Origin of the sequence: Nocardioides sp. AX2bis, assembly GCF_902506435.1 — a bacterium.
Classification (GTDB): domain Bacteria; phylum Actinomycetota; class Actinomycetes; order Propionibacteriales; family Nocardioidaceae; genus Nocardioides.
The window spans coordinates 1987912-2099344 of the sequence record NZ_LR733215.1; the positions used below are offsets into that span (position 1 = coordinate 1987912).

Sequence of the window (111433 nt, forward strand, 5' to 3'; positions counted from 1 at the left end):
GAACGCGCGAACTCGTCGGGTCTTCCGAGGAAGGCACCCACGGGTGGGCGTTGTGCTTGGATCGGGGGGTCATGAGCTCCCCGTCGCGCCCCACCGGTCAGACCGGCCCTGGAGAGGGCGAGTCGTCCCCGGCCGTACGCCGCGTGCTGGTGGTCGACGACCACGCCGACCAGCGCGAGGTGATGGGCCTGACCCTCGTCCGCGCCGGCTTCGCCGTCGAGACGGCGTCCAGCGGTGAGGAGGCGGTCGAGACGGTCCGTCGCCTGGACCCCGACCTGATCACGCTGGACGTGTCGATGCCCGGGATCGACGGGATCGAGACCTGTCGGCGGATCCGCGACTTCAGCGACGCCTACGTGATCATGGTGACCAGCAGGGACGCCGAGCTGGACCGGCTGCTCGGCCTGGAGGTCGGCGCCGACGACTACCTGGTCAAGCCCTGCTCGCCCCGCGAGCTGGTCGCGCGGGCGGCGGCACTGCTCCGGCGCCCGCGCCAGGGTGTCGCCCGCTCGGTCACCGCGCCCGAGGCGGTCACCCCGCCCGGCACGGACCGCCCGGGTCAGGTCGCTCCGCCCGCGCCGGACGGCCCGGGCCCCGGCGTCCTGGACGCCGGCGGGGGCCTGATGCTGCACCCGGTGCGCCACGTGGCGCTGCTCGACGGGCAGCCGCTCCCGCTGACCCCCTCCGAGGTGGACCTCCTCGTCGCGCTGCTGCAGCCGCCGCTGCGGACCTGGTGGCGCGCCGAGCTGGTGCGCGAGATGTGGCACGGCGACTTCATGGAGTCCGACTTCCTGGTCGACGTCCACGTCGCGTCGCTGCGGCGCAAGCTGAAGCGCGCCGCCCCCGGGCGCGACTGGATCCAGACGGTGGACGGCTCCGGCTACCGGTACGCACCGGGCACCTGAGGTCGGGCGACCCGGTCCGGCGCACCGCGGGCCGAGGGGGCCGGGCAGGACTGGTCGCCGCGGCAAGTTACCGGCGGGTTAGGCTGCCCCGGTGCGGATCGCGATGCTGTCGTACCGCAGCAAGCCCCACTGCGGGGGTCAGGGCGTCTACGTGCGACACCTCAGCCGCGAGCTGGTCCGCCTGGGCCACCAGGTCGAGGTCTTCTCCGGCCAGCCCTACCCCGACCTGGACGAGGGCGTGCTGCTGACCGAGGTGCCCAGCCTCGACCTCTACCGCGAGCCCGACCCGTTCCGGGTGCCGCGCCTGCGCGAGCTGCGCGACCGCGTCGACGTCGAGGAGGTCGCCACCATGCTCACCGGCGGCTTCCCCGAGCCCAAGACCTTCTCGACCCGGGTGGCCCGGATGCTGCGCGAGCGCACCGGTGACTTCGACGTCGCCCACGACAACCAGGTGCTCGGCTACGGCATGCTCGACGTCGAGGCCGACGGGCTGCCGCTGGTCACCACGATCCACCACCCGATCACCCTCGACCGGCAGATCGAGCTGGCGGCGGCGCCCACCCTGCGCCGCCGGCTGTCGCTGCGTCGGTGGTACGGCTTCCTGCGGATGCAGGCCCGCGTCGCGCGGTCCGCGACCACCGTCGTGGTGCCCTCCGGGGCGTCCCGCGACGACGTCGTCGCCGAGTTCGGGGTCGACCCCGACCGGGTCCGGGTGTCCTGGCTGGGGGTGGACGACGCGTTCGTCCCGCCGTCGACGCCGCGGGTGCCCGGCCGGGTGCTGGCGATGGCCAGCGCCGACGCCCCGCTCAAGGGCGTCCCGGTGCTGCTCGAGGCGTTCGCCAAGCTGCGCACCGAGCGCGACGTCGAGCTGGTCCTGGTCACGCGGCCCGGGGGGCGTACCTCCGAGCTCGTCGAGCGGCTCGGCCTGGGCGAGGCCGTCCGGTTCGTGCACGACCTGTCCGAGCCCGACCTGGTCGCCCTGATGGGCTCGGCCGAGGTCGCCTGCGTCCCCTCGCTGCACGAGGGCTTCTCGCTGCCCACGGTCGAGCTGATGGCGTGCGCCACCCCGCTCGTCGTCTCGCGTGCCGGCGCCATCCCCGAGGTGGTCGGCACCGACGGCGAGTGCGCCGACCTCGTGCCGCCCGGCGACGTCGAGGCGCTCCGCGCCGCCCTCGCCGCCCTCCTCGACGACCCGGTCCGCCGCGCGGCGATGGGTCGCGCCGGTCGCCGCCGGGTCGAGGAGCACTTCAGCTGGCGCGCCGCCGCCGTCTCCCTCGCCGACGTGCTCGCCGCGGCCGTGGCCGCGGGGCCGCAGCCCACCGCCGTACGCCGCTCCCTGACCCGCCGCCCCAGGAGGACCCTCCGTGCTCACCGTTGACTTCGACCGCCTCGGGCTGCGCCCGCGCGACCGCGTGCTCGACATGGGGTGCGGCGCCGGCCGGCACGCCTTCGAGATGTACCGCCGCGGGGCCGACGTCGTCGCCTTCGACCAGGACGCCGACGAGCTCGCCGGCGTCGGTGACCTCTTCGCCGCGATGCGCGCCGAGGACGAGGTGCCTGCGGGTGCCGGGGCCGACACCAAGGAGGGCGACGCGCTCGCCCTGCCCTTCGCCGACGGCGAGTTCGACCGCGTGGTCGCCGCCGAGGTGCTCGAGCACGTGCCCGACGACCTCGGCGCGATCGCCGAGCTGGTCCGGGTCCTGCGCCCCGGCGGGACGATGGCGGTCTCCGTGCCGCGCTGGCTGCCCGAGATGGTCTGCTGGAAGCTGTCGAAGGAGTACCACGACAACCCCGGCGGCCACATCCGGATCTACTCCGACGCCGAGCTGGTCGGCAAGCTCGAGAACGCCGGGATGCAGCACGCCGGCACCGGCTACGCCCACGGGCTGCACACGCCCTACTGGTGGCTGAAGTGCGCCGTCGGGGTCCGCCAGGACGACCACCCCGTCCCGGCGACCTACCACAAGCTGCTGGTCTGGGAGATCATGAAGCAGCCGCGCGTGCTGCGCTGGGCCGGCGCGGTGCTCGACCCGCTGATCGGCAAGAGCCTGGTGCTCTACCTCACCAAGCCGGACGCGGCGGATCCGGCGGCCGCGTGACGGCGCGGCACGACCTGCCGTTCGTCGCCGGGGTGCTGGGGCCCGAGGAGGTCGCGGCCACGGCGGCCGCGGTGGCCGCGGTGCAGGAGGCCGACGGCGCCATCCCGTGGAGCGTCGGGGCCCACACCGACACCTGGAACCACGTCGAGTCGGCGATGGGCCTCCTGGTCGGGGGAGAGGTCGCGGCGGCGGAGCGGGCGTACGCCTGGATCCCGACCCAGCAGCGGGCCGACGGCTCCTTCCCCTGGAAGGTGGTCGCCGGTGTCGTCGAGGACGACCGCGGCGAGGCGAACATGGCCGCCTACGTCGCGGTCGGCGTCTGGCACCACTGGCTCGTACGCCGGGACCGCGGTTTCGTCGAGGCGATGTGGCCGGTCGTGCGGGCCGCGCTGGACTGGGTGGTGTCGCGGCAGCTGCCGTTCGGTGGCATCGCCTGGTGCCAGTTCTGGGCCGACGGCGTCCCGGTGACCGGCGAGGACGACGTCACCGACGCCCTGCTCGCCGGCTCCTCCAGCATCTACCAGTCGCTGCGTGCGGGTGTCGCGATCGCCGAGCTGCTGGACGACCCGCAGCCCGAGTGGGAGCTGGCCGGCGGCCGGCTCGGCCACGCCGTGCGCGAGCACCGGGACCTCTTCCTGGACAAGAGCACCTTCTCGATGGACTGGTACTACCCGGTCCTCGGCGGCGCCGTGCGGGGTGCGGCGGCGCGCGCGATGCTCGACGAGCGCTGGGAGGACTTCGTGGTGCCCGGGATGGGCATCCGCTGCGTCGACACCAACCCGTGGGTGACCGGCGCGGAGACCTGCGAGCTGGCGATGGCCCTCGACGCCGAGGGCGACCACGCGCGGGCCCGCGCCCTGCTGGTCGACATGCAGCACCTGCGGCACGGGTCGGGCGGCTACTTCACCGGCTGGGTCTACGGCGACGACGTCTACTGGCCGCGCGAGCTCACCGCCTGGACCGGCGCCGCGGTGATCCTGGCGGTGGACGCGCTGGGGGAGACCTACGGGCACGCGACCCCGGGCTCGGGCATCATGCGCGGCACCTCGCTGGCGCCCGACTTCGCCGAGCTGCTGCTGGAGTGCGGGTGCCACGACGTGCCCGCGGGCCACGACCGCCGGGACCACGGAACGCCCTAGGCTCGGCGGGGTGACCCTGCCCCGGCTCGACGACCAGGAGCAGCGCGTCCTCGGCGCGCTGCTCGAGAAGCAGCGCACCGTCCCGGCGTCCTACCCGCTGTCGGGCCAGGCGCTGCGCAGCGCCTGCAACCAGACCAGCAGCCGGGAGCCGGTCGTCGACTACGACGACGCGACGGTCGAGCAGGTCGCGCGCCGGCTCAAGGACCACGAGCTGGTGCGGATCGTCTGGTCGGAGAAGGGCCGCCGCACGCTGCGCTACCACCAGCGGCTCACCGAGGCGCTGGACCTCGGCGAGGACGAGGCCGCCGTCCTGACGCTGCTGCTGCTCCGCGGTGCGCAGGCGCCCGGGGAGCTGCGGACGCGCTCCGAGCGGCTGCACCCGTTCACCGACCGGCGCGACGTGGAGGAGGTGCTGACCCGGCTGGCCGCGCGGGACGAGCCCCTGGTGCGCGAGCTCGAGCGGCGGGCCGGTCAGCGCGAGCGCCGGTGGGTGCACCTGCTGGGGCCGGTCGACGACGGCGCGGGCGATGCTGCGGGTGCGGGTGCGGGTGCGGTCGCGGAGGCGGCCCTGCCCGAGGGTGGGCCCGAGGCGCGCGACGCGCGGGTGCGGACGTCGTACGACGCGGTGGCCCCCGCGTACGCCGACGCCCTGACCGACGAGCTCGACGTCCTGGTCCTGGAGCGGTGGCTGCTGGACCGGGTCGCCGCGCACGCCGTCGCCGACGGCGGCCCCGTGGTCGAGGTCGGCTGCGGTCCGGGTCACGTGACGGCGTACCTCGCCGCCGCCGGCGCGGAGGCGCACGGCCTGGACCTGTCGCCGGGGATGGTGGAGCAGGCCCGGGCACGGTTCCCGGACGCGGAGTTCGAGGTCGGCGACCTCCGCCGACTTGTCCGGCCCCGCGACCACGACGGCTGGGCGGCGGTGCTGGCGTGGTACTCCCTCATCCACTCGGTGCCCGCCGAGCTGCCTGAGGCGTTCGCCGCGCTGGTCCGTCCGCTGCGGCCCGGCGGCCTGCTCGTCGTGGCGCTGCACGCCGGCTCCGGCCTCGAGCACGCCGGGACGTGGTTCGACGAGGACGTCGACCTCGACTTCGTCCGCCACGACCCCGCCTCGGTGGCGGCGCAGCTCACCGAGGCCGGCCTGGTCGACGTCGAGTGGTACCACCGCGGCCCGGTCACCGCCCACGGCGAGCAGCGCGAGCGGGTCTACCTCCTCGCCCGCCGAGATGACGCTCGCGGACAGCCGAGATGACGCTCGCGGCGCCTCGAGATGACGATTCCGGGCACGTCCGGCGGTCGAGGAGCGAGCGAAGCGAGCGTCACGAGACCGACGGCGTCAGCGGACCGGGTCGCCGGCGTCACCGCGGTCGCGCCGCAGCACCCGGACCGACCCGAGCGCGTCGACCTCGCTGAAGTCGCCGCTGTCCAGCGCCCGGAGGTAGACCTCGTACGGCGGCCGCCCGCCGTCGGCCGGGTCGGGGAACACGTCGTGCACCACGAGCAGCCCACCGGGCTGCAGCCACCGCGCCCACCCGGTGTAGTCGGCGTGCGCGTGCTCGGCGGCGTGACCGCCGTCGACGAAGACCATGGCCAGCGGCGTCGCCCACCAGCGCGACACCGTCGTGCTGCGTCCGACGACGGCGACGACCCGGTCCTCGAGGCCGGCGTCGTGCAGGGTGCGACGGAAGAGCGGGAGCGTGTCCATGAGGCCGGTGCGGGGGTCGACCAGCGAGGTGTCGTGGTGCTCCCAGCCGGCCTGGTTCTCCTCCGACCCGCGGTGGTGGTCGACGGTGAAGACGCAGGCGTCCCCGCCTACCGCGCGGGCGGCCGCACCGAGGTAGATCGCCGACTTGCCGCCGTACGTGCCGATCTCCAGCACCGGGCCGCGCGGCAGGCAGCCCAGCGCGGTGCGGTGCAGCAGCAGGCCCTCGTCCTCGGGCATGAACCCGGTCGCGGCGCGGGCGTGGGCGAGCAGGTCCTCGGGCATGTCCGGCACGCGGGGGAGCCTAGGCGGCGGAGTCGGCTACCTGACGTGCGGGGATGCCGGGCGACGAGGCCTGTTCCGGTTGCTTCTCCACCGGGTGGCGGCCTGGCGGAGCCGAGGCAGTCCTGACGGACCGCCGCCGCGCGCCGTGGGTCAGGGCCTTCGTCGTCCGGCTTCTTCGGCGCGTCGGACCCATCGTGAGCCGGGACCCTCGGTTGCGGCGGCGTCGTCCTGGTTGATCAGTGAGCACCGGGTCAGCGACAGGCAGCCGCAGCCGATGCACTCGTCGAGCGAGGTCTGCAGCCTCTCGAGCGTCCGGATGCGGGCTGCGACGAGCTCGCGCCACGGGGCGGCCACTGCAGCCCAGTCGTCCTGGGTGGGGATGGTGTCAGAGGGAAGCGTGTCGAGCAGCTCCCTGATCTCGCTCAGGGTCAGTCCGACGCGTTGGGCGGCGGTGACGAACGCCAGTCGTCGCAAGACGTGGCGTGGGTAGCGGCGCTGGTTGCCCGTGGTCCGGGTCGACTGGATCAGGCCGCGGTCCTCGTAGAACCGAAGCGTGGCGGTGCTGAGGCCCGCCCGCTCAGCGACCGCACCCACCGTGAGCGCATCGACCGCCACGTCTGCCTGCCCTTCCCCTTGATTTCAAGTGGACTTTAACGTGTCGACTGTGCGGGTGACAGACCCCCACGAGGCCCTCGACGAGTCCTACTCCCGGCTGCACACGACCGGCCCCGAGTTCGACGGGTGGCTCTCGAACCATGGGCCGATGGCAGCAGACGCCCTCATCAGGCTCGGGAGGACCGAGGCGGTCGAGGCATGGGTCGGGCGCTACTCGCGCAGGCTCCACCACGCCCCCGGACCCCGGTGGGCGATCGACGAGTCCGAGTGGCGCGAGGTCCTCGGCGACCCTTCCCGGTTGGGAGACTGGTGTGCCTTCTTCGAGGAACGGCTCACCGAGGAGCCGTGGCGAGACGTCCTGGTCAGGTGGTGGCCCCGATTGATCGACGGGGCCATCGCGTCGGCGACCCACGGCCTGATCCGCACCGGGCATGCGGTGCGCGCCCTGCTGGAGACAACGACACCGGCTCGGACGGTCGAGCTCGCGCACGCCCTCGGCTACTGGGCGGCGCGACACCAACGCCTGCCTGCGCACGGTCGACCAGCAGGCGCACTTCCGCCCGAAGACGCCTTGAGTGAGGTGCCGAGCATCGGAGTCAGCGGCGGGATCCGTACGCGCCTGGGGGACCTCGACCACAGCGCCCAATGGGCTCCCGCGGTTGGTCGACTCCGACCTCTTCCCGGGCCCGAAGCCGTCCCAGCAGCGCTGGATGAGCTCGTCGATGCGGCGGTGGGCCACTACGCGTACTGGGCTCATCGCAACCCCGTGATGCTGGTCCACGCTGCTACCGCGCCACGTGCCGCCGCCCTGGTCCTGCCCGCGTTGCCCACAGACCTCTGGGCGCAGACACACGACGCAGCCTGGGCTGCCTCCGCCTCGATCAGTGCCGCCTACCGCCCCACCGGGGCACGACCCGCGACACCCGGCCGGGGTGGGCGTCTGCTGACCCCGGAACGCGTCACCGACATGGCGGTCGCGACCGACGACGAGCACGCCATCAAGTTCGTCGAGGTGGCCCAGGAGAGCCACCGGCGAGGCAATCCAGCAGCGCTCGCCGCCGGCGCTCAAGCGGCGGCGCTCATCGGCACCGGCAGGTGAGCGATCTACCCATACGCCGGCTGCGGGTCGGTGGGGACAGCCGCCACAGCGTCGAGGCTCGGGTGTCCGACCGGTCCGCGACAGCAGCCGGGGCGCCGCCGACGCCCGCGTAGTGCGGGTCGTCGTCCAACGCGAAGCACCAGGCGCGATCTGCGGGCCAGATGAACGCCGGCGGTGGCGTGTGTCCGACCACCGTGCTCTCCATCCGTGGGGTGTCCCAGTCGTCGATGTCGGCCAGTGCGCCCCGGAACAGGAAGAACAGACGGTTCGGCAGCGCGACCTTCGGTTGTCCGTCCAGCCCGGGTGGGGTGCCCCAGCCGTCCCACATGCAGAAGTAGGCGTCGTCAGGGGTGCGGGTATGGGCGGCCAGCACGGTTACGACGTCGCGGACCACGTCGAGGTCGTCGGGGTCGTCAAGGACATCGAGGTCCACGTCATTCTCCGACTGCCCTGGAGCGGTCGGGTCGGGCAGGAACCGCACCCGTGCGTACGCCGGGAACACCTGGGGACCGAACGTCACCAGGGTTCCCCACGGGGTGCCTCGCTCCCTGAGCCAGGCCGCGGCAGAGCGGTCACGTGAGAACGTCAGGGTCACGACCCACGTTCTAGCACTGCCGACGCCTCCGCGGCGCGGACCTCGCGCTTCGACGGCCTACCAACGGGAGCGCAGCCGGGCGCGACCACGCCACCTCGCGCCCCAGCTGCCCGGTCGCGACGAAAAGCCGGACCTGGTGCGTCCCGGCCAGGACGGTCGCCAGCTCGTCCCGGTCGGCCGGCGCGAACCCCAGGCCCTGCCAGAACGGCCCCGACCGGCGGCTGAAGAGCCAGGCCGTACGCGCGCCGTCCCCGGCCGCGCGGGCCAGCGCGAACCGGGCCAGCTCGCTGCCGAGCCCGGCCGACCGCGCCGCGGGGCTGACGGCGACGCTGCGCAGCAGCGCGTGCCGCCCGTCCTCGCTGACCTCGTAGCCGGTGCTGGCGACGACCCGCTCCTCCGTGTCGCGCCCGACCCACAGCCGGACGGTCGGAGCGTCCAGGCCGCTCAGGGTCAGGTCGACCTCGCCGAGGAACGCGGTGAGATCGGCGACGTCGTCGGGTCCCACCTCACTCAGCCACACCTGTCGATCCTTGCAGCCCACGGGATCCAGGTCTGCCACGCCACAGGACGCCCGGGTCACGCGGAGCGGGAAGGAACGACGTCCGCAACCCTGCGGGCGGCACCGGGCTGACCGGCACGACCGGATCGACGGCCGGACCCGCCGCCGGCTTCGTTCCTTCCGGCTACGTACGCTCCGCACGTGAGCCAGCGCGTCCAGTCCCTCCACGTCGCCAAGGGCCGTCGGCTCCCGATGCGGGAGGTGCCCGAGGTGCACGCCGAGGCCGGCGCCGGCATCGTCGGCGACCGGTACCACGGCAGCCGGCACCGCCACGTGACCGTGCAGAGCGCGGAGGCGCTGGCCGAGGCCGAGGAGCGGTTCGGCGCGCCGGTCCCCGCCGGGCTGACCCGACGCAACGTCACCGTGGACGCCGGGATGATCCCCACCGCGCCCGGCACCCGGCTGCGGGTGGGGGAGTCGCTGCTCGAGGTGGTCCGGGTGGCCGCCCCCTGCAAGCTGCTGGACGACACGATCGGCCGGGGCGCCCAGGAGGCGCTGCGTCGCCGCGGCGGGTCGGTGCTACGGGTCCTCGAGTCCGGCCGGATCGCGGTCGGCGACGAGGTCGAGGTGCTCGAGCCGCCCGTCAGCTCCTGAGCTTCTCGCCGAAGAACCCCAGCACCCGGTCGACCGCCACCTGCTGGCGCTGCGTGGTCACCGTGGAGTGCCCGGCGCCGGGGAGGTCGACCCGCAGGAACGCCTCGCCCAGCTCGCGGTCCAGGGTGTCGAAGCGGGTGCCCGTGGCCGGGTCCTTGGCGAACTGCAGGCCCAGCACGGAGCAGCCGCCGGCAGCCCGTCGCTTGACCGTCGCCAGGTCCTCGGGCGACAGGTTGAGGTCGGCGGCCCGGGCCCTGCCGACCGGGAACGGCGCCGACGGCTGGCACAGCACCGGTGCGGCCACGCTGTCGTCGACCATCATGGCCAGCGCGAAGCCGCCGGTGAAGCACATCCCCAGCGCCCCGACGCCGGGCCCGCCCAGCTCGGCGTGAAGGGTGCGCGCCAGGCTCCGCAGCCACCCCGCGACCGGCGTCGTCTCGCCGGTGGCGAGCTTGGTGAACTCCCGGCTCACGCAGACCTGCCGGAACGCCTGCGCGACGTGGGCCGGGCTCATCCCGCGCCCCGGCGTGCCGAACAGGTGGGGCATCACCACGGTGAACCCCGCGTCGACGACCTCCTGCGCGAAGGTCGCCACCTGCGGCGTGATGCCCGGGATCTCGTGGATCACGACGACACCCGGGCCGCTGCCGCCTCGGTAGGTCGGGTGGGTCGTGCCCTCGTCGTCGGTGTGGTGGCCGAGGGTCCAGCCCTCCAGGGCCGGTGGGGTCGCGGTGCTGGTCATGGGGGTGAGTATGGCGTGGCTAGCCTCGCGAGCGTGGCGAACGACGTACGGGTCCGGCTGGTCTACCCCCACCAGCTCTTCACCGAGCACCTCGACGTCCCGGACGGCACCACGTTCGTCCTGGTCGAGCACGACCTGCTGTTCCGGCAGTACGCCTTCCACAGCCACAAGCTGGTCCTGCACCGCGCCTCGATGACCCGCTTCGCCGACCGGCTGCGCGACGCCGGCCACGCCGTCGAGCTGGTCGGCAGCGACGGGCGTACGACCAGACGCGCCGCCACCGGCCGTGTGCTGGCCGAGCTCGGTGCCACCGAGGTGAGCGCGTACGACGTGGTCGACGACTGGCTCTCCCAGGACGTCGAGGCGACCCTCGACGAGGCCGGGCTGACCCTCGGCGGGGACGCCGACGCGGGCCACACCTGGCTGGACACCCCCAACTTCCTGGCCACCCGTGACGACCTGACGACCTACTTCGGCACGGCCGGCAAGAAGCCGCGGATGCAGCACTTCTACGCCTGGCAGCGCCGCCGCCTCGACGTCCTGGTCGAGTCCGACGAGCCGGTCGGCGGGAAGTGGTCCTTCGACGAGGACAACCGCAAGAAGCTGCCGAAGAACCACCCCGTGCCCGACGTGGCGCTGTTCGGTGGCGAGCGGGACGCCGCCGTCGACGACGCGGTGGCGTGGGTGGCCGAGCACTTCCCCGACGCCCCGGGCGACCCGGCGACGTTCGCCTGGCCGAGCACGCACGACGAGGCCGAGCAGGTGCTCGCGCAGTTCCTCGAGGAGCGGTTCACGCAGTTCGGGCCGTACGAGGACGCCGTCTCGACCGAGCACCCCTTCGTCTTCCACGGCCTGCTCACCCCGGGGCTCAACATCGGGCTGCTGTCACCGGCGCTGGTCCTCGAGCGCGCCCTGGTCGCCGCCGACGAGCACGACGTCGACCTGCCGTCGCTCGAGGGGTTCGTGCGCCAGGTGATCGGGTGGCGCGAGTACATGCGGGCCACGTACGTCCGTCACGGCCGGCAGATGCGCAGCCGCAACCACCTCGGTCACGGCCGTCCGCTGGCCGAGGGGTGGTGGACCGGCCACACCGGGCTCGACCCGGTCGACACCGTGCTGGAGCGGGTGCTCGAGCGCGGGTACGCCCACCACATCGAGCGGCTGATGGTCCTCGGGAACGCGATGTGCCTGCTGCGCACCGACCCTGACGCGGTCTACGAGTGGTTCATGGAGATGTTCGTCGACGCCTACGACTGGGTGATGGTGCCCAACGTCTACGCGATGTCCCAGTTCGCCTCCGGGGAGATGATCACCACCAAGCCGTACGTCTCGGGCAGCAACTACCTCAAGAAGATGACGGACTTCGGGCCGGGGGACTGGCGCGAGGACTGGGACGCGCTGTACTGGTCCTTCGTGCGCGACCACCTCGACGTCTTCACCCGCAACCCGCGCAGCTCGATGATCGCGCGGTCCTACGAGGGCATGGACCCGGCGAAGAAGGCCGCGCACAGCCGCCGGGCCGCCCCCTGGCTGGCGTGACCGGTCGCCGGGTGCCCGGCCGCGCGGGACTACGGTGGGCCCCATGAGCTCAGCCGCCGTCCCGGCGCCGGACCCCGCCGCCGGTGGGCCGCGCCCGTCGTACGAGACCGACCGCGGGCAGCCCTGCCCCGAGCTGTTCGAGGCGTGGCTCGGTGACGCCGGGCTCGACCTGATCTCCGACGACGCCACGGCCGGCCAGCCGGTCGGTCACGTCGAGGGCACGCGCGCGTTCCGCGACGTCCTGGGCCGGTTCGCCTCCGGCGTCACCGTGGTGACCGCGGTCCACGACGGCGTGCCGGTCGGGCTGACCTGCCAGTCGTTCTCCAGCGTCTCGCTCGACCCGCCGCTGGTGCTCTTCGTGCCGTCGCGGACCTCACGTGCCTGGCCGCTGATCCGCGAGACCGGGTCGTTCTGCGTCAACCTGCTCGCCAGCGACCAGGCGTGGGTGTCCAACACGATGGCCAGCAAGGGCGCCGACAAGTTCGCCGAGGTCGAGTGGCGCCCGTCGTCGCGCACCGGGTCCCCGGTGCTCGCCGGCACGCTCGGCCACGTCGACTGCACCATCGAGGCGGTGCACGAGACCGGCGACCACGACGTCGTGATCGGCCGGGTGCTGACCCTGGCCGGCGAGGCGCCGGGCGACCCGCTGGTGTTCTACCGGGGGCGTTACCGCACGACGGGCTGACCGACCGGCTGACCGTCAGTCGCGGGGGCCGCGGCCCGATAGTCCCTGACGAAATCGTCGCTGAACCGGCTGGACCCCGACGATTTCGTCAGGGACTACCTGCCCCGGCGCGAGTCAGTCGCGGGCGGTGAGGATCAGCGGGCCGTCGGCGGTGATCGCGATGGTGTGCTCCATGTGCGCGCCGCGCGAGCCGTCGACCGAGCGGATGGTCCAGCCGTCCGGGTCGAACTCGATCTCGTCGGTGGTGTGCAGGAACCACGGCTCGATCGCCAGGACGAGGCCCTCGCGCAGCTTGAGCCCACGCCCGGCGCGGCCGTCGTTCGGCACGTGCGGCTCGCCGTGCATCGTCTTGCCGACGCCGTGGCCGCCGAACTGGAGGTTGACGCCGAGCCCGGCGGCGCGGGCGACCTCGCCGATGGCGGCCGAGATGTCGCCGAGGCGGTTGCCCGGGACGGCCTGCGCGATGCCGGCGGCCAGCGCCCGGTCGGTGGTCTCGATGAGGTCGAGGTCCTCCTGGCGCGGGGTGCCGACGACCACCGAGAGAGCGGAGTCGGAGACCCAGCCCTGGAGGCTGACCGCGAAGTCGACCGAGAGCAGGTCGCCGTCGGCGAGCGCGTAGTCGTGGGGGAGGCCGTGCAGCACCGCGTCGTTGACCGAGGTGCACAGCACCTTGCCGAAGGGCGAGGCGCCGAAGGAGGGGTGGTAGTCGATGTAGCAGGACTCCGCCCCGGCGTCGCGGATCATCTGGTGGGCCAGGGCGTCCAGCTCGAGGAGGTTGACCCCGACGTCGGCCTTCTCGGCCAGGGCGGTGATCACCGAGGCCACGAACCGCCCGGCGGGTCGCATCTGCTCGATCTGGGTGGGGGTGCGGAGCTCGATCACGCTCCTCAGCCTACGGGGGCCGCGTCTCTGGCAGGGTGGCGGCCATGAAGCTCGGTCTGCAGCTGGGGTACTGGGGCGCGCAGCCGCCCACCGGGGTCGCGGAGCTCGTCGCCGCCGCCGAGGAGTCGGGCTTCGACGCCCTCTTCGCCGCCGAGGCGTGGGGCTCGGACGCCTTCACGCCGCTGGCGTGGTGGGGTCGCGAGACCAGCCGGCTGCGGCTCGGCACCTCGATCGTGCAGATGTCGGGCCGCACGCCGACGTCGATCGCGATGCACGTCCTGACCCTCGACCACCTCAGCGGCGGCCGCGTCGTGCTGGGGCTCGGCGTGAGCGGTCCGCAGGTCGTGGAGGGCTGGTACGGCGCGCCGTTCGCCAAGCCGCTGGCGCGCACCCGCGAGGTCGTCGACATCGTCCGCCAGGTCCTCGCCCGGCAGGGCCCGGTGACCAACGAGGGCCCGCACCACCCGCTGCCGTACGACCGCGACGACGCGACCGGGATGGGCAAGGCGCTCAAGCCGATCGTGCACCCGCTGCGCGCCGACGTGCCGATCTGGTTAGGCGCCGAGGGCCCGAAGAACGTCGCGCAGACCGCCGAGATCGCCGACGGCTGGATCCCGCTCTTCTACACGCCGGGCAGCGCCCACCTCTACCGCGACTGGCTCGACGAGGGCTTCGCCCGTCCTGGCGCCCGCCGCAGCCGCGCCGACTTCGAGATCGCCGCCTCCTGCCACCTGCAGGTCGTCGCCGACGCCGCCGAGAAGGACCGGGTCGTGCAGGCGATGAAGCCGACCGTCGCGCTCTACATGGGCGGGATGGGTGCCAAGGAGCAGAACTTCCACAAGCAGGTCTTCGTGCGGATGGGGCACGAGGCCCTGGCCGACGAGGTCCAGGAGCTGTACCTGGGCGGGAGGAAGGACGAGGCCGCCGCACTCATCCCCGACTCCCTGGTCGACGACCTCCACATCATCGGCGAGCCCGCCGAGGTCCGCGAGAAGGTCGCCGCGTGGGAGGAGACCGGCGTGACCACGCTGCTGCTCAGCCTGCGGAGCGCCGACGAGGTACGCCGGGTGGCCGACGCCGTCCTGTAGGACCCGCCGGTCGAGGAGTGAGCCCCGCCGGTCGAGGAGCGAGCCCCGCCGGTCGAGCAGCGAGCGCAGCCCCGGTGGTCGAGGAGCGCGCGCAGCCCCGGTGGTCGAGGAGCGAGCGCAGCCCCGGTGGTCGAGCAGCGGGCTCAGCCCCGGTGGTCGAGGAGCGAGCGCAGCGAGCGTCACGAGACCAGGCCCGGACGACCTACCGCCCCTCCCACGTCGTCACGCACGCCCGGTTCCCCTGCGCGTCGGCGAGCACCCAGAACGCCGGCGCGGACGAGTCGTCGACCAGCACCCCACCCGCCGCGACCGCGGCGGCGATCCGGCCCTCGACCACCTCGGGCGGCACCCGCAGGTCGAGGTGCCAGCGCTGCCGGGGCGTCTCGTGGGCGTCGGTGGGCTGGAACCAGATCGAGGCCCGGTGCCCGGTGGTGTCGCGGAGCTGGAGCTCGCCCCACGCCTCCACGGTGTCGTACTCCAGCAGCGCCGCCCAGAACGGCCGCACCGCCGTCTCGTCCTCCGTGTCGAGGGCCAGCTCGAGGACGCTGGTGCGCTCCGGGTGCGGTACGGCCCCGGCGGCCCGTGCCAGCTCGCTGACACGCTGCGCCAGGGCGACGTCGCGCGAGGTCACCCCGCCGACGTCGCGGCTGACGAGCCGGACGTCGAGCCGCCCCGCGCCCAGGTCGAGGTCGGGGACGTGGCCCATCTCCTCGGCGACCGTCGCGATGGCGTCGACCAGCCGGACCGCGCCGCCGAAGTCGCCGGTGTCGAAGCTGGCGTGCAGGCGGTCGATCAGCATCCGCCAGTCCGGCAGGTCCACACCCACCAGGTCCTGCTCGGTCAGCAGCCGCGTCGGGTCCACCGGGGGCCTCAGTGCGCCTGTCCCGTCGACGCGGTCGTGCCGCCGTCGACGGGAAGCCACGCACCGGTGACGTACGCCGCGTCGTCGCTGGCCAGCCACAGCACCGCCGGCGCGATGTCCTCCGGCCTGCCCGGGCGCCCCAGCGCGATCCGGTCCTCGGCCTTGGCCAGGGCCTCGGGGTCGTCGGCGACGGCCTGGGTCAGCCCGGTGATCGTCAGCGCGGGGGCGACGGCGTTGAGACGCACCCCGCGGGGGCCGTAGTCGAGGGCGAGGGACTGCACGAAGTTCATGATCGCGGCCTTGGTGGCGTTGTAGACCGCCTGACCCCAGTCCCCGCGCATCCCGGAGACCGACCCGACGACGACCAGGTTGCCGCCGACCTTCTCCAGCTCCGGCAGCGCGTGCCGGGCGACGTGGACGAACCCGTCGATGTTGGCCGCGCGCACGGATCGCCAGGTCCCGAGCTCGATCTCGTCGAACGGCCCGTTGGCGTACGCCGCCGCGTTGTTGACCACGACGTCCAGGCGGCCCCACCGCTCCAGCACGGCCTGCACCATGGCCGCGGCCTGCTCGTCCTCGGCCACGTCGGCGGTGACCACCAGCCCGCGGTCGGCGTCGTACGGCGCCAGCGTCTCCCCGAGCGGCGCCCGCCGGCGGCCGGCGACCGCCACCCGGGCACCGTTGGCCAGGAAGGCCTGCGCGACGGCGCGTCCGATGCCGCTGCCCCCGCCGGTGACCAGGACGACCCGGTCGTCGAGGGCGTAACGGTTGCTGGTGGTCCCGGGGGTGCTCATGGCGTGACCCTAGGTCGGTCCCGAGGGGTGATCAGCCGACCGCGTCGACGTCGGGTTGCGTCGCGCGTAGTGATCGGCCCCGTCGAAGGCTCCGCAGTCACGTCTCCCCAGGTCGCCCGTGGCCCGCCGGGCGATCACTACGCACGACGCCCGTGCGCACCCCCGGTGCCGAGCCCGCGCACCTGTGCGGGTGACGCAGGATGGAGCCATGGACTACACCCGACTCGGACGCACCGGCCTCGAAGTCCCCCGCCTCACGGTGGGCTGCATGAGCTGGGGGGACCCCGCCCGCGGCGGGCACCCGTGGGTGCTCGACGAGGCCGCCGCCCGCGAGATCGTCGTGGCGGCGCTCGAGGCCGGCCTGACGTTCTTCGACACCGCCAACGTCTACTCCGGAGGCAGCAGCGAGGAGTTCACCGGCCGGATCCTGCGCGACGTCGCCGACCGCGACGACTACCTGCTGGCCACCAAGGTGCACGGCCGGATGCGGCCGGGGCCGAACGGTGCCGGGCTCTCGCGCAAGGCGATCATGGCCGAGATCGACCACTCCCTGACCCGGCTGGGCGTCGACCACGTCGACCTGTACCAGATCCACCGGTGGGACCCGGAGACGCCGATCGAGGAGACGATGGAGGCGCTGCACGACGTGGTGAAGGCCGGCAAGGCCCGCTACCTCGGTGCCTCGTCGATGTGGGCGTGGCAGATGGCCAAGGCCCAGCACGTCGCGGTCGTCCACGGCTGGACGCCGTTCGTGTCCATGCAGGACCACTACAACCTGCTCTACCGCGAGGAGGAGCGGGAGATGCTGCCGCTCTGCGCCGACCAGGGCCTCGGCGTGCTGCCGTGGAGCCCGCTGGCGCGGGGGAGGCTGGCGCGTCCGTGGGACAGCACGACCGCGCGTACCGAGACCGACGAGTTCGGCGGCACCCTCTACCGCGACGGGGACGCCGCGGTGGTGGAGCGGGTCGGCGTGGTAGCCGAGCGGCGGGGCGTGTCGATGGCGCAGGTGGCGATGGCGTGGCTGCTGGCCCAGCCCGTCGTGACCTCGCCGATCATCGGCGTCACGAAGATGCACCACCTGACCGACGCGCTGGCCGCGGTCGACCTCCGGCTGAGCGACGAGGAGGTCGCCGAGCTCTCCGACGGGTACGTGCCGCACGCGGTGGTGGGGCACCGCTGAGCAGGGCCGGCGGCCCTGCTCAGTGCCTCACGGCCGACGGACGACGTACGAGGAGGTCCAGATCGGGTCGACCTTGACCGGGGTGCCGGAGCGGCTGGCGTGCACGATCCGGTTCTTCCCCAGGAAGATGCCGGCGTGGTAGGCGTCGCCGTTCGAGACGAACACGATGATGTCGCCCCTCTTCTTGTCCGACTTCGCGATCGCCCGGAGGCCGGCCTTCTGCTGGTCGGTGGTCCTCGGGATGGTGCGACCGGTCCGGCCGTAGGAGAACTTGGTCAGGCCGGAGCAGTCGAAGGCGTCCGGTCCGCTGGCGCCGTACCGGTAGGGGTCGCCGCGCTGGGCGAGCGCGACCTTGGTGGCGCGCAGCCGCTGCTTCTCGGTGGTCTTGACGGTGGCCGCCTCGGCGGACTGCCCACCGTGGTCGGCGGGCAGGGCGCCCAGCAGGCCGGTGAACAGCAGGGTGCCGAGGAGGACGGCGAGCGCGCGCGTGATGACGGACATGGGTGACCCTTCGCCCACGCCTGCGGAATGTGACCTGTCGGGTTCGGGCTGACGGTGCCCGCTCAGCGTGCTGAGCTCACCCCAAGGCCCCGCAGCGGACTGCGGCGGCCGGACTTCTCGGGTATCCCATCTCCACCCAGGGACGTGGCGGCACGGAGCGGGTGGAGCTCGGCGCTCTCCGGCCGGCGCGCCCGGTGGCGCGCGCGGAGCAATGTACGCGCTCCCGGCCCGGGCGGACCAGGGGCCGTTGGGCCTGGGACCGGCGCGTTCCGGGCACGGCGGACCGTGGGGCTGTAGTCCGGCTGCTCAGCCCCCGGCGGACGGCAGCCAGTCCCGCCGCAGCAGGCCGAACACCCACGAGTCCGAGACGACCCCCTCGACGACGCAGTCCTCGCGCTGCGTGCCCTCGTGCACGAAACCGAGCTTCTCCAGCACGCGGGCGGAGGCGACGTTGCGGGTGTCGGTCTCGGCCTGGACGCGGTTCAGGTCCAGGGTGTCGAAGGCCCACCGGAGCACGGCCCCGGCCGCCTCCGTCGCGTAGCCGTGGCCCCACGCGGCCTCGCTGAAGCAGTAGCCGAGCGCGGCGCTGCGGTAGTCGGCGTTCCACCGGGTGAGGCCGCACCAGCCGAGGAAGACCCCGTCGTCCGCGCGGTCGACGGCCACTCGCGCACCGGTGCCGTCCTCCGCGACCTGCCGGCAGCGTGCGAGGAACTGGTCGGCGCGCGCTCGCTCCTCCCACGGCGGTGCGTCCCAGTAGCGCTGCACCGTCCGGCTGCTGTGCAACGCGAAGAGGTCGTCGGCGTCGTCGGCGACGAGCGGGCGCAGGCGCAGCCGTCCGGTGTGCAGGGTGGGGGTCGGCAGGGTCATGGGCGCCATGGTGCCGCGTGTGACGATCTGGCGGTGGGTGCCGAGGACGTGACGACCGAGCGGCTGTGCCTGACCCGGCCGGTGGCGGCCGATGCGGCCGGGGTGTTCGCCGTCCTCGGAGACCTGCGCACCACCGGGTACAACCCGTCCGACGCACTCAGGGACCTCGTCGGGGCCGCGGCGCTCGTCGCCACGTGGGACCGCCACTGGGAGGAGCACGGGTTCGGCTACCGGTGCGTACGGGAGCCTGGTCTCGACCGCGTCATCGGGTACGCCGGCGTCAAGCGGGCGTCCATGGGCGGCCGGCCGGTGCTCAACCTGGTCTACCGCTTCGTGCCGGAGGTGTGGGGACGGGGACTGGCCACCGAGGCAGCCTCGGCCGTGGTCTCGACGGCTCGCGACGACATGCCGACGGAGACGATCGTGGCGCGCGTACGGCCCGGGAACCGCGCCAGCCAGGGCGTGGCGCTGAAAGCCGGGCTGCGACGCGACGCGTCGATGGACTGCCAGGGCGAGGACGGCCTCGACTGGGTCTTCGCCAGTCGACCCGTCCCGTGAGGGCGGTGGTGTGCGCCGGCAGCGATGCCCGTCGCCGATGTCGCATACTCCGCCCATGACGCCTCCTCGTGTCCTCTCGTGCGTGGCGCGGGCCGCGGTGCTGCTGAGCGGGTGCGGCGGTGCACCGTCCAGTGACGAGGACACGCCGAGGAAGGGCGGAGCCCGGGCGCAGGGCGGCTACCTCGAGGTGAGGGAGCCCGCGGCGACGCGGTGCGTGGGCGAGCTCGGCGCGGTGGAGGTGGAGGGCGACCTGCTGGTCCCGAGGGACCGCACCTGTGAGCTGGAGGGGACGGCGATCGGTGGCCGGACGATCGTCTCGTCCGGCGCGTCCCTCTACGCGCGGGACTCCGAGTTCGGTGAAGGGATCAGCGCTCACTGGTTCCGCCGGGTCGAGCTGCTCGGTGGCCGCGCGGAGGGGCGACCCCGCGCCTGGAGCCTCGCGCAGACTCCGCCGGAGTACAGCAAGGTCACCGACTTCGACTTCGTCGGCGGGGGTCGCGTCTCGGTCCAGGACGGCCCCGGCAACGGCTCCTACCACTTCCTGAACAACTCCGGACGCGTCGAGGTCACCGGCCTGGGCCTGGACCTCGGCCACGTGTACTGCTTCGGGAACACGCGTCGGCCCGTCGTCAGCGGCATCTCCGGGGAGTCGCCCGCGGTGGTGCAGGGTCAGTGCGCCGGGCTGCGGAGCCTCACCCCCGACTCGGACTTCTGAGATCCACCCGTACGCCTGACGCACGCGGCGTCGGCCGACCGGACGGCGTCATTCCCCGACCCGCCCGTCGATCCCCTCCCGCACCAGGTCCGCGTGACCGCAGTGCCGGGCGTACTCGGTGATGATCCGCAGCACCAGCCACCGCAGGTCGATCTCCTCGTGCCAGTCGAGGGGCCGCGCGGTGTCGTCGAGGTCGTGGGCCGCGACGATCTCCCGGGAGACGGCGCAGTCGGCGCGCCAGGCCTCCAGGTCGGCCGCGAAGTCGGCGTCTGCCGGCGGGTCGAAGTCGAGGTCCGGGTGGTCGTCGCTGAAGAACAGGGACGGGACGTCGCGGCGCTCGAAGTTCTGCTGGAACCACCACCGCTCGACGTCGGCGAGGTGGCGGACGAGGCCGTGCAGCGACAGCGTGGACGGTGGCACGGGCCTGCTCCGGGCCTGCTCCGCGGTCACGCCGCGGCACTTCATCTCGACCGTCGCGCGGAAGTGCTCCAGGTACGCCGCGAGCGCCTCGCGCTCCCCGGCGACGCGGGGGATGCGCGGGCGGTCGTCGTCGGCCCACACGGGGGCGAAGGCATCCGCGCTCAGGCCGGACTCCGGCGCGCGGTCGGCAGCACGGTCGCTCATGGCGACACTCTGGTGACCCGGAGCCCCACCGTCCAGAGCCTCAGTCCTCGCCCCGCAGCGAGAACGACCGCAGCCGGTCGCCGGCCAGCCACACGCCGCCGACGGTGACGACCACGCTCGCCAGCACCGCCCAGACCAGGTTCGTCGGGTCGGGCAGCGCCGCCGACACCTCGTACCCGATCCGGAGGCCCCACTGCGCGACGCTCAGCCACGCGACGCCGCTGAGCAGGTTGCCCAGCAGCCCCTCCCAGATCAGCACGAACAGCAGCGACACGATCACCGCGTGCCGGGTGAGGGCGGAGACGGCGAGGAAGAGCGCGGAGTACGTCGTCCCGGCGACCGCCGCGGCCAGGCCGATCGCGGGCGCACGGTCGCCGCCACCGGCGATCAGTGCCGACACGAACAGCGGCAGCGCCCCGGCCACCAGCGTCGCGGCCCAGGCGACCACCCACTTGCTGAGGGCGACACCGTGCCGGCTGATCGGCTTCGAGAGCAGGTAGACGATCGACCCGTCGTCGACCTCCGGTCCCAGGACCGACGACGCGGCCAGGACGGCGACCAGCGGCAGCACGATCGGGTACCCGAGGCCGGGCAGCAGCGGCCAGGCCGCCTCGCGGTCGGTCAGGACCGCGATCAGCACGGTCAGCGCGACCAGCAGCACCGGCAGGGCGAGCAGCAGCCAGAACCGGCGGCGGCCGAGCAGCGCCTGCGCGGCGAGCCGGACGATGGTGGCGTTCACGCGTCACTCCTCATCGGGTCGCCCGTCGTCAGGCCGGTCATCGGTTCACCAGGTAGGCGAAGACGCTCTCCAGCGACTCGTCGCTGGGGGAGAGGTCGAGCAGGGTCAGGCCGTGCGCCCGCGCCCACTGCGGCAGCCCGACGGCGAAGCTGCCGAGGTCGTCGACCTCGACGTCGAGGCCGCTGTCGGGTCGCAGGCGTACGGCCCGCACCGACGGCTGCGCGATCAGGACCGTGGCGAGGGCGCGGTCGTCGCTGGACGTGACGGCGTACTGCACCGGGCGGTCGGTCATCAGTCGCCGGATCGCGCCGAAGTCGCCGGACGCGGCGTGCCGACCGGAGACCACGACCTCGATGTGGCGGGCCAGGCGCTCGACCTCCTCGAGGATGTGGGAGCTGAACAGCACCGTGCGGCCCTCGTCGCCGAGCCGGCGCAGCAGGTCCATCAGGTGCATCCGCTGCCGCGGGTCGACGCCGTTGAACGGCTCGTCGAGCAGCAGGAGGGCCGGGGCGTGCACCAGGGCAGCCGCGATCTTGACCCGCTGGCGCATGCCCTTGGAGTAGGTGTCGAGGTTCCGGCCCGCGGGCTCGACCATGTCGACCACCCCGAGGATCCGCTCGGTCGCGGCGCCCGGGTCGGTGAGCCCGTGCAGGTCGGCGTTGGCGCGCACGAACTGACGGCCGGTGAGGTAGCCGAAGCTCAGCTCCCGCTCCGGGACCAGGCCGATCTGCCGGTACGCCTCGGTGTGCCGCCACACCGGCTTGCCGTCGAGCAGGACGGTGCCGGCCGACGGGGCCAGGAAGCCGGTCATCAGCGCCATCAGGGTCGTCTTGCCGGCGCCGTTCGGGCCGAGCAGCCCGGTGACGCCGGGGCTGATCGTCAGCGACACGTCGTTGACGGCGACGACGTTGCCGAACCAGCGGGACACCGAGTCCAGGACCAGCGTGCTCATCGCGAGGCCACCTTCATCAGGCGCCGGACCAGGGCGGCGGTGGTGACGGCCGCGACCAGCACGGCGACGGCGAGGTACGCCACGACCCATCCGCCGCTCGGCGGGGTGAAGACCGTGACGCCGGCGTCCCACGCGTCGGCGAGGCCGCTGTGCAGCGACCAGGGGGACGCCAGGCCGGCCGCGACCCCGACGTCGTCGGCGCCCTCGGCCTGGGCGATCGCCTGGACGGCGGTGACCACGCCCGGCACGACCACCAGGGCGACGATCGAGCCGACGATGGCGAAGCCGCGACGCAGCGACACCGAGGAGATCAGGCCGGTGATGCCGGCCACGACGGTGGTGGTGAGCAGCAGGAGCGCGACCGCCTTGAGCAGCGCGGTGGTCTGGTCGGAGACGTCGAGGCCGGCCAGCAGTGCCCCGACGTAGAGCACGAGCTGGGGGAGCAGCGTGAAGACCAGCAGGGCGCTGGTCAGCGACAGCCACCGGGTCAGCGCGAACACCGGCGCCGGCAGCGGGCGGGCGAGGTAGAGCACGATCGAGCGGTGGCGCAGGTCGCGGGAGAACAGCACCGGCGCCTGGGCGGCCGCGAAGAGGCTCACCAGCAGCTGCGTCTGGGTCGTGTACGAGGCGTACCCGATCGGCAGCTCGTCGAGGCTGATCAGCGTGACCACGCCGACGACGATCGCGGCCGGCAGGGTGCAGAGCCCGAGCAGCAGGAACGGCAGGATCTTGGACTTCCCCGACCGGCCGAGCCCGAAGGCGTGGCGGAGGCCGGTGACGTAGAGGGTCCGCGCGATGGTCGCGGTGCCGTCGCGGGGGCCGTCGTAGCGGCGGTAGCCCAGGTCGTGGATGACGCCGGTGCGCTCAGCCACGGGCCACCTCCTGCTGTGCGGATGCCGGGCCCTGGAGGAACACGTCCTCGAGGTGGTGCCGGTCCGGCTGCAGGCGCATGAGTCCGAGCCCCAGGTCGGCGGCGGTGTCGCGGACGAGGTCGTGGACGGGCAGCTGCGGCGCCGGGTCGATCACGACGGCGGTGCCGCGCGGCCGGCACGGCAGCCCGGCCGCGGCCAGCGCCTCGCCGAACCGGTCGCGCTCCGTCGTCCCGCCGACCACCTCGACCAGCAGGCTGCCCGTCTGCTCCAGGAAGTCGCCGGTCGCGCTCGAGCGGAGCAGGTGGCCCGCGTCGAGCACGACGACGTGGTCGCTGACCTGCTCCAGCTCGCCGAGCAGGTGGGAGGTGACGAGCACGGCGATGCCGAAGTCGGCGCCGATGCGGCGCACCAGGCGCAGCATGTCCGTACGCGCCGCCGGGTCCAGGCCGTTGGTGGGCTCGTCGAGGAAGACCAGACGCGGGTCGTGGACCAGGGCCTGGGCGAGCTTCGCGCGCTGCTTCATGCCGGTGGAGAAGCCGCCCATCGGGCGGTAGCGCTCCTCGTCGAGGCCGACGTGGCGCAGCACGTCGGCCGACCGCTCGCGGGCTGCCGAGGCGCCGAGTCCCGACATCCGGGCCATGTGCACCACGAAGTCGCTGGCGCTGACGTCGGGCGGCAGGCAGTCGTGCTCGGGCATGTAGCCGACCACGCGGCGGATCTCCTCGCCGGCGGTCGCGATGTCGTGTCCCAGCACGCTCGCCCGGCCGGAGGTCGGCTCGAGCAGGCCGAGCAGGATCTTGATCAGCGTCGACTTGCCGGCGCCGTTCGCGCCGACCAGGCCGGTCACCCCGGGACCCACCTCGATGTCGAGGTCGGTCAGCGCGTGCACCTGGCCGTAGTGCTTGGTCAGCCCCGTGGTCGCGATGACCTGCTCGCCGTCCTCCGTCACGAGGCCGACCCTAGCGAGGGTGGAGGCCGCCGGGACGGACGCGGGACGGGGCGGTGCGACCCGACCGGATCCGACCGCGATCATCGGGTCGGCGCCCACCCGGGCCGCGCAGGATGGACGTCGGAAGGAGGACCCCGTGATCGCTGCACTGAACCAGGCCGTCGACGCCGTCGAGACACAGCTGGCGGACGACCCGTCCGTCGCCTTCGACGCGGCCGACGTCGCCGCGGCGCTCGGCACCACCGAGCACCACCTGCGACGGATGTTCTCGTCGCTGGCGGGGATGCCGCTGTCGGACTACGTGCGCCGACGCCGGATGGCGCTGGCCGCGGCGGACCTGGTGAGGACGCGCACCGACCTGCTCACGCTCGCGGTGCGCTACGGCTACGGCTCCACCGAGGCGTTCGGGCGCGCGTTCCGCGCCGTCCACGCCGTCGGTCCCCGCGACGTACGACGCGACGGGGGTCCACTACGTACACAACCGCGGATCAGGTTCCACCTGACCGTCGAAGGGAGCGTCCCGATGGACACCCGCACCACCGACCTGCCCGACCTCCGCCTGGTCGGCCACGCCGCGCGCGTACCGCTGGTGCACGCGGGCGTGAACCCGCACATCGCCGAGCACGTCGCCGGCATCCCGCCCGAGGAGACCGCGCGTCTGAAGGAGCTCAACGACACCGAGCCGACGGGGGTGCTCGCGGTCAGCCACGACCTCGACCCGGACCGTGCCGAGGGCACCGAGCTCACCTACCTGCACGGCGTCGCCACGACCCGTGTCCCACCCGCGGGGCTCGACGTGCTGGAGGTGCCGGCGGGGACCTGGGCGGTGTTCCGGACCGAGGGGCCGCACCCCGAGGCTCTCCAGGAGGCCTGGGCCGCGACGGCCACCACGTGGTTCCCCTCGCAGCCGTGGCGCCTGCGGCCGGGTCCCGAGATCGTGGCGATGCTGGCCTATGACGCGGCGGCCGGCAGGGCCACCTGCGAGCTGTGGCTGCCGGTGGAGCCGGGATGAGTCCTAGCGGACCGGGCCCTGCCCGCGCCGGGCCTTGACCTTCTCCACGGCCTCCTTGATCCGGCGCTGGTTCTCCGGCTTCTGGGCCTCGGTGTAGAGCTTCCGGGCCACGCCGATCGCGGCGGCACTGCGCATGATCCTCATGCCCTAGGTCTACCGGCACGGGCCAAGGTGGCCTCACCCGGGCGTTCCGCTGACAGGGCGCCGGCGGGGTGTGAGCATCGCGCCGTGAAGCGCACCGGTACGACCCACGCCACCGTCGTGGCCTACCTCGCCCTCGTCGTCGCCCTGTCCGGCACGGCGGTCGCCGCCACCGGCGGCACCCTCCGCCTCGGCGGGACCAACAAGGCCGACGCGACGACCACGCTCCGCAGCACGACCGGCGCGGCACTGGCGCTGCGGACCGAGCCGGGCGTACCGCCCCTGCGGGTCAGCGACCCGGCGAGGGTCGAGCGGCTGAACGCGGACCGGCTGGACTCGCTGGACTCGACCGACCTGCAGCGACGCGTCACGGGGGAGTGCGAGGAGGGCGCCCACGTCCGGTCGGTCGCCGCGGACGGCTCGGTGGTGTGCGGCGAGCCGGCGCGGCTCGGGACGTACGAGCGCGTCGAGACGGCAGCGGCGGAGGAGGGGGAGCCCGGTGACCGGACGGGGTACGCCGCGGCCCGCTGCGACGTCGGGGACGCCCCCGTCGGCGGTGGCTACTGGACGTCACGGCGGTCGGGCGTGGACGTCTGGCTGGACTCGGCCGTCAGCGAGACCAGGGACCCGAACGGCCCGGACGGTGCCGAGTGGGAGGGGCGCGGCGGCTACGAGGTCGGCTGGACCGACGTGGGCGAGGGGGCGCCGACGCGGGTGGCCGTGTTCGCGCTGTGCCTGCGGCAGCCCTGAGCCGTCGCGCACCGGCTCACCAGCCGCGCGCGCGCCACTCCCCGAGCTGGGGGCGCTGGTCGCCGAGGGTGGAGTCGTCGCCGTGGCCGGGGTAGAACCACGTGCCGTCGGGGAGCCGGTCGAAGACCCGCGCCTCGAGGTCGTCCATCAGGGAGGTGAACTCCGCCGGCCCGGCGGTCTTGCCGGGTCCGCCGGGGAAGAGGGAGTCGCCGGTGAAGAGGTGGGCCCGTCCGTCGCCGCGCTCGGCGTCCTCGAAGAGCAGGGCGACGGACCCGGGGGTGTGACCGGCCAGGGCGATGACGTCGAGCGTGCAGGACCCGACCGCGACGGTGTCGCCGTGCTCGACCGACCGCGTCACGGTGACCCCGGTCTGCTCGGTCACGGCGTCGGCGTCGGGGGTGCCGACGACCACCTCGGCGCCGGTCGCCTCCACCACGGCGGACAGGCCGCGGTGGTGGTCCCAGTGCTGGTGGGTGGTGACGACGGTGGTCAGCCCACCGTCGCCGATCAGCTCGAGCAGGCGCTCGGGCTCGGCCGCGGCGTCGATCAGGACCTGGTCGCCGGTGTCCTCGCAGCGCAGGAGGTAGCAGTTGTTGCTCATCTCCGGGTCGACCGCGACCTTGGTGACCCGCAGGCACCCGGCCGTCCGGGTCTGGGCCGGGCCGCCCGGGGCGACGTCCCCGGCGTACGCGTCCTGCTCGCCGGTCTGCTGCTCGCTCATGTCACCACTCCTGGATCCGCGGCAGGTCGCCGCCGTTGCTGGTCAGTCCTTCACCGCGGCCACGGCCGCTGAGCCACCACGCGATCTGCGGCCCGGGGCCGCTCACCGTCACCCGTCCGCGCTCGGCGTGCCAGGAGCGGCCGAGGTCGGTGGCCAGCAGCGTGACGCCCGGAGCCCGCACCCGCAGCGCCTCCACGGTGGCGACGACGAACGAGCCGGGCCACTCGCGGGGCGTGTAGCCGGCGTCGAGGTCGACGTGGTGGATCTCCACCTCGCGGTGGCGCATCCCGAGCACGGTGCGCACCGGCAGGACGTCGGGGGAGTCGGGCAGCCGGCGGAACCCGGCCTCCCAGCGCTCGGCCGGGAAGTCGCCGACCGCGTCGAGGAAGGTCCGCACCGAGGCGAGCAGCCGCTCGCGCAGGTCGCCCGGCGACGCAGCGGCGAGGCGCTCGATGTCCTGGTCGCGGCGGGTCTGCGAGGGGTACATCGCCGGCTCGCGGCCCGCGGCCGCGCCTCGCAGCACGCCCTCGAGGCTCTCGGCGTTCAGCGCCAGGTGCGCCACGACGTGCCCGCGGGTCCAGCCGGGGAGCAGCGAGCGGGCGGCGTACGACCCGTCGGGCAGCTCGTCGACCCGGCGGACCAGGCGCTGGGTGGCGTCCTCGAGGTCGGGGAGCCTGGCCGCGGCGGACCGCCCCGTCGGCGGGGGTGGTGCGACGTCCGCGGGGCTCACGCGCCCATCGTGCTGCACGAAGCGGTCACCCGGAAGGGGTGTCGGTCGCGCGTGAGAAAGTGATCGACGGACGACGCGCGGAGTTGCGTGTCGGGCGTCGTGACGACGAACATGTGTTCGACCAGCCCGTGACCCATCCGGTCACGGACCGAGCACCGGAAGGACCAGCGTGGCTGACCAGCTCATCATCCGGGGTGCCCGGGAGCACAACCTCAAGGACGTCTCCCTCGATCTCCCCCGGGACTCGCTGATCGTCTTCACCGGACTCTCCGGCTCCGGCAAGTCGTCGCTGGCCTTCGACACGATCTTCGCCGAGGGGCAGCGCCGCTACGTCGAGTCGCTCTCGGCCTACGCCCGGCAGTTCCTCGGCCAGATGGACAAGCCCGACGTCGACTTCATCGAGGGGCTCTCTCCCGCGGTGTCGATCGACCAGAAGTCGACCTCGCGCAACCCGCGCTCGACGGTCGGCACCATCACCGAGGTCTACGACTACCTCCGCCTGCTCTACGCCCGCGCCGGCCACCCGCACTGCCCCACCTGCGGCGCCCCGATCGAGCGCCAGACGCCGCAGCAGATCGTCGACCGGGTGCTGACGCTCGAGGAGGGACGCCGCTTCCAGGTGCTGGCCCCCGTGGTCCGCGGCCGCAAGGGGGAGTACCTCGAGCTCTTCAAGCAGCTCCAGGTGCAGGGGTTCAGCCGGGCCCGCACCAACGGCGAGACCCACGCGCTCGACGAGCCGCCGACCCTGGACAAGCAGAAGAAGCACACCATCGAGGTCGTCGTCGACCGCCTCGCGGTCAAGGAGACGGCCAAGCGCCGGCTGACCGACTCCGTCGAGACCGCGCTCCGCCTCGCCGACGGCCTCGTCCTGCTCGACTTCGTCGACCTCCCCGACGGCGACCCGCAGCGCGAGATGCGGTTCAGCGAGAAGATGTCGTGCCCCAACGAGCACGTCCTCGACACCGACGAGCTCGAGCCCCGCTCGTTCTCCTTCAACTCGCCGTTCGGCGCCTGCCCGGCCTGCAGCGGCCTGGGCACCCGGATGGAGGTCGACCCCGAGCTCGTCGTGCCCGACGGCACCGCCACCCTCGGCCAGGGCGCCATCCAGCCCTGGTCCGGCGCGCACGTCGCCGACTACTTCCTCAAGCTGCTCGGCGCGCTCGGCGACGAGCTCGGCTTCGACCTCAACACGCCCTGGGACGACCTCCCGCCCAAGGCCCGCCGCTCGGTGCTCGACGGTCACAGCACCAAGGTGCACGTCGTCACCCGCAACCGCTACGGCCGGCAGCGCAGCTACACCGCCGCCTTCGAGGGCGTGCGGCCCTACATCGAGCGCCGTCACCGCGAGGCCGAGACCGACACCAGCCGGGACCGCTTCGAGGGGTTCATGCGCGAGGTGCCCTGCCCCACCTGCCAGGGCAGCCGCCTGAAGCCGGTCATCCGCGCGGTGACGATGGGCTCCACCGAGCACGGCGAGATGAACATCGCCGAGGTCTGTGCGCTGCCGATCAACGAGGCCGCCGCCTTCCTGGAGACCCTCGAGCTCAGCGCCCGCGAGCGCCAGATCGCCGAGCAGGTGCTCAAGGAGATCCAGGAGCGACTGCGCTTCCTGCTCGACGTCGGCCTGGACTACCTCTCCCTCGACCGGCCCTCGGGGTCGCTCTCGGGTGGCGAGGCCCAGCGGATCCGGCTCGCGACCCAGATCGGCGCCGGCCTGGTCGGGGTGCTCTACGTCCTCGACGAGCCCTCGATCGGACTGCACCAGCGCGACAACCAGCGGCTGATCGAGACCCTCGTACGCCTGCGCGACCTCGGCAACACGCTCATCGTCGTCGAGCACGACGAGGACACCATCAAGGTCGCCGACTGGGTCGTCGACTTCGGCCCCGCCGCCGGGGAGCACGGCGGGCAGGTCGTCCACAGCGGCACCGTCGAGGACCTGTACGCCCACCCGGACTCGATGACCGGGCTCTACCTCTCGGGGCGCCGCGAGATCCCCGTCCCCGAGGCCCGCCGCCCCCGCACCCGGGGGCGCGAGCTCACCGTCGTCGGCGCCAAGGAGCACAACCTCCACGACGTGACCGCCAGCTTCCCGCTGGGGCTCTTCGTCGCCGTCACCGGCGTCTCCGGCTCGGGCAAGTCGACGCTGGTCAACGACATCCTCTACACCTCGCTGGCCAAGCAGATCTACAACGCCCGCGCCGTGCCCGGCCGGCACCAGAAGATCACCGGCCTCGAGCACGTCGACAAGGTCATCCACGTCGACCAGTCACCGATCGGGCGCACGCCGCGATCGAACCCGGCGACGTACACCGGTGTCTTCGACCACGTCCGCAAGCTCTTCGCCTCGACCCAGGAGGCCAAGGTCCGCGGCTACCTCCAGGGCCGCTTCTCCTTCAACGTCAAGGGCGGGCGCTGCGAGGGCTGCTCCGGCGACGGCACGATCAAGATCGAGATGAACTTCCTGCCCGACGTCTACGTGCCGTGCGAGGTCTGCCACGGGGCGCGCTACAACCGCGAGACGCTCGAGGTGCACTTCAAGGGCAAGACCATCGCCGAGGTCCTCGACATGCCGATCGAGGAGGCCGCGGAGTTCTTCGCGGCCGTCCCCGGCATCGCGCGGCACCTCAGCACGCTGGTCGAGGTCGGGCTCGGGTACGTCCGGCTCGGCCAGCCGGCGACGACCCTGTCCGGGGGCGAGGCCCAGCGGGTCAAGCTCGCCGCCGAGCTGCAGAAGCGCTCCACCGGCCGGACGGTCTACGTCCTCGACGAGCCGACCACCGGCCTGCACTTCGAGGACATCCGCAAGCTCCTGCTCGTCCTCGGCAAGCTCGTCGACCAGGGCAACACCGTGCTGGTCATCGAGCACAACCTGGACGTCATCAAGACCGCCGACTGGATCGTCGACATGGGTCCCGAGGGCGGCTCCCGCGGCGGTCAGGTCGTGGCGGAGGGCACGCCGGAGGACGTCGCCCAGGTCGAGGGCAGCTACACCGGGCAGTACCTCGCCCCGCTCATCGAGGGCCGGGGCGCCCAGCAGCCCGGGCCGCCGCGCAAGCCCCCGCCGCCCCCGGAGCCGAAGACCAAGGCCGGCAAGAAGGCCGCCGCCAAGAAGGCGGCCGCGGAGAAGAAGGCCGCCGCCGACGCGACCGGGGCCACCGCCCCGGCCCGCAAGCGCGCTGCGACCAAGGTCACCTCCCGCTCGGCCTGACCGTCCGCGGCACCGGACGCTGGCTACGCTCACCCGGAGACCGTCCCCGGTGATCGCCAACCCCTTCAGGAGCCCGTCGTGGCCGACATCGTCCGTCCCCCTTCCGCCCTCTCCCGGCGGCGCGCCCTGACCGGTGCCGCGACGCTCGGCCTGGCCACCCCGGTGCTCGCCGCCTGCGGCGGCTCCGACTCGGCGAGCGACTCCCCGGCCAGCGCGGCGCCGTCCCCGCAGGCCGACGGCCCGCTCGCCGCGACCGCCGACGTGCCCGTCGGCAGCGGGGTGATCCTCGAGGAGCAGGGCGTCGTGCTCACCCAGCCCACCGAGGGCGACTTCAAGGCGTTCTCGTCGATCTGCACCCACCAGGGCTGCCCGGTGACCGGCATCGACGAGTCCGGCATCAGCTGCACCTGCCACGGCAGCCTGTTCTCCCTCGACACCGGCGAGCCCGAGTCCGGCCCGGCCGGCTCGCCGCTGCCGGCCGTCGAGGTCACGGTCGAGGGCGGCGAGATCAGCCTCGCCTGACCGGCGCCCCCGGCCGACCGCCCGCAGGGGCGTCGGAGCCCGCTCGTAGGGTTGGGTCGTGACTCCCGCCCGCCCCTCGCGCAGCTCCCGCGGGCCCCTGTCCTACCGCCCCGAGCCGGGCTCGATCCCGACCCAGCCGGGCGTCTACCGGTTCCGGGACGCCTCCGGCCGCGTGATCTACGTCGGCAAGGCCAAGAACCTCCGGGCCCGCCTGTCGTCGTACTTCCAGGACATCTCGAACCTCCACCAGCGCACGGCCTCGATGGTCACCACCGCGGCCGGCGTCGAGTGGACGGTCGTCAACACCGAGGTCGAGGCGCTGCAGCTGGAGTACTCCTGGATCAAGGAGTACGACCCGCGCTTCAACGTCAAGTACCGCGACGACAAGTCGTACCCGTGGCTGGCCGTCACGACGGGGGAGGAGTTCCCCCGGGTGATGGTCGGGCGCGGTGCGAAGCGCAAGGGCACCCGCTACTTCGGGCCCTACAGCCACGCCTGGGCGATCCGCGAGACCGTCGACATCCTGCTGCGGGTCTTCCCGATGCGCTCCTGCAGCAACGGCGTCTTCAAGCGCTCGCAGCAGATCGGACGCCCCTGCCTGCTGGGCTACATCGACAAGTGCGCGGCGCCCTGCGTCGGCAACGTCAGCGCCGAGGACCACCGGCAGATCGTCGACGACTTCTGCGACTTCATGGGCGGGCGCACCCGCCCGTTCCTGCGCCGCATCGAGCAGGAGATGTACGCCGCCTCGGAGGAGATGGACTTCGAGAAGGCCGCCCGGCTGCGCGACGACCTCGGCGCGATGAACCGGGCCCTGGAGAAGCAGGCCGTGGTGCTGTCCGACGGCGCCGACGCCGACGTGATCGCGCTCGCCGAGGACCCGCTCGAGGTCGCCGTGCAGATCTTCTACGTCCGCGGCGGGCGGATCCGCGGCCAGCGCGGCTGGGTCGCGGACCGTACCGACGACGGCGGCACGTCCGAGCTGGTCGAGGACTTCCTCCTGCAGCTCTACGCCGGCGACGCCGACGCGGTGCCGCGCGAGATCCTGGTGCCCGAGCTGCCGCCCGACGTCGAGACCTTCGAGCAGCTGCTGAACGACCTGCGCCGGGCCAAGGTACGCATCCGCGTGCCCCAGCGCGGTGACAAGAAGACGCTGCAGGAGACCGTGGCCCGCAACGCCGGCCAGGCGCTGGTGCTGCACAAGACCAAGCGCGCCAGCGACCTCACCACCCGCAACCGGGCGCTGGAGGAGATCCAGCAGGCCCTCGAGCTGGACGACGTGCCGCTGCGCATCGAGTGCTACGACGTCTCCAACCTCCAGGGCACCGAGGTCGTGGCCTCGATGGTCGTCTTCGAGGACGGCCTGTCCCGCAAGGGGGAGTACCGCCGGTTCGTGATCCGCGGGGTCGACGGCCAGGACGACGTGGCGTCGGTGCACGAGGTGATCACCCGGCGGTTCAAGCGGCTGCTCGACGAGCAGGCCAAGTCCGAGCGCGTGGAGGGCGACAACGGCCCGATGCTGGTCGACCCCGAGACCGGCCGGCCCCGCAAGTTCGCCTACGCCCCCGGCCTGGTCGTGGTCGACGGCGGCCCGCCCCAGGTGGCCGCGGCCAAGCGGGCGCTCGACGAGCTCGGCATCGACGACATCCCGGTCGTCGGCCTGGCCAAGCGCCTCGAGGAGGTGTGGGTCCCCGGCGAGGAGGACCCCGTCATCCTGGCCCGCTCCTCCGAGGGCCTCTACCTGCTCCAGCGGCTGCGCGACGAGGCGCACCGCTTCGCGATCACCCACCACCGCAACCGCCGCTCCAAGTCGATGGTCGAGAGCGCCCTCGACGACGTGCCCGGCCTGGGGGAGGTCCGCCGCAAGACCCTGCTCAAGCACTTCGGGTCGCTGAAGAAGCTGCGCACCGCCGAGGTGGAGGAGATCGCCCAGGTCCCCGGCATCGGCCCGCGCACCGCCGCAGCGATCAAGGAGTCGGTCGCCGCGGCACCGGGCGGAGCCGGCAAGGGCGGCGCCGGGCAGGATGGCCCCGTGGGGATGACCGTGAACACCGCCACCGGCGAGATCGAGGACGCATGAGCGAGCAGGACGGGACCGGCGGCCCGGTCGTCACGCCGGGGGAGCTGGTCGTGGTGACCGGGATGACCGGCGCCGGGCGCAGCACCGTGGCCAAGGAGCTGGAGGACCTCGGCTTCTACGTCGTCGACAACCTGCCGCCGGCGCTGCTGCCGGACGTCGTCCGCCTCGTCGACGAGAACCTCGGCACCACGCAGCGGATCGCGGTCGTCGTCGACGTTCGCTCCGGCTCGTTCTTCACCGACCTCCGCGCGCAGCTCGCCCACGGCGCCCACGGGCGTACGGCCTCGATGGTCTTCCTCGACGCCACCGACGAGGTCCTCGTGCGCCGCCAGGAGGCCGCGCGCCGCCCCCACCCGCTGCAGGGCAGCGGTCGGCTGCTCGACGGCGTGCACCGCGAGCGGACCGCGGTCGCCGAGCTGCGCGCCGAGGCCGCCCTGGTCATCGACACCACCACGCTGAACGTGCACCAGCTCACCGCCCGGGTCGACGACGCCTTCGGCGACGCCAGCACCCGCCGGCTGAAGCTCACCGTGATCAGCTTCGGCTTCAAGTACGGCATCCCGGTCGACGCCGACTTCGTGGCCGACATGCGCTTCCTGCCGAACCCGTTCTGGCAGCCCGAGCTGCGCGAGGGCGACGGGCGCGACGAGGCGGTCGCGGCCTACGTCTACAGCCGCGACGGGGCCTCGGAGTTCCTCGACGGCTACGTGCCGCTGCTGGACACCGTGGCCCAGGGCTACCTGCGCGAGGGCAAGCGGTTCATGCGCGTCGCCGTGGGCTGCACCGGCGGCAAGCACCGCAGCGTCGCGATGGCCGAGGAGGCCGGGCGCCGTCTCGCCGCGCTGGGCCACGACGTCCGCGTCGTCCACCGGGACCTCGGGCGTGAGTGACCAGCGGGCGCAGGCCGTCGTGGCCCTCGGCGGGGGACACGGCCTGCACGCCTCGCTGAGCGCGCTCCGCCTGCTGGTCGACGACCTCACCGTCGACGACCTCACCGCCGTGGTCACCGTGGCCGACAACGGCGGGTCCTCGGGCCGGCTGCGCGGGGAGTTCCAGGTGCTGCCGCCCGGCGACCTGCGGATGGCGCTCGCCGCGCTCTGCGGGGACGACGCCTGGGGCGTGACCTGGTCGCAGGTCCTCCAGCACCGGTTCGAGGGCGACGGCGAGATGCGCGGGCACGTGATCGGCAACCTGCTGATCGTCGGGCTGTGGGAGCAGCTCGGCGACCCCGTCGAGGCCCTGGACTGGGTCGGCCGGCTGCTCGGCGCCAAGGGCCGGGTGCTGCCGATGGCGCTGTGCCCGATGGACATCACCGCCACCGTCCGGGGGCTCCAGGACGACCCCGCAGCCCTGACCACCGTGCGCGGCCAGGTCGAGGTCGCCACGACCGAGGGCCTGATCGACACCATCAGCCTGGTGCCCGAGGACCCGCCGGTCAGCCAGGAGGCCCTCACCGCGCTGGCGGGGGCCGACTGGGTGGTGCTGGGCCCCGGGTCCTGGTTCACCTCGGTGATCCCGCACCTGATGGTCCCGGCGCTGCGCCGGGAGCTCGAGACCACCGACGCGCGCCTGGTGGTCGTGCTCAACCTGGCCGAGCAGGAGGGGGAGACCCCCGGCTTCGCCCCGGCCGACCACCTCGCCGTGCTCGCCGAGCACGCCCCCGACCTGCGTGTCCACACGGTCCTGGCCGACCGCGCCTGGGTGGCCGGGCACGAGCAGGACCTCGCCGACACGGTCGAGGTCCTGGGGGCCCGGCTGGTGGTCGACGAGGTGGGCGCCGAGGACGGCTCGCCGCACCACGACCCGGTGCTGCTGGCGGCGGCGTACGCCCGGATCTTCGCGGGCACGGCCGAGGAGGTCCCGCTCGGCCGTCCGCGCGCCTGAGACCCGCCCGCCAGCGGCCTGCCAGCGGCCCGCCAGCGGCCTGCTGGTGGCCTGCCAGTGGTCGGACGTGATTGACGTTCGTGGCAGGATCGCGGCATGGCGATGACGGCTCAGGTGAAGGCAGAGCTCTCGTCGATCCCGGTCACCAAGACCTGCTGCCGCAAGGCCGAGGTCGCCTCGATGCTGCGGTTCGCCGGCGGGCTGCACATCGTCAGCGGGCGGATCGTGGTCGAGGCCGAGCTGGACACCGGCGCCGCGGCGCGCCGGCTCCGCAAGGACCTCGCAGAGGTCTACGGAACCCAGTCCGACGTGGTGATGGTGCAGGCCAGCGGCCTGCGCAAGGGCAGCCGCTACATCGTGCGCGTGGTCAAGGACGGCGAGGCCCTGGCCCGCCAGACCGGCCTCGTCGACCAGCGCGGCCGGCCCGTACGAGGGCTCCCGCCCGCCGTGGTCTCCGGCGGCACCTGCGACGCCGTGGCCGCCTGGCGCGGGGCGTTCCTGGCCCACGGCTCGCTGACCGAGCCGGGCCGGTCCTCGTCGATGGAGATCACCTGCCCCGGCTCGGAGGCCGCCCTGGCCCTGGTCGGCGTGGCCCGCCGGCTCGGCATCCCGGCCAAGGCCCGCGAGGTCCGCGGCGTCGACCGCGTCGTGATCCGCGACGGCGACGCCATCGGCCAGCTGCTGACCCGCCTCGGCGCCCACGAGTCGCTGATGGCCTGGGAAGAACGCCGGATGCGCCGCGAGGTGCGCGCCACCGCCAACCGCCTGGCCAACTTCGACGACGCCAACCTGCGACGGTCCGCGCGCGCCGCGGTCGCCGCCGGCGCCCGGGTCGAGCGGGCCCTGGAGATCCTCGGCGAGGACGTGCCGGACCACCTCAAGCTCGCCGGCCACCTGCGCCTGGAGCACAAGCAGGCCTCCCTGGAGGAGCTCGGCCAGCTGCACGAGCCGGTGCTCACCAAGGACGCGATCGCGGGGCGGATCCGCCGGCTGCTGGCGATGGCCGACAAGCAGGCCCACGACCTCGGCCTGCCCGACACCGAGGCCTCGCTGACCGAGGACATGCTGGCCGACGAGGCCTGAGAGGTCCTCGCCGCCGGTTACCCGCACGTACGCCGGGACGCCCGGGTCGCTGTCGGCCGGGAGCGATAGGGTCGGCGACGGGCGCCGTCGAGGTGTCCAGACGGCTCGGAGCATCGAGCGACCCACCAGCGACACAGGAGCGTGCAGTGACCGTACGGGTAGGCATCAACGGATTCGGCCGGATCGGCCGCAACTTCTTCCGGGCCGTGCGGGCCTCGGGGCTCGACATCGAGATCGTGGGGGTCAACGACCTCACCGACAACCAGTCGCTCGCGCACCTGCTCAAGTTCGACTCGATCCTGGGTCGCCTCGACGCCGACGTCAGCGCCACCGACGACGCGATCATGGTCGGCGACCAGGAGATCAAGGCCTACGCCGAGCGTGACCCGGCCAACCTGCCCTGGGGCGCGCTGGGCGTCGACGTCGTCGTGGAGTCCACCGGGTTCTTCACCGACGCCACCAAGGCCAAGGCGCACCTCGACGCCGGCGCGAAGAAGGTCATCATCTCGGCGCCGGCCTCGAACGAGGACTTCACGGTCGTGATGGGCGTCAACCACACCGACTACGACCCGGCCTCGCACCACGTCATCTCGAACGCGTCGTGCACCACCAACTGCCTCGGCCCGATGGCCAAGGCGCTCAACGACGACCTCGGCATCGTCAAGGGCCTGATGACCACGGTGCACGCCTACACCGCGGACCAGAACCTGCAGGACAACATCCACAAGGACCCGCGCCGTGCCCGCGCCGCCGCGCTCAACGTCGTGCCGACGTCGACCGGCGCCGCCAAGGCGATCGGCCTGGTCCTGCCCGAGCTCAAGGGCAAGCTCGACGGCTACGCCCTGCGCGTCCCCGTCCCGACCGGCTCGGCGACCGACCTGACCTTCGAGGCCGGCCGCGAGACCACCGTCGAGGAGGTCAACGCGATCATCGAGAAGGCCGCCGACGGCCGGTTCCTGCGCTACTCGACCGACCCGATCGTCTCCTCCGACATCGTCACCGACCCGGCGTCGTGCATCTTCGACGCGCCGCTGACCAAGGTCATCGGCAACCAGGTCAAGGTCGTCGGCTGGTACGACAACGAGTGGGGCTACTCCAACCGCCTCGCCGACCTGATCGACTACATCGGCACCTCCCTCTGACGTGGGGGACTACGCCACCCTGGGGGACGTCGCCGGCAAGCGGGTCCTGGTCCGCTCGGACCTGAACGTCCCGCTCGACGGCACCCGGATCACCGACGACGGCCGGATCCGCGCCAGCGTGCCCACCATCCGTGCCCTGGCCGAGGCCGGGGCGCGGGTGCTGGTCGTGGCGCACCTCGGCCGGCCGAAGGGCGAGCCGGACCCGGCCTTCTCGCTCGGCCCCGTCGCCGAGCGGCTGGCCGAGCTGCTCGGGTCGCCGGTCGCGTTCGCCACCGACACGGTCGGGGAGAGCGCGCGCAGCACCGTCGACGGCCTGGCCGACGGCGACGTCGCGGTGCTGGAGAACGTCCGGTTCAACGCGGGCGAGACCAGCAAGGACGACGCGGAGCGGGGGGCGTTCGCCGATGAGCTCGCGTCCCTGGCCGACGCGTTCGTCTCCGACGGGTTCGGCGTGGTCCACCGCAAGCAGGCCAGCGTGTACGACGTCGCACAGCGGCTGCCGCACGCGATGGGCCAGCTCGTCGCGACCGAGATCGAGGTGCTGCGGCGCCTCACCGAGTCACCGGAGCGTCCGTACGTCGTGGTGCTCGGCGGCTCCAAGGTCTCCGACAAGCTGGGCGTCATCGACCACCTGCTGGAGAAGACCGACAAGCTGCTGATCGGCGGGGGCATGGTCTTCACGTTCCTGGCCGCCCAGGGTCACGAGGTCGGCAAGAGCCTGCTCGAGACGGACCAGCTCGACGTCTGCCGCGCCTACCTGCGGCGCGCCGAGGAGGCCGGCGTGGAGATCCTGCTGCCCAGCGACGTCGTCGTCGACACCGCGTTCCCCTCGGGTGATCGTCGTCCCGAGCCTGCGGTCGTGCCGTCCAGCGAGATCCCGGCCGACGCGCTGGGCCTCGACATCGGCCCGGAGGCCTCGCGGGCCTTCGCCGGCGCCCTCGCCGACGCCCGTACCGTCTTCTGGAACGGCCCGATGGGCGTCTTCGAGGTCGGCGCGTTCGCCGACGGCACCCGCGCGGTGGCCACGGCGCTGACCCAGGTCGACGGCCTGTCCGTCGTCGGCGGGGGAGACTCCGCCGCGGCCGTGCGCACGCTGGGCTTCGACGAGGCCGCCTTCGGCCACATCTCGACCGGGGGCGGCGCCAGCCTCGAGTACCTGGAGGGCAAGACCCTCCCCGGCATCACCGTCCTGGAGGACTGACCCGTGGCCACGACCCCTGCCCGCACCCCGCTGATGGCGGGGAACTGGAAGATGAACCTCAACCACCAGGAGGCGGTGGTCCTGGTCCAGAAGCTGGCCTGGACCCTGTCGGACAAGCGGCACGACCCGACGCGGTCCGAGGTCGTGGTGGTGCCGCCGTTCACCGACCTCCGCTCGGTGCAGACCCTGGTCGACGGCGACCGGCTGTCACTGCGCTACGGCGCCCAGGACGTCTCGGCCGAGGAGTCGGGCGCCTACACCGGCGAGGTGTCGGCCCCGATGCTGGCCAAGCTCGGCTGCTCCTACGCCGTGGTCGGCCACTCCGAGCGGCGCCAGCGCCACGACGAGACCGACGCGGTCGTCAACGCCAAGGCCAAGGCCGCCCTGGCCCACGGCATCACCCCCATCGTCTGCGTGGGGGAGGGTCTCGACGTCCGCCAGGCCGGTGACCAGGTGCCCTTCACGCTGGCCCAGGTGGACGGTTCGCTGGCCGGCCTCGACGCCGAGCAGGTCGCCGGGCTGGTCGTGGCCTACGAGCCCGTCTGGGCGATCGGCACCGGCGAGGTCGCCACGCCCGAGGACGCGCAGGAGGTCTGCGGGGCGATCCGCGCCCGCGTGCGCGAGACCCTGGGCGACGCGGCCGCGGACGGCGTGCGGGTGCTCTACGGCGGCTCGGTCAAGGCGGCCAACGTCGCCGCGACCATGGCGCAGACCGACGTCGACGGCTGCCTGGTCGGTGGCGCGAGCCTCCAGGTGGAGGAGTTCAGCGGAATCTGTCGCTTCTACGACATGCCGGTCCTCTGACCAGCCCGCACCTGGCGTAGGATCACCGACCGTGACGACGCTCTTCACCATCCTGCTCGTGGCCACCAGCGCCATCCTCATCCTGCTGGTCCTGCTCCACAAGGGACGGGGCGGCGGCATGTCCGACATGTTCGGCGGCGGTGTGTCGAGCTCGCTGGGCGGTTCCTCGGTCGCCGAGCGCAACCTCGACCGGTTCACCGTCGGCATCGGCGTGATCTGGTTCGCCTGCGTGATCGCGCTCGGGCTCCTGCTGGCCTACTGAGCCGGCGCACCACCTGCTCCACCCGCACCACCGCTCCACCACGACCACGCAGCACCGACACGACTCAGCACCGACCCGAGGGGACCAGACATGGCAGGTGGAGGGAACGCGATCCGGGGAAGCCGGGTCGGCGCCGGACCGATGGGCGAGGCCGAGCGCGGCGAGGCCGCGGCCCGCCAGGCCATCACGTACTTCTGCTCCCACGGTCACCGCTCGGTGGTGACGTTCTCCATCGAGGCCACCGCCCCCGAGCAGTGGGACTGCCCCAAGTGCGGTCTCCCCGCGTCCATGGACTCGGCCAACCCGCCGCCGGCGCCGCGCATCGAGCCCTACAAGACCCACCTGGCCTACGTGAAGGAGCGCCGCTCCGACGCCGAGGCCGCCGACATCCTCGACGAGGCCCTGTCGCTGCTCCGCTCGCGCCGCAAGTCCGGCGACATCATCTTCTAGAGCCCCACGGGCTCCAGACGACAGCAGCGGATCACTGCCACCAGGTGGCAGTGATCCGCTGCTGTCTTTCGCGGCGGGTGCCGACGTCAGGTCAGCGACGCCGCCTCGGTGTCGAGGAACCAGATGGTCTCGTCCTCGCCGCGCACGCCGCGGGCGGGCGTGTCGGTGACGGTGCCCTCGGTGGCGAGCGACGCAGCGACGGCTGCGGCCTTGTTCTCTCCGCTGGCCACCACCCACACCGAGCGCGCCCGGTTGAGGGTGTCGAGGGAGAGGCTGACCCGCTCGGCCGGTGGCTTGGGGGAGTCGGACACCCCGAGGGCCACCCGGTCGGTCACCTCGAGCGAGGCGCTCCCGGGGAAGAGCGAGGCCACGTGGGCGTCGGGGCCCACGCCGAGCATGACCACGTCGAAGCGGTCCGACCCGTGCTCGCGCAGCGTCTCGGCGTAGGCCGCGGCCGCCGCGTCGACGTCCGCGGCTTCCGCGGTCGAGGGCATCTGGTGAACCTGGGTGGCGCCCACCGGGCCGAGCAGGTCGGCCACGGCGCCCCGGGCGTTGCGGTCCTCGGAGTCGGGCGCGACGAAGCGCTCGTCACCCCACCAGACGACGACGCGGGTCCAGTCGACACCCGCGCCCGCGCTGAGCCGGGCCAGCTCCTGGTGCACGCGCGCCGCGATGGTGCCGCCGGTGAGGACGACCTGCGGCACGCGCCCCTCGGTCTGGGCGTCGGCGAGCCGGTTCAACAGCTCCCCGGCGACCGCGGTGGCCAGGGCGGGGGCGTCGGGCTGCACCTCGACCAGCGGCTCGGGCCGCTGGGACACGTCCGCGGGCATCAGCCGAGGACCTGCCGGACCACGTCGAGCTCGGCGGCTGACGACAGGTGCAGGCGCAGCACCGGTCGGCCCTTCGCTGCCAGCACCGAGCCGTCGCCGACCGCCTGGGCGGTCAGGAACTCGTGCAGGGTGAACTCGCGCCCCGGCACGGCCAGGTCGGACTCGGGCTCGCCGGTGACCTGCAGGTAGACCCCCGTGTCGGGGCCGCCCTTGTGGTACTGCCCGGTCGAGTGCAGGAAGCGCGGGCCCCAGCCGAAGGTGGTCGGCCGCCCGGTGCGGCGGGCCAGCCCGTCCCGGACCCGGGCCAGCGCGGCGTCGCGGTGACGGTCGAGGTAGGCCTGCACGGCGACGTAGCCGTGGTCGGGGTCGAGCTGCGTCAGCAGCGCACGCACGGCGTGCTCCACGTCGGCGACACCCGGCGGGAGCCAGCCCTCGGAGGCGTAGACGGTGATCGCACCCTCGGTGAAGAGGGGGGTGGGGGAGGTGCCGCCGCCGTCGAGCATCTCGCGGGCCGCGGCCTTGGCGCTCTCGACGTCGGGCTGGTCGAAGGGGTTGATCCCGATCACCCGGCCGGCGACGGCGGTGGCGTGCTCCCACAGCAGCAGCTGGGCCCCGAGCGTCGCGTCGACGTGGGCGCCCCAGCTCGAGGCAGGAGCGTCGGCGTCGCCGCCGGCGTGGTCCGGCCCGAAGGTCACCAGCACCTCGTCCGGGGTGCTCGTGGAGAGGTTCGGCGCGTCGTCGCTGGCGACGACGACGGGCAGGATGCCCTTGCCGTCCTTGCCGGTGGACTCGGCGACGAGCTGCTCGGCCCAGTCGCCGAAGCCGGCGTACGGCGCCCCGGCGTTGACCAGGACCATCTTGTCGGCGCCCGCGCGGTTCGCCGCGCCGAGCAGGGCCCCGAGCCGGAGCGCCGGGTTCTCGTCGGAGTCGGCCTCGAGCAGGGGGCGTACGGCCTCCGCCTCGTCGAGCAGGCGTCCGGTGTCGACGCCGGCCAGGCCGCTGGGCACGAGCCCGAAGGCGGTGAGGGCCGAGTAGCGCCCGCCCACCCCGGGGTCGGCCAGGAAGACCCGGTAGCCGGCCTCACGGGCGGACTGCTCGAGCGGGGAGCCCGGGTCGGTGACGACCACGATCCGGCCCGCGGGGTCGATGCCGGCGTCGGTGAACGCCTGCTCGAAGACCCGCTTCTGGCTGTCGGTCTCGACGGTGCCGCCGGACTTGCTCGACACCACGACGACCGTCTCGTCCAGGCGCACCAGGGCGGCCCGCACGAAGTCGGGGTCGGAGGAGTCCAGGACGTCCAGCGCGACGCCGTCCGCCCCGCAGATGACCTCGGGGGCCAGGGAGGAGCCGCCCATGCCGCAGAGCACGACCCGGGTGACGCCGGCCGAGCGCAGCTCGTCGCGCAGCGCGGCGACCTCGCCGACCAGGGGACGCGAACGGGTGCTGAGCGAGGTCCAGCCGAGCCGCTTGCCGGCCTCGTCCTCGGCCGCGGGGCCCCACAGGGTGGCGTCCCCCGACGCGATGCCGGAGGCGACGCCGTCGGCGACCAGGCCCTCGAGCACCGCGTCGTAGGAGGACCCCTCCGGGGCGCCGACGACCAGCTCGAGGGCCGGGTCGGTGGAGGACATCCGGCTCCAGCTGGTCACTTCGCGCCGTCCATCTGCCCCTGGACGGTCTCGACGAGCTCCGTCCAGGACTTCTTGAACTTGTCGACGCCCTCGTGCTCGATCGCCAGGAACACGTCCTGCAGGTCCACCCCGACGGCCTCGAGGCGGTCGAAGACCGCCTGGGCCTGCTCGCGACGACCGCTGACGGTGTCGCCCTCGACCTCGCCGTGGTCGGCGAAGGCGTCCATGGTCTTCTCCGGCATCGTGTTGACCGTGCCGTCGGCGACCAGCTGGGTGACGTAGAGGGTGTCGGGGTAGTCGGGGTTCTTGACCCCGGTCGACGCCCACAGCGGCCGCTGGACCTTCGCACCGGCCTCGGCGAGCTGCTTCCAGCGGTCGGAGGCGACGACGTCCTCGAAGGCCGCGTACGCGAGGCGGGCGTTCGCCACCGCGGCCTCTCCGCGCAGCGCGGTGGCCTCCTCGGTGCCGATCTTCTCCAGACGCGCGTCGACCTCGGAGTCGACGCGGGAGACGAAGAACGACGCCACGGACTGGATGCGGGCGAGGTCGAGACCGGCCTCCCGGGCCTGCTCGAGCCCGGTCAGGTAGGCGTCCATCACGGCCTGGTAGCGCTCGCGGCTGAAGATCAGGGTGACGTTGACGCTGATCCCCTCGGCGATCGCGGCGGTGATGGCGGGCAGGCCCTCGAGCGTGGCGGGGATCTTGATCAGGGCGTTGGACCGGTCGACGGCCTTCCACAGCGCCTGCGCCGAGGCGATCGTGCCCTCGGTGTCGTTGGCCAGGGTGGGCTCGACCTCGATCGAGACGCGGCCGTCCGACGAGCTGCCGTCGGCGACCGGCTTGAGGATGTCGCAGGCGTTGCGGACGTCCTCGGTGATCAGCTCGAAGATGACCTTGTCGACGTCGGCTCCGTCGGCGACGAGGCCGCGGACCTGGTCCTCGTAGCGCTCGCCGTCGGCGATCGCGCTGGCGAAGATCGTCGGGTTGGTGGTCACGCCCACCACGGACCTGGTCTCGACGAGCTCGGCGAGGTTGCCGGACTCGATCCGCTCACGGGACAGGTCGTCGAGCCAGATCGAGACGCCTGCGTCGGCGAGGGCCTTCAGTCGGTCACTCATGGTGTTCCTTCCGTGCAGCCGCTGGCTGCGTAGTGCTGCGAAGTGCTGGGTGGTGCTGCGTGGTGCCCCGGCGTCCGGGGTGCGGGTCAGCCGGCGGCCGTGATGCTGTCGTGCGCGGCGTCGGCGACGGCGCGCGCGGTGATGCCGTACTCGGTGTAGAGGCGCTCGTAGTCGGCCGAGGCGCCGTAGGTCTCGATGGAGACGCTGCGGCCGTGGTCGCCGACGACCTCGCGCCAGCCCAGCTTGATGCCGGCCTCGACCGACACCCGGGCCTTCACGGTCGGCGGGATCACCGTCTCGCGGTAGGAGGCCTCCTGCTCGTCGAACCACTCGCGGCAGGGCATCGAGACCACCCGGGCGCGGACGCCGTCGGCGGCGAGCAGGTCGCTGGCCTCGACGGCGAGCTGGACCTCGGAGCCGGTGCCGATCAGCACCACGTCGGGTGCCCCGCCCTCGACGTCGCGCAGGACGTAGCCGCCGCGGTGCACGTTGGAGGTGTCGGAGAAGCCCTCGGCGTCGCGGGGGAAGGTCCGCACGTTCTGGCGCGTCAGCACGATGCCGGCCGGGCGGTCGGTGTGCTCGAGCACGGTCTTCCAGGCCGCCGCGGTCTCGTTGGCGTCGGCCGGTCGGACGACGTCGAGGCCGGGGATGGCGCGCAGCGCGGCGAGGTGCTCGACCGGCTGGTGGGTCGGCCCGTCCTCGCCGAGGCCGATGGAGTCGTGCGTCCAGACGTAGGTCACCGGCAGGCCCATCAGGGCGGCGAGCCGCACCGAGGGGCGCATGTAGTCGGAGAAGGTGAGGAACGTCGCGCCGAAGACGCGGGTGCCGCCGTGCACGGCGATGCCGTTGAGGATCGCGCCCATGCCGTGCTCGCGGATGCCGAAGTGCAGCACGCGCCCGGCGTACGGGTCTCCCTGCCACATGTCGGTCGAGCGGCTCTTGGGGATGAAGGAGGGCACGCCCTCGATGGTGGTGTTGTTCGACCCGGCGAGGTCGGCCGAGCCGCCCCACATCTCCGGGACGTGCGGCGCGATGGCGTTGATGACCGCGCCGGAGGCCTTGCGGGTCGCGGTGCCCTTGAGGTCGGCGGGCCACACGGGCAGGTCGGCGTCCCAGCCGTCGGGCAGGGTCCGGGTCTGCATGCGCTCGAAGAGCGCGACGTCGGCCGAGGGCTTGGTGGTCCAGTGCTGGAAGTCGGCGTCCCAGGCCTGCTGGGCCGCCTTGCCACGCGCCACGGCCGAGCGGGTGTGCTCGAGCACGTCGGGGGCGACCTCGAAGGTGAGGTCGGGGTTCATCCCCATGATCTCCTTGGTGGCGCGGATCTCGTCGTCGCCCAGGGCCGAGCCGTGCGAGCCGCCGGTGTTCTGGGCGTTCGGGGCGGGCCAGGCGATGATCGTGCGCAGCACGATGATGCTGGGCTGGTCGGTGACGGCCTCGGCCTTGCGGAGCGCCTCGTGCAGCGCCGGGACGTCCTCGGCGTAGGTGCCGCCGTCGTTGGTCCAGTCGACGACCTGCACGTGCCAGCCGTACGCGGCGTAGCGGGCCGGGACGTCCTCGCTCAGCGCGACGTCGGTGTCGTCCTCGATCGAGATCTTGTTCTCGTCGTAGATCAGGGTCAGGTTGCCCAGCTGCTGGGTGCCGGCGATCGAGCTGGCCTCGGAGCTGACGCCCTCCTGGATGTCGCCGTCGCTGGCGAGCACGTAGACCTGGTGGTCGAAGGGCGACTCGCCCTCGGCAGCGTTCGGGTCGAGCATCCCGCGCTCGCGACGTGCGGCCATGGCCATGCCGACCGCGTTGCCGATGCCCTGGCCCAGCGGCCCGGTCGTGGTCTCGACGCCGGCGGTGTGGCCGTACTCGGGGTGCCCGGGGGTCTTGCTGCCCCACGTGCGCAGCGAGCGGAGGTCCTCCAGCTCCAGGCCCCAGCCGCCGAGGTAGAGCTGGATGTAGAGGGTGAGCGAAGAGTGGCCGCAGGAGAGCACGAACCGGTCCCGGCCCGGCCAGTGCGGGTCGGCGGGGTTGTGCCGCATCACCTTCTGGAAGAGCAGGTAGGCGGCCGGGGCCAGGCTCATCGCCGTGCCCGGGTGACCGTTGCCGACCCGCTGCACGCTGTCCATGGCCAGCGCGCGGACGGTGTCCACGGCGCGGTCGTCGGTCTCGGTCCAGTCCAGCTTCGTGATGGTCACGCGGATCCTCTCGCGGGGGGTGTCATGGGGGCGGGGCAGATGTGTGGGCGGGGTCACCGCCGGGTGCACACCGGGAGCCTGCGTGGCACGACCCTACTGAGGGTCACCGGTACACTCCTAGGTGTCTCGGCTGCTCGCCTCGCCCGCCTAGGTGCATCGCCGCGCGGCCCCCTTCTATTCCTCAGGACTTGTGTTGACCCACGTCGGAGAGTCGGCCTCGGCCGTCGACGGGTCGTCCGCGTCGCGGGCCGGCTGGAAGGACGTCACCGCCGCCTACGTGGGGCTGACGAAGCCGCGGGTCATCGAGCTGTTGCTGCTGACGACCGTGCCGGTGATGTTCTTCGCCGCCCGCGGCGTCCCGCCGCTCGGCCTGGTGCTCGCCACCGTCGTCGGCGGCGCGTTGTCGGCCGGCTCCGCGTCGGCGCTGAACTGCGTCTACGACCGCGACATCGACGAGCAGATGCGTCGTACGCGCCGCCGCGCGCTGCCCCGCCACATCGTGGCGCCCCGCTCGGCGCTGGTCTTCGCGCTCAGCCTGGGGGTGGTCTCCACGATCGTCCTGCTGGTCTGGGTCAACCCGCTCTCGGCCGCGCTGTCGGTGGGCGCGAACGCGTTCTACGTCCTCGTCTACACGATGCTGCTCAAGCGCCGGACGACCCAGAACATCGTCTGGGGAGGCCTTGCGGGCTGCTTCCCGGCGCTGATCGGCTGGACCGCGGTGACCGGGTCGCTTGCCTGGACCCCGGTCGTGCTGTTCCTGGTCGTCTTCTTCTGGACCCCTCCGCACACCTGGGCACTGGCCCTGCGCTACCGCGAGGACTACGCCGGCGTCGACGTGCCGATGCTGCCCGTCGTCGCCCCCGCCCGCACCGTCGCCCGTCAGATCGTGGCCTACAGCTGGGTGATGGTCGCGGTGTCGCTGACCTTGTGGCCGGTGGCCGGGACGGGCATCTTCTACCCGGTCGCGGCAGCCGTGCTCGGCGCGGGCTTCCTGCTCGAGGCGCACCGGATGCTCGCCCGCACCCGCGGCACCGAGGACCTGGGCCTGATCCAGCCGATGCGGCTCTTCCACTCCAGCAACCTCTACCTGTCGCTGCTGTTCGTCGCCGTCGCGCTGGACCCGCTGATCGGCTGAGGGCCCGCGGACCGCGAAGTCCCCGGTCGGCCGGGGACTTCTGAGCTTGTCGGCCTTTGCAAAGCCCGACAAGTTCGAAACTTGCCCGTCAAGTCGGGTCGCCCGGGCCGGTCCGGCCACCCGGAGCGGCGGGACGCCTCAGACGCCGACCGGCTGCGAGCACGGTCGTCGCGCGATCCGTCCGCACGCGGCCGAACCCTCAGAAGTCCCCGGTCGGCCGGGGACTTCTGAGCTTGTCGGCCTTTGCGAAGCCCGACAAGTTCGAAACCTGCCCGTCAAGTCGGGTCGCCCGGGCCGGTCCGACCACCCGGTACGGCGGGACGCCTCAGACGCCGACCGGCTCGCCGCGGCGGCGGTCGGCCACGGCGGGGGCGGCGTCGTACGACGCGGGCTCGGGGCGCAGCAGCGCCACCAGCGCCCACGTCATGGCGGCGGCCATTAGGGACGCGCCGAGCATGTGCAGGGCGACCAAGACGATCGGGAGGTCGGTGGCGTACTGCACGAAGCCGACCGCGCCCTGCGCGAGCAGGACGACCATCAGCACCCCGACGGCGCGGCGGGCCTCGGCGTCGGCCAGCGGGCCGGCCTGGGTGCGGAGCCGGACCACGAGCAGCAGCGCCACGCTGAGGCCGAGCAGGACGAAGACGGCGTCGGCGTGCGCCTGGCTCGCCGCGGCGGGGTCGAGCCCGTTGCGCGGGGCGTCCAGGTCACCGGCGTGCGGGCCGGAGCCGGTCACGACGGTGCCGAGGTAGAGGGCCACCCAGCCGACGGCGAACGTCGCCCAGGCCAGGGGGGCGAGGGGGCTGCGGGGGGCGTACGGCGCCGTCGCCGGCCGCCGCGCCTCGCGCACGAGCAGCACGGCCGCGCAGATCATCGCCATCGAGACCAGGAAGTGCAGCGCCACGATCCAGGGGTTCAGGTCGGTCAGGACGGTGATGCCGCCGATCACCGCCTGGGCGGGGATGCCGAGGAAGAGCAGCACCGCGAGCCGTCGTACGACGCGCCGGCCGCTGCGCCACGCCACCACCACGGTGGCGATCGCGATCGCGACCAGCACGAAGGTCAGCAATCGGTTGCCGAACTCGATGGCGCCGTGGATGCCCAGCGAGCCGTGCGGGCGGAAGGAGGCGTCGGTGCAGCGCGGCCAGGTCGGGCAGCCGAGGCCGGAGGCGGTCAGGCGGACGGCGCCGCCGGTGACCACGATGACGACGTTGGCGACCAGGCTGGCCCAGGCCAGCGGGACCAGGCTCCGCCGGACGACGGTCGGGGCGGTGGTGCCGGTGCTGCTCACGGGGGTCACTCCCACTTGAAGGTACGGGCGGTGAGGACCGCGGCGACCACGGCCCAGACGGACAGGACCACGACGTCGACGACAGCGACGCGTGCGTCGAGAAGCGCGGCCCGGACGGCGTCGCCGAGCGCGGCCGAGGGCAGCCACTGCACCAGCCCGCCGGCTCCACCGTACGCGGACAGCGGGAGCACGACGGCGCCGCCGACGAGCAGCAGCAGGTAGACCAGGTTCGCTGCGGCGAGGGTGGCCTCGGCGCGGAGCGCCCCGGCCATCAGCAGCCCCAGGCCGGCGAAGGCGGCGGTACCGAGCACGAGGGCGAGCACGAGCCCGCCGACCGCGGTGGCCGAGGTCGCCGGCGACCAGCCGAGCGGGAGCGCGACCGCGCCGATCACGACCACCTGGAGGGTCTCGACCGCGAGCAGGGCGAGCACCTTGCCGGCCAGCAGGCCGCTGCGGGGGAGCGGGGAGGCGCCCAGCCGCTTCAGCACGCCGTAGCGCCGCTCGAACCCGGTCGCGATCGCCAGGGAGGTGAAGGAGGTCGACATCACCGCGAGGGCGAGGACCCCGGGGGTGAGGACGTCGACTGTGGGCCGGGAGAAGTCGAGGCCGACCCGGTCGGCGCCGACGACACCGCCGAGCAGGACGACGACCGGGATGACCACGGCGAGCAGGACCTGCTCGCCGTTGCGCAGCAGCAGCCGCGACTCCATCCGCGCCTGGGCCAGCACCTGGCGTACGAGCGGCGCGGCGCCCGGCCGCGGGGTCCAGGTGCCGGTGGCGGTGCCCACGGGGGCCTGGCTCATGCGCGCATCTCCCGTCCGGTGAGCTCGAGGAAGACGTCCTCGAGGCTGCGCTGGCCCAGGGTCAGCGACTCGGGCAGCACGTCGTTGTCCTCGCACCAGCGGGAGACGCGGCCCAGGGTCGAGGCGTCGGCCGGGCCGGTGACGACGAGGCTGACCTCGTCGAGCTGACGCACCTCGACGCCCTCGCCGAGCGCAGCGCGCAGCGACTCCGGCGCCCCGGGCGGGAAGGGGCGCGTGACGACGAGCCGGATGGTGGCGACCCGGCCGCCGCGGGTGAGCTGCAACGGGCTGCCGGAGGCGACGAGCCGTCCCCGGTCGACGATGTGGACCTGGTCGGCGAGACGCTCGGCCTCCTCCAGGTAGTGCGTGGTCAGCACGACGGTCACCCCGTCGGCGCGCAGCTCCTCGAGCAGGGTCCAGACCGAGCGGCGCACGGCCGGGTCCATCCCGGCGGTCGGCTCGTCGGTGAAGACCAGCTCGGGCCGCCCGACCAGCGCCATCGCCAGCCCGAGCCGCTGCTGCTGGCCCCCGGAGAGACGGCGGTACGGGGTCCGCCCGCACTCGTGCAGGCCCAGCCGGTCGGCCAGCAGGTCCACCGGCAGCGGGTGGGCGTGCAGCGAGGCGACGTGGCGCAGCATCTCCAGCGCCCGCACGCCGCTCCACGCGCCGCCGCCCTGCAGCATCACGCCGATCCGCGGCAGCAGGTCGCGCCGCTGGCGCAGGGGGTCGAGGCCGAGCACCCGCACCGTGCCCTGCTGCGGCTTGCGGTAGCCCTCGCAGGTCTCCAGCGTCGTCGTCTTGCCCGCGCCGTTCGGTCCGAGCACGGCGGTGATCGTGCCCGTGGCCACGTCGAGGTCCAGGCCGTCGACGGCGGTGGTGCGGCCGTACCTCATCACCAGGCCGCGCACCTCGACCGCCGCGGAGGACGCGACCGGGCCGGGCGCAGGGGTCAGCGGCGTGGTCCCGGGCGTGGGGGGCGACGCTGCGGGGACCGACACACCCTGAGTCTAGGCTGGGCCCTCGTGAACACCTGGGTCGTGGTCGCCGTGCTCACGCTCACGGTGCTCGCGGCGGCCGTCGCCGCCGTGCAGATGGTCCGCGACCAGCCGATCGGGGACCGCACCTTTGCCGTCCTGGCGCTGGCCGAGGCCGCCGTGCTGGTCCAGCTGGTCCTCGGCCTGGTGCTGCTGGTCGGCACCGAGAACGACGTCGACGCCGTGCTGTTCGTCGGCTACCTGGTCGGCCTGCTGGTCGCGCTGCCGATCGGGGCGTTCTGGTCCCTGGCCGAGCGCTCCCGGGCAGGGACGGGCGTGGTGCTGCTCGCGGCGCTGACCGTGGTCGCCCTCGAGGTGCGGCTGGTCGACATCTGGGCTGCGGGGGTCTGAGGTGGCACGTCGTACCGACCTGTCCTCCGGCGCCGGGCGCACCCTGGTCTTCGTCTACGGCGTCTTCGCCGCCGCTGCGACCGCCCGGTCGGTCTTCCAGCTGGCCACCGAGGCGGAGCGGGCGCCGCTGGCGTACGGCCTCTCGCTGCTCGCGGCCGTGGTCTACGTCGTCGCCACCGCCAGCCTCCTGCGCGGTGGAGCGCGGGCCTGGCGGGTCGCGGTGGCGGCCTGCAGCGTCGAGCTGGTCGGGGTGGTCGTGGTGGGCGCGCTCAGCCTCGCCCGCACCGACCTCTTCCCCGAGCCCACCGTCTGGTCCCACTTCGGGCAGGGGTACGGGTTCGTCCCGCTGGTGCTGCCGGTGCTGGGGCTGCTGTGGCTGCGGAGGACCCGGCCCGGGCCGTCCTGACCCCGGGGGGCGGGTGAGGCGAGTGAGGGTGTCCTTACTTGAACGGCTCCCGGCAATAAAGGCACACTGACGTTGTGGAAATCGACCGGACGACCCGACAACGTGTCGCCAGGTCCATCCTCGACCACGGTCCGTCCACCGCGGCGGACCTGGCCGAGCGGTTGTCCCTGACGCCCGCCGCCGTGCGCCGCCACCTCGACCAGATGGTCGAGGAGGGCGCGGTGGAGGCACGCGACCCCCGCCCCGGTGCCCTGCGTGGCCGCGGACGGCCGGCGAAGGCGTTCGCGCTGACGCCGGAGGGGCGCGACGGCTTCGACCAGGCCTACGACGACCTGGCCGCCCAGGCCCTGCGCTTCCTGGCCGAGACCGGGGGCGAGGACGCCGTGCGCGCCTTCGCCGAGCGCCGGGTCGCCTTCGTCGGCGAACGGTTCACCGAGGTCAGCGACACCCGGCCCGACCTCAGCCCGGCGCAGGTGCTGGCCCGCGTCTTCACCGACGAGGGCTACGTCGCCTCCGTCCACGACGGCCCCGTGGGGGAGCAGCTGTGCCAGCAGCACTGCCCCGTCTCCCACGTGGCCCACGAGTTCCCCCAGCTGTGCGAGGCCGAGACCCAGGCGATCAGCCGGGTCCTGGACCACCACGTCCAGCGCCTGGCCACGATCGCCCAGGGCGACGGGGTCTGCACCACGTGCATCCCGACCGCAGTACCCGACATGAAGGAGCAGGTCATCTCATGACGACCATCGACGAGCGCAACCCCGAGCTCGAGGGCATCGGCCGGTACGAGTTCGGCTGGGCCGACTCCGACGTCGCGGGCGCGACCGCCAAGCGCGGTCTCTCCGAGGAGGTCGTGCGCAACATCTCGAACCTCAAGTCGGAGCCCCAGTGGATGCTGGACCTCCGCCTGAAGGGCCTCAAGCTCTTCCACCGCAAGCCCATGCCGACCTGGGGCTCCGACCTCGGCGGCATCGACTTCGACAACATCAAGTACTTCGTGCGGTCCTCCGAGAAGCAGGCCGCGACCTGGGACGACCTCCCCGAGGACATCAAGAACACCTACGACAAGCTCGGCATCCCCGAGGCCGAGAAGCAGCGCCTCGTCTCCGGCGTCGCCGCGCAGTACGAGTCGGAGGTCGTCTACCACTCGATCCGCGAGGACCTCGAGGAGCAGGGCGTGCTCTTCCTCGACACCGACACCGCGCTCAAGGAGCACCCGGAGCTGTTCGCCGAGTACTTCGGCACCGTGATCCCGGTCGGCGACAACAAGTTCGCCGCGCTGAACACCTCGGTGTGGTCGGGCGGCTCGTTCATCTACGTGCCCAAGGGCGTCCACGTGGACATCCCGCTGCAGGCCTACTTCCGGATCAACACCGAGAACATGGGCCAGTTCGAGCGCACGCTGATCATCGTCGACGAGGACGCCTACGTGCACTACGTCGAGGGCTGCACCGCGCCGATCTACTCCTCGGACTCGCTGCACTCCGCGGTCGTCGAGATCATCGTCAAGAAGGGCGGCCGCTGCCGCTACACGACCATCCAGAACTGGTCGAACAACGTCTACAACCTCGTCACCAAGCGCGCGACCTGCGAGGCCGGCGCCACGATGGAGTGGGTCGACGGCAACATCGGCTCCAAGGTGACGATGAAGTACCCCGCGATCTACCTGATGGGCGAGCACGCCAAGGGCGAGACCCTGTCCATCGCGTTCGCCGGCGAGGGCCAGCACCAGGACGCCGGGGCCAAGATGGTCCACGCGGCCCCCCACACCTCGAGCTCGATCCTGAGCAAGTCGGTGGCACGGGGCGGCGGGCGCACGTCGTACCGCGGCCTGATCCAGGTCAACGAGGGCGCCCACGGCTCGAAGTCCAACGTGCTGTGCGACGCGCTGCTCGTCGACCAGATCAGCCGCTCGGACACCTACCCCTACGTCGACATCCGCGAGGACGACGTCGCGATGGGCCACGAGGCCAGCGTCTCGAAGGTCTCCGACGACCAGCTGTTCTACCTGATGTCGCGGGGCATGGAGCAGGACGAGGCGATGGCGATGATCGTGCGCGGCTTCGTCGAGCCGATCGCCAAGGAGCTCCCGATGGAGTACGCCCTGGAGCTCAACCGCCTGATCGAGCTGCAGATGGAGGGCGCGGTCGGCTGACGCCGCCCGTCCCGCCCCGCACACCCCCGAACCAGAAGGACACCGAAGGCTTGTGACTGTGACCGATGCTGCCCGCGAGAGCGTGCAGGCCGCGCTGGAGCAGGACGACCGTCCGCGGATCGTCTCGCACCTGAACCCCCCGCCCTCCTACGACCTCGGCGACCACCCGGTGCCGACGGGGCGCGAGGAGACGTGGCGCTTCACGCCGCTCAAGCGGCTGCGCGGCCTCCTCGACGGCGAGGCGTCCGACGCCCGCCTGACCTGGGACCAGAGCGTCCCCGAGGGCGTCACCGTCCGCACGATCAGCCAGGCCGAGGCGCGCGAGCTGGGCGAGATCGCCCCGAACGACCGCCCCGCGGCGCTGGCCGCGGCGAACTCGGGCGGGGCGACGCTGGTCGACGTCCCGGCCGAGGCCGAGGTCGACGAGCCGGTGATCATCCGCCTGCACGGCGAGTCGGTCGACGACCTCGTCTGGGGCCACCTGGTGCTGCGCTTCGGGCACCACAGCAAGGCCACCGTCGTGCTGGTGCACACCGGGTCGGCGCGCTACTGCGCGATCACCACGGTGCTGGCCGGGGAGGGCTCGCAGGTCAACGTGCTGAGCCTGCAGGACTGGGACGACGACGCCGTGCACCTGGGTCGCGACGCGATCCAGGTCGGCCGGGACGCCTCCGTGCGCCACACCAGCGTCTCCTTCGGTGGCGACCTGGTCCGGATGCACGCCAACGTCGAGTACTCCGGTCCCGGCGGCGAGGCCGAGCTCCTCGGTCTCTACTTCGCCGACGAGGGCCAGCACCTCGAGCACCGGCTGTTCGCCGACCACAACGCTCCCAAGACCAAGAGCAACGTCCTCTACAAGGGCGCGCTGCAGGGTCAGGGCGCGCACACCGTGTGGATCGGCAACGTCCTGATCCGTCAGGTCGCCGAGGGCATCGAGACCTACGAGGAGAACCGCAACCTGGTCCTCACCGAGGGCTGCCAGGCCGACTCCGTGCCGAACCTGGAGATCGAGACCGGCGAGATCGAGGGGGCCGGCCACGCCTCGGCGACCGCCCGCTTCGACGACGAGCAGCTGTTCTACCTCCGCTCGCGCGGGGTCTCCGACAAGGAGGCCCGCCGCCTGGTGCTGCACGGCTTCTTCCAGGACCTGATCCGCAAGGTCGGCGTCCCGGAGATCGAGGAGCGCCTGACCGCCACCGTCGAGGACGAGCTCGCCAAGAACGTGCTCAAGGGCTACGAGCCGGTCCCGACGTGAGCGGCTTCGTCCGCGCCTGCGCGCTCGACGAGGTGAAGGCCGACCAGGGCCTGGCCGTCGACGTGGGCGACCTGACCCTCGCGGTGGCCCGCGACGGCGACGACGTCTACGCGGTCCAGGACCTGTGCAGCCACGCGGCCGTGGCGCTGTCGGAGGGCGAGGTCGAGGACTGCCAGATCGAGTGCTGGCTGCACGGCTCCCGCTTCGACCTGCGCACCGGCAAGCCGACCGGCTTCCCGGCGACCGAGCCGGTCGCCACGTTCCCCACCGAGGTCCGCGACGGCGACGTCTACGTCGACACCTCCACGACGCTCAACGGCGTCCGTCCCAGCTGAACCTCACGTACCGACCGGAAGAGAGAACCACCAGATGAGCACCCTCGAGATCAAGGACCTGCAGGTCTCCGTCGCCACCGATGACGGCCCCAAGGAGATCCTGAAGGGCGTCACGCTGACCATCGGCGACGGCGAGACCCACGCGATCATGGGCCCCAACGGCTCCGGCAAGTCGACCCTGGCCTACTCCATCGCCGGCCACCCGAAGTACGACATCACCGGCGGCGAGGTCCTCCTCGACGGCGAGGACGTCCTCGCGATGAGCGTCGACGAGCGGGCGCGGGCCGGGATGTTCCTGGCCATGCAGTACCCCGTCGAGGTCCCCGGCGTGTCGGTCTCCAACTTCCTGCGCACCGCCAAGACCGCCCTCGACGGCGAGGCCCCCAAGCTCCGCACCTGGGTCAAGGACGTCAACGCCGCGCTCGAGCAGCTCAACCTCGACCCGACCTTCGGCACCCGCTCGGTCAACGAGGGCTTCTCCGGCGGCGAGAAGAAGCGCCACGAGATCGCCCAGCTCGAGCTGCTGAACCCCAAGGTCGCCATCCTCGACGAGACCGACTCGGGCCTCGACATCGACGCGCTCAAGATCGTCTCCGAGGGCGTCAACCGCTTCCGTGCCCAGCCGGGCAAGGGTGTCCTGCTGATCACGCACTACACGCGGATCCTGCGCTACATCCAGCCCGACCAGGTGCACGTCTTCGTCGACGGCCGGATCGCCGAGCAGGGCGGGCCCGAGCTCGCCGAGCAGCTCGAGGCCGAGGGTTACGACAAGTACATCAAGGCCAGCGCCGCCGCCCACGGCTGAGTCCGCCCGCACCACCGCCGTACGCCCCCGCACCCGACCCGAGAGGACACCTGATGGAAGGCCTGCTCCCCGATCTCGAGGTGGTCCGCAAGGACTTCCCGATCCTCTCGCGGACCCTCGCGGGCGGCCAGCCGCTGGTCTACCTCGACAGCGCGAACACCTCGCAGAAGCCGCAGTGCGTGATCGACCGGATGGTCGACCACCTGGAGCACCACAACGCCAACGTGGCGCGCGCGATGCACCAGCTCGGTGCGGAGGCCTCCGAGGCGTTCGAGGAGGCCCGCGACACCGTGGCGTCCTTCATCGGGGCGCCCTCGCGCGACGAGGTGATCTTCACCAAGAACGCCTCCGAGGCGCTCAACCTCGTGGCCAACACCCTGGCCTGGGCCGAGGGTGACTGGTCCTCGCGGGTCGGGTCCCTCGGGGCCGGCGACGAGGTGCTTATCACCGAGATGGAGCACCACTCCAACATCGTGCCGTGGCAGCTGCTCACGCAGCGCACGGGCGCGACGCTGCGGTGGTTCGGGCTGACCGACGGCGGCGAGCTGGACCTGTCCGACCTCGACTCCCTGATCACCGAGCGCACCCGCGTGGTCTCGCTGACCTGGGTCTCGAACATGCTCGGGACCGTCAACCCGGTCGCCGAGATCGCCCGGCGCGCGCACGAGGTCGGGGCGCTCGTGGTCGTCGACGCCTCGCAGGCCGTGCCGCAGATGCCGGTCGACGTGGTGGCCTCCGGCGCCGACGTCCTGGTCTTCACCGGCCACAAGTGCGTCGGTCCGACCGGGATCGGCGTGCTGTGGGGCCGCCGCGAGGTGCTCGACCAGCTGCCGCCGTTCCTCGGCGGCGGCGAGATGATCGAGACCGTCCGGATGGAGGGCTCGACCTACGCGGGCATCCCGCACAAGTTCGAGGCCGGCACGCCGCCGATCGTCGAGGCCGTCGGGCTGGGTGCCGCGCTGGAGTACCTGCGCGACCTCGGCATGGACCGCGTCGCCGCGCACGAGCAGGCGATCACCCGCTACGCCCTCGACGGGCTCGCCACCGTCCCCGGTCTGCGGGTGATGGGTCCCACCGACCCGGCCGTGGAGCGCGGGGGAGCGATCAGCTTCGAGCTGGACGGCGTGCACCCGCACGACATCGCCCAGGTGCTCGACTCGCGCGGCGTCGCCGTCCGGGCCGGCCACCACTGCGCCCGCCCGGCGCACGCCCGCTTCGGGGTGCAGAGCTCGACGCGGATGTCGTCGTACCTCTACACCACGCCCCAGGAGATCGACGCGCTCGTCGAGGCCCTGGAATACACCCGTTCCTACTTCCGGTTGGGGCAGTGATGACGACGAGTACCGGCGGCCACGACCTGGATGCGCTCTACCAGGAGATCATCCTGGACCACTACAAGAACCCGCACCACGCGGGCCTGCGCGACCCGTACGAGGCCGAGGTCCACCACGTGAACCCGACCTGCGGGGACGAGGTGACCCTGCGCGTCCACCTCACCGACGGGCCCGACGGCCCGGTGGTGCAGGACGTGTCCTACGACGCCGTGGGATGCTCGATCTCCCAGGCGTCGACCTCGGTGATGGCCGACCTGGTCATCGGCAAGCCCGTGGAGGAGGCCCTGGCGATCCACCAGGACTTCCTGACGCTGATGCAGGGCAAGGGCCAGGTCGTCCCCGACGAGGACGTCCTCGAGGACGGGATCGCCTTCGCCGGCGTGGCGAAGTTCCCGGCACGCGTGAAGTGCGCGCTGCTGTCCTGGATGGCCTGGAAGGACGCGACCGCGAACGTGATGGAGGAGTCAGCATGACCGAGCAGAAGACCGACGAGGCGACCACGGTCGTCCCCGACCACACCGACCTGCCGCCCGTACCGGAGGCCGCCACCGCGCAGCCGGCCGGCAGCGCCGCCCCGAGCGAGGACGACGTCACCGAGGCGATGAAGGACGTCGTCGACCCCGAGCTCGGCATCAACGTCGTCGACCTCGGTCTCGTCTACGGCGTGCACGTCGACGAGGGCAGCAACTGCGTCATCGACATGACGCTGACCTCCGCGGCCTGCCCGCTGACCGACGTCATCCAGGACCAGACGCGCGCCGCGCTCGAGGGCCTGGTCAACGACGTCGCGATCAACTGGGTCTGGATGCCGCCGTGGGGCCCGGACAAGATCACCCCCGACGGCCGCGAGCAGCTGCGCGCCCTCGGCTTCAACGTCTGAGCGGGCCGAGGTGACGCAGGCGCCCGACGCCGACGAGCCGTTCGCGCCCGACGAGGGCGAGGTCGAGCGGTTCTGGGGGCTGGCCTGCCACCGCGGCAAGCTGACCACGTTGCCGGGCTACCTGCCCTCCTCGACCCTGGAGGCGGTGACCCCGCCGACCTGGTCGTTCGGGCGCACGCCCGCCCAGGCTGACGAGCTGGTCCAGCTCGTCGTCGACGGGGTCAAGACCGCCACCGCCAGCGCCCGTGCCGACTACGACGCGGGGGACGACCCGTTGCCACGGGTCGGCGAGATGGGCATCGTGCTCGACGGCGCCGGCCACCCCCGCGCGCTGGTCGAGACGACCGCCGTCGACGTCGTCCCGTTCTCCGAGGTGGGGGCCGACCACGCCCGCGACGAGGGCGAGGGCGACCGCACCCTGGAGCACTGGCGCCGGGTGCACGCCGACTTCTTCTCCGGGTCCGTCGGTGGCTTCGAGCCGGACATGCCGGTCGTGCTCGAGCGGTTCCGGCTGGTCTTCGGGCAGTAACCGGGCGGCAGGCGTCGTACGGGCCGTGGGTCTCGTGACGCTCGCTGCGCTCGCTCCTCGACCACCGGTGGGCGCTGCCTCACGTTCGTGTGGCACCGGGGCGCTCCTGGCCACACGAACGTGAGGCAGCGTCGCGTCCGTACAGGCACGGGTCTCGTGACGCTCGCTGCGCTCGCTCCTCGACCACCGGTGGGTGCTGGTCGGCCGCCTGGTTCCGCTGGTCTTCGGGCAGTAGGCGGGCGGCAGGCGCCGTACGGGCCGTGGGTCTCGTGACGCTCGCTGCGCTCGCTCCTCGACCAGCGGTGGGCGCGAGGCGCCGTACGGGCACGGGTCTCGTGACGCTCGCTGCGCTCGCTCCTCGACCAGCGGTGGGGGAGCGTCGGCGTCCGGCTAGCGTCGGCGCCATGACCGCCGCGCCCGCCACCGTGCTCGTCCCGCCGGGGCGGGTGGAGCGGTGGGTCGACAACGTCGGCGTGCGTCACGGCGAGCTCGTGCTGGAGGTCGGCGACGGTGCGCTGGTCGGGTCGGCTGCGGACGGGTCGAGCTTCGCCGCCCGGCTTCCGTTCGGACGGGCGTACGACGGGCCGGCCGACGCGGGGTCCTTCGCCGCCGCCGTGCGCAACGCCGTGCCGGGGGAGTGGGGCCTGCTGCTGGTGCGCAAGGGCGGGTTCGCCGTCGCGGCGATGCGGGGCACGACGACCACCGCCTCCAAGGTCGGCCAGCGCCACGTCCAGGGTCGTACGAAGGCCGGCGGGCAGTCGCAGCAGCGGTTCGCGCGACGTCGCGACAACCAGGCGCGCCAGGCGTACGAGGCGGCCGCGGACCACGCCGCGCGCGTCCTGGAGGACCTCGCCCGGCACGGTGGGCCGGTGGTCGTCGGCGGCGACCGCGCCGCGGTTGAGGAGGTGCTCGCCGATCCCCGGCTAGGTCGCCTGGAGGTGCACGAGCCGTGGCTCGACGTCCCCGACCCCCGCCGCAGCGTGCTCGACGAGGCCGCCCTCCGGGCGGCCTCCTGCCTGGTCCGCGTGGTCAACGCCTGAGCCGCCCCCGACCCGGCCCCGGCGTGTCCCGCGCTGCGGGCCGACCGCTAGCCCCCCGGCGGGCTAGCGTCCGGAGCATGTGGCTGCCCGAGCCCGGCTGGCACCCGCTGCCCGGGGCCGCCGGCCCCTCGACGGTGGGTGTCTGGCGCACGGCCACGCCCGAGCGGGCGCTGGTCGTCAAGCGCCTGGCCGTGCCCGGACCGCACGACCTGCCGGAGCTCTCCGACCCGCGCCACTTCGCCTACTGGCGCCGCGAGGCGGACGTCCTCGCCGGTGGCCTGGCCGCCGTGCTGCCGGGGGTGCGCGGCCAGGCCGACGGCCACCTCGAGGTCGAGGAGGACGCCGAGGGGATCACCGTGACCCAGGACTGGGTCGAGGACGCGTGCACGAGCGGCCTGTTCGTGGCGCACGCCCTCGGCCGGCTCGCCGGCGCGTCGGCCGAGCAGGCCGCGCGCGCCGGGGTGCCGCTGGCCCGCGACCAGCTCCGTGACCGGCTCGGCCGGGTGTCCGCCCGTGGCGGCTGGACCACCCTGGCCCGCACCACCGTCTCGGACGTCGCCGACCACCTGTGGTCGCGCCGCTCGACCTGGCTCGACCGCCTCGACGCCCTGCCCCAGGTGCTCCAGCACGGTGACCCGACCCCGGCCAACCTGCGGGGCCGCGACGGCGACGACGTCCTGGCCGTCGACTGGGGAAGCCTCGGCACCGGCCCGGTCGGCGGCGACCTCGGCTACTACTCCCTGGCGGCGCGCGAGGACCTGGCGCCCCTGCTCGACGCGTTCCTGCTCGGCCTGCCGACCGACCTCGCCAGCGCCGACGACGTCCTGCTCGGGGCCCGCGTCACCGCCGTCTACACCGCGCTCACCCGGGCCGACTGGGCGCTCGGACGGGTCGCCCCGGGAGAGGGCGCGCTGGCCGGCAAGTTCCGGCACCCCTCGGTCGCGCCCTACCTGCGCTCGCTGCAGCGTCAGTCCGAGGCGATCGACGCCATGATCGGCTGACCCCGCCGGCGGCGAGGGCGGTCAGAGGCTGCTGGCCGCGAACGTGTCGCACGCCTCCAGCGAGCCCTGCTCGAACCCGGTGGTGAACCACCGCATCCGCGAGGCCGCCGAGCCGTGGGTCCAGGTCTCCTCGGTCACCTGGCCCTGCGTGCGCTCCTGGATCCGGTCGTCGCCGACGGCCTGCGCCGCCGCGAGGGCCTGCGCGACGTCCTGCTCGGTCAACTCGCTGATCAGCGCCTCGCCGCTCTCGTCGTCGGTCGCGGTGGCCGCGGCCGCCCACATCCCGGCGTAGCAGTCGGCCTGGAGCTCGAGACGGACGGCGTCGCTCGTGGGGCCCTGCTGGGTCCGCACGCGGCCCATCGTGCCGAGCACGTTCTGGACGTGGTGGCCGTACTCGTGGGCCAGGACGTACGGCTCGACGAACCCGCCGTCCGGCCCGCCCAACCGGCGTTCGAGGACCTCGTCGAAGAAGTCCGTGTCCAGGTAGATCGTCTCGTCGGCCGGGCAGTAGAACGGGCCCACGGCCGACGACGCGCCACCGCAGCCGGTGTCGACCGACGACGTGAACGTCACCAGGGCCTCCTCGGCGCGGAAGCGGGAGCCCAGCTCGTCGGTCCAGAAGTCGGTCAGCGAGTTCTCCACCGCCACCCGGGCGCAGTCGACGGAGGTGTTGGCGTCCTCCCCGGTCGCGCAGGAGGCGTACCGGTCGGTGCCGGCCACCCGGCTCGTGTCCAGCGCCCCGTCGAGCGCGCTGCCGGCGCCTCCGCCGCCCCCGAGGATCTGGACCAGCACGAAGACCAGGCCCACGACGAGCAGGGTCCCGATGCCGCCTCCTCCGATCATGCCGGGGGACAGGCCCGTACGCGTCGCGCCGCCCGCCGCGCGACGGCTCGCACCAGCGCTCGCACGCCCGCGGGACCCTCCGGTGTCGCGCACGCGTCGCGTGTCCAGCCGGGCCTTGGGGTTGAACCGCACGCCGTCTCCTGAGTCCCGGGTCACACCACGGGCGCGACGTCGACCCGCGGCACCGTGCCGGTGCGCGGGGATCCCTACACTAGTGACCCAGATGATTACCGCCCACCAGCTCGAGGTCCGCGCGGGCGCCCGCCTGTTGATGGAGGACGTCAGCTTCCGCGTCGGCCCCGGGGACAAGGTCGGCCTGGTCGGGCGCAACGGCGCCGGCAAGACGACGCTGACCAAGATCCTCGCCGGCGAGGCCCAGCCGGCCGCGGGCCGGGTCACCACCTCCGGCGACGTCGGCTACCTCCCGCAGGACCCCCGCGTCGGTGACCCCGAGGTCCTCGCCCGGGACCGGATCCTGTCCGCGCGGGGCCTGGACGAGGTCGTCCGCCGGCTCCGGGCCGCGGAGGAGGAGATGGGCAGCGAGGACGGCGACGTCCGCGAGCGGGCGATGAAGCGCTACACCCGCGCCGACGCCGACCTGCACTCCGCCGGCGGGTACGCCGCCGAGGCCGAGGCCGCCACGATCGCGGCCAGCCTGGGGATCCAGGACCGGATCCTGGCCCAGCAGCTCAAGACGCTCTCCGGCGGCCAGCGACGCCGCGTCGAGCTCGCCCGGATCCTGTTCTCCGGCGCCGAGGTGCTGATCCTCGACGAGCCGACCAACCACCTCGACGCCGACTCGATCGGCTGGCTGCGCGACCACCTCAAGGCCCACCAGGGCGGGTTCGTGGTGATCAGCCACGACAACGCCCTGCTCGAGGAGACCGTCAACAAGGTCCTGCACCTCGACGCGAACCGCACCACGATCGACGTCTACAACATGGGCTGGCGCCGCTACCTGCTGCAGCGCGAGACGGACGAGAAGCGACGCAAGCGCGAGCGGGTCAACGCCGAGTCCAAGGCCAAGACGCTGACCGACCAGGCCAACAAGATGCGCGCCAAGGCCACCAAGGCCCAGGCCGCGCAGTCGATGCTGAAGCGCGCCGAGAAGATGATGGCCGGCGTCGAGGCCGAGCGCGCCGACGACAAGGTGGCCCGGATCGCCTTCCCGGCGCCCGCGCCCTGCGGCAAGACCCCGCTGACCGCCGCCGAGCTGTCGCGGACCTACGGCTCGCTCGAGGTCTTCACCAACGTCGACCTGGCGATCGACCGCGGGTCGCGCGTGGTGATCCTCGGCCTCAACGGTGCCGGCAAGACCACCCTGCTGCGGATCCTGGCCGGGGTCGACCCCCCGGACACCGGCAAGGTGCTGCCCGGGCACGGGCTCAAGGTCGGCTACTACGCCCAGGAGCACGAGACGCTCGACACGAGCCGGACGGTGCTGGAGAACATGCAGGCCGCCGCGCCGCAGCTCACCGACACCGAGGCTCGCAGCGTGCTCGGGTCGTTCCTGTTCTCCGGCGAGGACGCCCACAAGCCGGCCGCGGTGCTCTCCGGCGGCGAGAAGACCCGCCTGGCGCTGGCCTCGCTGGTCGTCTCCAGCGCCAACGTGCTGCTGCTCGACGAGCCCACCAACAACCTGGACCCGGCCTCGCGCGAGGAGGTCCTCGGCGCGATCCGCGCCTACCAGGGCGCGATCGTGCTGGTGACCCACGACGAGGGCGCCGTGCTGGCCCTGGAGCCGGACCGGGTGCTGATCCTGCCCGACGGCACCGAGGACCTCTGGAGCCCCGACTACGCCGACCTGGTCTCCCTGGCCTGACCCCCGGGCGTCCGGGGCAGGTTGTCGGTGCCGCTGCCTACACTCGCGGCCATGAGCCCCGACGACCTCGCCCGTGCCGGGCTCCGCCTCGACCTCGACGGTGCGGTGGCCACCGTGACCCTCGACCGCCCCGAGAAGCGCAACGCCCAGACGCCCACCATGTGGCGCGCGCTGGCGGCTCTCGGAGCGGACCTGCCACGCACGGTGCGCGTGGTCGTCGTCCGCGGGGCCGGCTCGTCGTTCTCCGCCGGCCTCGACCGCAGCCTGCTGCGACCGGGTGACGCCCCTGAGGGCGTCGAGGCGGTCGGCGACCTGTTCGCGCTCGACGACGCCGCGATGGCCGCGACCATCGCCGACTACCAGGCCGGGTTCACCTGGCTCCGCGACCCGCGCTTCGTGTCGGTCGCCGCGGTGCACGGTCACGCGATCGGTGCCGGGTTCCAGCTCGCGCTGGCCTGCGACCTGCGGGTCGTGGCCGACGACGTGGGCTTCGCCATGAAGGAGTCCGCGCTGGGCCTCGTGCCCGACCTCGCGGGCACCAAGCCGCTCGTCGAGGCCGTCGGGTACGCCCGCGCGCTCGAGCTCTGCGCGACCGCGCGCACCGTGCACGGCCCCGAGGCCGTCGCGATCGGCCTCGCGCTGCGCAGCGTCCCGGCCGACGGGCTCGACGACGCCGTGCAGGAGCTGGTCTCCGCGCTGCTCGGCCCGCTGCCCGACGTGGCGGCCGAGACCAAGGCGCTGCTGCAGGACGCCACCGCCCGCGACCTCGGCGAGCAGTGCCGCCTCGAGCGGGAGGCCCAGGTGCGCCGGTTCCGGGCCCTGGCCGCCGGAGGCCCCGGCTGACGCCCGGGCCGAGGTCGGCACGGAACAAGCGGACCCCCCGCGGGGTTCTGCCCATGGCGCCGCGACGAGGCGGCGTCCTCGAGCCTGACCGGAGGACGTGTTGTCGTTGATGAGCAGTGGCGGCGGTGCCTCCTTCCGGTACCTGCGCTCGGACCGGTCCGCGGTCGAGAACAAGATCGAGCGGCAGACGCTGCGCCGCGTCGTCGCCTTCGCGCGACCGCACCGGCGCCTGATCGCCCTCTTCCTGCTCTTCACCGTGCTCGACGCCGCCCTCGTCGTGGTGCCGGCGCTGCTGATCCAGCGCGTCATCGACGACGGCGTCCTCGCCGGTGACGTGTCCGTGGTGGCGCTGCTGGCCTCCGGCATCGCCCTGTTCGCCGTGCTCACCGCCGCGATGTCGGTGGTCAGCGGCTACCTGTCCTCCCGGATCGGCGAGGGCCTGATCTACGACCTGCGCACCCGCGTGTTCGCGCACGTGCAGCGCCAGTCGCTGGCGTTCTTCACCCGCACCCAGACCGGCGCCCTGGTCAGCCGGCTCAACAACGACGTGATCGGCGCCCAGCGGGCCTTCACGTCCACGCTGTCCGGCACGGTGTCGAACGCCGTCTCGGTCGTCGTGGTCGGTGTGACGATGCTGGCCCTGAGCTGGCAGGTCACCCTGCTGTGCCTCGCGCTCTTCCCGGTGCTGCTGCTGACCTCGCGCTGGGTCAGCGGCCGCCTGGCGGGGATGAGCCGCGACCAGATGGACGGCAACGCCGACCTCGGCAACGCGATGACCGAGCGGTTCAGCGTGGGCGGGGCGATGCTGCTCAAGCTCTTCGGCCGGCGCAGCGACGAGGACGCCCTCTTCGCCGCGAAGGCCGACCGGGTCCGCGACCTGGGCGTGCGGATCTCGCTGCTGACGCGGCTCTTCTTCGCCGCGATGACGCTGGTGCCGTCCCTGGCCACCGCGCTGGTCTACGGCGTCGGCGGCTACCTCGCCATCCAGCAGCAGCTCTCGCCCGGCACCCTGATCGCCCTCGGTGCGCTGCTGCTGCGCCTGCTCGGGCCGATGCAGGGCCTGGCCAACGTGCGCATCGACGTGATGACCGCGCTGGTCAGCTTCGACCGCGTCTTCGAGGTCCTCGACCTGCCCTCGCTGGTCGAGGAGAAGCCCGACGCCGCGGTGCTGCCGGCCGGCTCGTCGAGCCTCGAGCTCGACCACGTGTCGTTCCGCTACCCCCGGGCCGACGAGGTCTCCCTGGCCTCCCTGGAGTCGGTGGCGCGCAAGGAGAGCCGCGAGGACAGCGGCCCGGTCCTGCGAGACCTGTCCTTCACCGCCGAGCCCGGCCAGATGGTCGCCCTGGTCGGTCCGTCGGGCGCCGGCAAGACGACGGTCACGAACCTCGTCGCACGGCTCTACGACCCGCGCGAGGGCGTCGTACGCGTCGGGGGCCACGACGTCCGCGACGTGACGCTGGAGTCCCTCGAGGCCACCATCGGGTACGTCACCCAGGACGCCCACATGTTCCACGACACGATCCGCGCCAACCTCGCCTACGCCCGGCCCGGGGCCAGCGACGAGGAGATCTGGGAGGCGCTGCGCGCCGCCCAGGTCGAGCCGATGATCCGCAGCCTGCCCGACGGGCTCGACACCGTCGTCGGCGACCGCGGCTACCGGCTCTCCGGCGGCGAGCGGCAGCGGCTGGCCATCGCCCGGCTGCTGCTCAAGGCCCCGGCCCTGGTCGTCCTCGACGAGGCCACCGCCCACCTCGACAGCGAGTCGGAGGCCGCGGTCCAGCGCGCGCTCGACGCCGCGCTCGAGGGCCGCACCTCCCTGGTCATCGCCCACCGGCTCTCGACCGTGCGCAACGCCGACCTGATCCTGGTGCTCGAGCAGGGCCGGATCGTCGAGCGGGGCACCCACGCCGAGCTGCTGGCCCGCGGCGGCCTCTACGCCGACCTCTACCGGACCCAGTTCACCACCGACGAGGTCGTCACCGCCCGCTGACCACGGGGCCGCCGCCCGGGCGGCCGGCTCGCTGCCCGGCGTCAGGCGCGGGCGGCGGGGGACGGCTCGTCGGCCGGGTCCTCGGCGCGCGGGCGGGACGACGTACGCCGGGGGCCGCGGGGACCGCCGCGACGCCACTCGTCGTAGGCGAGGTAGCCGAAGCCGCCGATGGCCAGCAGGCCGAAGAACCACCACTGGAGGCCGTAGAAGAAGTGCGGGCCGTTGTCGAGCTCGGGCAGCTCGACCGGCTCCAGCGGCGTGGCCGGGCCCGGGTCCTCGGAGCGGAGCTCGACGAAGCCGCCGTAGACCTCCCGGTCCAGGGCCTCACCGATGCTCGCGCTGTTCACCGCCCGGGTCTGCTGGTCCACGACACCGGTGCTGTCGCCCTCGCCGTCGGCGCGGACGTAGCCCGTGACGGTGACCTCCCCGGCGGGCGGCTCGGGGACCGAGGGCGGTGCGGTGCCGGCGGCCTCCGTGGCCAGCCAGCCGCGGTCGACCAGCAGCGAGGTGCCGTCCGCCGTCACCAGGGGGACCACCACGTCGACGCCGGCGGCGCCGTCGCGGGTGCGGTACCGCACGATCACCGTGTCGTCGACGTCGTACTCACCGGTGGCGCTGACGACGCGCCACTCGTCGCTGTCGCCCACATCGCCACCGGGGGCGAGGACGTCCTCGACGGGGGCGGGATCGCGCTCCTCGTTGACCCGGATGACCTCGTTGGAGTCCTTGCGGTCCGCGAGCCGGTCGAACTGCCACCCGCCCAGCCACCACGTCGCATACGCGACGACGGCGATGGCCAGCGCCAGGAGGACCCAGCGTCGGCTGAGCAGGAACCGCAGCGACCTCACGGGGCCCAGGTTATCCAGCGCTCCCACACGGTGGCGTCCCGACCGCCGGGCAGACCGTCGACCAACCGCCGGGGCCCTACAGTGGGGGGATGCAGACCCGCCCGCTCGAGGACCGTTTCGGCCGCGTCGCCAGCGACCTCCGCGTCTCGCTTACCGATCGCTGCAACCTGCGCTGCAACTACTGCATGCCCGCCGAGGGCCTGGACTGGCTGCCGACCGACGAGGTGCTCACCGACGACGAGGTCGTCCGGCTCGTCCGGATCGGGGTGCAGATGCTCGGGGTGCGCGAGGTCCGCTACACCGGGGGCGAGCCGCTGATCCGCCGCGGCCTGGTCGGCATCGTGGGGCAGGTCCACGCCCTCGACCCCACCGTCGAGCAGTCGATCACCACGAACGCCCTCGGCCTGCAGCGCAACGCCGCCGCGCTGGCGGCCGCCGGCCTGGCCCGGGTGAACGTCAGCCTGGACACGGTGCGGCGTGAGACGTTCCTCGAGATCACGCGCCGCGACCGGTTCGACGACGTCGTGGCCGGGCTCGCCGCCGCCGACGCCGCGGGCCTGGGCCCGGTCAAGGTCAACGCGGTGCTGCTGCGCGGCACCAACGACGACCAGGCCGCCGAGCTCCTCGGCTGGTGCCTGGAGCGCGGCTACGAGCTGCGCTTCATCGAGCAGATGCCGCTCGACGCCCAGCACGGCTGGAGCCGCGAGGGCATGATCACCGCCGACGAGATCTTCGCCCGCCTGGCCGAGAAGTTCACCCTGACGCCGGCGGTCGAGCCGCGCGGCAGCGCCCCGGCCGAGAAGTTCCTGGTCGACGGCGGGCCCGGCACGGTCGGCGTCATCGCCTCGGTCACCCGCCCGTTCTGCGGCGACTGCGACCGGGTCCGGCTCACCGCCGACGGCCAGGTCCGCAACTGCCTCTTCGCGCGCCACGAGTCCGACCTGCGCACGGCGCTGCGCAGCGGGGCCACCGACGAGGAGATCGCCGACCGCTGGGTCGTGGCGATGGGCACCAAGGCCGCCGGCCACGGGATCGACGACGTGACGTTCCTGCAGCCGGACCGGCCGATGTCGGCCATCGGCGGCTAGGAGCCGCTCAGGTCGGCTCGAGGCCGTCCGGCACGTGGGGGACCGTCTCCTTGAGGAACCCGCGGGAGCCGAGGAAGTGCTCCAGCTGCTCGCGGTGCGCCTCGCACGCCAGCCACGTCTTGCGACGGTCCGGGGTGTGCAGCTTCGGGTTGTTCCAGCGCAGCTGGTGCTCCGCGGGCGTGCGGCAGCCCTTGGCCGAGCAGACGTCCGGCTCCACGATCAGTCGCGCGGACCGGCAGGGCCGAGCTGGCGGTCGGTGGCGATGACCTGCTGCAGCTCGAAGACGTCCGTACGGGTCGTGGCCGCGTTCGCGAGCACCACCGCGATGTACGGCAGGATGATCGCGCCCGCGATCAGGATCGGCCACAGCCACCCGATCCCGGCCAGCGCGGCGAGGCCGGCGCCCACGAAGCAGAGCGACCGCAGGCTCATCGACCACAGGTAGCGCTTCTGCCGGGTGGCGATGTCCGCGGAGCGGCTGGTGGCGGCCGTGGTGATGCGGACCGCGCCGTCGTCGTGCGGGGTTCGGGCCATGGTCGAAGTTTACGTCGGTGGTTCCGACCATCCGGGCCCACAGGGGTGGGACGCGTCACCCCTCGTCCCGTGCGCGCGTACGCTCCGCGCATGAGCAACCGCACCTACCGCCTGACCGAGATCGTCGGCACGTCCCCCGTGGGCATCGAGGAGGCGATCCGCAACGGCGTCGAGCGCGCCAGCCAGACGCTGCGCCACCTCGACTGGTTCGAGGTGACCCAGGTCCGCGGCCAGATCAAGGACGGCACCGTCGAGCACTACCAGGTCGGCATCAAGCTCGGCTTCCGTCTCGAGGACGACGAGTAGACCGCCCCGCCGGACGGGTCCCGGACCGGCCACGGCGTTAGGGCTACCGGCCGGTAGTCGCTAGCGTCGCTGCCTGTGACCGACGAGACCCCCGCACCACCCGAGGCCCCGTCCGGCCGCTCGGTCCTCGTGACCGGCGGCAACCGCGGCATCGGCCGCGCCATCGCCGAGGCCTTCGTGGCCCAGGGCGACCGCGTGGCCGTGACGACCCGCAACGGCGGCGCCCCCGACGGCACCCTCGACGTGCGCTGCGACGTGACCGACCCCGAGGCCGTCGAGGCCGCCTTCCGCACGGTCGAGGAGGCGCACGGGCCGGTCGAGGTCCTCGTCGCCAACGCCGGGATCACCCACGACACCCTGCTGCTGCGGATGTCGGAGGAGGACTGGTCGTCGGTCATCGACACCAACCTCACCGGCACCTTCCGCCTGGTGAAGCGGGCGTCCAAGGGGATGCTGCGGCTCAAGCGCGGCCGGATCGTGCTGATCTCCTCGGTGGTCGGCATGCTCGGCTCGCCGGGCCAGGTCAACTACGCCGCCTCCAAGGCCGGCCTGGTCGGGATGGCTCGCTCCATGGCGCGCGAGCTCGGCTCCCGCGGCATCACCACCAACGTCGTGGCCCCCGGCTACGTCGAGACCGACATGACCGGCGTGCTCACCGATGAGCAGCGCACGGCGATCAAGCAGCAGGTGCCGCTGGGGCGCTACGCCTCCCCGCAGGAGGTCGCCGGCGCGGTGACCTGGCTGGCCGGCGACCACGCGGCGTACGTGACCGGGGCCGTGATCCCGGTCGACGGCGGACTAGGGATGGGACACTGACATGGCGGGACTCCTCGAGGGCAAGCGGATCCTGGTCGCGGGGGTGACGATGGACTCCTCCATCGGCTTCCACACCGCGCGGATCGCGCAGGAGCAGGGCGCCACCGTCCTGATCTCGAACTTCGGCCGGGCGCTGGGCATCACCCGGCGCATCGCCAAGCGGCTCCCGGTCACCCCGCCGGTGCTCGAGCTCGACGTCACCGACGACGAGCACCTCGCGGCGCTGCCCGACGCGGTCCGTGAGCACGTCGACGGCCTCGACGGCGTCGTCCACTCGATCGCCTTCGGCAACCCCGAGACGCTGCTCGGGGGCAAGTTCCTCGAGGGACCCTGGCCCGACGTGGCGCAGGCGGTCCAGGTCTCCGCCTACTCGCTGAAGTCCCTCTCCGTGGCCTGCGCGCCGCTGATGAGCGACGGCGGCTCGGTCGTGGGCCTCACCTTCGACGCCACCGTCGCCTGGCCGGCCTACGACTGGATGGGCGTGGCCAAGGCCGGGCTCGAGTCCACCTCGCGCTACCTGGCCCGCGACCTCGGCCCCCAGGGCATCCGGGTCAACCTGGTCTCCGCCGGCCCGCTCAAGACGCTGGCCGCGAAGGCGATCCCCGGCTTCGAGCAGCTCGAGAACATGTGGAGCGACCGCGCCCCCCTCGGCTGGGACAACACCGACCAGGGCCCCACGGCCAAGGCCGTGTGCGCGCTGCTGTCGGACTTCTTCCCGGCCACCACCGGCGAGATCGTCCACGTCGACGGCGGCTTCCACGCGATGGGCGCCTGACCCCTCCGCGCCCGTCCGGTCCCCGCCGGTAGCGTGCGGTCGATGACCTCCCTCGTCGAGCTGCGCGTCCTGGAAGGACCGAACCTCTACTTCCCCCGTGCGGCGATCAAGCTGACCCTCGACACCGGCGTGCTCTCCGACGCCCCCGAGGACGCCGTACGCCGGCTCGCCACGCGGGTCGGCCTCACCCGGGTCCGGCCCGGCGCGCCTGGCAGCGGCTTCCGCCAGCGCGCCGTGCTGCGCGTGGTCGAGCAGCTGGTCCGCCAGGTCGCCCGCGAAGCCGGGACGACCCGGCTGGGCATCCGGGTGCGCCCCACCAGCGACGGTGCCCGGATCGTGGTGGCCTACCCCTGGCGCGACCGCAGCCGCGCCCGCGCCCTCGGCGAGGCCGTCGCCGGCGTGCTCGACGGCCTGCCCGCCCGGACCGCCCCCGACGCCGCGGCGCTGGAGGACCTGGTCGCCGACGCCGCGGAGGCCGTACGACGGGTGGAGCCCGGTCCGCGACCGACCACGATCCGCCCGCGGGTGCCGGTGGTCGCCGTGACCGGCACCAACGGCAAGACGACCACCTCCCGGATGGTCGCCCACGTCGCCCGCCAGGCCGGGCGGCACGTCGGCTGGTCCAACACCGACGGCGTGTACGTCGACGGGGTCCTGGTCGAGGCCGGCGACTACTCCGGTCCCTCGGGCGCCGGACGGGTCCTGGCCCACCGCGAGGTCGACTTCGCCGTCACCGAGACCGCCCGCGGCGGGATCCTGCTCAAGGGCATCGGCCTGGTCCACAACGACGTCTCCGTGGTCACCAACGTCACAGCCGACCACCTCGGCCTGCACGGCATCGACACCGTCGACCAGCTCGCCGAGGTCAAGGCGGTGGTCCCGTGGATCACGCGCAAGGACGGCTGGGCGGTGCTGAACGCCGACGACCCGCGGGTGCACGCGATGCGGCGGACCACCCGGGCGCGCTGGTGGATCTTCACCCGGGACCCCGACGGCCCCGCGGTCCGCGAGACCCTCGACGTCGGCGGCCGCGTCACGACCGTGATCGACGGCTGGATCTGCGTGCTGCGCCCCGACGCCGACCCCGACCCGCTGGTCGAGCTGGTCGAGGTCCCGATGACGCTGAGCGGGCTGTCCCGCTTCAACGTCGAGAACGCGCTGGCCGCCGCGTCGGCCTCCCTGGCCGCAGGCCTCGACCGCGAGGACGTGGTCGCCGGGCTGCGCGACTTCACCCCCGACGCCGAGCACAACCCGGGCCGGATGAACTTCTTCACGGTGCCGACCGACCGCGGTCCGGTCACGGTCGTGATGGACCTGGCGCACAACGAGGTCGGTCTCGAGGCCATGGTCGAGATCATGCGCGGCGTGCTGGGCACGCAGGGCCGGGTCCTCCTCGGGCTCGGCGTCGTCGGCGACCGCACCCGCGAGCTGATCGAGTCCCTCGGCGAGATCGCCGGGCGCGACGCCGACCTGGTGGCGATCGGCCACAAGGCGAAGTACTTCCGCGACCGCACCCAGGCCGAGCTCGACGCCTGGCTGCGCGAGGGCCTCGGCCACGTCGGCCTCGGACCGGACGACGTCGCGTCCTACGACACCGAGCTGGAGTCGCTGGTCGCGCTCGTCGCGCAGGCCGGGCCGGGCGACGTGGTCGGTCTGATGTGCCACGCCGAGCGCCAGGAGTGCTACGACTGGATCGCCTCGGCCGGCGGCACGCCCGACGGTCCCGACGTGCTGCGGGAGAAGGTCCGCGCGGCCCAGGCCGGCCAGGCGGGTCAGGCCGGCTAGGCCGGTCAGGCGGGCTGAGCGACGCGCCGGCGGCGCCGCACGAGCGTCCACGGCAGCGTCATCAGGGCCCACAGCACGAGCACGATCACGGCCAGTTGGCCCAGGTAGGTCGGCCACGCGGCGAGCGCGTCCAGCACCGACCCCTCGGGCTTGCGCACCAGGAAGCCGTAGTTGGTGCCGGTGGCGTCGCTGAAGACGTAGACCACGCCCGCCCAGACCAGCGTGGTGGCCACCGTGGTGGCGTACTCGCGCCAGGTCGGCGGCAGCCGGACACCCCACGTCAGGTGCACCGCAGCCCAGACGACCAGCAGGTGCAGGGCCCAGAACCCCAGGAACTTGATCGACGGGAACGCCGTGTCGAGCGCCGGGGTGAGCAGGCCCTGCGTGGTCAGCAGCAGGCCCCAGTAGTAGGTCAGGCCCACGGCGTAGCGGTGGTGCGTCCACAGCGCGACCACCGCCGCCACGGCAGCCAGGTCGCACAGCTGCAGCGGCAGGGTGGTCGCCACGTCGTACTGCCCCGGCAGGAAGTCGAGGGCCTGCAGCGGGACCAGGACGACGACCAGGACGACGGCCAGCACCCGGCTGCTCCGACGCCGCGCGGCCTCGTCGCGACGGCTCCGGCCGACCAGCACCGCGGGCACCAGCCCGACCGCGGCGACGGCGAGCATCACCAGGTGCTGGGTGCCGAACGTCGTGAAGCCGTCCACGGGTGGGTCCGGCGCCCGCTCAGGCGTCGGCGGTGTAGTAGTCGGGGTCGGCGCCCGGCGAGGACTCGTCGGTGACCCCCGAACCGGCCTGGGCCTGCGGGGACCAGTTCTCCAGCTCGCTCATCACCGCGGCGTGCTTGTCGACGCACAGCACCAGCAGGTCGCCGGCGTTCGCGCGCGACATGGCGTGGCGCACCGCCTCGATCTCGTCGAGGACGACCTCGACCTGCTTGCACCGGGCGCCGTCCTCCATCGCCGAGCGCACGCCGTCGGTGACGAGGTCGGCGACGTAGCCGCGCTCCTTGCCGCGCAGCTGGTTGTCCTCGCGGACGACCACGACGTCGAAGTGGCGGGCGGCGATCACGCCGAGCTCGCGCATGTCCTCGTCGCGCCGGTCGCCGGCGGTGGCGATGACGCCGATCCGCGACGGCCGGGCCAGGGCGTGCGAGGACTCCATGGAGTCGCCGGTGCGGTCCACGAAGTCGCCGAGCATCTTCATGCCCGGCGCGTTGTGGCAGTAGTCCACGACGACGTTGACCCCGTTGACCTCGACCTCGTTGAGGCGGCCGGGGGAGAGGTAGTAGTTGGTGGAGAACGTCCGCAGGCCCTGGCGGATGTCGTGCAGCGGGGCGCCGGTGGCGAAGGCGGCGGCCGCGGCGGCCAGCGCGTTCTGCACGTTCATCCGGGCCCGGCCCGCGAAGGTCGACGGCAGCAGGTGGGTCCAGGCCAGCTGCATCTCGCGCGGGCCGTGCTTGACCACGATCATCTCGCCGCGCTCCGACGGGTTCAGCACCAGCGCCTTGCCGCCGCGGCGGCAGTGGGCGTCGATCATGTCGCGGGTCTCGGAGCCGGGCTCGTCCATGGAGATCCACACGACCTGGCCGGAGCAGCGTCGCCGCATCGCCCGCACCAGCGGGTCGTCGGCGTTGAGGACGGCGTGGCCGTCGCGGGGGACCGCCTCGACGAGCACGGCCTTGACGTCGGCCAGCTGCTCGACGGTGTCGATGCCGCGCAGGCCGAGGTGGTCGGGGGCGACGTTGAGCACCACCGCGACGTCGTTGCGCTCGTAGCCGAGGCCCTCGCGCAGGATGCCGCCGCGGGCGACCTCGAAGACCGCCAGGTCGACGCGGGGGTTCTGCAGCACCATCCGGGCCGAACGGGGCCCCGAGGCGTCGGCGCGGATCAGCAGCCGCTCGTCGATGACGACGCCGTCGGTGGACGTCATGCCGACCTTGTGGCCCATGCCCTTGAAGATGTGGCTGATCATCCGGGACGTCGTGGTCTTGCCGTTGGTGCCGGTGACGGCCACGATCGGGATCCGCGAGGGCGTACCCGGCGGGAAGAGCATGTCCACGACCGGCTTGGCGATGAACTGCGGGTCGCCGATGGTCGGGTGGGTGTGCATCCGGAAGCCCGGGGCCGCGTTGACCTCGCAGATCGCGCCGCCGGTCTCGCGGACCGGCTCGGTGATGTCGGGGCAGATGAAGTCGATGCCGGCGATGTCGAGGCCGATCATCCGGGCCGCCTCCTCGGCGATCTCGGCGTTCTCGGGGTGCGCCTCGAGGGTGCGGTCGATCGAGATGCCGCCGGTCGACATGTTGCCGGTCAGCGCCAGCTTCACGACCTGGCCCTCGGGCGGGACCGCGGTCATCTCGAAGCCCTGGTCGGCGACCAGCGCCTCGGCGGCGGCGTCGACCTTGATCCGGGTCAGCACCTTCTCGTGGCCCACGCCCCGGCGCGGGTCGGCGTTGGCCGTGTCGACCAGCTGCTCGACGGTGCTGATGCCGTCACCGGTGACCGAGGCCGGCACCCGCTCGGCGATCGCAGCCACGCGGCCGTCGATGATCAGGCAGCGGTAGTCCTTGCCGGTCACGAACGACTCGACGACGACCACGCCGCGCTTCGACTCGCCCTTGGCGGTCTCGAAGGCCTCACGGACCTCGGCCTCGTCCTCCAGGTTCAGGCAGACCCCACGGCCGTGGTTGCCGTCGAGCGGCTTCACGACGACGGGGAAGCCGATCCGGACCGCGACCCGGGCGGCCTGGTCGGCCGTGCGCACCGACTCCTGCTTGGGCACCGGCAGCCCGGCTGCGCCGAGCAGGCGGGTGGTGAGGTCCTTGTCCGAGGCGATGTCCACGGCGATCGCGGAGGTCTCCGAGGTCATCGTGGCCCGGATCCGCTTGGCGTGGACGCCCTGGCCCAGCTGGACCAGGGAGTACTGGTTGAGCCGGATCCACGGGATGTCGCGGCTCATCGCCTCGTCGAGGATGGCCTGGGTGGAGGGGCCGAAGGCGGTGCGCTGGGCACGGCGGATGAAGGACTCCAGCTCGGCCTCCCAGTCGAACTCCGGGTCGGCCTCGACCAGGTGGTTGACCAGGCGCACGGCCAGACGGCCCGCGGCCAGGCCGACCTGCTCGTCGTCGTAGCCGTAGATGACGTTGTAGACGCCGGTGGTGCCCTTGACGGCACGGGTCTTGCCGCGGCGTACGTCGTGCCCCACGACCTGCTGCAGCGCCAGGGCGCAGTGCTCGGCCACGTGGCCCAGCCAGGTGCCCTCGTGCAGCCGCTCCACGAACCCGCCGCGGCGACCGCGGGAGCAGGAGTGCTCGCGCAGGCCCGGCAGCATCGTCATCAGGTGGTCGGTGAACCCGGGCAGGGTGCTGGTCGGGAACTCCTCGAGGGATCCCAGGTCGACCACCAGGTGGATCGCCCGGTCGTAGGACCAGACGTTGGCGCCGCGGTAGACGCGGGTCTCGGTGATCGCGAGGTCGGGGCTGGGGCGTCCGCTCATGCGGGGTCTCCTCCGGTCATCGGTGCTGCTGCGGGAGCTGCGGGAGCCAGGTCGTGGGCGTCGCGGGGGGCCGGGCGCACCTGCGAGCGGGCGCGGCGGCGGCGCAGCGCGCCGGGGGAGGCGTCGCCGGCGGCGATGTCGCGGGCCAGGGCGCGCAGGTCGCTGCCGGCGGCGGCGAGCTCGTCGGCCTCGCCGGGGTCGACCACGACCTCCGGCGGCACCAGGCTGCGCGTGGTCAGGTCGAACAGGCTGCCCTCGGGCAGCACGTGCAGCACCACGCCGCTGGCCAGCAGCGGGGCCGAGCGGCGGGCCTCGTAGGCGTTCGTGGTCAGCCGGGCCGGGTCGAAGATGGTGACCGCACCGCGCCCGAGCACGCTCAGCACCTCGTGGTCCTCGCCGTCGACCTCGACGTGCTCGACGACGGCCGCGGTGTCCTCGTCCACGCCGATCCCGAGGAGCTGGGGGGACTGGGCCACGATCATCAGCAGCCGGCCGTACCGGTTGCGCTGGTCGAAGTGCTGGTCGACGACGGTGGAGTCGATCAGCCCGAGGCCCGCGGCGACCTGCGTCATCCGCTGCTTGGGCGTGGTGCCGCCGACGCCGAAGGCGACCATGTGGCTGGACTGGATGCTCGCACCGGCCGAGGTGCCGGCGACGACCGCGCCGCGCTGGTGCGCGGCCCGGACGGCCTCGCCGACCGGGGTGCCGCAGACGATGCTGGACAGCTTCAGCTGGTTGCCGCCGGTCATGAAGACGCCGGTGCAGGAGTCGAGGCGCGCGACCAGCTCCGGGTCGTGGCTGTCCTCCCGGCTCTCGGGACGCACGGCGACGACCTCACCGGCGCCGGCGGAGCGGAACAGGGCGTCGTAGACCTCGACGATCTCGGGACCCAGGGAGGAGGCGGTGGGGATCACCGCGATCCGGGCGTCCGGACCGCCGGCGAGATCGACGAAGCGCTGGAGGATGGTGCGTCGGCGCAGCTTGTCCTCGGCACCTCCGACGACGAGAAGGGGACCTCGGGGCATGGGCGCAACGCTAGGGCATGGCGTCGGGGCGGCCGGGCCCGGTCGTTTGGGTCACGGGCGGGCGGCTGGGAGGCTGGTGGGGTGAACGCACGTGCCCGCCGTCTCGTCGTCCTGCGCCACGCGCAGGCCGAGCCCTCCGCCGCCACCGACGCGGAGCGACCGCTGTCGGCGCGTGGTCGCACCGACGCCGCCGCCGCGGGCACCTGGCTCGCCGGTCTGGGCATCCACGTCGGGCCGCCCACGGGGTCGGCCCTGGTCTCCGCGGCGCTGCGCACGCGGCAGACGTACGACGCGTTGGCCGGTGGCGCCGGCTGGGAGGGCGGGGCCGAGGCCGCGCGGCACGACGAGGGCCTCTACTCCGCCGGGCCGGAGGCCGCCCTGGACCTCGTCCGGGAGACGGCCGACGAGGTCTCGACCCTGCTCGTGGTCGGGCACAACCCGACCATGGCCTACCTCGCGCACCTGCTCGACGACGGCGAGGGCGACCCCGGAGCGGGCTCGGAGATGGTGGCCCGGGGCTACCCGACCTGCGCGGCGGCGGTCTTCGCCGTCGACGTGCCCTGGGCGGACCTGGCCCCGGGCCGGGCCCGGCTCGAGGCCTTCCACGTCGCGCGTGGGTGACGGCACCCTCGCCGTCACCTGGTGGGGGCACGCGACGACCACGGTCGAGCTCGGCGGTGCCCGCGTGCTCGTCGACCCCGTGCTGACCCGCTCGCTGCTGCACCTGCGGCGCTCCGGCCCGCTGCCGACCTCCCGGGCGCTCGACGCCGACGTCGTGCTGGTCTCGCACCTGCACCACGACCACCTGCACCACCGCTCGCTGCGGCGGCTCGACCCGGCGGTGCCGGTCGTGGCGCCGCGCGGGGTGCTCGGGGGTGCGGGCAGGTGGACCCGGCGCCTCCTCGGCGGGCGCGAGCTCGTCGAGGTCGCGCCCGGGGAGCTGGTGGAGGTGGCGGGCGTCCGGATCGAGGTGCACGCCGCCGACCACCCCGGCACGCGGGACCCGCTGCGCGGTCGTCGTACGCGGGCCCGCCCGGCGCCCCCGGCGATCGGCTTCCGGCTCTCCGCCGGCGCGGCGAGCGCCTGGTACCCCGGCGACACCGGTCCCGGGGTCGACCTGACCGCGGTGGCCCCGGTCGACCTCGCCCTCGTCCCGATCGGTGGCTGGGGGCCCACCCTGGGCGCGGCGCACCTCGACCCCGAGCAGGCCGCGACGGCCGTCGGCACCGTGGGGGCCGGGGCCGCCCTGGGCGTGCACCACGGCACCTTCTGGCCGGTCGGGCTGCGGGCGGTGATGCCGGCCCGGCACCGCGCGCTCTTCGTGGAGCCGGGTCCGCGGTTCGCCGCGGCGCTGGGGCGCCGGACGCCGGGCGTGCGGGTGCTGACGCCGGAGCCCGGGGAGCGGGTCGTCCTCAGCGGGTCGGTTGGTCGTGCGTAGGGACCGGGTCCTGGGGGTCGGGCCGCGCACGGTGCAGGCCGCTGACCAGGGGCGACGTCGTGCGTCGTCGACCGCGCCGACGTTCGCTACGCGGGACGACCGCGCACGCGAGCCCGGACCGGCGCCCGCGGCGGGTCAGACCGGGGGAGCGGGCGTGACCACGCCCGCGGCCGCGTCGGCGGCCTCGATCTCCTCCCGGGAGATGCCGAGCAGGTAGAGGATGGTGTCGAGGTAGGGCACGTTCACCGAGGCGTCCGCCGCCTCACGCACCCGGGGCTTGGCGTTGTAGGCGATGCCGAGGCCGGCGGCGGCCAGCATGTCGAGGTCGTTGGCGCCGTCGCCGATCGCGATCGTCGAGGCGACGTCGATGCCGACCGCCTCGGCGAACTCCTCCAGCGCGCGGGCCTTGCCCGCCCGGTCGACCACGTCGCCGAGGATCCGGCCGGTCAACCGCCCGTCGACCACCTCGAGCTCGTTGGCGCGCGCGAAGTGCACGCCGAGGTCGGCGGCCAGCCGGTCGGTGACCTGGGTGAAGCCGCCGGAGACGATCGCGAACCGGTAGCCCAGCCGCTTCAGGGTCCGCACCATCGTGCGGGCGCCGGGAGCCAGCACGATCCCGTCGTAGACCTCGTCGAGCGCACTCTCCGGCACGCCCTCCAGCAGCGCCACGCGCTGGCGCAGGGACTCCTCGAAGTCGAGCTCCCCGGCCATCGCCCGCTCGGTGACCTCACGGACCTCGTCCTCGCAGCCGGCGTGCGCGGCGATCATCTCGATCACCTCGCCCTGGATCAGGGTCGAGTCGACGTCCATCACGATCAGCCGCATGCCGTGCCGCAGCAGGTTCGTGGGCTGGACCGCGACGTCGACGCCCTGCGCGGCGGCCTCCGCGGCCAGCGCGCCGCGCAGCTCGACGGGGTCCGCGCCGGAGACGTGCAGGTCGATGGCGGTCACGGGGTAGCGGGCCATCCGCTCGATCCGGTCGATGTTCGCCCCGGTCGCGGCGACGCGCCCGGTGATGGCCGAGAGAGCGACGGCGGTCAACGGGTCGCCGATCACGGTGACGTGGCTGCGGCCCTCCGGTCGGGAGCGGTTGTCACCGGTGCCGCGGCTCAGCTCGACGTGCATCCCGAGCTCGGCGGCGGTGGACTCGACCTCCGCGACGAGGCGGGTCGTGTCGGGCGGCACCGAGACCAGGACCCCGAGGACGAGCCGCTGGCGCAGCACGATCTGCTCCACGTCGATCACCTCGACCCCGGCGTGGGCCAGGGTGCCGAGCAGGGTGGAGGTCACGCCCGGCCGGTCGGTGCCGGTCAGGGTGATGAGCAGGGTCGCGGAGGTGGCCGTCATCGCAGGCCAGGCTAGTCGCGCCCCTGCGGTGTCGGTGGTGTGGTCCAGGCTGGTGCGATGACCAGGACGACGGAGCGCTCGACCGCCCGGCTGCTGACCCTGCTGGCCGAGTCGGTCGACGCCGAGGACTGGCCCGCGCTGCGGGCGTTGCTGGCCGACCACGCGGTGGTCCGCTACGAGCACACCGGGGAGCAGATGGACGCGACGGCGTACGTCGCGCTCAACCGCGACTACCCGGGTCGGTGGCGGTTCGAGGCCCGGGAGGTCGTCGACGGCGGGTCACGGGCGGTGCTGCGGGCCCGGGTCTCGGACGGCACCGAGACGCACGCGGTGGTGGTGCTGGCCTCCTCGGAGGCCGGGCTCCTCGTGGACCTGGTGGAGGTCTGGGCCGAGGTCGGTGCCCCGCCGGAGTCAGGCCGGCGGCCAGACCTCGGGTGAGCCCGCCGCGACCAGCGCCCGCCGCCCGGCCCGCTCGAGTGGTCGCAGGGCCTCCTCGCGCGCGACGATCTCGGCGGCCGACACCGCCCCGCCGTGGTCCTCCAGCGCCACCTCGACGATCTCGACGGCCTGGACGCCACGGGCGGCCAGCTCCACGCAGCGCGCCGGGACGCCGTCCGGCCCGGTGAGGCTGGGGCCGTGGCGCAGGTTCATCAGCCGGTCGGCCACCTCGGGCCGCCAGCGCGCCACGTCGAGCGCCGCCAGGGCCGTCGCGGTCCCGATCAGCGCGGCGCGCAGCGCACGGTCCGCCTCCCCGACGTCGGGCAGCTGGCGCCGCCCGGCCGGGTGGACCACCCAGGTGGTCGCGGCGCCGGTGGCACCGGGCACGAGCCCGATCCCCGCGCCGGCGACGACCACGGCCTCACCGGCCTCGATCGCCGCGGCGTTGAAGCGTGCCGGCCCGCCCAGCCCGAGGGGGTCGCCCTCGCGCGGCAGCGCCACGCCGAGGCTGGTGGCACCGGCGGCCCGCAGCCGCGCCAGGCCGCCCAGCAGGGTCTCGGTCGGTCCGTCCTCGTCGAGGCCGGCCACGGCGTGGGTGGCCTCCTCGCCGATCACCGCGTCGAGCAGCAGGTCCGGCACGACGGTCCCGCGCAGCCAGGCCGTGCCCCACCAGGCCAGGCGCAGGGAGACGGGGGCGGCGAGCACGGAGGGGTCGGTCACGGCGCCCAAGGCTACGCCCGCCGCGCGGGCGGTGCCGGCGGACCTCCGGGGCTCGATAGGGTTGCCGCATGTCCGCCGTCCTCGAGCTCGCCGACGTGACCGTACGACGGGGCGAGGCCGTCCTGCTCGACAAGGTGACCTGGGAGGTCCGCGAGGGCGAGCGGTGGGTGGTGCTCGGCCCCAACGGCGCCGGCAAGACCACGCTCCTGCAGCTGGCCTCGGCCCAGATCCACCCCAGCGACGGGGTGGTCGGGCTGCTCGGCGAGGTGCTCGGCACCGTCGACGTCTTCGAGCTGCGGCCCCGGATCGGGCTGACCAGCGCTGCGCTGGCCGAGCGGATCCCGCGTCACGAGGTGGTCCGCGACGTCGTCGTGTCTGCGTCGTACGGCGTGGTCGGCCGCTGGCGCGAGTCCTACGACGAGCTCGACCACGAGCGTGCCCACGACCTGCTGGTCGAGGTCGGTGCCGCCCACCTGGTCGACCGGGTCTTCGGGACGCTGAGCGAGGGCGAGCGCAAGCGCGTCCAGGTCGCCCGCGCCCTGATGACCGACCCGGAGCTGCTGCTGCTCGACGAGCCGGCCGCCGGGCTCGACCTCGGCGGGCGCGAGGACCTCGTCTCGACCCTGGCCGTGCTCGCCCACGACCCCGACGCCCCGGCGACCGTGCTGGTCTCCCACCACGTGGAGGAGATCCCCCCGGGGTTCACCCATGCGCTGCTGCTGCGCCAGGGCGCCGTCGTCGCCGCAGGCCCCCTGGAGGACGTGCTGACCCGGGAGCACCTGTCGGCCACCTTCGGGATGCCGCTGGAGCTGCGTCACGAGAACGACCGCTGGGCGGCCCGTCGCGAGCCACGGCACCGCTGAGCACAAGGTCCCGGACGGGACTTCGCAACCCGGATAGGGTCGAGTCATGGACTGGCTCTCGCAGAACGCCTGGACGGTGTGGCTCGGCCTCACCGTCGCGCTGGGCGCCGCCGAGATGCTCAGCCTCGACTTCGTCCTGATCATGCTCGCCGTCGGCGCCGGGGGCGGGCTGGTGGTGGCGCTCGCCGACGGCCCGGTGGTCCTGCAGGTCGTGCTCGCCGCGATCACCGCCGTCGGCATGCTGGCGCTGGTCCGCCCGCCGGTGCTGCGCCGCCTCAAGAGCGGGCCCGAGCTCACCCTGGGCCACAGCAAGCTCCTCGGCAGCCGGGGCATCGTCACGGTGGCCGCCACCGCGCTGGCGCCCGGTCGGGTGCGGCTGGGCGGCGAGGAGTGGTCGGCCGCGCCGTACGACGAGCACCTGACCATCGCCGCCGGTGAGACCGTCGAGGTGTTCGAGATCCGCGGCGCGACCGCGTACGTCCACCCGGTCCCGACGCTCGAGACCTGACCCGCCTGACCACCTGCCTGGCCCGGACCCCGCGAGGCTGTTCGACCACCCGCCACGGCGGGACAACCTGAGGAGAACCGCATGGCCGTGCTCATCGCACTGGCGATCCTGCTGGCGTTCGTCGTCGTCCTGCTGGCCAAGACGGTGCAGATCGTGCCGCAGGCCCGCGCCGGCATCGTCGAGCGGTTCGGCAAGTACCAGCAGACGCTGGACGCCGGACTGAAGCTCATCGTCCCGTTCATCGACAACGTCCGCTACCGCATCGACCTGCGCGAGCAGGTCGTGTCCTTCCCGCCGCAGCCGGTGATCACCGAGGACAACCTGGTGGTCTCGATCGACACCGTCATCTACTTCCAGGTCACCGACCCGGTCGCGGCGACCTACGAGATCGCCAACTACATCCAGGCCGTCGAGCAGCTCACGATGACCTCGCTGCGCAACATCGTCGGTGGGATGGACCTCGAGGAGACGCTGACCAGCCGCGACGAGATCAACACCCGGCTGCGCGGCGTGCTCGACGAGGCGACCGGCAAGTGGGGCATCCGGGTCAACCGGGTCGAGCTCAAGGGCATCGACCCGCCGCCGTCGATCAAGGACTCGATGGAGAAGCAGATGCGCGCGGACCGCGACAAGCGCGCCGCGATCCTCACGGCCGAGGGCCAGCGCCAGTCCGCCATCCTGTCGGCGGAGGGCATGAAGCAGTCCGCGATCCTGACCGCCGAGGGCGACCGGGAGTCGGCGATCCTGCGGGCCCAGGCCGACCGCGAGTCCCAGATCCTGAAGGCGCAGGGTGAGGGGCAGGCGATCCAGACCGTGTTCCAGGCGATCCACGACGGGCAGCCGGACCAGTCGCTGCTGGCCTACCAGTACCTCCAGATGATGCCGAAGATCGCCGAGGGCGACGCCAATAAGGTCTGGATCGTCCCGAGCGAGATCGGGCGTGCGCTCGAGGGGCTCGGCTCGACGATGTCGGAGATGTCGGGGATCCCCAAGGACCTGCCCGGCCCGCGGACCCGCGTCGACATGGGCTCCACCTCGCCCGAGATGCCCTCGGTCGACGCCAGCAAGAAGGCCGCCAACGACGCCGTGCAGGCCGCGATCCGTGAGGCCGAGGAGGCCGCGAACCCGGGTCGTGCCCGCAGGGCGCAGGACGTCAGCGGCAACGCGCCCGACGGCGACGCGGGGGTCGAGCCGCCCCCGGCGCAGATCTGACCCCGGGTGACGGTGTGGGAGGCCGTCCTGATCGCCCTCGCGGGCGTCGGGGCCGGCACCATCAACACGATCGTGGGCTCGGGCACCCTGATCACGTTCCCGACCCTGCTCGCCCTCGGTGTCCCGCCGGTGACCGCCAACGTCTCGAACAACCTGGGGCTCGTGCCGGGGTCGCTGACCGGGGCCTGGGGGTACCGGCGCGAGCTGCGCGGGCAGTCGACCCGGGTGCTGCGGTTGCTGGTGGCCTCGCTGATCGGCGGGGCCGTCGGCGCCGTGCTCCTGCTGACCCTGCCGTCCTCGGCGTTCGAGACCATCGTGCCGGTGCTGATCGGGCTCGGTGTGCTGCTGGTCATCGTGCAGCCGGCGCTGTCGCGGCGGGTCGCGACGCGTCGTGAGGCGCGGGAGAGCGCCGAGGTGCGCGACGCGGGGTGGGTCTGGCCGCTGGTCGGGCTGACCGGGGTCTACGGCGGCTACTTCGGCGCCGCCCAGGGCGTGCTGCTGATGGGTGTGCTCGGGATCGGCGTGCCCGAGCCGCTCCAGCGGCTGAACGCGGTCAAGAACGTGCTGGCGGCCGGGGTCAACTCCGTCGCGGGGGTGCTCTTCATCTTCGTCGCCGACCTCGACTGGCTCGTGGTCGCGCTGATCGGCGTCGGGTCGGTCGTGGGCGGCCTCATCGGCTCCACCGTCGGACGGCGGCTGCCCGCGCCGGTCCTGCGCGGGGTCATCGTCGTGGTGGGTGTGGTCGCGCTGGTGGCGCTGCTGCGCTGAGCGGTCGGCGGCGCGACGGGCGGCGGCCGTACGGGTCGTGTGCCTGTCGCCGGTCCAGGGACCGTGCTGGGGCACACGACTCGGGCGGGGGCGGCGGTCGTACGGGTCGTGTGCCTGTCATCGGTCCGGGGACCGTGCTGGGGCACACGACTCAAACGGGGGCGGCGGTCGTACGGGTCGTGTGCCTGTCACCGGTCCAGGGACCGTGCTGGGGCACACGACTCTCGGCGGTCCGGACCACCGGCGTGTCCGCAAGCGTCATCTCGACCCGCCGCAACCGTCATCTCGGCTGGCCGCGAGCGTCACCTCGGGGAGGCGTTGACCTCGATCGCGCCGGCGGCCGCGGCGCCGAGCGCGACGGCCAGGAGCGGGGCCGCCCCGAGCGGGCTGACCTCGCCGGTGCGGTAGGACACGACCGAGGCGACGGCGTCACCGAGGTCGACCAGGACGCCGGCGGCGACGAGGTCGCGGCGGGCGGTGCCGGAGGCCAGCAGCGTGACGGCGCCGAGGGCGATCTCGCGCACCCCGAACAGGCGCGTCATGAACGGCAGCTGCGGGTTGTCGCCGGGGCTGGCGCCGAGCAGGCCGGCGGCGACGCTGGGGCGGGTGAGGCTGAGCGCGCCGATCGCGATGCGGCCGAGCGAGAGCGGGGTGACGAGGTCCATGGCCGGACCCTACTGGTCGGTAGCCGACCCTGTCGCCGTGGTCCGGTCCTCCAGGTAGGCGCCGGCCCAGCGGTCCATCTCGGCGTACGCCCGCGCGCGCGGCTCGGCGCGCGAGAGCACGACGTCGTGCCGGGCGCCCGGGACGGCGGCGTAGGTGACGTGGCTGCCCAGCGCGGTCGACCAGCGGCGGATCTGGTGCACGTCGAGCACGACGTCGGTGGTGTGCAGCCGTTCGTCCCCCGACCCGCGGGGGTTGCTCGAGGCGTCCGAGGACAGCACCAGCACCGGGGCCTGGACGTCGAGGCCGCGGTGCAGCCGGGCGTGCGCACGCAGGACCGCGCCCAGCCAGCCGGCGTACACCACGATGCCGGTGTCGGGCTTCCAGGTCAGGTCGTAGTCCCACTCGCCGCCGTGGTCACGGTGCAGGCTGCGGCCGTAGAGGCCGGTGACCTCGCGGCTGATCGCGCGGCGCGGGCTGAGCCGGCCGAGCTGGGTGATGACCGGGCGGCCGACCAGGCGCAGCAGCGCGCTGCCCTGGAGGTCGAGCCAGGGGGAGTTCAGCACCATCCCGGTCAGCGCGGCCGGGCGCCGGCGGTCGGCCCACGACGGGACGATCAGCCCGCCGGTCGAGTGCGCGGTCAGCACCACCCGGTCGTGGCCGTCGCGCTCGGTGATCCGCTCCCAGACGGCGTCCAGCTCCTCGTCGTAGGTCTGGAGGTCCGAGACGTAGTTCGGGGTCTGGTGGGGGCGGATGGACCGGCCGTACTTGCGCAGGTCCACGGCGTAGAAGTCATAGCCGCGCTCGACCCACCACGCGGCGAGGTCGGTCTGGAAGAAGTAGTCGGTGAACCCGTGCACGTAGAGCACCGCGCGGCCCGACGGCGTGGCGGCGGGGTGGTGGACCAGCGTGGCGACCACCTCGCCCTCCTCGTCGGGGGCCAGCGGGATGGTCTCCGCGGTCCAGGGCGCGCCGAGGACGTCGGTCACGAGGTCGGGCTCGGTCATGACGCCGATCCTTCCAGGCCGCGGCGTCGTTCGGCGCGGCGGGACCGCTCGAGGCCGGCGCGCACGCGCAGCGCCAGGGCCGGCTCGTTGCTCGTCACCAACCAGGCCCGGCCCGGGCGCAGCCAGTAGCGCAGCGAGTCCTCGGTGTCGACGGTCCACACCAGCAGCGGGAGGTCCCGGCGGCGGGCGAAGGCGGCGATGCCCAGGCGGGCCAGGGTGTGGTTGGCCACGACGAGGTTGGCGCGCGAGTTCAGGATCCGTACGCGCGGCAGCAGCTCGGAGGCGCGGATGCGGACCTGGCGGTTCAGCGGCAGCCCGCGGACCCGCCGACCGAGCGACAGCCCGACCAGGAGGTCGTGGCCCTGCTCGTCGGCCCAGTCGCGCACCACCCGGACGGTGCGGTCGTCGAGGGTGGTCACGATCATCTGGTCGGCACCGAGCAGCGCGACGGCCTGGGCGACCGCGGCGACCACGGCCTCGGGGTCGCTGAACTTCAGGTCGATGTGGGCGCGGGCCCGGCCCACCAGCGCCTGCAGGACGTCGTCGTAGCGCAGGAAGTGCGGCGCCCGGGCGGCGAACTCGGCGAAGCGCAGGTCGGCCAGGTCCCGGCGGCGGTCGCCGACCCACACCCAGTCGTCGTGGAAGCAGACCAGGGTGCCGTCGCCGCAGCGCTGGACGTCGAACTCGACGTACTCCACCGGCAGCCGCAGCGCCCCGTCCAGGGCGACGCGGGTGTTCTCCAGGGTCCGGTCCTGGCCGGCCCCGCACCGGTGGGCGCTGAGCTGGACGCTCGGCCGGGCACGACGCAGGGGGCTCATCCGCCGGCCGCGGCGGCGCGGACCAGGCCGGCCAGCAGGCCGACGTCGGCGGCGGTCTCGGGGTGCCACTGCACCGCGACGCAGAACCGGTCGCCCGGTCGCTCCATCGCCTCCGGCGTGCCGTCGGCGGCCTCGGCGACCACCTCCCAGCCGGGGTGCTCGGCGACGGCCTGGTGGTGGTGGCAGCGCACGACCAGGCGCTCCCCGAGCAGCCCGGCGACCCGGGACCCGGGCCGGGTGGCGACCTCGACGTCGCCGAACGCGTCACCGCCGGGGGAGTGCTGCTGGTGGCCGACCCGGTCCGGGACGTGCTGCTCGAGCCGCCCGCCGGCGGCCACCGCCATCACCTGCATCCCGCGACAGACGCCGAGCACGGGCAGGCCGACCGCGTCGGCGGCGGCCAGCAGCGCCAGCTCCCACGCGTCGCGGTCCGGGCGCCACCCGGCCGTGCGGTCGTGGGGCGTGGCGGCGTACCGCGCGGGGTCGACGTCGGCGCCACCGGTGACGACCAGCGCGTCGAGTCGCGCGACCAGGACGTCCGCGGCGCCCGGGACGTCGTCGGTGTCGACGGGAGGAAGCAGGAGCGGGAGCCCGCCGACGGCGACCACCGCGTCGGCGTACGCCGTGTGCAGCAGGTCGGCCCGCTCGGTCCAGACCCCCCACGCGGCCTGCTCGCGGTAGGTCGTCAGCCCGACGACCGGTGCCCCCACGCCCGTGCGCCCGCTCAGAGCGGGGTGACGTAGGCGGCGGAGATGCCGCCGTCGACGAGGAAGGTGGTCGCGGTCATGAAGGAGCTGTCGTCGGAGGCCAGGAACAGCACCGCCGAGGCCATCTCGGACGGCTCGCCGAAGCGCCCCATCGGCACGTGCACGAGCCGGCGGGCGGCCCGCTCGGCGTCGGTGGCGAACAGCTCCTGGAGCAGCGGCGTGTTGACCGGGCCGGGGCAGAGCGCGTTGACGCGGACGCCCTCGCGGGCGAACTGGACGCCGAGCTCGCGGGTCATCGTCAGCACGCCGCCCTTGGAGGCGGAGTAGGAGATCTGCGAGGTGGCCGCACCCATCACGGCCACGAACGAGGCGGTGTTGATGATGGAGCCGCGTCCCTGCTCGAGCATGTAGGGCAGCGCCGCCTTGCAGCACAGGTAGACGCTGGTCAGGTTGACGTCCTGGACCCGCTTCCAGGCCTCCAGGTCGGTGTCCAGGATCGAGTCGTCCTCGGGCGGGGAGATCCCGGCGTTGTTGAACGCGATGTCGACCGAGCCGTAGGTCTCCTTGGCGGTCCGGAACAGCGCGTCCACCTGGTCCTTGTCGGTGACGTCGGTGTGGACGTAGGTGAGCAGGTCGGTGCCGCCGAGCTGGCCGACCAGCTGGTGGCCACGCTCGTCGTCGAGGTCGCCGATGACGACCTTGGCGCCCTCCTCGACGAAGCGCTGCACGGTCGCCAGACCGATGCCCGAGCAGCCGCCGGTGACGACCGCGACCCGGTCCTGGATGCGTCCTGCCATGGTTGTTCTCCTGCTGGTGGGGGGATCAGTGGGCGATGAAGACGTTCTTCTCCTCGGTGAACGAGGCCGGGGCGTCGGGCCCGAGCTCGCGACCGAGGCCGGACTGCTTGTAGCCGCCGAACGGGGTCCAGTAGCGGACCGCCGCGTGCGAGTTGACCGACAGGTTGCCCGACTCGACGCCGCGGGCCACCCGGAGGGCGCGGCCGACGTCGCGGGTGAAGATCGACCCGGAGAGGCCGTACTCGGAGTCGTTGGCCAGCGCGACGGCCTCCTCCTCGTCGTCGAAGGCCATCACCGCCACGACGGGGCCGAAGACCTCCTCGCGCCACAGCCGGGCCGCGGGGTCCTCGACGGTGACCACGGTCGGCGGCACCCAGAAGCCGCCGGCCGTGGTGCCGGTGGTGGGCACCGAGCCGGCGAAGGCCACCTCCGCGCCGTCGAGGTAGCCCAGCACGCGGTCGCGCTGGACCGCCGAGACCAGCGGACCCATCTCGCTGGCCTCGTCGGCGGGGTCGAGGACCCGCAGTCCGCGCACGGCCGGCTCGAGGTGGGAGACGAACTCGTCGTAGGCGCTGCGCTCGACGAGGATCCGCGACCGGGCGCAGCAGTCCTGCCCGGCGTTGTCGAAGACGGCGTACGGCGCTCCGGCCGCCGCGGCCGGCACGTCGGTGTCGGCGAAGACGATGTTGGCGCTCTTGCCGCCCAGCTCGAGGGTGACCCGCTTGACCTGGTCGGCGCAGCCGGCCATCACCTGCTTGCCGACCCGGGTCGACCCGGTGAAGGACACCTTGCGCACCAGCGGGTGGGTGACGAACCGCTCGCCGACGACCGGGCCCTCGCCGGGCAGGATCGTCAGCACGCCCTCGGGCAGGCCGGCCTCGAGCGCGAGCTCGCCGATCCGGATCGCGGTGAGCGGGGTCAGCTCGGCCGGCTTGGCGATGACGCAGTTCCCGGCGGCGAGCGCGGGCGCCATGCCCCAGGCCAGCACCGGCATCGGGAAGTTCCAGGGCACGATGATGCCGACGACGCCGAGCGGCTCGTGGAAGGTCAGGTCGACCCCGCCGGCCACCGGGATCTGGCGTCCGTGCAGCCGCTCCGGCGCCCCGGCGTAGTAGTGCAGGCAGTCGCGCACGTTGCCGGCCTCCCACCGCGCGTTGCCGAGGGTGTGCCCGGCGTTGCGGACCTCGAGCTCGGCCAGCTCCTCGACGTGGGCGTCGACGACGTCGCCGAACCGGCGCAGCAGCCGGGCCCGCTCGCCGGGGGCCACCGCGCGCCAGGCGGCGAAGGCGTCGTGGGCGCGCTCGATCGCGGCGTCGGTGTCGGCGACCGAGGCCATCGCGACCTCCGTGAGGTCCTGCCCGGAGGTGGGGTCGACGACGGTCCAGGTGGTGCTCATGGGGCTCTTCTCGCAGTCGTGCGGGGGCGGGGGTCAGAGACGCTCGAAGCCGCGTCGGCGCTCCCAGTCGGTGACGGCGGCGTCGAACGCGGCGAGCTCGACGTCGGCCATGGTGGTGTAGTGGTCGACGACGGCGTCACCGAACGCAGATCGTGCCACCTCCGAGGTCGCCCACCGCTCCCGGGCCGCGTGCAGGGTGCGCGGCACCAGCTCCTCGCCGCTCTCGTAGGCGTTGCCCTGGGTCTCGGGCACGCCCTTGAGCTCCTGCTCGATGCCGTGCAGGCCGCCGGCGAGCATTGCCGCGACGGCGAGGTACGGGTTCACGTCGCCGCCGGGGACCCGGTTCTCCAGGCGGGCCGAGGCGCCGTGGCCGACCAGGCGTACCGCGCAGGTGCGGTTGTCGGTGCCCCAGGCGATCGCGGTCGGGGCGAAGGAGCCGCCGGCGAACCGCTTGTACGAGTTGACGTTGGGCGCGTACAGCAGCGTGAAGTCCGCCATCGTCGACAGCAGACCGGCCACGAACGCGTCGTACAGCTTCGTCCGGGCCTTCTTCTTCTCGTCCCAGAAGACGAGGTCGCCGTCGGTGCCCCGCAGCGAGAGGTGGATGTGGCAGGAGTTGCCCTCGCGCTGGTCGTACTTGGCCATGAAGGTCAGCGACCGGCCGTGCTGGGCGGCGATCTCCTTGGCGGCGGTCTTGTAGACCACGTGGTGGTCGCACGTGACCATGGCGGTGTTGTAGAGGAAGCCGATCTCGTGCTGGCCGAAGTTGCACTCGCCCTTGGCGCCCTCGACGTCCATGCCCGCGGCGTACATGTGGTTGCGGATGTCGCGCAGCAGCGGCTCGACGCGGGTCGTGCCGAGCACCGAGTAGTCGATGTTGTACTGGTTGACCGGGCGCAGCCGGTGGTAGTCGGCGTCGTGCGCGGCCTCGTAGGTGTCCTCGAAGGCGATGAACTCCAGCTCGGTGCCCGCGTGCACGCTGAACCCCATGTCCCGGGCCCGGTCGAGCTGCTGGCGCAGGATCGTGCGCGGGGACTCCACCACGGGCTCGCCGTCGAGCCAGGCGAGGTCGCACTGCACCATCGCGGTGCCCGGCAGGTGCGGCAGCAGCCGCAGGGTCTGCCAGTCCGGGACGAACTCCATGTCGCCGTAGCCGCGCTCCCACGAGGAGATCGCGTAGCCGTCGACGGTGTTCATCTCGACGTCGACGGCCAGCAGGTAGTTGCAGCCCTCGGTGCCGGCCTTGAGGGCCACGTCCAGGAAGTACGCCGCGTGCAGCCGCTTGCCCTGCAGCCGGCCCTGCATGTCGGTGAAGGCCATCACCACGGTGTCGATCTCGCCGCCGGTGATGAGGTGCCGCAGCCGGTCCAGGGTGAGCATCCGGTCGTTGACCGGGGTGTCGGTCCCGGCGGCGGGGGAGTGGTCGGTCACTTGAGGCCCTTCTCGGCGTCGCTGATGGCGGCGAACTCCTCCTCGGGAGCCCCCTGCCTGATGTGGTGGCGGGAGTAGAACCCGAAGTAGGCGATCGCGACGACGAAGACGCCCGCGGTCACCTGGATGACCTTCGGCTCGACGACGTAGCAGGCGACCACGGCGACGAGCGAGAGCACGAGGGCGATGCCGGTGGTCACGATCCCGCCGGGGGTGCGGTAGGGCCGCTCGAGGTCGGGCTCCTTGAAGCGCAGCACGATGTGGCTGGCCATCATCAGGACGTAGGAGATCGTGGCGCCGAAGACGGCGACCAGGATCAGCAGGTCGCCCTGGTTCAGCACCGCCATCACGAAGCCGATGACCCCGGGCACGATCAGCGCGAGGTACGGCGTCTTGCGGCTGCCCGTCTTCGAGAGCACGGTCGGCAGGTAGCCGGCCCGCGAGAGCGCGAAGGTCTGGCGCGAGTAGGCGTAGATGATCGAGAAGAAGCTGGCGACCAGGCCGAGCAGGCCGACGACGTTGACGAAGGTGCTCACCGCGGTCGACCCGTCGTACGCCGTCTCGAGGGTGTCGACGAGCGGGTTGCCGGACTTGGTGAGGCTCTCGGAACCGGCGGCGCCGGGGCCGACCACGAGGATCAGGGCGGCGAAGGCCGCCAGGATGAGCATCGCGGCGATGATCCCGCGCGGCATGGCCTTCGCCGGGTCCTTGGTCTCCTCGGCGGCCAGCGGGACGCCCTCGACGGCCAGGAAGAACCAGATCGCGTACGGCAGGGCCGCCCAGATCCCGAGCAGCCCGAACGGCAGGAACGACGACGACCCGGCGGCACCGGGGTCGGCGGGAATGTCGGTGAGGTTGGCCGGGTCGAACTGGAGCGCGGCGGCGATGACGAAGACCAGCAGCGCGACGACCGCGATCGCGGTGATCACGAACATCAGCTTCAGCGCCTCGCCGACGCCGTAGATGTGCAGCCCGATGAAGACGGCGTAGAAGAGCGCGAAGACCAGCGGTCCGCTGAACCCGAACAGCGACTCGGTGTAGGCGCTGATGAAGTTCGCGATCGCGGCCGGCGCGATGGCGTACTCGATCAGGATCGCGGTGCCGGTCAGGAACCCGCCCCACGGTCCGAGCGCGCGGCGGGCGAAGCCGTAGCCGCCGCCGGCGGTGGAGATCGTGGAGGAGAGCTCGGCCAGGCCGAGCACCATGCAGAAGTAGAGGGTGCCGATCACGATCGTTGCGACCAGCATGCCGCCCCAGCCGCCCTCGGCGAGCCCGAAGTTCCAACCGGCGAAGTCGCCCGAGATGACGTAGGCGACCCCGAGCCCGGCGAGCAGCACCCACCCGGCGGCGCCGCGCTGGAGCTGACGCTCCTCGAAGTACTCCGCGTCGCCCGCCCCGTCCCCGCTGCCGGCCCCGCTGCTGGTGCCGCTCCCGGCCCCCGTCGTCGCTCGTTGATCGGTCATCGCTGTCTCCACCCAGACGGCGCCACGGGCGGGAGCCCGGCGCGGTGGACCGAACCTAGTGACGCCGGGGGGCGCGGTAAAGGACCTTCGTCACGACCAGCGCGGCGACCAGGGAGCCCAGCGTGCCGAGCGCGAGGTCGCCGAGGGTGTCGGTGTAGGCGTCGGAGAGCTCGGTGCCGTGCCGGATGAAGGTGAACCACTCGCCGAGCTCCCACCCGACCGCGAGCAGTGCCCCGAGGCCGGTGAGCATCAGCGCCAGCGCCCACCGGGGGCGTACGGCCGGCCCGACCAGGAGGCCGAGCCCGGCCGTCAGGAGCATCCAGTTCACCAGGTGGTTGAGGTCGTCCCACCAGACCACGGCGTCGTAGAGGTCCAGGCTGTTGCCGGTCACGTCGACCAGGAACGGCGCCATGACCAGCGTGAAGGCGGCGTACGGCACGGTCCGACCGGCCTGCGGCCGGCGTCGCGCCTGCCACCACCAGGCGGCGGGGACCGCCAGCATCAGCAGCGGGTAGAGCAGCAGACGGGCGCCGAAGGCCTTGCCCTCGAAGCGCTCGATGCCGGGCATCCACTGCGCCACGGCCAGCTGGGCGACGGTGAGCACGAGCACGAGGGGTGGCGCCCAGCGCAGCAGGGCGGGTCGGGTGGTGGCCATGGACCCATCGTGGCCGGGACGCGCCACGGGCGCCTGAGCACAACGGCTCAGGCGCCCGGGCAGGGGTCAGTGCAGGGGTCAGTGCTGGAAGGTGCCCTGCAGGATGGCTCGCGCGGCGGTGTTGAAGACCAGGTTGAACGACACGAACGTGGGGGAGGCGTCGGAGTCGACGCCGAGGCTCTCCTCGGTGACGGCGTGCACGACGAAGTAGTAGCGGTGGACCTGGTCGCCCTCGGGCGGGGCGGCCCCCACGAAGTCCTTGCTGCCCATGTCGTTGCGGCACATGAAGGCGTTGCCGGGCAGGTCGGCCTCGCCGGACCCGATACCGGTCGGCAGCGAGGTGCAGTCGGCCGGCAGGTCGACCAGGACCCAGTGCCAGAACCCGCTCGGGGTCGGGGCGTCGGGGTCGAAGCAGGTCACGGTGTAGCTCTTGGTGCCCTCGGGGGCGCCCTCCCACGACAGCTGTGGGGAGGTGTTGCCCAGGTGCGCGACGTGGGCGTCCGCGAGCGGCTGGCCGGGCTGGAGGTCCGTGCTGGTCACCGTGAAGGACGGGACGGCGGGCAGCAGCTCGTACGGGTCGGGGCTGACGGGGCGGTCGAGTGAGCTCATGACTCGGAACCTAGCCAGGCGGTGGTGCCCGGTCACCACCCGCCGGGTGGCCGGTGGGTCGGTCCGCGAGAGAGTGGACCCATGGCCCCCGGTGACGACCTCGAGACCGCCGACCGCGCCGCGCCCCCGCCGTACCCCGTGGGCCTGCGGCTGGCCGGCCGTCGCGTGGTCGTGGTCGGCGGCGGGCACGTCGCCCAGCGCCGCGTCCCCACCCTGATCGGCGCCGGTGCCGACGTCGTCGTGGTCGCGCCCGAGGTCACGCCCGCCCTCGAGGGCCTCACCGCGGAGATCACCTGGGAGCCACGCCGGTTCGAGGCCTCCGACCTCGACGACACCTGGTACGCGATCGCGGCCACCGACGACCCGGCCGTGAACGAGGAGGTCCTGGCCGCCGCCGACGAGCGACGGATCTTCTGCGTGCGCGCCGACGACGCCGCGACGGCCAGCGCCTGGACCCCGGCGGTGGGTCGGCACGGCGGTGTCACGGTGGCGGTGCTGGCCAACCGCGAGCCGCGGCTCTCGGCCCGGCTGCGCGACGAGATCATGGACGGCCTCCAGGACGGGCGGCTGACCGCGCGGGCCGGCCTCGACACCTCCGCGGGGGTCGTCCTGGTCGGCGGCGGGCCGGGTGACCCGGAGCTGTCGACCGTTGCGGCGCGTCGCGCGCTGGCCACCGCCGACGTCGTCGTCGCGGACCGGCTGGCGCCCCGCGAGCTGCTCGACGAGCTGGCGCCCGAGGTGGAGCTGGTCGACGTCGCCAAGCTCCCCCGGGGCCGCTCGGCGAGCCAGGAGCAGATCAACGAGCTGATCGTCGCCCGGGCGCTCGAGGGCAAGCGCGTGGTGCGCTTCAAGGGCGGCGACTCCTTCGTCTTCGGACGGGGCTACGAGGAGGTGCTGGCCTGCCAGGCGGCCGGGGTGCCGGTCTCGGTGGTCCCCGGGCTGACCTCGGCCCTGGCCGTGCCGGCGCGGGCAGGGATCCCGGTCACCCACCGCGGCGTGGCCCACGAGCTGGTCGTCGTCTCGGGGCACCTGCCGCCCGGGCACCCCGGCTCCCTGGTCGACTGGGCCGCGCTCGGCCGGCTGCGGGGCACCGTGGTGCTGCTGATGGCGGTGCAGAACGCCGGAGCGATCGCGGAGGCCCTGGTCGCGGGAGGCCGGCCGCCGGCCACACCGGTGGCGGTGCTCGTCGACGGGACGCTGCCGGGGGAGCGGGCGGTGCTGTCCACGCTCGAGGACCTGGACGCCGACCTGGTGACCCAGGACGTACGCCCGCCGGCGATCATCGTGGTCGGGGAGGTCGTGGCCGTCGCCCGGCCGGAGACCTACCCGCGTCCGCAGGACTGACCCGGTGGCCGAGCTGATCGAGGTCGACGACCCGGCCGACCCGCGCCTGGCCGACTACCGCGACCTGCGCGACGTCACGCTGCGTCGCCACCTCGAGGCCGAGCACGGGCTGTTCCTCGCCGAGGGCGAGAAGGTCGTACGGCGTGCCGCCGAGGCCGGCTTCGCGGCGCGGTCGTTCCTGATGGCGCCGCGGTGGCTCGAGGGGCTCGAGGACGTCCTGTCGGCGTCGCCCGCCCCCTGCTACGTGGTGTCGGAGTCGTTGGCCGAGGAGGTCTCCGGCTTCCACGTGCACCGTGGTGCCCTGGCCTCCTTCGAGCGGCGGGCCCTGCCCACGCTCGACGAGGTGCTCGTCGGCGCCCGCTCGGTGCTGGTGCTGGAGGACCTGGTCGACCACACCAACGTCGGGGCGGCCTTCCGCAGCGGTGCGGCCCTCGGCTTCGACGCCGTCCTGCTCTCGCCGCGCTGCGCGGACCCGCTCTACCGCCGGGCGGTGAAGGTGGCGATGGGGGCGGTCTTCGCGCTGCCGTGGACGCGGCTCGACGACTGGCACGACGCGCTCCCGACGCTGTCGGCGCGGGGCTTCACCACCGTCGCGCTGACGCTGGCCGACGACGCGGTGCCGGTGGAGGAGGCGGTGGCCGGGCTGGACCGGGTCGCGCTGGTGCTGGGCTCGGAGGGGCCGGGGTTGTCGGCGCGGTGGCAGGAGGCCGCGGACCGGCGCGCGGTCATCCCGATGGCGGCCGGCATCGACTCGCTCAACGTGGCGGCCGCGGCCGCGGTGGCCTGCTACGTCACCGCGAGGCGGGCAGCAGCGGGATCGTGAGCCGTTGGCCGACCTCGACGACGTCGGGGTCGGTGATCGCCGGGTTGGCCGCCACCACGTCCTCGACGGTGGCCGCGGTCAGGCCCGCCAGGCCGCGCAGCACCCCGGTGAGGGTCTCGCCCCGCTCGACCTCGTGCACGACGAACCCGGTCGACCGGGGGAAGCAGGTCACCGCGACCCGGTCGCCGTCCCGGTCGCCCGGACCGCCCCGGTCGGCGGTGACGCGCACGACCAGGCGCGTGCCGTCGGCCACCCGCTCGTCGAGGCGGACCTCGCCGGCGAAGTCGCCCGCGCCGACACCTCCGGCGCGGGAGGTGACGAAGGTGCGGGCGACCTCGTGGTCGCCGTCGCTGACGCGGACCTGGAGGGTCCCCTCGAACCCGCCGCCGACGCCCGCGACCGTGAAGGCCCGGCCGACGACGTCGTCGCGTGCGGGCTGGCGTACCTCGACCGTGTCGACCAGGGGCATGCGGCCATGCTGGCGCACCCGGCGCCAAGGGGGAAGGGGTGCGCCGGGAAGAGCGCCGGGAAGACCTCCGGCGTGATGCTTCGAACACGTGATCGACGGAGCGCCTGCGGGCCGGTGTCGGTGGCAGCGCCTAGTGTCGGCCAGGTGATGACCCGATGAGCAAGCTCGACGCCCAGCGCGCGCTGCGCGAGGCCCACTACGCACGCGGCGGCGCGACGCCCCCGCGTCCCGGTGCCACTCCGACCCAGAGCGCCAAGAAGACCGTCCGCACCCCCACGGAGCGACCGCCGGTCGCCCCCGAGAGCCCGAGCGCCGAAGGCGCCGAGGCGCCGAACGAGGCGCTCTGCGGGCACAAGGCCATCAGTGGCCGCACCTGCACGCGCGAGGCCGGCCACTCGGCCAAGAGCCACCGCTACGCCTGACCCGGTTGGCGCGGCGAGTGGTCTCGTGACGCTCGCTGCGCTCGCTCCTCGACCTCCGGTGGCCGACGCTGGAGGCTGGGTGCGGGTCGTGTGACGCTCGCTGCGCTCGCTCCTCGACCTCCGGGTCCGACGCTCGCTCCTCGACCACCGGGGTGCGGCCGGCGGTCTCGTGACGCTCGCTGCGCTCGCTCCTCGACCTCCGGGTCCGACGCTCGCTCCTCGACCACCGGGGTGCGGCGGGCGGTCTCGTGACGCTCGCTGCGCTCGCTCCTCGACCTCCGGGGCCGACGCTCGCTTCTCGACCTCCGGGGCCTGCGGCTGCTACGGCTGGGTGACCGGCCAGTCGGGCGGGAACTCGGCGACGGCCTTGTCGTGCGCCTTCTGCAGCTTCTTGCGGGCCTTGGTCGGCAGCCGGTCGCCGAAGACCGTGCCCAGGGTGTGGTCGGTCTCGTGCTGCAGGCAGCGGGCCAGCAGGCCGTCGCCGCTGAAGACGACCTCGCCGCCGTCGATGCCCTGCCCGACGACCGTGGCGGTGTCGGGCCGCGCGCACTCGACGAACGCGCCCGGGAAGGACAGGCAGCCCTCGTCGTCGACGTCGAGGTTCCGGTCCTTGCCCTCGGGCAGCTCCAGGCGCGGGTTGCACACGACGCCGACCGTGCGCTCGCCCTCGTCGTCGGGGCAGTCGAAGACGAAGACCGCCTGGTCCACCCCGATCTGGCAGGCGGCCAGGCCGACGCCGTCGGCGGCGTACATCGTGGCCACCATGTCCGCGACCAGCGTGCGCAGCGCGTCGTCGAAGTCGTCGACCGCGGCCTGGCGCCGGTGCATGACCGGGGTGCCCCACCGGGTCATCGGACGCACGGTGCCGCCGTCGGGGAGGGGGCCGTGGGGCGCGTGGGGCTCGGTCTGCTCGGTCACGGGGACTGATCCTAGGCGCGCCTGCGGCGGCGCCGGCGCCGGTGTGACCCGAGGAACGTCGCTCGGTGTAGCACGGAGTGTAACTAGGAGTTACATTATCTCCCATGTCCCTCCTCAACGCGCTGCGGCCCGGTGGCCGCCACGGGGTGCCGACCTCGGAGTCGCGCGACCCCATCGGGCTCGTGGTGGCCGGTCTCAACCGGCTCGCCCAGAGCGACGTCCTGGACCGCGTCGGGCTGCGCAAGCAGGCCGAGCAGGCCGTCTTCACCGTCACCCGGACCGGGTTCCGGTCGGTCACCACGGCCAGCCGGACCTTCGCCCGCGCCGGGTCGGCCGGGCGCCCCGGCTCCCGGGTGCCGTCGTCGCCGCGGACCGGTGTCTTCGACCTGACCCCGACCGAGGACGAGCAGATGCTCGTCGACCTCGTCTCCGAGTACGCCGCCGAGGTGCTGCGACCGTCCGCCTCGGAGGCCGACGAGGCGTGCGAGGCGCCGGAGCCGGTCCTCAAGGCCGGTCTCGAGATCGGGCTGCCCGTGCTGGGCGTCCCGGAGGTGCTGGGGGGCATCTCCGAGGAGCGTTCGGCCATGGCCGGCGCCCTGGTCGCCGAGGCGCTCGCCCACGGGGACATGGGCCTGGCCGTGGCCGCCCTGGCCCCGGGCTCGGTCGCGACCGCGCTCGGCCTGTGGGGCACCGAGGCGCAGCAGCAGACGTACCTGCCGTCCTTCACCGACGGTGACGTCCCGGCCGCCGCCCTCGCGCTCACCGAGCCCACGGTGCTCTTCGACGTGCTGTCGCCCGCCACCACGGCCGTGCGGCAGGCCGACGGCGGCTACCGCCTCGACGGCCTCAAGTCGGCCGTCGTCCGCGGCGCGCAGGCCGAGCTCTTCGTGGTCGGTGCCGAGCTCGACGGCTCCCCATGCCTGTTCCTCGTGGAGTCCTCGACGTCGGGGCTGACCATCGAGTCGGACCCCGCGATGGGCGTCCGCGCGGCGTCGCTGACCCGGCTGCACCTCGACGGCGTGACGGTCCCGGCCGAGGCCCTGCTCGGCGAGGCCGACGGCTCGACCTACACCGAGTGCGTGCGGCTGTCGCGGATCGCGTGGTGCGCGCTGGCGGTCGGCACTAGCCAGGCCGTGCTCGACTACGTCACGCCGTACGTCAAGGGCCGCGAGGCCTTCGGCGAGCCGATCGCCCACCGCCAGTCGGTGGCGTTCATGGTCGCCAACATCGCGATCGAGCTCCAGGCCATGCGCCTGCTCACCTACAAGGCCGCCGGCCACGTCGCCGCGGGCAAGGACGCCGCCCGGTCGACCGCGCTGGCCCGCAAGGCGTGCGCCGACAAGGGCATGCAGATCGGCCTCGACGGCGTCCAGCTGCTCGGTGGCCACGGCTTCGTCAAGGAGCACCCGGTGGAGCGGTGGTACCGCGACCTGCGGGCCGTCGGTGTCATGGAAGGAAGCGTGATGATCTAGTGATCAACCTCGACGAGCCGAAGAAGTTCCGACCGCTGGTCAGCCAGGCCCACCAGGTCGCGATGAACATGCTGCGTCCGGTGTCGCGCACCTACGACAAGGGCGAGCACGAGTACCCCCGCGAGCTCGACATGCTCGCCTCGATGATCGACGGGCTCTCCGAGTCCGGCGCCGCCGAGGGGGCCGGCGCCAACGGCGTGGGCCGCGGCGACGACGCGAAGGCCAAGGAGCGCAGCCAGGCGAGCGGCACGAAGAACGGCGCCAACCTCGCCTCGGTGCTCTCGATCGCGGAGATGTGCTGGGGCGACGTGGGCCTGCTGCTCTCGATGCCGCGCCAGGGCCTGGGCAACTCGGCCATCGCCTCGGTGGCCAACGACGAGCAGCTCGAGCGCTTCGCCGGCGTCTGGGCCGGGATGGCGATCACCGAGCCGGGGACCGGCTCGGACTCCGCCAACATCAGGACGACCGCCCGCCTCGACGGCGACGAGTACGTCATCGACGGCGAGAAGATCTACGTCACCGCGGGCGACCGGGCCGACCACATCGTGGTCTGGGCCAGCCTGGACCGCGACCTCGGCCGGGCCGCGATCAAGTCCTTCGTGGTACCCAAGGGCACCCCGGGGATGCGGGTCGACCGGCTCGAGCACAAGCTCGGCATCAAGGCCTCCGACACGGCCACGATCATCTTCGAGGGCTGCCGGGTCCCGGCCGCGAACCTCCTCGGCAGCCCGGAGGTGGACTCCAAGCAGGGCTTCGCCGGCGCGATGGCGACCTTCGACAACACCCGGCCGCTGGTGGCCGCGATGGCCGTGGGCTGCGCCCGCGCCTCGCTCGACCTCACCCGTGACCTGCTCGCGCAGGCCGGCGTCGAGGTCGACTACGACCGCCCGGCGCAGAACCAGTCCGCCGCGGCCGCCCGGCTGCTGGAGATGGAGGCCGACTGGGAGGGCGCGTACCTGCTCACCCTGCAGGCCGCCTGGATGGCCGACAACAAGGTGCCCAACTCGCTGGAGGCCTCGATGGCCAAGGCGAAGGCCGGCCGCGTGGGCTCGGCGGTCACCCTCGGCTGCGTCGAGCTGGCCGGGTCGATCGGCTACTCCGAGACCGAGCTGCTGGAGAAGTGGGGCCGCGACTCGAAGATCCTCGACATCTTCGAGGGCACCCAACAGATCCAGCAGCTGATCGTGGCCCGGCGCGTGCTGGGCCTGACGAGCGCCCAGCTGCGCTGACCACACGCACGCGACCCCGCGCCGACGGCGCGGGGTCCCCGGACCGCGCCCGGGGAGGAGACATGGGGCCTCCTCCCCGGGCGCTCCTGCGTCAGGACATCTGGCGGAACGGGTCGTGCTCGGCCAGCAGCTTCTCCACCCGCGCCTCGTCGAGGCGGTGGACCACGGCCTGGTTCTCCTGGTTGTCACGCACGCACTTGGCCAGCGTGAAGGCCGAGGTGGTCAGGAACAGGGTGCCGAGGGCCAGGAAGGCCCGCACCCAGGGGTCGACCGGCAGGTAGAGCACGGCGACGACCATGGCCAGCAGGGCGACGCCGAACGACAGCGCGGCCTGGGCGAAGAAGGCGTTGGTGTTCTTGGACGAGGTGTGGTGGTTGCTCATGTCCCTACTCTCACGCCGGTGCGGGCCTGCCGGCGCCCGTCGTCCTACCCGGGTGGGCTGAGTACAACCGCTCGACCGCGTGGCAGGGTGAGCCCATGGCGACACCCCGGACGGCCGAGCGCCGCAGCGAGACCATCGTGACGGTGCTGGACGACGCGTTCGCGCCGCTGATGGAGCGCGACCCCGCGGCGTTCCGCGCGAAGTTCCGCAAGATGGCGGCCGACCCGCACTCCTTCTACCGCGGTACGGCGTGCCTGTTCTACGCCGACGTCACCCGCGACCCGGACCCGTTCTGCGACGAGCGCAGCGGCCGCATCTGGATCCACGGGGACCTCCACGTCGAGAACTTCGGGACCTACCTCAACGCCGACGGCCGGATGGTCTTCGACGTCAACGACTTCGACGAGGCCTACCTCGGGCGGTTCACCTGGGACCTCCAGCGCTTCGCCGCCTCGTTGGCGCTGACCGGGTGGCAGAAGGCGCTGCCCGAGGACGACGTACGCCGCCTGATCGGCCGGTACGTGCGGGCCTACCTCTCGCAGATCGACGCCTACCGCGACACCGAGAACGACGAGGACTTCGCGCTCACGCTCGACAACACCGAGGGCCCGATCCACGAGGCGCTGGTCGAGGCCCGTGCCCAGACCAGGCGCGGCCTGGTCGGCGCCCAGACGGTGGTCGGGGAGGACGGGGGCCGTCGCTTCGCCGAGCACCCGACGGTGCGGCAGCTGTCGGCGACCGAGCGCGCCAAGGTCGCCCGCGCCTTCGAGGCCTACCTCGAGACGATCCCCGCCGACAAGCGCCACGACCGCCCGCTGTTCTACGACGTGCTCGACATCGTCGGCAAGTCCGGCTTCGGCATCGGCAGCGCCGGCCTCCCGGCGTACAACGTGCTGGTCGAGGGCTGGAGCCAGGCGCTCGAGAACGACGTGCTGCTGTCGATGAAGCAGGCCAACGTGCCGGCGGTCAGCCGCTTCGCCGAGCACGACTCGATCGAGGAGTACTTCGAGAACGAGGGCCACCGCACCGTGGTCAGCCAGCGCGCGCTGCAGGCCCACACCGACCCGCTCGTCGGCTACACCTCGCTCGACGGCGCGGGCTTCGTGGTCGCCGAGGTCTCGCCCTACGAGGTCGACCTCGAGTGGGGCGGGATGATCGAGCCCGACGAGATCGCCGGGGTCGTCGAGCTGCTGGGCCGCGCGACCGCGAAGATCCACTGCGCCTCCGACGAGGACAGCGACCAGGACCTCGTCGACTTCCAGGTCGAGCAGGCCGTCGCCGACTGCGTCGAGGGCCGCCGCCGGGAGCTGGTGGAGTGGGTGACCGACTTCGGGCTCGGCTACGCCGACCAGGTCCGCGAGGACCACGCGCACTTCGTCGAGGCGTTCCGCTCCGGCGCCATCGGGGTCGCCTCCACCTGACCCGGACGCGCCCGGCAGCGCGGCCCGGTCGGTACGGTCGGGGGGTGGACTTCCTCCAGGAGAACCCCGGTCACGACCTCACCTACGACGACGTCTTCATGGTGCCCCGGCACTCCGAGGTCACCAGTCGCTACGACGTCGACCTGACCACCCGTGACGGCACCGGGGCCACGATCCCGGTCGTCGTGGCCAACATGACCGCGATCGCCGGCCGTCGGATGGCCGAGACGGTGGCGCGCCGCGGCGGCCTGGTGGTCGTCCCGCAGGACATCCCGACCGGTGTCGTGGCCGACGTCATCTCGTTCGTGAAGTCCCGCCACCTCGTGCTGGACACCCCCATCGAGCTCCGGCCGGACCAGACCGTGGCCGAGGCGCTGTCGCTGATCCCCAAGCGTGCCCACCGGGCCGCGGTCGTCGTCGAGGACGGCCGTCCCCTCGGCGTCGTCGCCGCCTCCGACTGCACCGACGTCGACCGCTTCGCCCAGGTGGGCTCGGTGATGCGCCCGGCCTCAGCGGTCATCAGCGCCGACGCGGACCCGCGCGAGGCCTTCGACGTGATCGACGCCGCCCGCGCACCGCTGGCCGTCGCGGTGCACCCGGACGGACGGCTCGCCGGGGTCCTGACCCGCACCGGTGCGCTGCGCGCCACGTTGTACGCCCCGGCGGTCGACGCCCGCGGCGGCCTGCGGGTCGCGGCCGCGGTCGGGGTCAACGGCGAGGTGGCCCTGCGTGCCAAGGAGCTGCTCGAGGCCGGCGCCGACTGCCTCGTCGTCGACACCGCCCACGGCCACCAGGGCCGGATGCTCGAGGCGCTGGCCGCCGTCCGCGGGCTGGACCCGCAGGTCCCCGTGGTCGCCGGCAACGTCGTCTCCGCCGAGGGCACCCGGGCGCTGATCGAGGCCGGGGCCGACGTGGTCAAGGTCGGGGTCGGGCCGGGCGCGATGTGCACGACCCGGATGATGACCGGCGTCGGGCGCCCGCAGTTCTCGGCGGTGCGCGAGTGCGCCGCGGCCGCGCGGGAGCTCGGCGGCCACGTCTGGGCCGACGGGGGAGTACGCCACCCGCGCGACGTCGCGCTCGCGGTCGCCGCCGGGGCGGCCTCGGTGATGGTGGGGTCCTGGTTCGCCGGCACGCACGAGTCGCCCGGCGACCTCGTCGAGGACGGCGACGGCCGGTCGTACAAGGTCTCCTTCGGGATGGCCTCGGCGCGCGCGGTCGCGCACCGCACCGCGGGGGAGTCGGCCTACGACCGGGCCCGCAAGGGCCTCTACGAGGAGGGGATCAGCTCCTCGCGGATGTACCTCGACCCCGCCCGCCCCGGCGTGGAGGACCTGGTCGACCAGATCTGCTCCGGGCTGCGGTCGGCCTGCACCTACGCCGGCGCCACCACGCTCGAGGAGCTGCACGAGCGGGCGCTGGTCGGCGTCCAGTCGGCCGCGGGGTTCACCGAGGGCCGCCCGCTGGCCACCTCCTGGTGAGGCCACCTCCTGGTGAGGCGGGCCCGACCGACCCGGGTCAGCGCTGCCGGTCGGCGTCGATGTAGGACACCGCGCGCAGGAACAACCCGGCCGAGGTGACCTTGGCCGCGCCGGCCAGGGCCGGGTCCGGGCCCTCGATCTCGTAGCCCGCCGCGGCGGCGATCTCGGTGCAGGCCAGCACGGAGTCGGAGACGACCGCCGGGTCCAGGCTCCAGGTCACTTCGAAGCGGCGCTGCCGGTCCGGGGTCCGGTCCTGTCCGGGGAGCTCCCAGGCGGCCATGACCACCGGCATGGTGCCGGACTCGCAGACCAGGAACCACTCGCGGCGCGAGCGGCTGCCGGCGTCGATCGGGACGTGCCGGATCCGCCCGGGCACCTCCATCTCGTGGTCGACGTCCTCGGCGAAGACGACCGCCGAGCGGCTCATCTCGGCCAGCCTCCGCCAGCGCAGTGCCGCGCCGGCGAAGAACGACATCGTCTGGAAGCCGCCGAGGATGCGGCGGCGGTCGTTGGTGGCGCAGTACTCGTCCTCGATGGCGTGCGACAGCGACTGCAGGGTGCGCTTGCTCATCTGGTGCGGCATCAGCTCGGGGTGGCGGGTGCGCAGCAGCGAGTAGACCGAGTCGCCGACGCGGCGCAGCGTGTGCGCCTCGGCGACGGCCTGCTCCAGACGCACGCCGCGCTCGCGGGCGGCCAGCACCCGGCGTACGGCGGCGACGTCGCTCTCGCGGTAGCGCCGGTGGCCCGAGGGCAGCCGCGCCGGCTCGGGGAAGCCGTGACGCTGCTCCCACATCCGCAGGGTGCCCGCTGCCACTCCTGTGCGCGCGGCCAGGTCGCCCACCGTCAGGGTGGCGCCGTCGTTCAGGTCGTCGTTGCTCACAGCGTGGCCCCTTGTCCGCCCGGGTGGACGGACGGCCGCCCCAGGACCGGAGAAATGTGATGGGGCCGGCAGGTGCCGGCCCCATCGAGCACCTCGGGGGAAGGTGTTGACCCCACCATACTTCAACAGGCCGTGTAGGTGTGCGTTGAAGTTCTCACCCTTCCGGGCGGGCCTCAGTCGCGGGAGCTCCGCGCGGTGCGTCCCCGGACCACGCCGATGAAGGTCTGCACGTCGGGACCGTCGACGTCCAGCGACCAGACCAGCCCGACCTGGGTGGGCGGCAGGTCGGTGACCGGGCGGTAGGTGACGTCGCGCCGGTGGTGCAGCCGCGCCAGGGCCATCGGCAGCACGACCACCCCGGAGCCCGAGGCCGCGACCTCGACCGCGTCCGGGATGCCCATCGGCGGCCAGGGCAGCTGCTCGACGGCCGGCCGCCACCCGGACCGCTCCGGCAGGACGAGCTGCTCGTCGGCCAGCTCGTCGGTGGTCAGCTCCTCGGCGACCGTCACGACGTGGTCCAGGGCCACGACGACCACGGGCTGCTCGTCGTAGAGCGGGATGCAGTGCAGGCCCTCGCGGTCGACCGGCAGCCTCGCGAGCACCATGTCGGCCCGGCCGTCCCGCACGACCCGCTCCTGGTCGGACTCCTCGACCGGAACGAGCACGAGGGTGCGCCGCGATCGCTCACGGAACCGCTGGGCCCACTTGTCGGGCGTCGAGCCGGTGACGAAGGCGACGCGGAAGGGCTCGCTCGGGACCTCGACGGCCGCGGTCCGCGGCTGCTCGTGCGGTCGCGGTCGCGGTTTCTCCTTGGCCACCGGGGGGCGGCGGCGCTCACGACGCGCGGGGGAGGAGGAGCGGGGCACCGGTCGAGCCTAGGACACGCTCCGACGCTGGTCGGCGACGCCGCGGTGCCCTAGGTTCGCCAGCACGGCTCGTGGAGGTGGCGATGACGCGTCTGCTGGTGTGCTGCGACGGCACCTGGAACACCGCGCGCACGGCCGCGCCGACCAACGTCGTGCGGCTGCACCGGGCGCTGGCCACGCACGGCCCGGACGGCGTCGCCCAGCAGGGGCACTACCTCGAGGGCGTCGGCACCCGTCCGCGCGAGCGGCTCGTCGGTGGCGTGTTCGGCCTGGGCCTCTCGGCCAACGTCCAGGACGCCTACGCGTTCCTCGTCGAGCACTTCGAGCCCGGCGACGAGCTGTTCCTGGTCGGGTTCAGCCGGGGCGCCTACACCGCGCGCAGCCTGGCCGGGCTGGTGCGCAACGTGGGCGTCCTGCGCCGCGAGCACGCGGACCGGCAGGACGAGGCGTACGCGCTCTACCGCGACCGGGCCGAGCACCCGCGCGGGCAGGTCTCCACCGCCTTCCGGGCGCGGTTCTCGCACGAGTCGCGGATCCGCGCGGTCGGGGTCTGGGACACCGTCGGCGCGCTCGGCATCCCCCTGGGCGGGCTGGACACCGTCCGGTGGCTCAACCGCCGCTGGCGCTTCCACGACACGGCCCTGAGCAGCCGGGTGGACGCCGCCTTCCACGCCGTGGCGGTCGACGAGCGGCGCCGGCCGTTCGTGCCGACGCTGTGGCAGGACGACCCGGCCGCGGCCGCCGAGGGCAGGCGGGTCGAGCAGGTCTGGTTCACCGGCGCGCACAGCGATGTCGGCGGCGGGTACGCCGAGCGCGGCCTGGCCGACGTGGCCCTGCTCTGGATGGCCGACCGGCTCACCGAGTGCGGCCTCGGGCTCGACCCGGACGCGCTGTCCCCGCCCGAGGTCGTCCCGGACCCGCTGGGCACCGTGCACGACTCGCGCAAGGGCGTGCACCGGATGACGCGCCCGGTCACCCGCGCCCTCGGCGAGGTCGCCCCCGGCTCCGAGCTCGCCGCGTCCTCCGCGGTCGAGCGACGGCGCCACGACCCGGCGTACGGACCGAACCTCGGCAGCTACCTCGCTCGTCCCGACGCCCGCGTCCGCCCCGTCCGCACCCGCCGAGATGACGCTCCCGGACAGCCGAGATGACGCTTGCGGACAGTCGAGGTGACGATTCCGGCGCCCTCCGACGCGCGGTCGAGTCGACGCACGAGGTCCGGCTCGGTCGCCGGACGGTGGTCAAGACGTTCTCGGTCCGGCACGGCGACGAGGCCGAGCGGGAATGGGCCAACCTGGTGCTGCTGGACCGCTGGGCCCCGGGATCGGCACCGCGGCCCGTCTTCCGCGAGGTCGCGGACGGCACCGTCCGGATCGCCATGGGCCGGGTGCCCGGCGTGCCGCTCGCCGGTGCGCCCCTGACGGGAGCGCGCCTGCGGGCCGCCCTCGACGCGCTGGTCCGGATGCGTACGGCCGTGCCCGCCGCCGTGCTCGGCACGCTGCCGCCGCGCCGTGCGGGACCGGTCGAGATGGCCGAGCGCCTGCGCGCGGCGCTGGCCACGACGTCGTACGCCGGTGACGCCGTCGTGGGCCAGGCGCTCGTCGCGGCAAGGCGGTGGCTCGAGGACGAGGAGCCGGTGGCGCCAGCGACCCCGGAGGACCTGATGCTGACCCACGGCGACGGGAACGCGGCCAACCTCGTCTGGGACGGCTCGACCTGCCGGGTCGTCGACCACGAGGACGGCGGCGTGGGCGACCTGCCGTACGAGGTGGCCGACCTCGTCGAGCACGTCACGGTCGCGCTGCCCGGCCTGATCGCCGAGGACGAGCTCGGCCCCCACCTCGACCGTCTCGGTCTGCGGACCGGCGCGGCGGCCGACCGCTTCGCGCAGCGGCGGGCGCTGCTGGCGACGTTCTGGCTGGTGATGCTGCTGCCGGGCAACCGGGGCCACCACCGCAACCCGACGGGCAGCGACCATGCCCAGGCCGTACGCCTGCTCGGCCACCTCGCCGCCCTGGGATGAGGTGTCCGGAACCGTCATCTCGAGGCGCCGCGAGCGTCATCTCGGCTGTCCGCGAGCGTCATCTGGGCGGAAAAGCAGAAGGACCAGGCCGATGGCCTGGTCCTTCGTCGGTGTCCGAGGGGGGACTTGAACCCCCACGCCCTAATACGGGCACTAGCACCTCAAGCTAGCGCGTCTGCCAATTCCGCCACCCGGACGAGTGCGGGCGCAACGTTAGCAAAGGCCGCGGCCCGGTCCCGCATCGGGCGGGTGGTGGGCAGGTGCCACGATGAGGCCATGAGCAGCCACGGCGACCAGACGACCGGCGACGGCACCCGCACGGCCCCGCGCGACCCGGGCTACGACCCGGCTGCGGAGGTCGTCGAGACCTGCCGCGACCTGATCCGGATGGACACCTCCAACTACGGCGGCGCCGACGGCCCGGGGGAGCGGAAGGCCGCCGAGCACGTCGCCGCGCTGCTCGACGAGGTGGGCATCTCCTCCCAGCTGGTCGAGGCCGAGGCGGGCCGCACCTCCCTGATCGCGCACTGGGGCGGCGCCGACCGCTCGCGCACCGACAGCCTGCTCCTGCACGGCCACCTCGACGTCGTGCCGGCCGAGGCCGCCGACTGGCAGGTCGACCCGTTCAGCGGCGAGGTCCAGGACGGCTACGTCTGGGGCCGCGGCGCGGTCGACATGAAGGACTTCGACGCGATGCTGCTCTCAGTGGTCCGCGCCCGGGCACGCGCCGGCGCGGTCCCCGACCGCCCGGTCGTGCTGGCCTTCACCGCCGACGAGGAGGCCGGCGGGCACCTGGGCGCCGAGGTGCTCGTCCGCGAGCACGCCGACCAGCTCGAGGCCTGCACCGAGGCGGTCGGCGAGGTCGGCGGGTGGAGCGCGACCGTGCGCGGTCGCCGGGTCTACCTGATCGAGGCCGCGGAGAAGGGGATGGCCTGGATGCGGCTCACCGCCCGCGGCCGTGCCGGCCACGGCTCGATGATCAACCGCGAGAACGCCGTCACCGACCTGGCCGGCGCGATCGCCCGGATCGGCTCGTACGAGTGGCCGGTCCGGCTGACCCCGGCGATGCAGACGCTGCTGGCGGCGGTGGCCGACCTCGCCGGCACCGAGGCGACGCCCGAGAACGCGGAGTCGCTGGTCGAGGAGTTCGGGGGCGCCGCGCGGATGCTCGGCGCCGTCATCCGCAACACCGCGAACCCGACCATGCTGGGGGCCGGCTACAAGGTCAACGTCGTCCCCCAGGAGGCCACCGCCCACGTCGACGGCCGCTTCCTGCCCGGCTTCGAGGACGAGTTCTTCGACACCCTCGCCGAGCTCTGCGGCGACCGCGTCGACATCGACTTCGTCAGCCACCAGAAGCCGTGGGAGACGCCGTACGAGGGCGCCCTGGTCGACGCCATGGGTCGCTCGCTGCTCGCCGAGGACCCCGGGGCGCTCGTCGCGCCGTACCTGATGAGCGGGGGCACCGACGCCAAGCACTTCACCCGGCTGGGGATGCGGTCCTACGGGTTCGCCCCGCTGCGCCTGCCCGACGACCTCGACTTCACCGCCCTGTTCCACGGCATCGACGAGCGCGTCCCGGTCGACGCGCTCGAGTTCGGCTCCCGGGTGCTCGACCGGTTCCTCGACGAGGTCTGACACGCCGGACGGCGGCCGGCTTGAACGACGAGGGGCTCGGTCGGCACAGTGGGGGGCTTCCTTGCCCGCTATCGGAAGGAGAGCCTCGTGCTCACCCTCACCGAGAACGCCAGCACCATCGTGAAGGACCTGAACGACCAGATCGCCACCGACCAGGGGCTCCCCGACGCCGGCCTGCGCATCTCCGGCGAGGACGGCCCCGAGCCGTCGTTCGCGGTCAGCGCGGCCCAGGAGCCGGCCGCCACCGACCTGGTGGTCGAGCAGGACGGCGCCCGGGTCTTCCTGGACGAGACCGCCCGCGTCGAGCTCGACGACAAGGTGCTCGACGCCAGCGTGGACGAGGCCGGCAACGTCGCCTTCGCCCTCGGGCTCCAGGGCTGAGCGAGGCCCCGTCAGGGGGTGCTGCGCCGCAGCACCGCAGCAGCAGGGCCTAGAAGAACGTGGGTCGCAGCTGCCGGATGATCTTGCGGCGCAGCACCACCCGACGGGTCCCGTCGGACCCGATCCGCACCCGGTCGAGCTCCCAGCCACCGTGCTCGGCGCGCTCGACCAGCAGCTTGGTGACCACGCCGCGGGGGAACTCGCGGTCGAAGGTGACCTTGTCGAACTCCCACTCCACCGCGCGCCCGGGCGGGCGGCGACCCGCCCGGCTCACCGCGAGCCCTCGGACACGTCGTCGAGGGCGGTCGCGATCTCGCGGGGCAACGTCTTGTCCTCCGTGCCGAGGGCGGCGGTGAGCTGGGCGGCGGTGCGCGAGCCGAGGATCGGTGCGGTCACGCCGTGGCGGTCGCGGACCCACACCAGCGCGACCTCCAGCGGGGTCCACCCGAGACCGTCGGCGGCGCGGGCGACGGCCTCCACCACGCGGGCGCTGTCCTCGTCGAGGTAGGCCCCCACGAAGCCCGAGAAGACCGGGGACGCCCCGCGGGAGTCCGAGGGCGTGCCCGCGCGGTACTTCCCGGTCAGCACCCCGCGCCCCAGCGGCGACCAGGGCAGCACGCCGAGCCCCAGGGCGTCGGCGGCCGGCAGCACCTCGTGCTCGACGGTGCGGTTGAGCAGGGAGTACTCGACCTGGGTCGAGACCAGCGGGCTGCGTCCGGGGACCGCCTGCTGCCAGGTCGCGGCGCGGGCGGTCTGCCAGCCGGCGTAGTTGGAGATGCCGACGTACGCCGCGCGTCCGGTCGCCACCGCGTGGTCCAGCGCGGCCAGCGTCTCCTCCATCGGCGCCGTGGCCGACCAGGTGTGCACCTGCCAGAGGTCCACGTGGTCGACGCCGAGGCGCGCCAGCGAGGCGTCCAGGGTGGCCAGCAGGTGGCGCCTCGAGGTGTCGACCACCCGGGCGCCGGACCGGCGCGAGATGCCGGCCTTCGTGGCCACCACCAGGTCGTCACGCGGCACGACGGTCCCGATCAGGGAGCCGAGCAGGGACTCCGAGCCGCCGTCGGTGTAGCCGGCGGCGGTGTCGACCAGGGTGCCGCCGGCCGCCACGAAGGCGGTCAGCTGCTCGCGCGCCTCGTGCTCGTCGGTGTCGGCACCCCAGGTCATCGTGCCGAGCCCGAGCCGCGAGACCGACAGACCGCTGCTCCCGAGGCGTCGCTGCTGCATGGCGCAACCGTAGCGATCCGCGCGCCGCCTGCTGCCGCGACCCGCACGCGGTCTAGGGTCCTGACCGTGTCGGACCTGCTCGAAGCCCTGGTGCTGGGGGTGATCCAGGGACTCACCGAGTTCCTGCCGATCTCCAGCAGCGCCCACCTGCGGATCTTCCCCGAGCTGTTCGGCTGGGGGGACCCCGGCGCCGCCTTCACCGCGGTCGTCCAGATCGGCACCGAGCTGGCGGTGCTGATCTACTTCCGCCGCGACATCTGGCGGATCGGCTCCATGTGGGCGCGCTCGCTGGTCCGGCCGGAGCTGCGCGGCCAGCTCGACGCCCGGATGGGCTGGTACATCATCGTCGGCTCGCTGCCGATCGTGGTGCTCGGCCTGCTCTTCGAGGACGCCATCGACCGTCAGCTGCGCAGCCTGTGGATCATCGGCACCACCCTGATCGTGCTCGGGATCGTGCTCGGCCTGGCCGACCGCTACGGCGCCAACGACCGGGGGCTGAACAAGCTCGGTCTCAAGCACGCCGTGCTGATGGGCGCCGCCCAGGCCGCCGCGCTCGTGCCCGGGGTCTCCCGCTCCGGCGCCACCATCTCGATGGGCCGCGCGCTGGGCTACGAGCGCGCCGACGCCACCCGCTACGCCTTCCTGCTGGCCATCCCGGCCGTGGTCGGGGCGGGCGTCTACAAGCTCAAGGACGTCCCCGGCTCCGACAACCCGTACGGCTGGGGGCCGACGCTGCTGGCCACCGTCGTGTCGTTCGTGGTCGGGTACGCCGCCATCGCCTGGCTGCTGCGCTACGTCTCGACCCGCTCCTACACCCCGTTCGTGGTCTACCGGGTGCTGCTCGGGGCCGGCGTGCTGCTGCTCGTCGCCTTCGGCGTGCTCCAGGCCTGAGCCCGGCCCGGCCCTAGCATCGACCGATGACCGCACCCACGCCCTACCTCACGTTCCCGGGGACGGCCCGGGACGCGCTCGCCTTCTACGGCACGGTGTTCGGCTGCTCGGTCCAGGTCCACACCTTCGCCGAGATGTCGAGGACCGACGGGCCGGCCGACGCGGTCGCCCACGGGTACCTGGGCACCGGGCCGGTGGCCCTGTTCGCGGCGGACACGGCGGGCGACGAGCGCGCCTTCCGTGCCGAGGGCCTGCTGTTCTCGCTGCTGGGCACCGCACCTCCGGCCACGCTGCGGGAGTGGTTCTCGGACCTCG

Annotated in this window: 119 protein-coding genes and 1 tRNA gene (1 of these 120 cut by a window edge); 68 read left to right on the forward strand and 52 right to left on the reverse strand. The window is 73.3% G+C overall.

Translation table 11 applies throughout. The features are described from left to right. Positions 1-71: 71 nt before the first annotated feature. The 5 genes from GV155_RS09460 (at position 72) to GV155_RS09480 (ending at position 5395) form a co-directional block, all read left to right on the forward strand. On the forward strand, positions 72-905 hold the full coding sequence (locus GV155_RS09460) for a response regulator transcription factor (RefSeq protein ID WP_160007399.1): 834 nt from the start codon (positions 72-74) through the stop codon (positions 903-905). A gap of 91 nt (positions 906-996) precedes the next feature. Next, positions 997-2283 (forward strand): glycosyltransferase family 4 protein, encoded by a 1287-nt coding sequence (locus GV155_RS09465; protein WP_160007401.1) that lies wholly within the window; start codon positions 997-999, stop codon positions 2281-2283. After that, the gene (locus GV155_RS09470) at positions 2270-3004 is read left to right on the forward strand and encodes a class I SAM-dependent methyltransferase (protein WP_160007403.1); all 735 of its coding nucleotides are present in this window, start codon (positions 2270-2272) and stop codon (positions 3002-3004) included. The genes GV155_RS09465 and GV155_RS09470 overlap by 14 nt, the downstream gene beginning before the upstream one ends. Beyond that, a complete protein-coding gene (locus GV155_RS09475) occupies positions 3001-4143 on the forward strand; it encodes a prenyltransferase (RefSeq protein ID WP_160007405.1) in 1143 nt (380 codons plus the stop codon). The genes GV155_RS09470 and GV155_RS09475 overlap by 4 nt, the downstream gene beginning before the upstream one ends. 10 nt (positions 4144-4153) lie before the next feature. Next, positions 4154-5395, forward strand: a complete 1242-nt coding sequence (locus GV155_RS09480) for a DUF480 domain-containing protein (protein ID WP_160007407.1) — start codon at positions 4154-4156, stop codon at positions 5393-5395. 84 nt (positions 5396-5479) lie between these two features. On the opposite strand, the gene GV155_RS09485 is transcribed toward GV155_RS09480, so the two are convergent. Both GV155_RS09485 and soxR read right to left on the reverse strand, forming a co-directional pair. Beyond that, complete coding sequence (locus tag GV155_RS09485; RefSeq protein WP_160011088.1) at positions 5480-6130, reverse strand: class I SAM-dependent methyltransferase; 651 nt, start codon at positions 6128-6130, stop codon at positions 5480-5482. A gap of 150 nt (positions 6131-6280) precedes the next feature. Continuing rightward, entirely contained in the window at positions 6281-6724 is a 444-nt protein-coding gene (gene soxR, locus GV155_RS09490; protein WP_236554230.1) for a redox-sensitive transcriptional activator SoxR, read from the reverse strand. 76 nt (positions 6725-6800) lie between these two features. Between soxR and GV155_RS09495 the strand changes: the two genes are divergently transcribed. Beyond that, entirely contained in the window at positions 6801-7844 is a 1044-nt protein-coding gene (locus GV155_RS09495) for a questin oxidase family protein (protein ID WP_236554231.1), read from the forward strand. Here the strand turns inward: GV155_RS09495 and GV155_RS20450 are convergent. Both GV155_RS20450 and GV155_RS09505 read right to left on the reverse strand, forming a co-directional pair. Then, the gene (locus GV155_RS20450; RefSeq protein ID WP_236554232.1) at positions 7825-8325 is read right to left on the reverse strand and encodes a hypothetical protein; all 501 of its coding nucleotides are present in this window, start codon (positions 8323-8325) and stop codon (positions 7825-7827) included. The two genes, GV155_RS09495 and GV155_RS20450, sit on opposite strands and share 20 nt — an antisense overlap. Before the next feature lie 124 nt (positions 8326-8449). Further along, a complete protein-coding gene (locus tag GV155_RS09505) occupies positions 8450-8959 on the reverse strand; it encodes a GNAT family N-acetyltransferase (protein ID WP_201300125.1) in 510 nt (169 codons plus the stop codon). Positions 8960-9139: 180 nt separating this feature from the next. Between GV155_RS09505 and GV155_RS09510 the strand changes: the two genes are divergently transcribed. Continuing rightward, the gene (locus GV155_RS09510) at positions 9140-9592 is read left to right on the forward strand and encodes an MOSC domain-containing protein (protein WP_201300126.1); all 453 of its coding nucleotides are present in this window, start codon (positions 9140-9142) and stop codon (positions 9590-9592) included. Here the strand turns inward: GV155_RS09510 and GV155_RS09515 are convergent. Then, positions 9582-10334, reverse strand: a complete 753-nt coding sequence (locus tag GV155_RS09515; protein ID WP_160007411.1) for a dienelactone hydrolase family protein — start codon at positions 10332-10334, stop codon at positions 9582-9584. The two genes, GV155_RS09510 and GV155_RS09515, sit on opposite strands and share 11 nt — an antisense overlap. Positions 10335-10367: 33 nt before the next feature. Here GV155_RS09515 and GV155_RS09520 point away from each other — a divergent pair, with 33 nt between their 5' ends. Both GV155_RS09520 and GV155_RS09525 read left to right on the forward strand, forming a co-directional pair. Beyond that, positions 10368-11873 carry a cryptochrome/photolyase family protein gene (locus GV155_RS09520; protein ID WP_201300127.1) on the forward strand — a complete coding sequence of 502 codons (1506 nt, stop codon included), beginning with the start codon at positions 10368-10370 and terminating at the stop codon, positions 11871-11873. A gap of 43 nt (positions 11874-11916) precedes the next feature. Further along, the gene (locus GV155_RS09525) at positions 11917-12558 is read left to right on the forward strand and encodes a flavin reductase family protein (RefSeq protein WP_160007415.1); all 642 of its coding nucleotides are present in this window, start codon (positions 11917-11919) and stop codon (positions 12556-12558) included. A 114-nt stretch (positions 12559-12672) separates the two neighbouring features. Here the strand turns inward: GV155_RS09525 and map are convergent, their stop codons facing one another. Beyond that, positions 12673-13440, reverse strand: a complete 768-nt coding sequence (gene map, locus GV155_RS09530) for a type I methionyl aminopeptidase (protein ID WP_160007417.1) — start codon at positions 13438-13440, stop codon at positions 12673-12675. A gap of 44 nt (positions 13441-13484) precedes the next feature. Here map and GV155_RS09535 point away from each other — a divergent pair, with 44 nt between their 5' ends. Beyond that, complete coding sequence (locus GV155_RS09535; RefSeq protein WP_160007419.1) at positions 13485-14528, forward strand: LLM class F420-dependent oxidoreductase; 1044 nt, start codon at positions 13485-13487, stop codon at positions 14526-14528. A gap of 202 nt (positions 14529-14730) precedes the next feature. Here the strand turns inward: GV155_RS09535 and GV155_RS09540 are convergent, their stop codons facing one another. Both GV155_RS09540 and GV155_RS09545 read right to left on the reverse strand, forming a co-directional pair. Further along, on the reverse strand, positions 14731-15390 hold the full coding sequence (locus GV155_RS09540) for a 4a-hydroxytetrahydrobiopterin dehydratase (RefSeq protein ID WP_236554233.1): 660 nt from the start codon (positions 15388-15390) through the stop codon (positions 14731-14733). An 8-nt stretch (positions 15391-15398) separates the two neighbouring features. After that, entirely contained in the window at positions 15399-16184 is a 786-nt protein-coding gene (locus GV155_RS09545) for an SDR family NAD(P)-dependent oxidoreductase (protein WP_160007421.1), read from the reverse strand. Between the two features lie 208 nt (positions 16185-16392). Here GV155_RS09545 and GV155_RS09550 point away from each other — a divergent pair, with 208 nt between their 5' ends. Further along, on the forward strand, positions 16393-17364 hold the full coding sequence (locus GV155_RS09550) for an aldo/keto reductase (protein ID WP_160007423.1): 972 nt from the start codon (positions 16393-16395) through the stop codon (positions 17362-17364). A gap of 27 nt (positions 17365-17391) precedes the next feature. On the opposite strand, the gene GV155_RS09555 is transcribed toward GV155_RS09550, so the two are convergent. Beyond that, a complete protein-coding gene (locus tag GV155_RS09555) occupies positions 17392-17865 on the reverse strand; it encodes a C40 family peptidase (protein ID WP_160007425.1) in 474 nt (157 codons plus the stop codon). 306 nt (positions 17866-18171) lie between these two features. After that, the gene (locus GV155_RS09560) at positions 18172-18732 is read right to left on the reverse strand and encodes a GNAT family N-acetyltransferase (protein WP_160007427.1); all 561 of its coding nucleotides are present in this window, start codon (positions 18730-18732) and stop codon (positions 18172-18174) included. A gap of 33 nt (positions 18733-18765) precedes the next feature. On the opposite strand from GV155_RS09560, the gene GV155_RS09565 reads away from it, so the two are divergent. Together GV155_RS09565 and GV155_RS09570 are read left to right on the forward strand one after the other, a co-directional pair. Beyond that, complete coding sequence (locus tag GV155_RS09565) at positions 18766-19290, forward strand: GNAT family N-acetyltransferase (RefSeq protein WP_160007429.1); 525 nt, start codon at positions 18766-18768, stop codon at positions 19288-19290. Between the two features lie 55 nt (positions 19291-19345). Beyond that, positions 19346-20005 (forward strand): hypothetical protein, encoded by a 660-nt coding sequence (locus tag GV155_RS09570; RefSeq protein WP_160007431.1) that lies wholly within the window; start codon positions 19346-19348, stop codon positions 20003-20005. 48 nt (positions 20006-20053) lie between these two features. Here GV155_RS09570 and GV155_RS09575 read toward each other — a convergent pair whose 3' ends face one another. From GV155_RS09575 to GV155_RS09595, 5 genes are read right to left on the reverse strand one after another with little or no spacing between them, the layout of a single operon-like run. Beyond that, positions 20054-20629: a DinB family protein gene (locus tag GV155_RS09575; protein WP_160007433.1), complete on the reverse strand. Its 576-nt coding sequence runs from the start codon at positions 20627-20629 to the stop codon at positions 20054-20056. A gap of 40 nt (positions 20630-20669) precedes the next feature. Next, a complete protein-coding gene (locus tag GV155_RS09580) occupies positions 20670-21368 on the reverse strand; it encodes an ABC transporter permease subunit (RefSeq protein WP_160007435.1) in 699 nt (232 codons plus the stop codon). Between the two features lie 37 nt (positions 21369-21405). Continuing rightward, positions 21406-22320 (reverse strand): ABC transporter ATP-binding protein, encoded by a 915-nt coding sequence (locus GV155_RS09585; protein WP_160007437.1) that lies wholly within the window; start codon positions 22318-22320, stop codon positions 21406-21408. Next, entirely contained in the window at positions 22317-23192 is an 876-nt protein-coding gene (locus GV155_RS09590; protein ID WP_160007439.1) for an ABC transporter permease, read from the reverse strand. Before GV155_RS09590 ends, GV155_RS09585 begins: the two co-directional genes overlap by 4 nt. Further along, positions 23185-24141, reverse strand: coding sequence for an ABC transporter ATP-binding protein (locus tag GV155_RS09595; protein WP_236554234.1), 957 nt, complete (start codon positions 24139-24141; stop codon positions 23185-23187). The genes GV155_RS09590 and GV155_RS09595 overlap by 8 nt, the downstream gene beginning before the upstream one ends. A 136-nt stretch (positions 24142-24277) precedes the next feature. Between GV155_RS09595 and GV155_RS09600 the strand changes: the two genes are divergently transcribed. Continuing rightward, positions 24278-25153 (forward strand): AraC family transcriptional regulator, encoded by an 876-nt coding sequence (locus GV155_RS09600; protein ID WP_160007441.1) that lies wholly within the window; start codon positions 24278-24280, stop codon positions 25151-25153. 3 nt (positions 25154-25156) lie between these two features. On the opposite strand, the gene GV155_RS09605 is transcribed toward GV155_RS09600, so the two are convergent. Then, positions 25157-25297: a hypothetical protein gene (locus GV155_RS09605; protein ID WP_160007443.1), complete on the reverse strand. Its 141-nt coding sequence runs from the start codon at positions 25295-25297 to the stop codon at positions 25157-25159. 84 nt (positions 25298-25381) lie between these two features. Here GV155_RS09605 and GV155_RS09610 point away from each other — a divergent pair, with 84 nt between their 5' ends. Then, the gene (locus GV155_RS09610) at positions 25382-26044 is read left to right on the forward strand and encodes a hypothetical protein (protein WP_160007445.1); all 663 of its coding nucleotides are present in this window, start codon (positions 25382-25384) and stop codon (positions 26042-26044) included. A 16-nt stretch (positions 26045-26060) separates the two neighbouring features. Here GV155_RS09610 and GV155_RS09615 read toward each other — a convergent pair whose 3' ends face one another. After that, a complete protein-coding gene (locus GV155_RS09615; RefSeq protein WP_160007447.1) occupies positions 26061-26765 on the reverse strand; it encodes an MBL fold metallo-hydrolase in 705 nt (234 codons plus the stop codon). 1 nt (position 26766) lies between these two features. Then, positions 26767-27495: a maleylpyruvate isomerase N-terminal domain-containing protein gene (locus tag GV155_RS09620; protein ID WP_160007449.1), complete on the reverse strand. Its 729-nt coding sequence runs from the start codon at positions 27493-27495 to the stop codon at positions 26767-26769. Between the two features lie 169 nt (positions 27496-27664). On the opposite strand from GV155_RS09620, the gene uvrA reads away from it, so the two are divergent. The 11 genes from uvrA (at position 27665) to GV155_RS09675 (ending at position 40134) form a co-directional block, all read left to right on the forward strand. After that, positions 27665-30706, forward strand: a complete 3042-nt coding sequence (gene uvrA / locus GV155_RS09625; protein WP_160007451.1) for an excinuclease ABC subunit UvrA — start codon at positions 27665-27667, stop codon at positions 30704-30706. Between the two features lie 78 nt (positions 30707-30784). Beyond that, the gene (locus GV155_RS09630; protein WP_160007453.1) at positions 30785-31228 is read left to right on the forward strand and encodes a Rieske (2Fe-2S) protein; all 444 of its coding nucleotides are present in this window, start codon (positions 30785-30787) and stop codon (positions 31226-31228) included. A 58-nt stretch (positions 31229-31286) separates the two neighbouring features. After that, positions 31287-33308, forward strand: coding sequence for an excinuclease ABC subunit UvrC (gene uvrC, locus GV155_RS09635; RefSeq protein WP_160007455.1), 2022 nt, complete (start codon positions 31287-31289; stop codon positions 33306-33308). After that, positions 33305-34198: an RNase adapter RapZ gene (gene rapZ / locus GV155_RS09640; RefSeq protein ID WP_160007457.1), complete on the forward strand. Its 894-nt coding sequence runs from the start codon at positions 33305-33307 to the stop codon at positions 34196-34198. The genes uvrC and rapZ overlap by 4 nt, the downstream gene beginning before the upstream one ends. Next, positions 34191-35192, forward strand: a complete 1002-nt coding sequence (locus GV155_RS09645) for a gluconeogenesis factor YvcK family protein (protein WP_160007459.1) — start codon at positions 34191-34193, stop codon at positions 35190-35192. The genes rapZ and GV155_RS09645 overlap by 8 nt, the downstream gene beginning before the upstream one ends. A 96-nt stretch (positions 35193-35288) precedes the next feature. Further along, the gene (gene whiA, locus GV155_RS09650) at positions 35289-36275 is read left to right on the forward strand and encodes a DNA-binding protein WhiA (protein ID WP_160007461.1); all 987 of its coding nucleotides are present in this window, start codon (positions 35289-35291) and stop codon (positions 36273-36275) included. A gap of 146 nt (positions 36276-36421) precedes the next feature. Continuing rightward, positions 36422-37417 carry a type I glyceraldehyde-3-phosphate dehydrogenase gene (gene gap / locus GV155_RS09655; RefSeq protein ID WP_160007463.1) on the forward strand — a complete coding sequence of 332 codons (996 nt, stop codon included), beginning with the start codon at positions 36422-36424 and terminating at the stop codon, positions 37415-37417. A gap of 1 nt (position 37418) precedes the next feature. Then, positions 37419-38618 (forward strand): phosphoglycerate kinase, encoded by a 1200-nt coding sequence (locus GV155_RS09660; RefSeq protein WP_160007465.1) that lies wholly within the window; start codon positions 37419-37421, stop codon positions 38616-38618. Positions 38619-38651: 33 nt separating this feature from the next. Continuing rightward, positions 38652-39422: a triose-phosphate isomerase gene (tpiA, locus tag GV155_RS09665; RefSeq protein WP_160011098.1), complete on the forward strand. Its 771-nt coding sequence runs from the start codon at positions 38652-38654 to the stop codon at positions 39420-39422. A 31-nt stretch (positions 39423-39453) separates the two neighbouring features. After that, positions 39454-39684 carry a preprotein translocase subunit SecG gene (gene secG, locus GV155_RS09670; protein WP_160007467.1) on the forward strand — a complete coding sequence of 77 codons (231 nt, stop codon included), beginning with the start codon at positions 39454-39456 and terminating at the stop codon, positions 39682-39684. 90 nt (positions 39685-39774) lie between these two features. Next, entirely contained in the window at positions 39775-40134 is a 360-nt protein-coding gene (locus GV155_RS09675) for an RNA polymerase-binding protein RbpA (protein ID WP_160007469.1), read from the forward strand. Positions 40135-40220: 86 nt separating this feature from the next. Here GV155_RS09675 and pgl read toward each other — a convergent pair whose 3' ends face one another. From pgl to tkt, 4 genes are all read right to left on the reverse strand, one after another. Further along, a complete protein-coding gene (gene pgl / locus GV155_RS09680; protein ID WP_160007471.1) occupies positions 40221-40964 on the reverse strand; it encodes a 6-phosphogluconolactonase in 744 nt (247 codons plus the stop codon). After that, complete coding sequence (locus GV155_RS09685; protein ID WP_160007473.1) at positions 40964-42592, reverse strand: glucose-6-phosphate isomerase; 1629 nt, start codon at positions 42590-42592, stop codon at positions 40964-40966. The genes pgl and GV155_RS09685 overlap by 1 nt, the downstream gene beginning before the upstream one ends. A gap of 14 nt (positions 42593-42606) precedes the next feature. Next, positions 42607-43710, reverse strand: a complete 1104-nt coding sequence (tal, locus tag GV155_RS09690) for a transaldolase (protein ID WP_160007475.1) — start codon at positions 43708-43710, stop codon at positions 42607-42609. Between the two features lie 86 nt (positions 43711-43796). Then, entirely contained in the window at positions 43797-45824 is a 2028-nt protein-coding gene (gene tkt / locus GV155_RS09695) for a transketolase (RefSeq protein WP_236554477.1), read from the reverse strand. Positions 45825-46086: 262 nt separating this feature from the next. On the opposite strand from tkt, the gene GV155_RS09700 reads away from it, so the two are divergent. Further along, positions 46087-47028 carry a heme o synthase gene (locus tag GV155_RS09700; RefSeq protein WP_160007477.1) on the forward strand — a complete coding sequence of 314 codons (942 nt, stop codon included), beginning with the start codon at positions 46087-46089 and terminating at the stop codon, positions 47026-47028. Between the two features lie 325 nt (positions 47029-47353). Here GV155_RS09700 and GV155_RS09705 read toward each other — a convergent pair whose 3' ends face one another. From GV155_RS09705 to GV155_RS09715, 3 genes are read right to left on the reverse strand one after another with little or no spacing between them, the layout of a single operon-like run. Beyond that, positions 47354-48319: a COX15/CtaA family protein gene (locus GV155_RS09705; RefSeq protein ID WP_236554235.1), complete on the reverse strand. Its 966-nt coding sequence runs from the start codon at positions 48317-48319 to the stop codon at positions 47354-47356. Positions 48320-48324: 5 nt separating this feature from the next. Beyond that, entirely contained in the window at positions 48325-49122 is a 798-nt protein-coding gene (locus tag GV155_RS09710) for an ABC transporter permease (RefSeq protein ID WP_160007481.1), read from the reverse strand. After that, complete coding sequence (locus GV155_RS09715; protein ID WP_236554236.1) at positions 49119-50120, reverse strand: ABC transporter ATP-binding protein; 1002 nt, start codon at positions 50118-50120, stop codon at positions 49119-49121. The genes GV155_RS09710 and GV155_RS09715 overlap by 4 nt, the downstream gene beginning before the upstream one ends. Before the next feature lie 24 nt (positions 50121-50144). On the opposite strand from GV155_RS09715, the gene GV155_RS09720 reads away from it, so the two are divergent. From GV155_RS09720 to GV155_RS09780, 13 genes are all read left to right on the forward strand, one after another. Continuing rightward, positions 50145-50507 (forward strand): hypothetical protein, encoded by a 363-nt coding sequence (locus GV155_RS09720; protein ID WP_160007483.1) that lies wholly within the window; start codon positions 50145-50147, stop codon positions 50505-50507. Between the two features lies 1 nt (position 50508). Then, entirely contained in the window at positions 50509-50913 is a 405-nt protein-coding gene (locus GV155_RS09725; RefSeq protein ID WP_201300129.1) for a hypothetical protein, read from the forward strand. A gap of 74 nt (positions 50914-50987) precedes the next feature. Next, entirely contained in the window at positions 50988-51650 is a 663-nt protein-coding gene (locus tag GV155_RS09730) for a helix-turn-helix transcriptional regulator (protein ID WP_160007485.1), read from the forward strand. Next, positions 51647-53065 carry a Fe-S cluster assembly protein SufB gene (gene sufB, locus GV155_RS09735; RefSeq protein WP_160007487.1) on the forward strand — a complete coding sequence of 473 codons (1419 nt, stop codon included), beginning with the start codon at positions 51647-51649 and terminating at the stop codon, positions 53063-53065. The genes GV155_RS09730 and sufB overlap by 4 nt, the downstream gene beginning before the upstream one ends. A gap of 58 nt (positions 53066-53123) precedes the next feature. Then, positions 53124-54320 (forward strand): Fe-S cluster assembly protein SufD, encoded by a 1197-nt coding sequence (sufD, locus tag GV155_RS09740; RefSeq protein WP_236554237.1) that lies wholly within the window; start codon positions 53124-53126, stop codon positions 54318-54320. Beyond that, entirely contained in the window at positions 54317-54655 is a 339-nt protein-coding gene (locus tag GV155_RS09745) for a non-heme iron oxygenase ferredoxin subunit (RefSeq protein ID WP_160007491.1), read from the forward strand. Before sufD ends, GV155_RS09745 begins: the two co-directional genes overlap by 4 nt. A gap of 34 nt (positions 54656-54689) precedes the next feature. After that, positions 54690-55460 carry a Fe-S cluster assembly ATPase SufC gene (sufC, locus tag GV155_RS09750; protein WP_160007493.1) on the forward strand — a complete coding sequence of 257 codons (771 nt, stop codon included), beginning with the start codon at positions 54690-54692 and terminating at the stop codon, positions 55458-55460. Positions 55461-55513: 53 nt separating this feature from the next. Further along, the gene (locus GV155_RS09755; protein WP_160007495.1) at positions 55514-56791 is read left to right on the forward strand and encodes a cysteine desulfurase; all 1278 of its coding nucleotides are present in this window, start codon (positions 55514-55516) and stop codon (positions 56789-56791) included. Next, positions 56791-57267, forward strand: a complete 477-nt coding sequence (gene sufU, locus GV155_RS09760) for a Fe-S cluster assembly sulfur transfer protein SufU (protein ID WP_160007497.1) — start codon at positions 56791-56793, stop codon at positions 57265-57267. Before GV155_RS09755 ends, sufU begins: the two co-directional genes overlap by 1 nt. Continuing rightward, entirely contained in the window at positions 57264-57674 is a 411-nt protein-coding gene (locus GV155_RS09765; RefSeq protein WP_160007499.1) for a metal-sulfur cluster assembly factor, read from the forward strand. Before sufU ends, GV155_RS09765 begins: the two co-directional genes overlap by 4 nt. Positions 57675-57684: 10 nt before the next feature. After that, a complete protein-coding gene (locus tag GV155_RS09770) occupies positions 57685-58203 on the forward strand; it encodes an ASCH domain-containing protein (RefSeq protein WP_201300130.1) in 519 nt (172 codons plus the stop codon). A 404-nt stretch (positions 58204-58607) separates the two neighbouring features. Next, positions 58608-59243: an acVLRF1 family peptidyl-tRNA hydrolase gene (locus GV155_RS09775; protein ID WP_160007501.1), complete on the forward strand. Its 636-nt coding sequence runs from the start codon at positions 58608-58610 to the stop codon at positions 59241-59243. Positions 59244-59320: 77 nt separating this feature from the next. Continuing rightward, positions 59321-60244: a phosphotransferase gene (locus GV155_RS09780; protein ID WP_160007503.1), complete on the forward strand. Its 924-nt coding sequence runs from the start codon at positions 59321-59323 to the stop codon at positions 60242-60244. 21 nt (positions 60245-60265) lie between these two features. Here the strand turns inward: GV155_RS09780 and ypfJ are convergent, their stop codons facing one another. Further along, positions 60266-61219 (reverse strand): KPN_02809 family neutral zinc metallopeptidase, encoded by a 954-nt coding sequence (gene ypfJ / locus GV155_RS09785; RefSeq protein ID WP_160007505.1) that lies wholly within the window; start codon positions 61217-61219, stop codon positions 60266-60268. A gap of 91 nt (positions 61220-61310) precedes the next feature. Between ypfJ and GV155_RS09790 the strand changes: the two genes are divergently transcribed. From GV155_RS09790 to GV155_RS09800, 3 genes are all read left to right on the forward strand, one after another. Next, positions 61311-62909: an ABC-F family ATP-binding cassette domain-containing protein gene (locus GV155_RS09790; protein WP_160007507.1), complete on the forward strand. Its 1599-nt coding sequence runs from the start codon at positions 61311-61313 to the stop codon at positions 62907-62909. Positions 62910-62960: 51 nt separating this feature from the next. Further along, entirely contained in the window at positions 62961-63752 is a 792-nt protein-coding gene (locus GV155_RS09795; RefSeq protein WP_160007509.1) for an enoyl-CoA hydratase/isomerase family protein, read from the forward strand. Positions 63753-63861: 109 nt separating this feature from the next. Beyond that, positions 63862-65742 (forward strand): ABC transporter ATP-binding protein, encoded by a 1881-nt coding sequence (locus GV155_RS09800; RefSeq protein WP_160007511.1) that lies wholly within the window; start codon positions 63862-63864, stop codon positions 65740-65742. A gap of 41 nt (positions 65743-65783) precedes the next feature. Here GV155_RS09800 and GV155_RS09805 read toward each other — a convergent pair whose 3' ends face one another. Beyond that, positions 65784-66590, reverse strand: coding sequence for an SURF1 family cytochrome oxidase biogenesis protein (locus tag GV155_RS09805; RefSeq protein ID WP_160007513.1), 807 nt, complete (start codon positions 66588-66590; stop codon positions 65784-65786). A gap of 89 nt (positions 66591-66679) precedes the next feature. Between GV155_RS09805 and moaA the strand changes: the two genes are divergently transcribed. Next, complete coding sequence (gene moaA / locus GV155_RS09810) at positions 66680-67678, forward strand: GTP 3',8-cyclase MoaA (protein ID WP_160007515.1); 999 nt, start codon at positions 66680-66682, stop codon at positions 67676-67678. A gap of 7 nt (positions 67679-67685) precedes the next feature. Here the strand turns inward: moaA and GV155_RS09815 are convergent, their stop codons facing one another. Together GV155_RS09815 and GV155_RS09820 are read right to left on the reverse strand one after the other, a co-directional pair. Then, positions 67686-67895 carry an acetone carboxylase gene (locus GV155_RS09815; RefSeq protein WP_160007517.1) on the reverse strand — a complete coding sequence of 70 codons (210 nt, stop codon included), beginning with the start codon at positions 67893-67895 and terminating at the stop codon, positions 67686-67688. 2 nt (positions 67896-67897) lie between these two features. Next, complete coding sequence (locus GV155_RS09820) at positions 67898-68212, reverse strand: DUF3099 domain-containing protein (RefSeq protein ID WP_160007519.1); 315 nt, start codon at positions 68210-68212, stop codon at positions 67898-67900. A gap of 90 nt (positions 68213-68302) precedes the next feature. Here GV155_RS09820 and GV155_RS09825 point away from each other — a divergent pair, with 90 nt between their 5' ends. The 4 genes from GV155_RS09825 to GV155_RS09840 all read left to right on the forward strand — a co-directional run bounded on the left by GV155_RS09825 (position 68303) and on the right by GV155_RS09840 (position 71894). Next, the gene (locus GV155_RS09825) at positions 68303-68518 is read left to right on the forward strand and encodes a dodecin (protein WP_160007521.1); all 216 of its coding nucleotides are present in this window, start codon (positions 68303-68305) and stop codon (positions 68516-68518) included. Between the two features lie 75 nt (positions 68519-68593). Beyond that, complete coding sequence (locus GV155_RS09830; RefSeq protein ID WP_160007523.1) at positions 68594-69334, forward strand: beta-ketoacyl-ACP reductase; 741 nt, start codon at positions 68594-68596, stop codon at positions 69332-69334. A gap of 1 nt (position 69335) precedes the next feature. Beyond that, positions 69336-70109, forward strand: a complete 774-nt coding sequence (gene fabI, locus GV155_RS09835; protein ID WP_160007525.1) for an enoyl-ACP reductase FabI — start codon at positions 69336-69338, stop codon at positions 70107-70109. Positions 70110-70151: 42 nt separating this feature from the next. Continuing rightward, on the forward strand, positions 70152-71894 hold the full coding sequence (locus GV155_RS09840) for a Mur ligase family protein (RefSeq protein ID WP_160007527.1): 1743 nt from the start codon (positions 70152-70154) through the stop codon (positions 71892-71894). A gap of 5 nt (positions 71895-71899) precedes the next feature. Here the strand turns inward: GV155_RS09840 and GV155_RS09845 are convergent, their stop codons facing one another. From GV155_RS09845 to GV155_RS09855, 3 genes are read right to left on the reverse strand one after another with little or no spacing between them, the layout of a single operon-like run. Continuing rightward, positions 71900-72601 carry a YwaF family protein gene (locus tag GV155_RS09845; RefSeq protein ID WP_201300131.1) on the reverse strand — a complete coding sequence of 234 codons (702 nt, stop codon included), beginning with the start codon at positions 72599-72601 and terminating at the stop codon, positions 71900-71902. Positions 72602-72620: 19 nt separating this feature from the next. Further along, entirely contained in the window at positions 72621-75392 is a 2772-nt protein-coding gene (gene cphA, locus GV155_RS09850; RefSeq protein ID WP_160007529.1) for a cyanophycin synthetase, read from the reverse strand. Continuing rightward, positions 75389-76417 (reverse strand): cyanophycinase, encoded by a 1029-nt coding sequence (locus GV155_RS09855; protein WP_160007531.1) that lies wholly within the window; start codon positions 76415-76417, stop codon positions 75389-75391. Before GV155_RS09855 ends, cphA begins: the two co-directional genes overlap by 4 nt. An 81-nt stretch (positions 76418-76498) precedes the next feature. On the opposite strand from GV155_RS09855, the gene GV155_RS09860 reads away from it, so the two are divergent. Together GV155_RS09860 and GV155_RS09865 are read left to right on the forward strand one after the other, a co-directional pair. Next, on the forward strand, positions 76499-77038 hold the full coding sequence (locus tag GV155_RS09860) for a SixA phosphatase family protein (RefSeq protein WP_160007533.1): 540 nt from the start codon (positions 76499-76501) through the stop codon (positions 77036-77038). Next, positions 77031-77855 (forward strand): MBL fold metallo-hydrolase, encoded by an 825-nt coding sequence (locus tag GV155_RS09865; protein WP_160007535.1) that lies wholly within the window; start codon positions 77031-77033, stop codon positions 77853-77855. Before GV155_RS09860 ends, GV155_RS09865 begins: the two co-directional genes overlap by 8 nt. A 135-nt stretch (positions 77856-77990) precedes the next feature. Here the strand turns inward: GV155_RS09865 and serB are convergent, their stop codons facing one another. Then, complete coding sequence (gene serB, locus GV155_RS09870) at positions 77991-79202, reverse strand: phosphoserine phosphatase SerB (protein ID WP_160007537.1); 1212 nt, start codon at positions 79200-79202, stop codon at positions 77991-77993. A 57-nt stretch (positions 79203-79259) separates the two neighbouring features. Between serB and GV155_RS09875 the strand changes: the two genes are divergently transcribed. Beyond that, positions 79260-79640, forward strand: a complete 381-nt coding sequence (locus GV155_RS09875; RefSeq protein ID WP_160007539.1) for a nuclear transport factor 2 family protein — start codon at positions 79260-79262, stop codon at positions 79638-79640. Here the strand turns inward: GV155_RS09875 and GV155_RS09880 are convergent. Continuing rightward, positions 79614-80360 carry a hypothetical protein gene (locus tag GV155_RS09880; RefSeq protein ID WP_236554238.1) on the reverse strand — a complete coding sequence of 249 codons (747 nt, stop codon included), beginning with the start codon at positions 80358-80360 and terminating at the stop codon, positions 79614-79616. The genes GV155_RS09875 and GV155_RS09880 overlap by 27 nt on opposite strands. A gap of 68 nt (positions 80361-80428) precedes the next feature. On the opposite strand from GV155_RS09880, the gene GV155_RS09885 reads away from it, so the two are divergent. The 4 genes from GV155_RS09885 to GV155_RS09900 all read left to right on the forward strand — a co-directional run bounded on the left by GV155_RS09885 (position 80429) and on the right by GV155_RS09900 (position 83711). Next, on the forward strand, positions 80429-81223 hold the full coding sequence (locus GV155_RS09885; RefSeq protein WP_160007541.1) for an ABC transporter ATP-binding protein: 795 nt from the start codon (positions 80429-80431) through the stop codon (positions 81221-81223). A gap of 46 nt (positions 81224-81269) precedes the next feature. Beyond that, positions 81270-81731, forward strand: coding sequence for an NfeD family protein (locus GV155_RS09890; RefSeq protein WP_160007543.1), 462 nt, complete (start codon positions 81270-81272; stop codon positions 81729-81731). Positions 81732-81812: 81 nt separating this feature from the next. After that, a complete protein-coding gene (locus tag GV155_RS09895; protein ID WP_160007545.1) occupies positions 81813-82943 on the forward strand; it encodes an SPFH domain-containing protein in 1131 nt (376 codons plus the stop codon). Positions 82944-82949: 6 nt separating this feature from the next. After that, complete coding sequence (locus GV155_RS09900) at positions 82950-83711, forward strand: sulfite exporter TauE/SafE family protein (RefSeq protein ID WP_160007547.1); 762 nt, start codon at positions 82950-82952, stop codon at positions 83709-83711. Positions 83712-84013: 302 nt separating this feature from the next. Here the strand turns inward: GV155_RS09900 and GV155_RS09905 are convergent, their stop codons facing one another. The 10 genes from GV155_RS09905 to GV155_RS09950 all read right to left on the reverse strand — a co-directional run bounded on the left by GV155_RS09905 (position 84014) and on the right by GV155_RS09950 (position 93257). Continuing rightward, positions 84014-84376: a DUF4267 domain-containing protein gene (locus tag GV155_RS09905; protein WP_160007549.1), complete on the reverse strand. Its 363-nt coding sequence runs from the start codon at positions 84374-84376 to the stop codon at positions 84014-84016. 9 nt (positions 84377-84385) lie between these two features. Next, positions 84386-85381, reverse strand: coding sequence for an alpha/beta hydrolase (locus tag GV155_RS09910; protein WP_160007551.1), 996 nt, complete (start codon positions 85379-85381; stop codon positions 84386-84388). Next, on the reverse strand, positions 85378-86199 hold the full coding sequence (locus GV155_RS09915; RefSeq protein WP_160007553.1) for a glycerophosphodiester phosphodiesterase: 822 nt from the start codon (positions 86197-86199) through the stop codon (positions 85378-85380). The genes GV155_RS09910 and GV155_RS09915 overlap by 4 nt, the downstream gene beginning before the upstream one ends. Further along, positions 86196-86909 carry a gamma-glutamyl-gamma-aminobutyrate hydrolase family protein gene (locus GV155_RS09920; protein WP_160007555.1) on the reverse strand — a complete coding sequence of 238 codons (714 nt, stop codon included), beginning with the start codon at positions 86907-86909 and terminating at the stop codon, positions 86196-86198. The genes GV155_RS09915 and GV155_RS09920 overlap by 4 nt, the downstream gene beginning before the upstream one ends. A 14-nt stretch (positions 86910-86923) precedes the next feature. Then, positions 86924-87703 (reverse strand): 3-oxoacyl-ACP reductase, encoded by a 780-nt coding sequence (locus GV155_RS09925; protein WP_160007557.1) that lies wholly within the window; start codon positions 87701-87703, stop codon positions 86924-86926. Positions 87704-87728: 25 nt separating this feature from the next. Then, complete coding sequence (locus tag GV155_RS09930; protein WP_160007559.1) at positions 87729-89099, reverse strand: aldehyde dehydrogenase family protein; 1371 nt, start codon at positions 89097-89099, stop codon at positions 87729-87731. Positions 89100-89132: 33 nt separating this feature from the next. Continuing rightward, entirely contained in the window at positions 89133-90530 is a 1398-nt protein-coding gene (locus GV155_RS09935; protein WP_328820794.1) for a glutamine synthetase family protein, read from the reverse strand. After that, complete coding sequence (eat, locus tag GV155_RS09940) at positions 90527-91993, reverse strand: ethanolamine permease (protein WP_160007561.1); 1467 nt, start codon at positions 91991-91993, stop codon at positions 90527-90529. Before eat ends, GV155_RS09935 begins: the two co-directional genes overlap by 4 nt. Before the next feature lie 55 nt (positions 91994-92048). Next, the gene (locus tag GV155_RS09945) at positions 92049-92648 is read right to left on the reverse strand and encodes a hypothetical protein (RefSeq protein WP_160007563.1); all 600 of its coding nucleotides are present in this window, start codon (positions 92646-92648) and stop codon (positions 92049-92051) included. A gap of 78 nt (positions 92649-92726) precedes the next feature. Then, on the reverse strand, positions 92727-93257 hold the full coding sequence (locus GV155_RS09950) for a YbhB/YbcL family Raf kinase inhibitor-like protein (RefSeq protein WP_160007565.1): 531 nt from the start codon (positions 93255-93257) through the stop codon (positions 92727-92729). Between the two features lie 81 nt (positions 93258-93338). Here GV155_RS09950 and cobA point away from each other — a divergent pair, with 81 nt between their 5' ends. Further along, positions 93339-94601 (forward strand): uroporphyrinogen-III C-methyltransferase, encoded by a 1263-nt coding sequence (cobA, locus tag GV155_RS09955; protein ID WP_160007567.1) that lies wholly within the window; start codon positions 93339-93341, stop codon positions 94599-94601. A gap of 4 nt (positions 94602-94605) precedes the next feature. Continuing rightward, positions 94606-95424: a TrmH family RNA methyltransferase gene (locus GV155_RS09960; protein ID WP_160007569.1), complete on the forward strand. Its 819-nt coding sequence runs from the start codon at positions 94606-94608 to the stop codon at positions 95422-95424. On the opposite strand, the gene GV155_RS09965 is transcribed toward GV155_RS09960, so the two are convergent. Continuing rightward, positions 95393-95893, reverse strand: coding sequence for a Gmad2 immunoglobulin-like domain-containing protein (locus tag GV155_RS09965; RefSeq protein WP_160007571.1), 501 nt, complete (start codon positions 95891-95893; stop codon positions 95393-95395). The two genes, GV155_RS09960 and GV155_RS09965, sit on opposite strands and share 32 nt — an antisense overlap. 155 nt (positions 95894-96048) lie before the next feature. Here GV155_RS09965 and GV155_RS09970 point away from each other — a divergent pair, with 155 nt between their 5' ends. After that, complete coding sequence (locus GV155_RS09970) at positions 96049-96315, forward strand: hypothetical protein (RefSeq protein WP_160007573.1); 267 nt, start codon at positions 96049-96051, stop codon at positions 96313-96315. Positions 96316-96636: 321 nt separating this feature from the next. Here GV155_RS09970 and def read toward each other — a convergent pair whose 3' ends face one another. Next, positions 96637-97167: a peptide deformylase gene (gene def, locus GV155_RS09975; RefSeq protein ID WP_160011114.1), complete on the reverse strand. Its 531-nt coding sequence runs from the start codon at positions 97165-97167 to the stop codon at positions 96637-96639. A 170-nt stretch (positions 97168-97337) separates the two neighbouring features. On the opposite strand from def, the gene GV155_RS09980 reads away from it, so the two are divergent. Together GV155_RS09980 and GV155_RS09985 are read left to right on the forward strand one after the other, a co-directional pair. Next, entirely contained in the window at positions 97338-98705 is a 1368-nt protein-coding gene (locus GV155_RS09980; protein ID WP_160007575.1) for an acyl-CoA dehydrogenase family protein, read from the forward strand. Continuing rightward, positions 98705-99934 carry an acyl-CoA dehydrogenase family protein gene (locus tag GV155_RS09985; RefSeq protein ID WP_160007577.1) on the forward strand — a complete coding sequence of 410 codons (1230 nt, stop codon included), beginning with the start codon at positions 98705-98707 and terminating at the stop codon, positions 99932-99934. The genes GV155_RS09980 and GV155_RS09985 overlap by 1 nt, the downstream gene beginning before the upstream one ends. 91 nt (positions 99935-100025) lie before the next feature. On the opposite strand, the gene GV155_RS09990 is transcribed toward GV155_RS09985, so the two are convergent. Next, positions 100026-100316, reverse strand: coding sequence for a YiaA/YiaB family inner membrane protein (locus tag GV155_RS09990; protein WP_160007579.1), 291 nt, complete (start codon positions 100314-100316; stop codon positions 100026-100028). 95 nt (positions 100317-100411) lie between these two features. Between GV155_RS09990 and GV155_RS09995 the strand changes: the two genes are divergently transcribed. Together GV155_RS09995 and GV155_RS10000 are read left to right on the forward strand one after the other, a co-directional pair. Next, a complete protein-coding gene (locus GV155_RS09995) occupies positions 100412-101737 on the forward strand; it encodes a DUF2252 domain-containing protein (protein WP_160007581.1) in 1326 nt (441 codons plus the stop codon). 44 nt (positions 101738-101781) lie between these two features. Then, on the forward strand, positions 101782-103215 hold the full coding sequence (locus GV155_RS10000; RefSeq protein ID WP_160007583.1) for a GuaB1 family IMP dehydrogenase-related protein: 1434 nt from the start codon (positions 101782-101784) through the stop codon (positions 103213-103215). Positions 103216-103252: 37 nt separating this feature from the next. On the opposite strand, the gene GV155_RS10005 is transcribed toward GV155_RS10000, so the two are convergent. Then, positions 103253-104095 (reverse strand): DICT sensory domain-containing protein, encoded by an 843-nt coding sequence (locus GV155_RS10005; RefSeq protein WP_160007585.1) that lies wholly within the window; start codon positions 104093-104095, stop codon positions 103253-103255. A gap of 173 nt (positions 104096-104268) precedes the next feature. Further along, on the reverse strand, positions 104269-104961 hold the full coding sequence (locus tag GV155_RS10010) for a LysR family transcriptional regulator substrate-binding protein (protein ID WP_236554239.1): 693 nt from the start codon (positions 104959-104961) through the stop codon (positions 104269-104271). An 83-nt stretch (positions 104962-105044) separates the two neighbouring features. Between GV155_RS10010 and GV155_RS10015 the strand changes: the two genes are divergently transcribed. Continuing rightward, positions 105045-106112, forward strand: a complete 1068-nt coding sequence (locus tag GV155_RS10015) for a DUF2235 domain-containing protein (protein WP_160007587.1) — start codon at positions 105045-105047, stop codon at positions 106110-106112. Continuing rightward, positions 106109-106984, forward strand: coding sequence for a phosphotransferase family protein (locus GV155_RS10020; RefSeq protein ID WP_160007589.1), 876 nt, complete (start codon positions 106109-106111; stop codon positions 106982-106984). Before GV155_RS10015 ends, GV155_RS10020 begins: the two co-directional genes overlap by 4 nt. A 111-nt stretch (positions 106985-107095) precedes the next feature. Here GV155_RS10020 and GV155_RS10025 read toward each other — a convergent pair. Then, a tRNA-Leu gene (locus GV155_RS10025) sits at positions 107096-107181 on the reverse strand. A 79-nt stretch (positions 107182-107260) separates the two neighbouring features. Here GV155_RS10025 and GV155_RS10030 point away from each other — a divergent pair. Both GV155_RS10030 and GV155_RS10035 read left to right on the forward strand, forming a co-directional pair. Continuing rightward, positions 107261-108622 (forward strand): M20/M25/M40 family metallo-hydrolase, encoded by a 1362-nt coding sequence (locus tag GV155_RS10030; protein ID WP_160007591.1) that lies wholly within the window; start codon positions 107261-107263, stop codon positions 108620-108622. An 87-nt stretch (positions 108623-108709) separates the two neighbouring features. After that, the gene (locus tag GV155_RS10035; protein WP_160007593.1) at positions 108710-109003 is read left to right on the forward strand and encodes a Fe-S cluster assembly protein HesB; all 294 of its coding nucleotides are present in this window, start codon (positions 108710-108712) and stop codon (positions 109001-109003) included. A gap of 49 nt (positions 109004-109052) precedes the next feature. On the opposite strand, the gene GV155_RS10040 is transcribed toward GV155_RS10035, so the two are convergent. After that, a complete protein-coding gene (locus tag GV155_RS10040; RefSeq protein ID WP_160011118.1) occupies positions 109053-109241 on the reverse strand; it encodes a DUF5703 family protein in 189 nt (62 codons plus the stop codon). A 32-nt stretch (positions 109242-109273) separates the two neighbouring features. Continuing rightward, the gene (locus GV155_RS10045) at positions 109274-110227 is read right to left on the reverse strand and encodes an aldo/keto reductase (RefSeq protein ID WP_160007595.1); all 954 of its coding nucleotides are present in this window, start codon (positions 110225-110227) and stop codon (positions 109274-109276) included. A gap of 66 nt (positions 110228-110293) precedes the next feature. Here GV155_RS10045 and GV155_RS10050 point away from each other — a divergent pair, with 66 nt between their 5' ends. Together GV155_RS10050 and GV155_RS10055 are read left to right on the forward strand one after the other, a co-directional pair. Then, complete coding sequence (locus tag GV155_RS10050) at positions 110294-111118, forward strand: undecaprenyl-diphosphate phosphatase (RefSeq protein ID WP_160007596.1); 825 nt, start codon at positions 110294-110296, stop codon at positions 111116-111118. Positions 111119-111144: 26 nt separating this feature from the next. Beyond that, positions 111145-111433, forward strand: the 5' portion of a protein-coding gene (locus GV155_RS10055; RefSeq protein WP_160007598.1) for a VOC family protein. It continues 122 nt past the right edge of the window; the window shows 289 of its 411 coding nt (coding positions 1-289); its start codon is at positions 111145-111147; its stop codon lies beyond the right edge, outside the window.

Coding starts and splice junctions, on each gene's coding strand:
- GV155_RS09840 (WP_160007527.1), top strand. CDS start 70,152: ATGACCTCCCTCGTCGAGCTGCGCGTCCTGGAAGGACCGAACCTCTAC.
- GV155_RS09755 (WP_160007495.1), top strand. CDS start 55,514: ATGGAAGGCCTGCTCCCCGATCTCGAGGTGGTCCGCAAGGACTTCCCG.
- GV155_RS09575 (WP_160007433.1), bottom strand. CDS start 20,629: ATGAGCGACCGTGCTGCCGACCGCGCGCCGGAGTCCGGCCTGAGCGCG.
- GV155_RS09790 (WP_160007507.1), top strand. CDS start 61,311: ATGATTACCGCCCACCAGCTCGAGGTCCGCGCGGGCGCCCGCCTGTTG.
- sufU (WP_160007497.1), top strand. CDS start 56,791: ATGACGACGAGTACCGGCGGCCACGACCTGGATGCGCTCTACCAGGAG.
- GV155_RS09685 (WP_160007473.1), bottom strand. CDS start 42,592: ATGTCCTCCACCGACCCGGCCCTCGAGCTGGTCGTCGGCGCCCCGGAG.
- GV155_RS10045 (WP_160007595.1), bottom strand. CDS start 110,227: ATGCAGCAGCGACGCCTCGGGAGCAGCGGTCTGTCGGTCTCGCGGCTC.
- GV155_RS09710 (WP_160007481.1), bottom strand. CDS start 49,122: ATGAGCCAGGCCCCCGTGGGCACCGCCACCGGCACCTGGACCCCGCGG.
- GV155_RS09875 (WP_160007539.1), top strand. CDS start 79,260: ATGACCAGGACGACGGAGCGCTCGACCGCCCGGCTGCTGACCCTGCTG.
- GV155_RS09560 (WP_160007427.1), bottom strand. CDS start 18,732: ATGACCCTGCCGACCCCCACCCTGCACACCGGACGGCTGCGCCTGCGC.
- GV155_RS09515 (WP_160007411.1), bottom strand. CDS start 10,334: ATGACCAGCACCGCGACCCCACCGGCCCTGGAGGGCTGGACCCTCGGC.
- GV155_RS09995 (WP_160007581.1), top strand. CDS start 100,412: ATGGCGACACCCCGGACGGCCGAGCGCCGCAGCGAGACCATCGTGACG.
- rapZ (WP_160007457.1), top strand. CDS start 33,305: ATGAGCGAGCAGGACGGGACCGGCGGCCCGGTCGTCACGCCGGGGGAG.
- GV155_RS09525 (WP_160007415.1), top strand. CDS start 11,917: ATGAGCTCAGCCGCCGTCCCGGCGCCGGACCCCGCCGCCGGTGGGCCG.
- GV155_RS09965 (WP_160007571.1), bottom strand. CDS start 95,893: ATGCCCCTGGTCGACACGGTCGAGGTACGCCAGCCCGCACGCGACGAC.
- sufB (WP_160007487.1), top strand. CDS start 51,647: ATGACGACCATCGACGAGCGCAACCCCGAGCTCGAGGGCATCGGCCGG.
- tkt (WP_236554477.1), bottom strand. CDS start 45,824: ATGGACAGCGTGCAGCGGGTCGGCAACGGTCACCCGGGCACGGCGATG.
- GV155_RS09570 (WP_160007431.1), top strand. CDS start 19,346: ATGACGCCTCCTCGTGTCCTCTCGTGCGTGGCGCGGGCCGCGGTGCTG.
- GV155_RS10030 (WP_160007591.1), top strand. CDS start 107,261: ATGAGCAGCCACGGCGACCAGACGACCGGCGACGGCACCCGCACGGCC.
- def (WP_160011114.1), bottom strand. CDS start 97,167: ATGACCCGGTGGGGCACCCCGGTCATGCACCGGCGCCAGGCCGCGGTC.
- GV155_RS09930 (WP_160007559.1), bottom strand. CDS start 89,099: ATGAGCACCACCTGGACCGTCGTCGACCCCACCTCCGGGCAGGACCTC.
- GV155_RS10020 (WP_160007589.1), top strand. CDS start 106,109: ATGACGCTTGCGGACAGTCGAGGTGACGATTCCGGCGCCCTCCGACGC.
- GV155_RS09795 (WP_160007509.1), top strand. CDS start 62,961: ATGAGCCCCGACGACCTCGCCCGTGCCGGGCTCCGCCTCGACCTCGAC.
- GV155_RS09905 (WP_160007549.1), bottom strand. CDS start 84,376: ATGGACCTCGTCACCCCGCTCTCGCTCGGCCGCATCGCGATCGGCGCG.
- GV155_RS09550 (WP_160007423.1), top strand. CDS start 16,393: ATGGACTACACCCGACTCGGACGCACCGGCCTCGAAGTCCCCCGCCTC.
- pgl (WP_160007471.1), bottom strand. CDS start 40,964: ATGCCCGCGGACGTGTCCCAGCGGCCCGAGCCGCTGGTCGAGGTGCAG.
- GV155_RS09925 (WP_160007557.1), bottom strand. CDS start 87,703: ATGGCAGGACGCATCCAGGACCGGGTCGCGGTCGTCACCGGCGGCTGC.
- GV155_RS09895 (WP_160007545.1), top strand. CDS start 81,813: ATGGCCGTGCTCATCGCACTGGCGATCCTGCTGGCGTTCGTCGTCGTC.
- GV155_RS09990 (WP_160007579.1), bottom strand. CDS start 100,316: ATGAGCAACCACCACACCTCGTCCAAGAACACCAACGCCTTCTTCGCC.
- moaA (WP_160007515.1), top strand. CDS start 66,680: ATGCAGACCCGCCCGCTCGAGGACCGTTTCGGCCGCGTCGCCAGCGAC.
- GV155_RS09460 (WP_160007399.1), top strand. CDS start 72: ATGAGCTCCCCGTCGCGCCCCACCGGTCAGACCGGCCCTGGAGAGGGC.
- GV155_RS09675 (WP_160007469.1), top strand. CDS start 39,775: ATGGCAGGTGGAGGGAACGCGATCCGGGGAAGCCGGGTCGGCGCCGGA.
- GV155_RS09855 (WP_160007531.1), bottom strand. CDS start 76,417: ATGCCCCGAGGTCCCCTTCTCGTCGTCGGAGGTGCCGAGGACAAGCTG.
- GV155_RS09555 (WP_160007425.1), bottom strand. CDS start 17,865: ATGTCCGTCATCACGCGCGCGCTCGCCGTCCTCCTCGGCACCCTGCTG.
- tpiA (WP_160011098.1), top strand. CDS start 38,652: ATGGCGGGGAACTGGAAGATGAACCTCAACCACCAGGAGGCGGTGGTC.
- whiA (WP_160007461.1), top strand. CDS start 35,289: ATGGCGATGACGGCTCAGGTGAAGGCAGAGCTCTCGTCGATCCCGGTC.
- GV155_RS09950 (WP_160007565.1), bottom strand. CDS start 93,257: ATGAGCTCACTCGACCGCCCCGTCAGCCCCGACCCGTACGAGCTGCTG.
- cphA (WP_160007529.1), bottom strand. CDS start 75,392: ATGAGCGGACGCCCCAGCCCCGACCTCGCGATCACCGAGACCCGCGTC.
- tal (WP_160007475.1), bottom strand. CDS start 43,710: ATGAGTGACCGACTGAAGGCCCTCGCCGACGCAGGCGTCTCGATCTGG.
- GV155_RS09585 (WP_160007437.1), bottom strand. CDS start 22,320: ATGAGCACGCTGGTCCTGGACTCGGTGTCCCGCTGGTTCGGCAACGTC.
- fabI (WP_160007525.1), top strand. CDS start 69,336: ATGGCGGGACTCCTCGAGGGCAAGCGGATCCTGGTCGCGGGGGTGACG.
- GV155_RS09945 (WP_160007563.1), bottom strand. CDS start 92,648: ATGGCCACCACCCGACCCGCCCTGCTGCGCTGGGCGCCACCCCTCGTG.
- GV155_RS09980 (WP_160007575.1), top strand. CDS start 97,338: ATGTCCCTCCTCAACGCGCTGCGGCCCGGTGGCCGCCACGGGGTGCCG.
- GV155_RS10015 (WP_160007587.1), top strand. CDS start 105,045: ATGACGCGTCTGCTGGTGTGCTGCGACGGCACCTGGAACACCGCGCGC.
- GV155_RS09605 (WP_160007443.1), bottom strand. CDS start 25,297: ATGAGGATCATGCGCAGTGCCGCCGCGATCGGCGTGGCCCGGAAGCTC.
- GV155_RS09825 (WP_160007521.1), top strand. CDS start 68,303: ATGAGCAACCGCACCTACCGCCTGACCGAGATCGTCGGCACGTCCCCC.
- GV155_RS09890 (WP_160007543.1), top strand. CDS start 81,270: ATGGACTGGCTCTCGCAGAACGCCTGGACGGTGTGGCTCGGCCTCACC.
- GV155_RS09775 (WP_160007501.1), top strand. CDS start 58,608: ATGACCGCCGCGCCCGCCACCGTGCTCGTCCCGCCGGGGCGGGTGGAG.
- GV155_RS09885 (WP_160007541.1), top strand. CDS start 80,429: ATGTCCGCCGTCCTCGAGCTCGCCGACGTGACCGTACGACGGGGCGAG.
- cobA (WP_160007567.1), top strand. CDS start 93,339: ATGGCCCCCGGTGACGACCTCGAGACCGCCGACCGCGCCGCGCCCCCG.
- GV155_RS09485 (WP_160011088.1), bottom strand. CDS start 6,130: ATGCCCGAGGACCTGCTCGCCCACGCCCGCGCCGCGACCGGGTTCATG.
- GV155_RS09545 (WP_160007421.1), bottom strand. CDS start 16,184: ATGAGCACCCCCGGGACCACCAGCAACCGTTACGCCCTCGACGACCGG.
- GV155_RS09535 (WP_160007419.1), top strand. CDS start 13,485: ATGAAGCTCGGTCTGCAGCTGGGGTACTGGGGCGCGCAGCCGCCCACC.
- serB (WP_160007537.1), bottom strand. CDS start 79,202: ATGACGGCCACCTCCGCGACCCTGCTCATCACCCTGACCGGCACCGAC.
- sufC (WP_160007493.1), top strand. CDS start 54,690: ATGAGCACCCTCGAGATCAAGGACCTGCAGGTCTCCGTCGCCACCGAT.
- GV155_RS09800 (WP_160007511.1), top strand. CDS start 63,862: ATGAGCAGTGGCGGCGGTGCCTCCTTCCGGTACCTGCGCTCGGACCGG.
- GV155_RS09970 (WP_160007573.1), top strand. CDS start 96,049: ATGAGCAAGCTCGACGCCCAGCGCGCGCTGCGCGAGGCCCACTACGCA.
- GV155_RS09780 (WP_160007503.1), top strand. CDS start 59,321: ATGTGGCTGCCCGAGCCCGGCTGGCACCCGCTGCCCGGGGCCGCCGGC.
- eat (WP_160007561.1), bottom strand. CDS start 91,993: ATGACCGATCAACGAGCGACGACGGGGGCCGGGAGCGGCACCAGCAGC.
- GV155_RS09615 (WP_160007447.1), bottom strand. CDS start 26,765: ATGAGCGAGCAGCAGACCGGCGAGCAGGACGCGTACGCCGGGGACGTC.
- GV155_RS09820 (WP_160007519.1), bottom strand. CDS start 68,212: ATGGCCCGAACCCCGCACGACGACGGCGCGGTCCGCATCACCACGGCC.
- GV155_RS09910 (WP_160007551.1), bottom strand. CDS start 85,381: ATGACCGAGCCCGACCTCGTGACCGACGTCCTCGGCGCGCCCTGGACC.
- GV155_RS09765 (WP_160007499.1), top strand. CDS start 57,264: ATGACCGAGCAGAAGACCGACGAGGCGACCACGGTCGTCCCCGACCAC.
- GV155_RS09915 (WP_160007553.1), bottom strand. CDS start 86,199: ATGAGCCCCCTGCGTCGTGCCCGGCCGAGCGTCCAGCTCAGCGCCCAC.